General features: G+C 70.2%; 100 protein-coding genes and 1 pseudogene (2 of these 101 cut by a window edge). 46 read left to right on the forward strand and 55 right to left on the reverse strand.

Annotated features, from left to right (window positions below):
• Positions 1–529, reverse strand: the 5' portion of a protein-coding gene (locus LWF15_RS00235; RefSeq protein ID WP_232808247.1) for a hypothetical protein. The gene continues 311 nt to the left of window position 1, outside the view; the window shows 529 of its 840 coding nt (coding positions 1–529); the start codon lies at positions 527–529; its stop codon lies off the left edge, out of view.
• A gap of 139 nt (positions 530–668) precedes the next feature.
• Here LWF15_RS00235 and LWF15_RS00240 point away from each other — a divergent pair, with 139 nt between their 5' ends.
• On the forward strand, positions 669–1,211 hold the full coding sequence (locus LWF15_RS00240; RefSeq protein ID WP_232808248.1) for an SMI1/KNR4 family protein: 543 nt from the start codon (positions 669–671) through the stop codon (positions 1,209–1,211).
• Positions 1,212–1,254: 43 nt separating this feature from the next.
• On the opposite strand, the gene LWF15_RS00245 is transcribed toward LWF15_RS00240, so the two are convergent.
• Positions 1,255–2,700, reverse strand: coding sequence for a GuaB1 family IMP dehydrogenase-related protein (locus LWF15_RS00245; RefSeq protein WP_232808249.1), 1,446 nt, complete (start codon positions 2,698–2,700; stop codon positions 1,255–1,257).
• Positions 2,701–2,820: 120 nt separating this feature from the next.
• On the opposite strand from LWF15_RS00245, the gene LWF15_RS00250 reads away from it, so the two are divergent.
• Positions 2,821–3,804: a formylglycine-generating enzyme family protein gene (locus tag LWF15_RS00250; protein ID WP_232808250.1), complete on the forward strand. Its 984-nt coding sequence runs from the start codon at positions 2,821–2,823 to the stop codon at positions 3,802–3,804.
• Positions 3,805–3,949: 145 nt separating this feature from the next.
• A complete protein-coding gene (locus LWF15_RS00255; protein ID WP_232808251.1) occupies positions 3,950–5,188 on the forward strand; it encodes a glycoside hydrolase family 16 protein in 1,239 nt (412 codons plus the stop codon).
• 78 nt (positions 5,189–5,266) lie between these two features.
• Here the strand turns inward: LWF15_RS00255 and LWF15_RS00260 are convergent, their stop codons facing one another.
• The 3 genes from LWF15_RS00260 to LWF15_RS00270 form a co-directional block, all read right to left on the reverse strand.
• Positions 5,267–5,995: a coiled-coil domain-containing protein gene (locus tag LWF15_RS00260; RefSeq protein WP_232808252.1), complete on the reverse strand. Its 729-nt coding sequence runs from the start codon at positions 5,993–5,995 to the stop codon at positions 5,267–5,269.
• Between the two features lie 44 nt (positions 5,996–6,039).
• Positions 6,040–6,801, reverse strand: coding sequence for a S1C family serine protease (locus tag LWF15_RS00265; RefSeq protein ID WP_232808253.1), 762 nt, complete (start codon positions 6,799–6,801; stop codon positions 6,040–6,042).
• Positions 6,802–7,219: 418 nt separating this feature from the next.
• On the reverse strand, positions 7,220–8,506 hold the full coding sequence (locus LWF15_RS00270) for a glycosyl hydrolase family 18 protein (protein WP_269809396.1): 1,287 nt from the start codon (positions 8,504–8,506) through the stop codon (positions 7,220–7,222).
• Positions 8,507–8,867: 361 nt separating this feature from the next.
• Here LWF15_RS00270 and LWF15_RS00275 point away from each other — a divergent pair, with 361 nt between their 5' ends.
• Entirely contained in the window at positions 8,868–10,436 is a 1,569-nt protein-coding gene (locus tag LWF15_RS00275) for an ABC-F family ATP-binding cassette domain-containing protein (protein WP_232808254.1), read from the forward strand.
• Here the strand turns inward: LWF15_RS00275 and LWF15_RS00280 are convergent.
• The 3 genes from LWF15_RS00280 to LWF15_RS00290 all read right to left on the reverse strand — a co-directional run bounded on the left by LWF15_RS00280 (position 10,433) and on the right by LWF15_RS00290 (position 12,955).
• Positions 10,433–11,341, reverse strand: a complete 909-nt coding sequence (locus tag LWF15_RS00280) for a zinc-binding dehydrogenase (protein WP_232808255.1) — start codon at positions 11,339–11,341, stop codon at positions 10,433–10,435. The genes LWF15_RS00275 and LWF15_RS00280 overlap by 4 nt on opposite strands.
• A gap of 136 nt (positions 11,342–11,477) precedes the next feature.
• Complete coding sequence (locus LWF15_RS00285) at positions 11,478–12,221, reverse strand: SDR family oxidoreductase (RefSeq protein WP_232808256.1); 744 nt, start codon at positions 12,219–12,221, stop codon at positions 11,478–11,480.
• Complete coding sequence (locus tag LWF15_RS00290) at positions 12,218–12,955, reverse strand: SDR family oxidoreductase (protein ID WP_232808257.1); 738 nt, start codon at positions 12,953–12,955, stop codon at positions 12,218–12,220. The genes LWF15_RS00285 and LWF15_RS00290 overlap by 4 nt, the downstream gene beginning before the upstream one ends.
• Before the next feature lie 96 nt (positions 12,956–13,051).
• Here LWF15_RS00290 and LWF15_RS00295 point away from each other — a divergent pair, with 96 nt between their 5' ends.
• The 3 genes from LWF15_RS00295 to LWF15_RS00305 all read left to right on the forward strand — a co-directional run bounded on the left by LWF15_RS00295 (position 13,052) and on the right by LWF15_RS00305 (position 15,000).
• Positions 13,052–13,567 carry an RrF2 family transcriptional regulator gene (locus LWF15_RS00295; RefSeq protein WP_232808258.1) on the forward strand — a complete coding sequence of 172 codons (516 nt, stop codon included), beginning with the start codon at positions 13,052–13,054 and terminating at the stop codon, positions 13,565–13,567.
• A 43-nt stretch (positions 13,568–13,610) separates the two neighbouring features.
• A complete protein-coding gene (locus tag LWF15_RS00300; protein ID WP_232808259.1) occupies positions 13,611–14,207 on the forward strand; it encodes a calcium-binding protein in 597 nt (198 codons plus the stop codon).
• 184 nt (positions 14,208–14,391) lie between these two features.
• Complete coding sequence (locus LWF15_RS00305; protein WP_232808260.1) at positions 14,392–15,000, forward strand: calcium-binding protein; 609 nt, start codon at positions 14,392–14,394, stop codon at positions 14,998–15,000.
• A gap of 55 nt (positions 15,001–15,055) precedes the next feature.
• On the opposite strand, the gene gvpU is transcribed toward LWF15_RS00305, so the two are convergent.
• From gvpU to LWF15_RS00320, 3 genes are read right to left on the reverse strand one after another with little or no spacing between them, the layout of a single operon-like run.
• Entirely contained in the window at positions 15,056–15,520 is a 465-nt protein-coding gene (gvpU, locus tag LWF15_RS00310; protein ID WP_232808261.1) for a gas vesicle accessory protein GvpU, read from the reverse strand.
• 31 nt (positions 15,521–15,551) lie between these two features.
• On the reverse strand, positions 15,552–15,950 hold the full coding sequence (locus LWF15_RS00315) for a MerR family transcriptional regulator (protein ID WP_232808262.1): 399 nt from the start codon (positions 15,948–15,950) through the stop codon (positions 15,552–15,554).
• 40 nt (positions 15,951–15,990) lie between these two features.
• Positions 15,991–16,311 (reverse strand): DUF3817 domain-containing protein, encoded by a 321-nt coding sequence (locus LWF15_RS00320; protein WP_232808263.1) that lies wholly within the window; start codon positions 16,309–16,311, stop codon positions 15,991–15,993.
• A gap of 122 nt (positions 16,312–16,433) precedes the next feature.
• On the opposite strand from LWF15_RS00320, the gene LWF15_RS00325 reads away from it, so the two are divergent.
• A complete protein-coding gene (locus LWF15_RS00325) occupies positions 16,434–16,667 on the forward strand; it encodes a hypothetical protein (protein ID WP_232808264.1) in 234 nt (77 codons plus the stop codon).
• 63 nt (positions 16,668–16,730) lie between these two features.
• Here the strand turns inward: LWF15_RS00325 and LWF15_RS00330 are convergent, their stop codons facing one another.
• Positions 16,731–17,537, reverse strand: coding sequence for an ABC transporter permease (locus tag LWF15_RS00330; protein WP_408622462.1), 807 nt, complete (start codon positions 17,535–17,537; stop codon positions 16,731–16,733).
• A 35-nt stretch (positions 17,538–17,572) separates the two neighbouring features.
• The gene (locus LWF15_RS00335; RefSeq protein WP_232808266.1) at positions 17,573–18,535 is read right to left on the reverse strand and encodes an ATP-binding cassette domain-containing protein; all 963 of its coding nucleotides are present in this window, start codon (positions 18,533–18,535) and stop codon (positions 17,573–17,575) included.
• Positions 18,536–18,746: 211 nt separating this feature from the next.
• On the opposite strand from LWF15_RS00335, the gene LWF15_RS00340 reads away from it, so the two are divergent.
• Positions 18,747–18,908, forward strand: a complete 162-nt coding sequence (locus LWF15_RS00340) for a hypothetical protein (protein WP_232808267.1) — start codon at positions 18,747–18,749, stop codon at positions 18,906–18,908.
• On the opposite strand, the gene LWF15_RS00345 is transcribed toward LWF15_RS00340, so the two are convergent.
• Positions 18,895–19,425 carry a DnaJ family domain-containing protein gene (locus LWF15_RS00345; protein WP_232808268.1) on the reverse strand — a complete coding sequence of 177 codons (531 nt, stop codon included), beginning with the start codon at positions 19,423–19,425 and terminating at the stop codon, positions 18,895–18,897. The genes LWF15_RS00340 and LWF15_RS00345 overlap by 14 nt on opposite strands.
• Positions 19,426–19,541: 116 nt before the next feature.
• On the opposite strand from LWF15_RS00345, the gene recQ reads away from it, so the two are divergent.
• Both recQ and pta read left to right on the forward strand, forming a co-directional pair.
• A complete protein-coding gene (gene recQ / locus LWF15_RS00350) occupies positions 19,542–21,386 on the forward strand; it encodes a DNA helicase RecQ (protein WP_232808269.1) in 1,845 nt (614 codons plus the stop codon).
• 385 nt (positions 21,387–21,771) lie between these two features.
• On the forward strand, positions 21,772–23,853 hold the full coding sequence (pta, locus tag LWF15_RS00355; protein ID WP_232808270.1) for a phosphate acetyltransferase: 2,082 nt from the start codon (positions 21,772–21,774) through the stop codon (positions 23,851–23,853).
• A gap of 51 nt (positions 23,854–23,904) precedes the next feature.
• Here pta and LWF15_RS38035 read toward each other — a convergent pair.
• Positions 23,905–24,962 (reverse strand): annotated as a pseudogene (locus tag LWF15_RS38035) (NAD(P)-dependent alcohol dehydrogenase).
• Between the two features lie 322 nt (positions 24,963–25,284).
• Between LWF15_RS38035 and LWF15_RS00370 the strand changes: the two are divergent.
• The 10 genes from LWF15_RS00370 (at position 25,285) to LWF15_RS00415 (ending at position 35,890) form a co-directional block, all read left to right on the forward strand.
• On the forward strand, positions 25,285–26,040 hold the full coding sequence (locus LWF15_RS00370; protein WP_232808273.1) for a hypothetical protein: 756 nt from the start codon (positions 25,285–25,287) through the stop codon (positions 26,038–26,040).
• Positions 26,037–27,590 (forward strand): glycosyltransferase family 2 protein, encoded by a 1,554-nt coding sequence (locus tag LWF15_RS00375; protein WP_232808274.1) that lies wholly within the window; start codon positions 26,037–26,039, stop codon positions 27,588–27,590. Before LWF15_RS00370 ends, LWF15_RS00375 begins: the two co-directional genes overlap by 4 nt.
• A gap of 412 nt (positions 27,591–28,002) precedes the next feature.
• Positions 28,003–29,520 carry a sialidase family protein gene (locus LWF15_RS00380; RefSeq protein ID WP_232808275.1) on the forward strand — a complete coding sequence of 506 codons (1,518 nt, stop codon included), beginning with the start codon at positions 28,003–28,005 and terminating at the stop codon, positions 29,518–29,520.
• Positions 29,521–29,781: 261 nt separating this feature from the next.
• Entirely contained in the window at positions 29,782–30,804 is a 1,023-nt protein-coding gene (locus tag LWF15_RS00385; protein WP_232808276.1) for a CapA family protein, read from the forward strand.
• Between the two features lie 66 nt (positions 30,805–30,870).
• Entirely contained in the window at positions 30,871–32,001 is a 1,131-nt protein-coding gene (locus LWF15_RS00390) for an SLC13 family permease (protein WP_232808277.1), read from the forward strand.
• 53 nt (positions 32,002–32,054) lie between these two features.
• Entirely contained in the window at positions 32,055–32,603 is a 549-nt protein-coding gene (locus LWF15_RS00395; protein WP_232808278.1) for a GNAT family N-acetyltransferase, read from the forward strand.
• Positions 32,600–33,370 carry a putative protein N(5)-glutamine methyltransferase gene (locus LWF15_RS00400; RefSeq protein ID WP_232808279.1) on the forward strand — a complete coding sequence of 257 codons (771 nt, stop codon included), beginning with the start codon at positions 32,600–32,602 and terminating at the stop codon, positions 33,368–33,370. The genes LWF15_RS00395 and LWF15_RS00400 overlap by 4 nt, the downstream gene beginning before the upstream one ends.
• An 89-nt stretch (positions 33,371–33,459) precedes the next feature.
• Positions 33,460–35,166, forward strand: coding sequence for a sodium:solute symporter family protein (locus LWF15_RS00405; protein ID WP_352396431.1), 1,707 nt, complete (start codon positions 33,460–33,462; stop codon positions 35,164–35,166).
• A 14-nt stretch (positions 35,167–35,180) separates the two neighbouring features.
• Positions 35,181–35,435: a hypothetical protein gene (locus LWF15_RS00410; RefSeq protein ID WP_232808281.1), complete on the forward strand. Its 255-nt coding sequence runs from the start codon at positions 35,181–35,183 to the stop codon at positions 35,433–35,435.
• A 41-nt stretch (positions 35,436–35,476) separates the two neighbouring features.
• Positions 35,477–35,890, forward strand: coding sequence for a PPOX class F420-dependent oxidoreductase (locus LWF15_RS00415; RefSeq protein ID WP_232808282.1), 414 nt, complete (start codon positions 35,477–35,479; stop codon positions 35,888–35,890).
• A gap of 62 nt (positions 35,891–35,952) precedes the next feature.
• Here the strand turns inward: LWF15_RS00415 and LWF15_RS00420 are convergent, their stop codons facing one another.
• Together LWF15_RS00420 and LWF15_RS00425 are read right to left on the reverse strand one after the other, a co-directional pair.
• Positions 35,953–36,873, reverse strand: coding sequence for a glycoside hydrolase family 16 protein (locus LWF15_RS00420; protein WP_232808283.1), 921 nt, complete (start codon positions 36,871–36,873; stop codon positions 35,953–35,955).
• A gap of 223 nt (positions 36,874–37,096) precedes the next feature.
• A complete protein-coding gene (locus LWF15_RS00425) occupies positions 37,097–41,755 on the reverse strand; it encodes a hypothetical protein (protein ID WP_232808284.1) in 4,659 nt (1,552 codons plus the stop codon).
• Between the two features lie 258 nt (positions 41,756–42,013).
• Here LWF15_RS00425 and LWF15_RS00430 point away from each other — a divergent pair, with 258 nt between their 5' ends.
• Positions 42,014–42,667 (forward strand): FMN-dependent NADH-azoreductase, encoded by a 654-nt coding sequence (locus LWF15_RS00430; RefSeq protein ID WP_232808285.1) that lies wholly within the window; start codon positions 42,014–42,016, stop codon positions 42,665–42,667.
• A gap of 8 nt (positions 42,668–42,675) precedes the next feature.
• Here the strand turns inward: LWF15_RS00430 and LWF15_RS00435 are convergent, their stop codons facing one another.
• Together LWF15_RS00435 and LWF15_RS00440 are read right to left on the reverse strand one after the other, a co-directional pair.
• The gene (locus LWF15_RS00435; protein WP_232808286.1) at positions 42,676–43,932 is read right to left on the reverse strand and encodes a serine/threonine-protein kinase; all 1,257 of its coding nucleotides are present in this window, start codon (positions 43,930–43,932) and stop codon (positions 42,676–42,678) included.
• Positions 43,933–44,045: 113 nt separating this feature from the next.
• Positions 44,046–44,369, reverse strand: a complete 324-nt coding sequence (locus LWF15_RS00440) for a histone-like nucleoid-structuring protein Lsr2 (RefSeq protein WP_232808287.1) — start codon at positions 44,367–44,369, stop codon at positions 44,046–44,048.
• 473 nt (positions 44,370–44,842) lie between these two features.
• Here LWF15_RS00440 and LWF15_RS00445 point away from each other — a divergent pair, with 473 nt between their 5' ends.
• Both LWF15_RS00445 and LWF15_RS00450 read left to right on the forward strand, forming a co-directional pair.
• Positions 44,843–45,532, forward strand: coding sequence for a TetR/AcrR family transcriptional regulator (locus LWF15_RS00445; RefSeq protein WP_232808288.1), 690 nt, complete (start codon positions 44,843–44,845; stop codon positions 45,530–45,532).
• Between the two features lie 67 nt (positions 45,533–45,599).
• Complete coding sequence (locus LWF15_RS00450; protein WP_232808289.1) at positions 45,600–46,808, forward strand: MFS transporter; 1,209 nt, start codon at positions 45,600–45,602, stop codon at positions 46,806–46,808.
• Here the strand turns inward: LWF15_RS00450 and LWF15_RS00455 are convergent.
• Positions 46,771–48,150, reverse strand: a complete 1,380-nt coding sequence (locus LWF15_RS00455) for an MFS transporter (protein ID WP_232808290.1) — start codon at positions 48,148–48,150, stop codon at positions 46,771–46,773. The genes LWF15_RS00450 and LWF15_RS00455 overlap by 38 nt on opposite strands.
• Positions 48,151–48,305: 155 nt before the next feature.
• On the opposite strand from LWF15_RS00455, the gene LWF15_RS00460 reads away from it, so the two are divergent.
• Both LWF15_RS00460 and LWF15_RS00465 read left to right on the forward strand, forming a co-directional pair.
• Positions 48,306–48,989, forward strand: a complete 684-nt coding sequence (locus tag LWF15_RS00460) for a TetR/AcrR family transcriptional regulator (RefSeq protein ID WP_232808291.1) — start codon at positions 48,306–48,308, stop codon at positions 48,987–48,989.
• Between the two features lie 42 nt (positions 48,990–49,031).
• Complete coding sequence (locus LWF15_RS00465) at positions 49,032–50,735, forward strand: cation:proton antiporter (protein ID WP_232808292.1); 1,704 nt, start codon at positions 49,032–49,034, stop codon at positions 50,733–50,735.
• A 3-nt stretch (positions 50,736–50,738) separates the two neighbouring features.
• Here LWF15_RS00465 and LWF15_RS00470 read toward each other — a convergent pair whose 3' ends face one another.
• The 3 genes from LWF15_RS00470 to soxR form a co-directional block, all read right to left on the reverse strand.
• The gene (locus LWF15_RS00470; RefSeq protein ID WP_232808293.1) at positions 50,739–52,310 is read right to left on the reverse strand and encodes an ATP-binding protein; all 1,572 of its coding nucleotides are present in this window, start codon (positions 52,308–52,310) and stop codon (positions 50,739–50,741) included.
• A gap of 158 nt (positions 52,311–52,468) precedes the next feature.
• The gene (locus tag LWF15_RS00475; protein ID WP_232808294.1) at positions 52,469–53,590 is read right to left on the reverse strand and encodes an XdhC family protein; all 1,122 of its coding nucleotides are present in this window, start codon (positions 53,588–53,590) and stop codon (positions 52,469–52,471) included.
• 74 nt (positions 53,591–53,664) lie between these two features.
• Positions 53,665–54,144: a redox-sensitive transcriptional activator SoxR gene (gene soxR, locus LWF15_RS00480; RefSeq protein WP_232808295.1), complete on the reverse strand. Its 480-nt coding sequence runs from the start codon at positions 54,142–54,144 to the stop codon at positions 53,665–53,667.
• An 82-nt stretch (positions 54,145–54,226) separates the two neighbouring features.
• On the opposite strand from soxR, the gene LWF15_RS00485 reads away from it, so the two are divergent.
• From LWF15_RS00485 to LWF15_RS00515, 7 genes are all read left to right on the forward strand, one after another.
• Positions 54,227–54,919 carry an SDR family NAD(P)-dependent oxidoreductase gene (locus tag LWF15_RS00485; protein ID WP_232808296.1) on the forward strand — a complete coding sequence of 231 codons (693 nt, stop codon included), beginning with the start codon at positions 54,227–54,229 and terminating at the stop codon, positions 54,917–54,919.
• Positions 54,920–54,924: 5 nt separating this feature from the next.
• Positions 54,925–55,977, forward strand: coding sequence for an S-adenosylmethionine:tRNA ribosyltransferase-isomerase (locus LWF15_RS00490; protein WP_232808845.1), 1,053 nt, complete (start codon positions 54,925–54,927; stop codon positions 55,975–55,977).
• 117 nt (positions 55,978–56,094) lie between these two features.
• Positions 56,095–56,469: a response regulator transcription factor gene (locus LWF15_RS00495; RefSeq protein ID WP_232808297.1), complete on the forward strand. Its 375-nt coding sequence runs from the start codon at positions 56,095–56,097 to the stop codon at positions 56,467–56,469.
• Positions 56,466–57,563, forward strand: a complete 1,098-nt coding sequence (locus LWF15_RS00500; RefSeq protein ID WP_232808298.1) for a HEAT repeat domain-containing protein — start codon at positions 56,466–56,468, stop codon at positions 57,561–57,563. The genes LWF15_RS00495 and LWF15_RS00500 overlap by 4 nt, the downstream gene beginning before the upstream one ends.
• A 17-nt stretch (positions 57,564–57,580) precedes the next feature.
• Positions 57,581–59,017, forward strand: coding sequence for a glycosyltransferase family 2 protein (locus LWF15_RS00505; RefSeq protein WP_232808299.1), 1,437 nt, complete (start codon positions 57,581–57,583; stop codon positions 59,015–59,017).
• A gap of 228 nt (positions 59,018–59,245) precedes the next feature.
• Positions 59,246–59,590, forward strand: coding sequence for a PadR family transcriptional regulator (locus LWF15_RS00510; protein ID WP_232808300.1), 345 nt, complete (start codon positions 59,246–59,248; stop codon positions 59,588–59,590).
• Entirely contained in the window at positions 59,587–60,600 is a 1,014-nt protein-coding gene (locus LWF15_RS00515; RefSeq protein WP_232808301.1) for a hypothetical protein, read from the forward strand. The genes LWF15_RS00510 and LWF15_RS00515 overlap by 4 nt, the downstream gene beginning before the upstream one ends.
• Here LWF15_RS00515 and LWF15_RS00520 read toward each other — a convergent pair.
• The 3 genes from LWF15_RS00520 to LWF15_RS37195 all read right to left on the reverse strand — a co-directional run bounded on the left by LWF15_RS00520 (position 60,558) and on the right by LWF15_RS37195 (position 65,222).
• Entirely contained in the window at positions 60,558–62,054 is a 1,497-nt protein-coding gene (locus LWF15_RS00520) for an ATP-binding response regulator (RefSeq protein ID WP_232808302.1), read from the reverse strand. The genes LWF15_RS00515 and LWF15_RS00520 overlap by 43 nt on opposite strands.
• Entirely contained in the window at positions 62,023–62,511 is a 489-nt protein-coding gene (locus LWF15_RS00525; protein ID WP_232808303.1) for a response regulator, read from the reverse strand. The genes LWF15_RS00520 and LWF15_RS00525 overlap by 32 nt, the downstream gene beginning before the upstream one ends.
• Positions 62,512–62,633: 122 nt before the next feature.
• The gene (locus LWF15_RS37195; RefSeq protein ID WP_232808304.1) at positions 62,634–65,222 is read right to left on the reverse strand and encodes a LuxR C-terminal-related transcriptional regulator; all 2,589 of its coding nucleotides are present in this window, start codon (positions 65,220–65,222) and stop codon (positions 62,634–62,636) included.
• A gap of 126 nt (positions 65,223–65,348) precedes the next feature.
• Between LWF15_RS37195 and LWF15_RS00535 the strand changes: the two genes are divergently transcribed.
• Both LWF15_RS00535 and LWF15_RS00540 read left to right on the forward strand, forming a co-directional pair.
• Entirely contained in the window at positions 65,349–65,783 is a 435-nt protein-coding gene (locus LWF15_RS00535) for an organic hydroperoxide resistance protein (protein WP_232808305.1), read from the forward strand.
• Between the two features lie 15 nt (positions 65,784–65,798).
• Positions 65,799–66,260 (forward strand): NUDIX hydrolase, encoded by a 462-nt coding sequence (locus LWF15_RS00540; RefSeq protein ID WP_232808306.1) that lies wholly within the window; start codon positions 65,799–65,801, stop codon positions 66,258–66,260.
• On the opposite strand, the gene LWF15_RS00545 is transcribed toward LWF15_RS00540, so the two are convergent.
• The gene (locus LWF15_RS00545) at positions 66,246–68,291 is read right to left on the reverse strand and encodes a M3 family metallopeptidase (RefSeq protein WP_232808307.1); all 2,046 of its coding nucleotides are present in this window, start codon (positions 68,289–68,291) and stop codon (positions 66,246–66,248) included. The genes LWF15_RS00540 and LWF15_RS00545 overlap by 15 nt on opposite strands.
• An 89-nt stretch (positions 68,292–68,380) precedes the next feature.
• Between LWF15_RS00545 and LWF15_RS00550 the strand changes: the two genes are divergently transcribed.
• Entirely contained in the window at positions 68,381–69,283 is a 903-nt protein-coding gene (locus tag LWF15_RS00550) for an alpha/beta fold hydrolase (RefSeq protein ID WP_232808308.1), read from the forward strand.
• 74 nt (positions 69,284–69,357) lie between these two features.
• Here the strand turns inward: LWF15_RS00550 and LWF15_RS00555 are convergent, their stop codons facing one another.
• The 18 genes from LWF15_RS00555 to LWF15_RS00640 form a co-directional block, all read right to left on the reverse strand.
• Positions 69,358–70,299, reverse strand: a complete 942-nt coding sequence (locus LWF15_RS00555) for an exopolyphosphatase (RefSeq protein ID WP_232808309.1) — start codon at positions 70,297–70,299, stop codon at positions 69,358–69,360.
• Between the two features lie 103 nt (positions 70,300–70,402).
• Positions 70,403–71,752: a UDP-N-acetylmuramoyl-L-alanine--D-glutamate ligase gene (gene murD, locus LWF15_RS00560; RefSeq protein WP_232808310.1), complete on the reverse strand. Its 1,350-nt coding sequence runs from the start codon at positions 71,750–71,752 to the stop codon at positions 70,403–70,405.
• A complete protein-coding gene (locus tag LWF15_RS00565) occupies positions 71,749–73,137 on the reverse strand; it encodes a hypothetical protein (protein ID WP_232808311.1) in 1,389 nt (462 codons plus the stop codon). The genes murD and LWF15_RS00565 overlap by 4 nt, the downstream gene beginning before the upstream one ends.
• Entirely contained in the window at positions 73,134–73,955 is an 822-nt protein-coding gene (gene pgeF, locus LWF15_RS00570; protein WP_232808312.1) for a peptidoglycan editing factor PgeF, read from the reverse strand. Before pgeF ends, LWF15_RS00565 begins: the two co-directional genes overlap by 4 nt.
• 63 nt (positions 73,956–74,018) lie before the next feature.
• On the reverse strand, positions 74,019–75,020 hold the full coding sequence (locus LWF15_RS00575) for a Gfo/Idh/MocA family protein (protein WP_232808313.1): 1,002 nt from the start codon (positions 75,018–75,020) through the stop codon (positions 74,019–74,021).
• A gap of 52 nt (positions 75,021–75,072) precedes the next feature.
• Positions 75,073–76,197 (reverse strand): hypothetical protein, encoded by a 1,125-nt coding sequence (locus LWF15_RS00580; protein ID WP_232808314.1) that lies wholly within the window; start codon positions 76,195–76,197, stop codon positions 75,073–75,075.
• Positions 76,194–76,796: an RNA polymerase sigma factor gene (locus LWF15_RS00585; protein ID WP_232808315.1), complete on the reverse strand. Its 603-nt coding sequence runs from the start codon at positions 76,794–76,796 to the stop codon at positions 76,194–76,196. The genes LWF15_RS00580 and LWF15_RS00585 overlap by 4 nt, the downstream gene beginning before the upstream one ends.
• 61 nt (positions 76,797–76,857) lie before the next feature.
• Positions 76,858–77,916, reverse strand: coding sequence for a hypothetical protein (locus LWF15_RS00590; RefSeq protein WP_232808316.1), 1,059 nt, complete (start codon positions 77,914–77,916; stop codon positions 76,858–76,860).
• A complete protein-coding gene (locus LWF15_RS00595) occupies positions 77,913–78,488 on the reverse strand; it encodes an RNA polymerase sigma factor (RefSeq protein WP_232808317.1) in 576 nt (191 codons plus the stop codon). Before LWF15_RS00595 ends, LWF15_RS00590 begins: the two co-directional genes overlap by 4 nt.
• 61 nt (positions 78,489–78,549) lie before the next feature.
• Complete coding sequence (locus LWF15_RS00600) at positions 78,550–79,662, reverse strand: hypothetical protein (RefSeq protein ID WP_232808318.1); 1,113 nt, start codon at positions 79,660–79,662, stop codon at positions 78,550–78,552.
• A complete protein-coding gene (locus LWF15_RS00605; RefSeq protein WP_232808319.1) occupies positions 79,659–80,264 on the reverse strand; it encodes an RNA polymerase sigma factor in 606 nt (201 codons plus the stop codon). Before LWF15_RS00605 ends, LWF15_RS00600 begins: the two co-directional genes overlap by 4 nt.
• 302 nt (positions 80,265–80,566) lie before the next feature.
• Positions 80,567–81,697, reverse strand: coding sequence for an aldose epimerase family protein (locus tag LWF15_RS00610; protein ID WP_232808320.1), 1,131 nt, complete (start codon positions 81,695–81,697; stop codon positions 80,567–80,569).
• An 89-nt stretch (positions 81,698–81,786) separates the two neighbouring features.
• On the reverse strand, positions 81,787–83,673 hold the full coding sequence (locus tag LWF15_RS00615) for an ABC transporter ATP-binding protein (RefSeq protein WP_269809399.1): 1,887 nt from the start codon (positions 83,671–83,673) through the stop codon (positions 81,787–81,789).
• Positions 83,670–85,406: an ABC transporter ATP-binding protein gene (locus LWF15_RS00620; protein ID WP_408622288.1), complete on the reverse strand. Its 1,737-nt coding sequence runs from the start codon at positions 85,404–85,406 to the stop codon at positions 83,670–83,672. The genes LWF15_RS00615 and LWF15_RS00620 overlap by 4 nt, the downstream gene beginning before the upstream one ends.
• 193 nt (positions 85,407–85,599) lie before the next feature.
• Positions 85,600–86,817, reverse strand: a complete 1,218-nt coding sequence (locus tag LWF15_RS00625) for an acylneuraminate cytidylyltransferase (RefSeq protein ID WP_232808322.1) — start codon at positions 86,815–86,817, stop codon at positions 85,600–85,602.
• Between the two features lie 124 nt (positions 86,818–86,941).
• Entirely contained in the window at positions 86,942–87,952 is a 1,011-nt protein-coding gene (locus LWF15_RS00630; protein ID WP_232808323.1) for a hypothetical protein, read from the reverse strand.
• 8 nt (positions 87,953–87,960) lie between these two features.
• Entirely contained in the window at positions 87,961–88,857 is an 897-nt protein-coding gene (locus tag LWF15_RS00635) for an N-acetylneuraminate synthase family protein (protein WP_232808324.1), read from the reverse strand.
• 189 nt (positions 88,858–89,046) lie between these two features.
• Complete coding sequence (locus LWF15_RS00640) at positions 89,047–90,399, reverse strand: DUF6716 putative glycosyltransferase (RefSeq protein ID WP_232808325.1); 1,353 nt, start codon at positions 90,397–90,399, stop codon at positions 89,047–89,049.
• Positions 90,400–90,459: 60 nt separating this feature from the next.
• On the opposite strand from LWF15_RS00640, the gene LWF15_RS00645 reads away from it, so the two are divergent.
• From LWF15_RS00645 to LWF15_RS00675, 7 genes are all read left to right on the forward strand, one after another.
• Positions 90,460–91,296 (forward strand): class I SAM-dependent methyltransferase, encoded by an 837-nt coding sequence (locus tag LWF15_RS00645; RefSeq protein ID WP_232808326.1) that lies wholly within the window; start codon positions 90,460–90,462, stop codon positions 91,294–91,296.
• A 175-nt stretch (positions 91,297–91,471) separates the two neighbouring features.
• On the forward strand, positions 91,472–92,665 hold the full coding sequence (locus tag LWF15_RS37200) for a sensor histidine kinase (protein ID WP_232808327.1): 1,194 nt from the start codon (positions 91,472–91,474) through the stop codon (positions 92,663–92,665).
• Positions 92,662–93,483, forward strand: a complete 822-nt coding sequence (locus LWF15_RS00655) for a response regulator transcription factor (protein WP_232808328.1) — start codon at positions 92,662–92,664, stop codon at positions 93,481–93,483. Before LWF15_RS37200 ends, LWF15_RS00655 begins: the two co-directional genes overlap by 4 nt.
• A gap of 161 nt (positions 93,484–93,644) precedes the next feature.
• Positions 93,645–94,436 carry an ABC transporter ATP-binding protein gene (locus tag LWF15_RS00660; RefSeq protein ID WP_232808329.1) on the forward strand — a complete coding sequence of 264 codons (792 nt, stop codon included), beginning with the start codon at positions 93,645–93,647 and terminating at the stop codon, positions 94,434–94,436.
• A 3-nt stretch (positions 94,437–94,439) separates the two neighbouring features.
• Positions 94,440–96,980 carry an FtsX-like permease family protein gene (locus tag LWF15_RS00665; RefSeq protein ID WP_232808330.1) on the forward strand — a complete coding sequence of 847 codons (2,541 nt, stop codon included), beginning with the start codon at positions 94,440–94,442 and terminating at the stop codon, positions 96,978–96,980.
• Between the two features lie 121 nt (positions 96,981–97,101).
• A complete protein-coding gene (locus LWF15_RS00670; RefSeq protein WP_232808331.1) occupies positions 97,102–97,890 on the forward strand; it encodes an SDR family NAD(P)-dependent oxidoreductase in 789 nt (262 codons plus the stop codon).
• Positions 97,891–97,910: 20 nt separating this feature from the next.
• Positions 97,911–100,442: a DEAD/DEAH box helicase gene (locus LWF15_RS00675; protein ID WP_232808332.1), complete on the forward strand. Its 2,532-nt coding sequence runs from the start codon at positions 97,911–97,913 to the stop codon at positions 100,440–100,442.
• Between the two features lie 58 nt (positions 100,443–100,500).
• Here LWF15_RS00675 and LWF15_RS00680 read toward each other — a convergent pair whose 3' ends face one another.
• The 4 genes from LWF15_RS00680 to LWF15_RS00695 all read right to left on the reverse strand — a co-directional run bounded on the left by LWF15_RS00680 (position 100,501) and on the right by LWF15_RS00695 (position 104,403).
• Complete coding sequence (locus LWF15_RS00680; protein ID WP_232808333.1) at positions 100,501–100,986, reverse strand: hypothetical protein; 486 nt, start codon at positions 100,984–100,986, stop codon at positions 100,501–100,503.
• A 33-nt stretch (positions 100,987–101,019) separates the two neighbouring features.
• Entirely contained in the window at positions 101,020–102,372 is a 1,353-nt protein-coding gene (locus LWF15_RS00685; RefSeq protein WP_232808334.1) for a DUF6745 domain-containing protein, read from the reverse strand.
• An 89-nt stretch (positions 102,373–102,461) separates the two neighbouring features.
• Positions 102,462–103,442: an ADP-ribosylglycohydrolase family protein gene (locus LWF15_RS00690; RefSeq protein ID WP_332879868.1), complete on the reverse strand. Its 981-nt coding sequence runs from the start codon at positions 103,440–103,442 to the stop codon at positions 102,462–102,464.
• A 76-nt stretch (positions 103,443–103,518) separates the two neighbouring features.
• Complete coding sequence (locus LWF15_RS00695; RefSeq protein ID WP_232808336.1) at positions 103,519–104,403, reverse strand: sulfurtransferase; 885 nt, start codon at positions 104,401–104,403, stop codon at positions 103,519–103,521.
• Positions 104,404–104,610: 207 nt separating this feature from the next.
• Between LWF15_RS00695 and LWF15_RS00700 the strand changes: the two genes are divergently transcribed.
• On the forward strand, positions 104,611–105,711 hold the full coding sequence (locus tag LWF15_RS00700; RefSeq protein WP_232808337.1) for a hypothetical protein: 1,101 nt from the start codon (positions 104,611–104,613) through the stop codon (positions 105,709–105,711).
• Between the two features lie 38 nt (positions 105,712–105,749).
• Here LWF15_RS00700 and LWF15_RS00705 read toward each other — a convergent pair whose 3' ends face one another.
• The 5 genes from LWF15_RS00705 to LWF15_RS00725 are packed head-to-tail and all read right to left on the reverse strand — an operon-like array spanning position 105,750 to position 109,012.
• Entirely contained in the window at positions 105,750–105,959 is a 210-nt protein-coding gene (locus LWF15_RS00705) for a ferredoxin (protein WP_232808338.1), read from the reverse strand.
• Positions 105,956–107,173 (reverse strand): NADH-ubiquinone oxidoreductase-F iron-sulfur binding region domain-containing protein, encoded by a 1,218-nt coding sequence (locus LWF15_RS00710; protein WP_232808339.1) that lies wholly within the window; start codon positions 107,171–107,173, stop codon positions 105,956–105,958. Before LWF15_RS00710 ends, LWF15_RS00705 begins: the two co-directional genes overlap by 4 nt.
• On the reverse strand, positions 107,170–107,751 hold the full coding sequence (locus LWF15_RS00715; RefSeq protein ID WP_232808340.1) for a ferric reductase-like transmembrane domain-containing protein: 582 nt from the start codon (positions 107,749–107,751) through the stop codon (positions 107,170–107,172). Before LWF15_RS00715 ends, LWF15_RS00710 begins: the two co-directional genes overlap by 4 nt.
• Entirely contained in the window at positions 107,748–108,758 is a 1,011-nt protein-coding gene (locus LWF15_RS00720) for an FAD:protein FMN transferase (protein WP_232808341.1), read from the reverse strand. The genes LWF15_RS00715 and LWF15_RS00720 overlap by 4 nt, the downstream gene beginning before the upstream one ends.
• Positions 108,758–109,012: a hypothetical protein gene (locus LWF15_RS00725; RefSeq protein ID WP_232808342.1), complete on the reverse strand. Its 255-nt coding sequence runs from the start codon at positions 109,010–109,012 to the stop codon at positions 108,758–108,760. Before LWF15_RS00725 ends, LWF15_RS00720 begins: the two co-directional genes overlap by 1 nt.
• 146 nt (positions 109,013–109,158) lie before the next feature.
• Here LWF15_RS00725 and LWF15_RS37205 point away from each other — a divergent pair, with 146 nt between their 5' ends.
• Entirely contained in the window at positions 109,159–111,270 is a 2,112-nt protein-coding gene (locus LWF15_RS37205) for an acyltransferase family protein (RefSeq protein ID WP_232808343.1), read from the forward strand.
• A gap of 3 nt (positions 111,271–111,273) precedes the next feature.
• On the opposite strand, the gene LWF15_RS00735 is transcribed toward LWF15_RS37205, so the two are convergent.
• Positions 111,274–114,633, reverse strand: a complete 3,360-nt coding sequence (locus LWF15_RS00735; RefSeq protein ID WP_232808344.1) for a hypothetical protein — start codon at positions 114,631–114,633, stop codon at positions 111,274–111,276.
• A gap of 237 nt (positions 114,634–114,870) precedes the next feature.
• On the opposite strand from LWF15_RS00735, the gene LWF15_RS00740 reads away from it, so the two are divergent.
• A protein-coding gene (locus LWF15_RS00740) for an FAD-dependent oxidoreductase (RefSeq protein ID WP_232808345.1) crosses the window boundary here: on the forward strand, positions 114,871–115,343 show its 5' portion. Its footprint extends 1,186 nt past the window's final position; only the first 473 of its 1,659 coding nucleotides appear in the window; the start codon lies at positions 114,871–114,873; the stop codon falls past the right edge of the window.

Here is a 115,343-nt window from a genome sequence, read left to right on the forward strand (position 1 = left end):
CACGCTGGACGTAGCTCGGCGACAGCAACTGCGCCGCCCCCTTCGCCGTGCTCCCCTCGACCTGCCAGACCCCGACCGTGTTCTCCCGCCGCGGGGCCCAGACCACGTTGCCGTCGCGCACCCCGTCGAACCGGATGCTCACCGTGCCGGTGCTGCCGCCGGGCACCCGGACCTTGCGCACCGGGTTGAACGCCTCGTGGTCGCCCTTGGCGTCGGCCCAGAGGAACTGACCGGCCCGGAAGGCGAAGGTCTTGTGCGCCTTCACCTTCAGCACCAGCTTGGCCCGGCCGCCGGGGTGGGCCGCCGACTGGGCCTCGACCTCGGCCAGCACCTGACCCCCGCGGTACACCGTGACCACCTGGCCCCGCTGCACGTAGGCCAACTGCTCAGAAGTTTGAGGCAGACCCGCCGCCTCATAGGGCGCAGCAGCAGCCACTGCCGAAGCCCCCGGCGCCACCAGCACCGCCCCACCGGCCAGTGCCGCGCACATGGCCAGAGCCGACGCTCCCACCGTGGTGACCTTCTTCATCGGTTCATCTCCCCTCGACCCGACAGCGAATCCGCTGTCGCCCGAAAGAACACGCCCAAGGCCCCTCCCGGTTGAGGCGGAGGGCCAAAAACTTTCAAACCCTCGCCAACCGCCCATGACCGACGAGATCATGAATCCCATGCGTCTCAGCAGCACCGCCCAGTGGCACGAGTTCCTGAGCGGCTTCTGCTCCCGGACGCGCTACGCCCCCAGCCAGGCCAACGGCGACAGCCCACCTCTGCCCCTCGGCCAGGGCCCGGCCTGGCACGGCCGCCGGCCCGCCACCCCGGCCGAGGTCCAGGCCGCCGAGCACCGACTGGGCCACCCCCTGCCGCCCAGCCTCAGAAGCTTCCTGACCTGCAGCAACGGCTGGAGCAACGCAGACTCGCTGCAGGGACTGCTCTCCACCACGCAACTGCGCTGGGCCCGCTCGCCCGAGCACGACCTGGTCGACGCCTGGAGCAGCTTCGAGGAGATCATCGAGGTGATCGCCGACTGCCTGGTGGTGCTGGACGACGGCCGCGGGCAGTACGGCCTGATCGACGCGGCGCGGATCAGCCCCGACGGTGAGTGGAAGGCCTACGCCTGGGCGGCCGGCAGCGACGACCGCCCCCACCCGTTCCCCAGCTTCTCCGCCCTGGTCACGTCCCTGGCCGGCACCGAGGACCGGGCCACCGCCTGAAGGCGACCGGCCCGACCAAGGTGCCCAAGGACGTCCTCAAAACTCACCACCCGGCCGGCAGCGGACGGCCTTCCTCGTAACCGGCCGGCGACTGCATCCCGATCACGACCTTCTCGGCGAACTCCGGCACCGTGCGCGCCCCCACGTAGGTGAAGGCCGAACGCACGCCCGAGGTGATCTCGTCGAGCAGGTCCTCCACCCCGGGCCGGGCCGGGTCCAGATACATCCGCGAACTCGAGATGCCCTCTTCGAACAGCCCCTTACGGGCCCGCTGGAACGGTGAGTCGGCCTTGGTCCGGGCGGCCACCGCCCGCGCCGAGGCCATCCCGAAGCTCTCCTTGTACTGCTTGCCCGACGGATCGGTGACCAGGTCGCCCGGGCTCTCGTGGGTGCCCGCGAACCACGAGCCGACCATGACCTGGCTGGCCCCGGCGGCCAGGGCGAGGGCCACGTCGCGCGGGTGCCGCACTCCCCCGTCGGCCCACACGTGCCCACCCAGTTCCCGGGCGGCAGCGGAGCATTCGAGCACGGCGGAGAACTGGGGCCGGCCCACCCCCGTCATCATCCGGGTGGTGCACATCGCGCCCGGGCCCACGCCGACCTTCACGATGTTCGCGCCCGCAGCGATCAGGTCGCGCGTGCCCTCGGCGGTGACCACGTTGCCCGCCACCACCGGTACCTGCGGGTCGACCGAGCGCACCGCGGCCAGCGCCTCGAGCATCTTCTCCTGATGGCCGTGGGCGGTGTCCACCACGAGCGTGTCCACCCCCGCATCGAGCAGCGACTTCGTCACCGCGGCGACGTCCCCGTTGATCCCCACCGCAGCGGCCACCCGCAGACGCCCGGAGGCATCCAGCGCCGGGGTGTAGACGGTCGAGCGCAGCGCCCCGGTGCGGGTCAGCGCCCCGACCAGGACCGAGTCGCGCACCACCGGGACGAACCGACGCCGGGTCTCGTGCAGCACCCCGTAGGCGCCCTCGAGGTCGGCCTCGGCCTCGCCCGCCTCGACCGTGACCACCCCCGGTGTCATCACGGCGCCGACCTGGGTGAACCGGTCGACGCCGGCGCAGTCGGCGGCCGTGACCACACCGAGCACGTGGCGCTGCTCGTCGAGCACCACGGCCGCCCCGTGCGAGCGCTTGGGCAGCAGGTTCAGCACGTCGGCCACGGTGTCGTGGGCGTGCACCTCGACCGGTGTCTCGAAGATCGGGTGCCGCTGCTTGACCCACTCGACCACCTCGGCGACCACGTCGAGCGGCAGGTCCTGCGGCAGCACCGCCAGGCCCCCGCGCCGGGCCACCGTCTCGGCCATCCGCCGCCCGGAGATCGCCGTCATGTTGGCCACCACCACCGGGATCGTGGTGCCGGTGCCGTCGGTGCTGGCCAGGTCGACGTCGAAGCGCGAGGCCACCCCGGAGCGGCCGGGGGCGATGAAGACGTCGTTGTAGGTCAGGTCACGTTGCGGCAGGTGGCCGTCGAGAAAACGCACGGAGGGCTCCAAGTGTTCGGACAACAATTCACAGTAACGAACGAGCACCGCCAACTGATCCGCACGCGTCCGTATGCCCCGCTCCGAACCGCCCACCGAGCGTGAGTCATCATGGCGGTGATGCCCGAGAACCAGGAACCTTCCTGCTGCGCGCCCGCCCGCGAACCACTCGCGCCGACGCCGCGGCTCCTGATCCCGCAGGCCCCGGAGCGCACCGGCACCCACACGATCGAGCAGTGCCTGGTTCCCCGGCAGACCTTCGCCATGGGCGACGCCCTCGGCGACGGCCGGCGGGCCGACGGCGAGACCCCGGTCCACCCGGTCACCGTCTCGGCCTTCAGCATCGACGCGACCACCGTGACCAACGCCGACTGGGCGGTCTTCACCGAGACCACCGGCTACCGGACGGAGGCCGAGGTGTTCGGCTTCTCGGCCGTCTTCCATCTGGCCTTCGCCGGCGACGAGGCCGACATCGTCGGCCAGCCCCCGGCGACGCCCTGGTGGCTGGGGGTCAAGGGGGCCGACTGGCGCCACCCGCACGGCCGTCACTCCGGGATCGACGACCTGCCCGACCACCCGGTCACCCACATCAGCTGGAACGATGCGTCGGCCTACTGCACCTGGGCGGGGCGCCGTCTGCCCACCGAGGCCGAGTGGGAGTGCGCCTCCCGGGGCGGTACGACCGGCCTGCGCTACCCCTGGGGCGACGAGGAACTCGTCGACGGCCGCTGGGCCTGCAACGTCTGGCAGGGCACCTTCCCGGGCGAGAACACGCTTGAGGACGGGTGGCTCACCACTGCTCCGGTCCGCACCTACCAGCCCAACGCCTACGGTCTCTGGCAGACGGTGGGGAACGTGTGGGAGTGGTGCTCGGACTGGGCGCACCCGGCGTACTACGCCTTCTGTGTCACCGGGGGTACCGCGACCGACCCCGGGGGACCTGAGGGCGGCGGTCAGAAATCCATGCGCGGCGGTTCGTTCCTGTGCCATCCCTCGTACTGCAACCGCTACCGCAACGCCGCCCGCTCGGCCAACACCCCCGACTCCTCAATGGCCAACACCGGTTTCCGGACGGTCGCTCTGAGCCAGCACCCGAACACCTAAGTCAAGGTCGACATGGCTTTACCCGGTGCTTGACCTCTCATTGAGATCGGCCCGGCCAGGATTTCGGGGAAAGCAGTGGACCCCCTGCCGATGTCCTGACCTTCGGCAGGGAGTCCTCCGAACTCCTCGGAGGCCCTGAAACCCGATGAAGAAGTCCCTGACCCGTAAGTCGCTGAAGAACGCTCGTCGTCGCCGCGTGTATCTCGTCACCGCCTCGCTCACGGCTCTGGTCCTGGCCGCCGGGGGCACCGCCATGGCCGTACAGGGAGGCAGCCGCGGCGAAACCACCACTGCGGCAGCCACACAAGACGAGGTAAGCACCGTCGCCTACGGCAAGCGCAGCGCCTACCCGGCGTCGGACGGGCCCCGTAAGCACTGGAAGAAGAAGTACAAGAAGAAGCGGCCCACGGCGACCAGCACGCCCTCGGAGACGGCCACCACCGAACCGACCGCGCCGGAAACCACGCAGCCGAGCGACAACCCGACCACGGCGCCCTCTGCGACCACCTCGCCCTCGTCCACCAGCACCGCCCCCTCGGGCGCCACGCCGGTCTTCGCGGGCAAGAAGAACACCGAAGACTGGGCGAGCAACGTCTCCTCGCTCTACCAGAAGTACGCGCGGGGTGGCAGTTCGGTCACCGGCGGGGTCGGCGACACCGCGGCGAAAGACGGCAAGGCCCTCAACCTCACCATCCCGGCCGGCGCCGGCGCCTCCCCGGGCAACGCCGCCGAGGTGGCCTCCAAGGAGCAGTTCCTCTACGGCAGCTTCAGCAGCCGGGTGAAGACGGCCGACTGCTCGGCTCAGCCGAAGACCGGTGCGGTCACCGGCATCTTCACCTACGGCAACGACGGCACCGACCAGGACGGCGACGGTCTCACCGACAACAGCGAGATCGACGTCGAGGTGCTCTGCGCCCGGCCCGACGTGGTCAACCTGACCATCTACACCGACTACGAGGACAGCACCGCCAAGTCGCAGCGGGTCTCCCGGATCATCGACCTGGCCGCCGGCAAGGTCATCTCCACCTGCTACTACACCGACTTCTCGGGCAACTGCGTCGAGACGCTGAGCGGTGACGAGGCCAGCCCGGCCACCGTCCCGGCGATCAGAGGCTTCGACTCCTCGAAGAACTACTACGACTACAAGATCGACTGGACGAAGGACAACGTCCGGTTCACGATCACCGACGAGGCCGGCCAGGAGACCACGCTCTGGGACTACCAGGGCCCGGCCGAGCGCATCCCGAACCGGCCGGCCAGCTACCTGGTCAACTTCTGGCACACCAGCGACTGGGCCGCCCACGAGCGTCCCGGCACCACCCAGTCGCCGACCTCCCCGCTGACCGTGTCGGTCGACTCCAGCACGTCCACCGCGCTGAGCTGAACCGTCCGGCAACGTTCTGAGCAGAGCGCCGCGCAGGTCCCATCCACCCGCGCGGCGCTCTGCCGTTCTTGGGGTGGATCAGAACAGGGCGTAGGCGCGGTCGCACGACGCCTCGACGGCGTAAAGCTCATTCAGGGCGCTGTCGAAGGAGTCGTTCAGGAAGTAGCTGAACGCCGCCTGCACCCCGCCCAGGCACGACTTCAGGTCGTCGATCTGGTCGTTCTGCAGGTTGAGCCGGTCGTTGGCGTCTTCCAGACTGCCCTGCGTCTCATCGAGTTTCGCGGTCTCGTCGGCCAGGTCGCCCTTGGTACTGACCAGCTTGGCCTGGTTCGCGGCCAGGTCAGCCCGCACCCCGGTGAGCTGCTCCTGGGCCGAGGCCAGGGTGCGCTCGGTGCGGTGCAGATCGGCGCGGGTCTGCAGGTGCACGGTGACGGCCACACCGATCAGGACCACGGCGAGCAGGCCGCCCAGAGCCTTCAGCGCGGTGCCGGTGTCGGCCGAGAGGTGCGGCGCGTTCGGCAGTCGGTCGGCCAGACCGTCGCGTAGTCGTTCGAGCAGACCAGAGGACGTTTGTGGCGAGCGGGCGGGTGGCACCGGTTCGGCGCGCATCACCGGAAGATTTTGGACGACGGGCGCGGCCGTCTGCAGGGGGATCGGCGTCGTGAGCCGGTTGGGGCGGCTGACCCGGAAGTCGGTGCCGCAGCTCTCGCAGAACAGCCAGGTCGTGGCCACCGGTCCGGCGCAGGTGGGGCAGGACCAGACGGTGTGTCCGTCCGGGAGCGCTGCAGTCGGCTGGGTTTCGGGCATGAGGTATCGATCCTTGGTCGAGGCTCGTTCTGGGGAAGGCTGATTCAGCAGACGCTCAGCACGCTGCACAACGTGGCAGCGGGAATGGCGATGCCCAGCCCTTCTGCGCCGTCGGCCACGTACTTGGCCACGGAGACACCGATCACCTGACCGTTCAGGTTGATCACCGGGCCGCCGCTGTTCCCCGGGCTGATGGGCGCGGAGAACTGCATCTCCTTGGTGCCGTCGGCGGTGCGGAAGGCCGAGACGATGCCGGAGGTCACGGTGCCGCCCAGCCCCAGCGGGGAGCCGAGCACCAGCACCGGATCGCCCACGGCGGGCTTCTTCTCGGCGATCGGCAGGGCCGGCAGCTTCTCCCCGACCGAGAGCACGGCCAGGTCGGCCGCCTGCTCGACCTGTTCGATCGTGCCGGTGTACTCGGCGTCGTCGCGGATCATGGTGACCGTGCGCCCGCCGGCCCGCCAGGTCTCCTTGACCACGTGGTAGTTCGTGATCAGCTCGGACCCGGCCTCGTCCGAGGAGACCACCCAGGCCGAGCCGGTTCCGGTCGCGGTGTCCACGGTGAACACCGACGGCTGGGCCCCGGCGGCCACCTTGGCCGGGTCGGGCTGGCCGTCGACCTTGCTCTGCAGCGAGGCGATCTGGTTGGTCAGAGTGGCCGTGCTGCCGCTGAGCGAGTCCAGCTTGCGCTGCAGTTCGGCGTTCGAGGCGGCGCTGAGGCGAAGCGCCTCCTCGGTGCTGTTCTGGTCGCCCAGGTTCTTCACCCCGAGACCGACGCCGGTGGCGAGCAGTACGGCGGCAATCACGACCGCTGTGACGCGAAGTCCGCGGTGCCCCCGTCCATTGTTTTCGGCCACCACCACCGGAGCCGAAGCCCCGACCGCGACCGCGACCGGAGCAACTGGAACAGCCGGAGCCACTCGACCGCAGCCGTTACACACCGGGCCGCTACGCGGCTGCCCGCAGCCCGTACAGAACCCCGCCTGCTGGCGGGGAACGATGAGAGCGTCGGGCTGCATGTGTCGTCTCCAGAGGTCGGCGGCACACCCGGTAACTCTCCAGGCGCGACCGCCCCAGTCGGTCACCCCAACGTCGATATGGCTGCTGTAGCTGACCTTTCATCCCACCGAAGCAACGTACTTACTGTCAGTGTCGGCTTTCAGCCGAGCAAAACGACGAACGGGCCGGACGGGTGACCCCCGTCCGGCCCACGCGCTCACTGTTTCAGCAGGCGCCGTTGTCCACCCAGACGTTCTGGGCGTTCGCACCCGGCTTGTCGCCGTACGTCCACCACTTCGCCGTCCACGAACGCTGGTTGTAGGTAACCTTCGCGCCGCCGTTGTAGGCGGTCGTGGCGCTCCATGCTGCGACCCCGTTGCACCCCGTGGTGGGTGGGTTCGTAGTGGTCGGAGGCGTAGTCGGAGGAGTGGTGGTCGGCGGTGTAGTGGGCGGGTTGGTGCCGCCACCCGGCAGGCTGGGCAGGTGCCCGCCCACAGTGTTGGCCCAGTTGTAACCGTTCGACGCGTCCCAGTTGATCGACCACGTCATGGCACCCCGCAGCGTGGGGTAGGTCGAAGCCGGCTTGTAGGAGCCGCAGTTCGTGCCCCTGGTGAGACAGTCGAGGGCGTTGTTGACCACGCTCGGGTTGACGTAACCGCTGCCCGCCGCGCTGGTGGTGGCCGGCAGGCCCAGGCCCACCTGGTCGGCCCGCAGGTGACCGTCGAGCAGGATGTCGGCCAGGGCGGTCTGGAAGTCGACCGTGCCCGAGCTGTAGACCTTCCCGTCCCGGCCGATCATGCTGCCGGAGTTGTAGTACTGCGTGTTGACCACTGTGATCAGGTCTTTCACCTGGTCGATCAACTGCAGGTAGGAGCCGCCGGGCTGGACGTAGATGGTCTCCGGGGCCATGGTCAGCACGAAGCCCGAACCGGCCTTACCGGCCAGGGAGCGCAGCGCCGCCGTCATCTGGGTCAGGTTCGGCGCGTTCTCCAGGTCGATGTCGACGCCGTCGAAACCGTATTCCTGCATCAGGGCGTAGGTGGTGTCGGCGAAGGCGGTGGCCGCGGCCGCGTTCGGCAGCGAGATCGTGCCGTTCTGCCCACCGACCGAGATGATCACCTTCTGGCCGCGGCTTTTCAGGGTGGCCACGTCGGCCTTGAACTGCGCGTCGGTGTAACCACCGAGCGCCGAGGCCAGCCCGCTGTCGAGGGTGAAGTCGATCGCCCCGGCCCGGCTCGGCACCGCGTCGGCGAAGGACACCGCCACGATGCCGTAACTGCGCGGAACATCAGCCAGCTTGAGCGGTTTCGCCCCGTTGACGAAGTTCTGCCAGTAGCCGGTGAGGAGATGGGTGGGCAGGGTGGGCGCGGCGCTGGCCGGGCCCGATCCGAGCACCGTGGTCAGGGCGAGGGTCGCCACCGCCACCAGGAGGGAGAAGGTCCCGATCAGGCTTCGGGGCGAGAACCGCTCCGAGACAATGGATGCGCTGCGTGCTGAGAGATGTCGGCTCATCAGTTTGCTCCGGCTCGTTCAGGGGAGGTCCGGCTGCGTCAGGGACAGCCGGCATCAAGCCATAATTAGTAAGTTTCCCTCACTAATTAGTACCTCAAAGGTAGCAGCGGGCCGAATGTCGCGGAAGTGCTCCGAACGGCATTTACCTGCATTTAGGCGGGGCGAAAATCGCTTGGTCGCCGAACGGTCAGCGCCTACCCTGGCGGTATGTGTCCAGGCACCGTGCTCATGAGGTTGAGGTCCGCCGCCTGACGGCGGCCGGTCCTCAAGCCTCTCCACGGCTTCTCCCGCCGCCGTTCCGGTCATCCGCCGGGCGGCTACTCAGGCGCGCCCGGCTCCGAAACGAGCTGCGGAGAAATCTGTGCCCACCACTGCGCACCTGCGTGCCGAGAACCTCTTCCTGACCCTGGGCGGACGCCCGGTACTGAACGACGTGTCGGTCACCGTGTCGGCCGGTTCCCGTCTGGCCGTCGTCGGCGAGAACGGCCGCGGAAAGACCACGCTGCTGCACGTTCTGGCCGGCACCCTGGCCCCAGACTCCGGAACCGTTCGCCGCAACGGGTCTTTCGCCCTGCTGGAACAGGCCATGGCCGTACACGACGGTCAGACCGTCGGCACGCTGGTCGACCAGGCCCTGGCGGCCCCGCTGGCGGCACTGCACGCCTTCGAGGTCGCGACCGAAGAACTCGCGAACGGCACCGACGCGGCCGAGGACAGCTACGCGGCGGCGCTGGAGGCGGCCACCCGGCTGGACGCCTGGGACGCCCAACGTCGGGTGGACGTGGCGCTCGAGACGCTCGACGCATGCCGGGACCGAGACCGGGAGCTGGCCACGCTCTCCGTCGGCCAGCGGTACCGGGTGCGCCTGGCCTGCCTGCTGGGGGCCCCGGACGATCTGCTCCTGCTCGACGAGCCGACCAACCACCTGGACGCCGACGGGCTGGCCTTCCTCACCAGCCGGCTGAAGCAGCACCCAGGGGGTCTGGCCGTGGTCAGCCACGACCGCGCTCTGCTCCGCGACCTGGCCGCCGACGTCCTCAACCTCGATCCCAGCCGCGACGGACGTCCTCGCTCCTACACCGGTGGTTACCTCGGCTGGCAGGACGGCCGCCGGGCCGAACGCGCCGCCTGGACGGCCGATCACGCCGCCCAGGTGGCCGAACGGCAACGTCTGGAGCAGGCGGCGGCGCAGGCCCGCGACCGGCTGAGCACCGGCTGGCGTCCGGACAAGGGCACCGGCAAACACCAACGCCAGTCGCACGCGCCGGGCGTGGTGCAGGCCTTCAAACGCCAGCAGGAAGCGTTGGAGGCCCACCGGATCACCGTGCCCGAACCTCCGGCCGAACTGCACTGGCCCGAACTGAAGGTGCGCAAGGGCCTGCCCCTGCTCTCCGGTTCGGACATCACCGTGGTGGACCGGCTCCGGGCACCGGTCTCAGTGCAGCTCACCGGCGGCGACCGGCTGCTGGTGACCGGGCCCAACGGCGCCGGTAAGTCCACCCTTCTCGCCGTTCTCGCCGGCCGACTGGCTCCCTCCACCGGCCTGGTGAAGACGGCGAAGGGGGTCACGGTCGCGATCGTCGGCCAGGAGGTGCAGCCGTGGACCGGAGAGACCACGGCTCAGCAGGTCTACGACGCGGTGCCCGGTGACAAGCCCTCGCTCGGCTCGACCGGTCTGCTCGACGCCGAGGCCCGCCGGACCCCGGCCGGGCGCCTCTCGCAGGGCCAGCAGCGACGGCTGGACCTGGCCCTGCACCTGGCGCGCCGGCCGGACCTGATCGTCTTCGACGAGCCGACCAACCACCTGTCGGCGACGCTCGTGGACGAACTCACCGAGGCCCTGTCGCAGACGCCGGCCGCGGTGGTGGTGGCCACCCACGACCGGCAGCTGCTGGCCGACCTGGCCGACTGGCCCCGGCTCGTCCTCTAGGGCATGCGCACGACCACCTTGCCCTGCTCGGGGGTGGGGTTCAGGGCCCGGCGGAAGGCGGTCTCGATCTCGACGGCGTGCAGCACGTCGGTGACGTAACCGGTCTGCAGTTCCGGATGCTCGGCGAGGTAGGCGTCGGCCTCGGCGAGCATCCGGCGCCGCTGCAGCGTGATCCCGGTGCGCAGGGTCAGGTTCTTGCGTTGCGCCTGGCGCAGGTTCACCGTCTGGGCGGCCTCGTCGACGATGCCGAAGTAGTAGATCTGCCCAGCGGAGGCGGTCACCCGGATCGCGTCGTTCAGGGTTCCGGCCTGGTGCCCGATGCACTCGACGACCACCTGCGGCTGCAGCACCGCATCGCGCGCCCAGCGGTCGACCGACGACCAGACCACCTCGTCGGCCCCGAACCGCAGGCCCATCGCCGAACGGTTCACCCGGTCCACCCCGATGATCCGCCGGGCGCCGCGCGAACGCAGCACGTGGGTGAACAGCAGACCGATCGGGCCGAGGCCGAGCACGGCCACGTCCTGGCCGGACAGGTCGCCCAGGGTCCCGACCGCGTAGAGCACGCAGGCGAGAGGCTGGAGCAGGACGGCGGTCTCGGGGCTCAGCCCGCTGCGGTAGGCCGCCACCTCGTCGCCGTCGGTGGTGACGAACTCGGCCACCCCGTCGGCGCGGGCGGCCCAGCCCACCACCTGGTCGCCGACCGCGTGAGCAGGGTGCGCGGTGGCCACCACCTCACCGGTGACCTCGTGCAACGGGAAGCCGGGCTCCCCGAACATGCTCTCCTTCAGAGTGCCCTCGGGCGTGGTGGCGCCCAGGAAGAAGTCCAGGTCACTGCCGCAGATGCCGCCGGCGGTGACCCGCAGGACCACCTGCCCCCGGCTCGGTGCCGCCGGTTCGGGCACCGAGCACCGTTCGAACCGTCCCGGACCCGCCAGCCGATAAGCCCACATGCCGCTCACCCTCCGCCCGTCAACCACATCGTTGCCGAGTCAGGCTAAGCGCCGGGAACGATCCGGGGCAGTGCTGCGGGCCGGACATTTACCCCTGAGGCTGCTCGGCCAGCCACTGCGCGTAGGTCTGCCGGCCGTGAACGGCACCCGGCCCGGTGACCAGGGTGCCATTGCGCATGGCCTTCCCGGAGGCGCCGGGAACCGGCACCGGAAGCACGAAACCGGTTCTGCCGGTGTGCTTCAGATAGGCGCGGACCATGTCCACCATCTTCTCCTCCTGCGGGCCCCCGAGGTCGGGCACCCGCCCGGCTGCGGGCTTCAGCGCCAGGTCAAGCAGGTGCCCGGCCACCTCGCGGGCGGCGACCGGCTCGTTGCGCATCACCGGGATCAGGTGCAGCGGCCCCACCCCGATCACGCCCAGGATCTGGGTGGCGAACTCGTGGAACTGGGTGGCCCGCAGGATCGTCCAGGGCACCTCACCGGCCTGAACCAGTTTCTCCTGCAGCAGCTTCCCGGTGTAGTAGGCGCTGGGCGAGGTGTCGATGCCGACGATCGAGAGCACCAGGTGGTGCCGGACCCCGGCCACCTGCTCGGCGGCCAGCAGGTTGCGGGTGACCGCACCGAAGAAGGCCTGTGCCTCGGCCGCCTTCTGGGTCATCTTCGAGGTGACGTCGACGACCACGTCCACCCCGGTCAGGTCCAGCCCTTCGCCGCTGACCAGGTCGACCCCGGCCGAGCGGGTGAGCAGGACCAGCTCGTGCCCGCGCTCGGTGACGGCGTCGGCCACGTGCCGGCCCACCGTGCCGGTGCCCCCGGCGACCGCGATCCTCATCGCTGCGCCTCCTGCCAGGCCGCCAGGGTGACCTCGGACAGCACGGCCTCGCCGACCGGGACGAGCGTGGTCGGCTGCAGCTGCACACCGGCGTAACCGGCACTCTCGTCGGTCACCACCTCGATCTCCGGCACGGCCAGCCGGATGTACTCGTCCAGGCCGAATCGCTGCGGACCGGCGATGTCGACGTGCCCCTGCCGCGGCTGCCCGACCGCCACCTCGGCCACGATCCGGGCCACCTCGGAGGCGGCGATCGGCTGGATGTAGGCGGTGGACAGGTGGGCCTTGCCGTCCTCGCCGGTGGACATGCCGGCGATGCCCTGGGCGAACTCGAAGAACTGGGTGGCCCGGACGATCGTGTAGGGCACCGCCCCGGCCTCGATCAGCTGCTCCTGCGCCACCTTGGCCTGCAGGTAGCCGCTGTCGCTGTCCGGCACGGTGTCGACACCGACGATCGAGAGCGCCACCAGGTGTTTGACCCCGGCCGCCTCGGCGGCCTTGAGCAGGGTGACGGTCGAGGTGGTGAAGAACGCGCGGGCCTGGGAGAAGTCGGCCGTGTTGGTCACGTCGACGACCACCTCGGCGCCGGCCAGGGCCGCCTCGACCCCCTCGCCGGTCAGCGTGTTCACCCCGGTGGAGGGCGAGGCCGCGAGCACCTCGTGCCCCTGCCCACCGAGGATGCCGACCACCTGGGAACCGACCAGACCGCTACCGCCGAGCACGACGACCTTCATGACCCATCACCTTTCACCGGCTAACTCGGATCGTTTGTGTCCGAGTACCTCAACCTTACTCGGACACATTCGGTCCGAGTCAACTACGATGTGCGGATGAAGATGTCCGACGGCGTCGAGTGGGCGGTGCACTGCTGCGTGGTGCTCACCGCCGCCGAGCGTCCGGTGCCGGCCGCCCGGCTGGCCGAGTTCCACGACGTGTCCGGCAGTTACCTGGCCAAGCAGCTGCAGGCGCTGTCCCGGGCCACGATCATCAAGTCGGTGCAGGGCAAGGACGGCGGTTACGTGCTGGGCCGGCCCCCCGGCCAGATCACCGTGCTCGACATCGTCCGCGCCGTCGACGGCTCCCGGCCCGCCTTCGTCTGCACCGAGATCCGGCAACGGGGCCCGCTGGCCACCCCGCCCGAGCAGTGCCTGGAGCCGTGCGGCATCGCCCGCACGATGGCCGCGGCCGAGAAGGCCTGGCGCGAGTCACTGCGCGCCGTCACCGTGCTCGACCTGGCCGGCGAGGTGGCCGCCAAGTTCAGCCCCGCCCACGCCGGGCGCCTGACCGGCTGGCTCAGCGGGCGGCCGGGCGAGCAGGGCGGACCGGGCGTCGTTACCAATTCGTGAGCTAGCCTCGGCGGGTCAAGCGAACCGATCGAGGGAGATGCTCATGACCTTGGGTAAGCGAATCGCCGTGGCCACCGTGGCCGGTGCCTTCATCATCGGCCTCACCGCCCCGGCCGAGGCCGCCGTACCCAAGTGCCAGGGCAAGCGAGCCACCATGGTCGGCACCGACAGCGCCGACACCCTGATCGGCACCGAGGGGGTCGACGTCATCGTCGGCCGGGCCGGCAACGACTTCGTCGAGGGCCGGGGCGGCGACGACCTGATCTGCGCCGGCTCCGGCAACGACGTGGTCGCCGGCGGTACCGGTGACGACCGCGTCCAGGCGGAGAGCGGGGTCGACCTGGTCAGCGGCAACTCCGGCGACGACCGGCTGTGGGCCGGATCGGGCGTGGACACCGTGGTGGGCGGCGCCGGCAACGACCGGATCTACGGCAACTCCGGCTCCGACGACCTCTCCGGAGGCACCGGGAACGACACCATCTCGGGCGGCGACGGGGTGGACGACCTGCTCGGCAACGCCGGCAACGACACCCTCCAGGGTGGTCCGGGTGCGGACTACCTGGCCGGAGGCGCCGGCCGGGACAAGCTCGACGGCGGTGCCGGGGCGAACTCCGAGCACCAGGGTGACGGGCCGCGCTGACATCGTTGGCAAGGCGGTGCGGAAACTGTGGATCAGGTCACAGCGCATAACACCGCGGCTTTTGTGACCGATCAGTAGCGTCACACTGCCGTGGGTTCGGCCCACGGTGTGACAGCTGATCGACGTGACAGCTGCAGCCCGGGCCCGGAGCCGGACCCGGACGAATTCAGGGAGCAGCAGTTTGTTGAACGGGCGCAAGCGTTTCGCGGTCCTCGGCCTGTCCGCCACCGTTCTCGGCGGCCTGGTGCTGAGTGCTGCCGGCCCCGCGCAGGCGGCCACGCTGAAGTGCGGCGGCAAGACCGCGACAGTGATCGGCACCAACGGTGACGACTCGCTGGTCGGCACCGGCGGCGTCGACGTCTTCGTCGCCCGGGGCGGAGTGGACTACATCGAGGGCCGCGGCGGCAACGACATCATCTGCGCGGGCAACGGCGACGACCTGATCGCGGGCAACGCCGGTAACGACAAGATCTACGGCGAGGGCGGGGTCGACCAGATCCTGGCCGACTCGGGCAACGACTCGATCTGGGGCGGCAGCGGCGACGACGTCATCCTCGGCGGCAAGGGCAACGACAAGATCTACGGCGACGCCGGCCTGGACATCGTCACCGGTGACGCGGGCGTCGACACCATCCGCGGCGGCACGGGGAACGACATCCTCACCGGCGGTGCGGGCAACGACAAGATCTACGGCGACGCCGGCAGCGACGTGATCGGCGGCGAGGGCGGCAAGGACAAGCTCGTCGGCGGCAGCGGCCGCAACTACATCTACCAGGGCAACCTGCCCAACTGATCCACCCGCGACACGAAGGACGCCCGGCTGCCTGAGCAGCCGGGCGTTCCTGGTCTCAGGCCGTGGCGTGGGCCGAGACGGTTCCCCAGCTCCAGCCGGAGATGTGATCGATCCGGCCCCGCCAGAGCACCGGCTCGGTCGGCGGAGTCGGCACGAACGACTCCCCCATCACGTAGCGGGCGTTACGCAGGTGCAGGTACTCGTACTCCTCGGGCTGCGGGTCCTCGCGCAGCGGCTCGATCACCTCGGTGACCGCCTCGTGAAAACCCTTGTCCAGGTAGCGGCGCAGCGACGTCGCGATCGACTCACCGCCGTCCAGGGTCTGGCCCAGCAGCCGCAGCCACTCGTCCTGCCCCACCAGCACTCCGGTGACCAGGGCGCCGTCCACCGACACGGTGATCCCGAGGTCGAACGAGGCCTGCTCGGCGATGCTGGCGAACAGCCGCAGGATCGGGTCGCCCGAGACCGGCGGCGCCGCCTCCAGCATCATCGTCCCGATCGCCATCGTGTCGTCCGTCATACCGCAGTGTTCGGCAGCGAACCGCCGGACCTCAAGCCACAAGGGCCTTTTCCGCCGGGGCGGGGACGGTGGCGGAGGCGCAGGGCTGGCTGGGGTCGAGGGCCACGTCGACGATCTGGTCGAGTTTGGCCCGGACCGTGGCCAGATCGGCCATCTGCCGGTCGATCCGGTCCCGCTCGGCCAGCAGCAGGGCCCGGGTTCCGTCGGTGGCCACGCCGGTGACCGTGCAGGGCAGCAGTTCCTGGATGGTCCGGCTGGAGAGCCCGGCGGCGAACAGCAACTGGATCAGGTTCACCCGCTCGACCGCGGCCTCGGCGTAGTGCCGCTGCCCGCTCGGACTGCGCTCGGAATGCAGCAGGCCCTGCTCCTCGTAGTACCGCAGCGAACGCACACTGACCCCGGACCGGGCCGCCACTTCTCCGATACGCATACCCGAACCTAACATGGACGTCAGGTTCGGGGGGCCGAGGTCAGGCGGTGACGAGAGCCGGCTGCTCGAGCTTGCCGGTCTTCTTCGCCCAGAGCTCGAAGGCCACGGTGGCGAACGGCGGGATCGAGGCGGCCAGCGCGATCAGCGTGGTGAGCACCGACCAGCGCTGGATGCGTGAGACCACCAGGGTCAGCACGACGTAGACCATGAACACCCCGCCGTGGATCGGCCCGAAGATCTGCACCCCGGCCTCGGTCGTCTCGGGCACGTACTTGACGAACATGCCGATCAGCAGGCCGAGCCAGCTGACCGCCTCGGCGAAGGCGACGACGCGGAAGGCAGTGACCACGCGGGAACTCATGACCGGGAATTCTGGCAGACCGGGCGATGTGACCATGCTCGCGCCGCCCGCGGGGAACCCCCGGATGGGCCGTTCAGGTGTCGCCCGGAGCGTGTCACGGTGAGCGATACTACGATCACAGCATGTCAGTCACCGTGATTCTGGCCCGGCACAACGGCCACGGCCGCACCTCCAGCGCCGACTTCTACAACGACGCGCAGAACATCGAGATCACCGACGCCGGGGCCCTCACCGTCGGCTGCGGCTGGCACGAGAACCGGGTCGTGGTGGGCGTCTACCCGGCCGGTGGCTGGCTGACCGCCTACGTGGACGCCGACCGCGAGTGGCGTGACTCCGACCCGCCCCGGGCCGCCTGACTGACAGCGGGCAGCGCGAAGGCCCCTCATCCGCCGCGCGGATGAGGGGCCTCGTCCGCGTGGTCAGGACTTGCGGTTGTACATCCGCAGCGCGATCGGCGAGAAGATCGCGGTGACCACGACCGAGGCGCCGAGCACGAAGAGGATGTCGCCGGAGTCGGGGTTGTCGTTCATCAGGCCCCGGGCCGCCTCGACCAGCAGGGTGACCGGGTTGACGTCGACGAAGGCCTGCAGCCAGCCCGGCATCGTCTCCGGCGGGGCGAACACCGAACTGACGAAGGTGAGCGGGAACAGGACCATCATCGAGATGCCCATCACCGCGTTGGGGGTGCGCACCTTCAGCCCCAGGATCAGCCAGATCCAGCTGAGCGAGAAGCAGAACACCAGCAGCAGCCCCACCGCCCCGACCAGGCCGAAAAGGCCGCCCGGGGGCCGGTAACCGATCAGCACCCCCACCAGCAGCACGATGGTGGAGGCCATCAGGTAGCGCAGGGTGTCGCCGAGCAGGGCCCCGACCAGCAGGGACGGACGCCAGACGGGCAGCGAGCGGATCCGGTCGAAGACGCCCTTCTCGATGTCCTGGTTGATCGTCATCGCCGTGTAGATGGTGATGAAGATGATGCTCTGGACCAGGATGCCGGGCAGCGCGTACTGCAGGTACTCCTTCGGCGAGCCGGAGACCGCGCCGCCGAACACGTAGGTGAACATCAGCGTGAACATGATCGGGAACATGGTCACGTCGAAGAGCTGCTCGGGCACGTGCTTGATCTTCAGCAGGGCCCGCCAGCCGAAGGTCAGCGAGGAGCTGACCGCCCCGGCCCGGGGCGGTCGCTCGGACGAGCCCAGCGCGGCCACGATTTTCGCGTCCATCGTGGTGGGGACGGGCCGGACTGCCTCACCGGTGCTCATACCGGCACCTCCTGCGTCTCTTCGGCCGGCTTGCCGGTCAGGGCCAGGAACACCTCGTCGAGACTGGGCTGGCCGAGCGAGTACTCACTGATCACCAGGCCGTGGTCGCCGACCCGCTGCAGGGCCCCGGCCACCGCGGTGGGGTCGGAGACGCGCAGCGAGATCGAGGCCGGGTCGGACTCCAGCACCGGCTCGGCGCCGAGCGACTCCCCCAGCAGCCGGGCCACCGCGTCGCGGTCGGCCGGATCGGCCACCCGGACCCGGACCGCCCCGGACCCGACCGAGGCCTTGAGCTGACCGCTCGTGCCCTCGGCGATCACCCGGCCGTGGTCGATCACCGCGATCCGGTCGGCCAGCTGGTCGGCCTCCTCCAGGTACTGGGTGGTGAGCAGGATCGTGGTGCCCGCCCCGACCAGGGCCCGGACGATCTCCCAGACCTGGTTGCGGCTGCGCGGGTCGAGACCCGTGGTCGGCTCGTCGAGGAACATCAGGTCGGGCCGCACGACGATGCTGCCGGCGATGTCGATGCGCCGGCGCATACCTCCGGAGTAGGCCTTGACCTGTTTGCTGGCCGCGTCGCTGAGGTCGAACGCGGCCAGTAGCTCGCTCGCCCGGGCCCTCGCCGCCGAGCGCCCGTAGCCGTACAGCCGGCTCAGCAGAATCAGGTTCTCCAGGCCGGTCAGGTCCTCGTCGAGCGAGGCGAACTGACCGGTCATGGCCACCCGGGCGCGGACCTCGGCGGCCTCGCGCACCACGTCGTGGCCGAGCACGGTGGCGGTGCCGCCGTCCGGGTTCAGCAGTGTGGCCAGCATCCGGATGGTGGTGGTCTTGCCGGCCCCGTTGGGACCGAGCACCCCGTACACACCTCCGGTGGGGATCTGCAGATCCACCCCGTCGACGGCCCGCATGTCTCCGAAAACCTTTACCAGACCGGCTGTTTCGATAGCCAGGTCGGTCATCGCACCCCTCCCGAATCGATCGGCACCAACGCGGCACCCACGCGGGTGCGTCAGTAAGGACCGGCCTCGCAGCCGTTTCTCATCGGTGTCCAGCCTGATTCCTGAACCCGTCTCGAGGTCAAGGGGCAGAGTAGACCGGACGGGTGTCCCGGCGCCTGCGAATTCTCCACCAGGCGTAGCGTGAACTCACCGCCAGTAAGGGAGGACGATGATGTCGCTAGGCCCGCCCGACCATCTGAACTGGGACGAAATCGGCCCGGACGACGCCGCGATGCCGACCCGCCCGAGCGAACGGGGCGCGTGGCGCAGCCACGAGCACGACACCTCCGACGACGAGGTGGACGCCGGCGTCACCCGGCTCAATCTGTCCTGAACGGATCCGCCCCGGGCGCGCGCCCTCTCCGATTCAGGACGAGGGTGCGCACCCGGGCGAACAGGCCCGGTCGCGCGGTCGGCGGCGTCGGTTCAGGAACCGGTTCCGGTTCGGGGCGGGCCTGCTGCCAGAGCGCCACCGTCTCGTCCGCGTCGAGCACGCCGACCGCGATCAACGGCCCGTCCATCGGGCGTCGGTACTGATCGAGCAGCCGTGCGTTGAAGTCGGCGACCGTCTCGCGCAGCACCTGCTCCGAGCCGATGGTGGGCAGGGCCTGCAGCAACGCCGCCCGCTCTTTGCGCAGGATCAGCAGGGGCGGCAGCAGAGCCTGCAGGTCACCGCCGGAACGCTCGACCCAGTCGCGGGCCCACTGCTCGGCCGAGAACGGGCGGTCCAGACTGCGCAGCGGCTTGCCGTGGCCGTCGAGGTTGTCGAAGGCGCCGCGCTCGCGGGCCTCGCGCAACTGACGCTCGACCCAGTCCTCGTGCCGCATGTGGGCGGGCTTCTTCTCGGTCATGAGGCTCCCCTCGGCATCCCTGAGGTTCAACGCTGTCCGCCCCGGCGTGTTCCCGGCCCGGACGGCTTTTCCACAGCCCGCCCGGGCCCGGCGGCACCACAACTACAATCGCCCGGGTGACTGCTACCGAGGCGACGACAGACCCGGCTCTCGAGGTGCTGCACCGGGTGTTCGGTTACGACTCGTTCCGCGGCAGCCAGCGCGAGATCGTCGACCAGGTGGTCGGCGGCGGCGATGCACTGGTGCTGATGCCCACCGGCGGCGGCAAGTCACTGTGCTACCAGATCCCCGCCCTGGTGCGGCCCGGCGTCGGCGTCGTCATCTCACCGCTGATCGCCCTCATGCAGGACCAGGTCGACGCCCTGCAGGCGCTCGGGGTGCGAGCCGGCTTCCTCAACTCCAGCCAGGACTACGAGACCCGGCGCGAGGTCGAGAAGGCTTTCCTGGCCGACGAACTCGACCTGCTCTACCTGGCTCCCGAGGCGCTCGGCGGCGGCACCTCGGCCACCTGGCGGCTGCTCGAGCGGGGCAACATCGCCCTGTTCGCGATCGACGAGGCGCACTGCGTGGCCCAGTGGGGGCACGACTTCCGGCCCGACTACCTGGCCCTGTCGATGCTGCACGAGCGCTGGCCCGACGTGCCCCGGATCGCGCTCACCGCCACCGCCACCTCACGCACCCACGACGAGATCGCCCAACGGCTGAACCTGCGCCAGGCCCGGCATTTCGTGGCCAGCTTCGACCGGCCCAACATCCAGTACCGGATCGTGCCGAAGAACTCCCCCACCAAGCAACTGCTCGATCTGCTGCGCACCGAGCACAACGGCGACGCGGGCATCGTCTACTGCCTGTCCCGGGCCTCGGTGGAGAAGACGGCCGAGACGCTGAGTGCGGCCGGCATCCCCGCCCTGCCCTACCACGCCGGCCTCGACCAGCGGGTGCGGGCCACCAACCAGTCGCGGTTCCTGCGCGAGGACGGCCTGGTGATGGTGGCCACGATCGCCTTCGGCATGGGGATCGACAAGCCCGACGTGCGGTTCGTGGCCCACCTCGACCTGCCCAAGTCGATCGAGGGCTACTACCAGGAGACCGGCCGGGCCGGACGCGACGGTCTGCCCTCCACCGCGTGGATGGCCTACGGCATGAACGACGTGGTGCAGCAGCGCCGCATGATCGACGGATCGGAGGGCGACCTGGCCCACCGCCGCATGCTGTCCACCCATCTCGACGCGATGCTGGCGCTGTGCGAGACGGTCGACTGCCGGCGCACCCGGTTGCTCAACTACTTCGGCGAGCAGGCCGAACCGTGCGGCAACTGCGACACCTGCCTGAACCCGCCGCAGACCTGGGACGGCACCGTGCCGGCGCAGAAGCTGCTGTCCACGGTGTACCGGCTGCAGAGCGAGCGGAACCAGAAGTTCGGCGCCGGGCAGTCGATCGACATCCTGCTGGGCAGGAAGACCGAGAAGGTGGCCAAGTTCCGGCACGACCAGCTCAGCGTGTTCGGCATCGGCACCGAGCTGAGCGAGTCGCAGTGGCGCGGGGTGGTGCGGCAGTTGCTGGCCAACAACCTGCTCGCGGTCGAGGGTGAGTACAGCACTCTCACGCTCACCGAGGGCAGCGCCGGGGTGCTGCGCCGCGAGCGCGAGGTGATGATGCGCCGCGAGCCGGAGAAGGCGGCCCGTTCGTCCGGTGGCTCGTCCGGGGGCTCGTCGAAGAAGCCCGTGGTGGAACTGCCGCCCGAGGCCGCGCCGGTGTTCGAGCGGCTGCGGGCCTGGCGCGCGGGGGTGGCCAAGGAGCAGGGGCTGCCCGCCTACGTGATCTTCCACGACAAGACGTTGCGGCAGATCGCCACCCAGCGCCCCGCCACCCTGAGCGCGCTGGGCACGGTCGACGGGGTGGGCCAGGCCAAACTGGAACGCTACGGGGAGCAGGTGCTGGAGGCGCTGGCTTCGGAGTAGAGCGTAAACAACAGACGCCGGTGGCCACCGGCCGCAGTCGGGTCGCGGCCCGAGGTGGCGGGCGATTGCGGACGGGGGTGGCCGGCGATGGGCGGTCGGGTCGCCGGAACAGGGTGGCCGGTCAATTAACGGACGTCGGTGGCCGGGGACCACGGTCGGGGTTCGCCGGGGCCGGTTGGGCGGGTGGGCGGGAGTAGTGAACGCCACGCTGGTGCCGATGATCACGGAACTCGGGCCCGGGACAGGGGGCCCGGGTGTCCCAGGACCTCCGGCCCCTCGATAACGTCCTGTCCAGACATCTGCTCGCCAGGCCGGAGGGCGAGGGGGCCATCCACACGGCAGGCTGAACCGCGAGCAGTGCGCCGCCCGTAATTTGGAGTGCTCGATGACCCGCACCCTGTTGATGGTCCCCACCGGACACGGCTCCGGACTCACCACCACGTGTCTCGGCGTGGTCGCGGCGTTGCAGCAGCGCGGGGTGGACGTCGGCTTCTACAAGCCGCTGGCCCAGTTCCGCGAGCGCGGCGACGTGGCCGACACCTCGACCGCGCTGATCCGGCTGATCTCCACCCTGGAACCGCCGGAGCCGATCCCGGCCAAGCAGGCCGAGCAGCTGCTCAGCGAGAACAGCCTCGACGTGCTGATGCAGCAGGCGGTCGAGGCGGCCGAGCCGCTCCTGGCCGAGCACGACGTGGTGGTCGTGGAGGGCCTGGCCAGCGGCGCCGGCGGGGTCTACTCCGGCCGGGTGAACCTGGCCCTGGCCAAGGCCTTCGACGCGGACGTGGTGCTGGTCAGCGGGGCCGACGTGGACGGTGACGTGTCCCGGACGGCCGGTTCGATGTCGATCACCGCGCAGACCTACCGCGGGGGTGAGCACGACCGGGTGATCGGCGCGATCGTCAACCGGGTCACCGGTTCCACGCCGCAGCAGAAGGCCGAACTGCACCACGCGCTGGCCGACGTGGGGCTGCGGCTGGCCGGGGCGGTGCCGGCCAAGGAGGAGCTGACCTGGCCGCGCACCAGCGACCTGGTCTCCGGGCTGAACGTGAAGGTGCTCAGCCCGGGCGAGTCCGGGCGCCGGGTGAAGGACATCATCATCGCCGCGCAGTCGGTGCCGGGCATGCTGCCGCTGCTGCGCGAGGGCCGCCTGGTGGTGGTCCCGGGTGACCGGCACGACGTGATCCTGGCGGTCTGCCTGGCCGCGATGAACGGGGTGCGGCTGGCCGGCCTGCTGCTGACCGTGGGCATCGAGCCGGACCCGCGGGTGTGGGAGCTGTGCAAGCCCGCCGCCGCGACCGGTCTGCCGATCCTGGTGACCGACGGCTACAGCTACGAGACCGCGCTCACGCTGAACTCTTTCGACCCGGAGATCCCCTCCGACGACCGCGAGCGGGCCCGGATGGCGGCCGCCACGGTGGCCGCGTCGCTCGACCCGGGCTGGATGGCCGACCTGCCGCAGGCCACCCACCTGACCCGGGTCAGCCCGCCTGCGTTCCGGCACCGGCTGACCATGCGGGCGCGGGCGGTGAAGAAGCGGATCGTCCTGCCCGAGGGCAGCGAACCGCGCACGTTGCGCGCGGCCGTGATGTGCCAGCAGCGCGGTATCGCCCAGTGCGTCCTGCTGGCTCCCGAGGAGGAGGTGCGCAAGCAGGCCGAGGGCCTTGGGCTGAAACTGCCCGATGGGCTGGAGATCATCGACCCGACGCACGTGGACCAGCGGTACGTGGACAAGATGGTCGAGGCCCGCAAGCACAAGGGGATGACCCCGGAGCGGGCCCAGGACGAGCTGACCGACCCGATCACGCTCGGCACCATGATGCTGCGGCTGGACGAGGTGGACGGTCTGGTGGCCGGCGCCGTGCACACCACCGCCGCCACCGTGCGCCCGGCCCTGCAACTGCTGGGCACCGCCCCGGGGGCCGAACTGGTCTCGTCGGTGTTCTTCATGTGCCTGCCCGACGAGGTGGTCATCTACGGCGACTGCGCCGTCAACCCCAACCCCACACCGTCGCAGCTGGCCGACATCGCGATCCAGAGTGCGCGCTCGGCCGAGGCTTTCGGGATCGAGCCGCGGGTGGCGATGATCAGCTTCAGCACCGGCAGCTCGGGCTCGGGCACCGACGTGGCGGCCGTCACCGAGGCCACCCGGATCGTGCACGAGCGCGCCCCGGAACTGCTGGCCGACGGCCCACTGCAGTACGACGCGGCCGCCATCTCCTCGGTCGCCCGCAGCAAGGCCCCGGACAGCCCGGTGGCCGGCCGGGCCACGGTCTTCGTGTTCCCCGACCTGAACACCGGGAACACCACCTACAAGGCGGTTCAGCGCAGCGCCGACGTGATCAGCATCGGCCCGATGCTGCAGGGGCTGGCCAAGCCGGTGAACGACCTGTCCCGGGGCGCCCTGGTCGACGACATCGTGTACACGATCGCCCTCACCGCGATCCAGGCCGCCCAGCGCGACTCCTGAGGCCGAGGCCGACCGGAAGGTCGCTGGGGCAGCGACCTTCCGGAACCCGGTCTAGAGCGAGGGCACGCCCACGGCCCGGCCGACGATCTGGCCCTCGTGCAGCAGCCGGTAGGCCTCGGGCACCTGGTCCAGGCTGAAAGTACGCGTCTGGATGTGGATCTGGCCGCGCTGGGCCATGGTCACGAGCTGCCCCAGCTCGGCCCGGCCACCCCAGAGCGAGGTGGAGACGGTGGTGTTGTACGGCACCGACAGGAAGCCGATCTTCACCCCGCCACCTCCGGCGCCGACGATCACCACGTGCGACTCGACGCCGGCGCAGGCCACGGCCAGTTCACTGGTCTTGTCGAGGCCGACGAAGTCGAACACCACATGGGCACCCCGGCCGCCGGTCAGCTTCTTGACCGCCTCGGCCGCCTCCGGCCCGGACGGCAGAACCTCGTGCGCGCCGCACTCCTTGGCCAGGTCGAGCTTCTCCTGGGTCACGTCCATCGCGATGATCCGGGTGCCGGTGAGCTCGCGCAGCAGCTGGACCGCCACGTGCCCGAGCCCGCCCACGCCGATCACCACCGTGGTGCTGCCGCCCCTGAGCTTGGGCAGCACCGAGAGGATGGCCTGGTACGGGGTCAGGGCGGCATCGGTGAGCGAGGCGGCCCGCACCGGGTCGAGGTCACCGATCGGCACCAGACGGCGCGGGGTGTCCACGATCATGTACTCGGCCATCGCACCGTCGGAGCCCAGGCCCGGTGAGTGGGGGCACCTCCCGGCCCTTCAGGGCTGGGGGACATGCCCCGCAGGCAGAGCATTTCCTTTCCGGCAGCGCACATCTCGCACACTCCGCAGCCCCAGCACCCGTGCACGATCACCGGGGCACCGACCTCGATGCCGGTGGCCCCCTCGCCGAGTTCCTCGACGATGCCGGCCGGCTCGTGCCCCAGCGTCATGGGCAGTTCGTAACCCAGGGCGTTCGGCGCGGACATGACGACCTCGTCGGAGTGACAGAGGCCGGCCGCCGTGACCTTCAGCAGGACCTGACCGGGACCGGGCTGCGGTTTGGGAACCTCGACGACCTCGGGGCCCTGGCCGATCTTCCGGTACTGGACGGCTTTCATTGGTTTACCTCTTCCCATGACATCGACAGCGACGCGCTGTCCAGCACGCCAGTCCTTAAACGACAACTGTCGGATCGGGCAGAGGGCCCATAAGCGGCGAACCGCAGCCGTCAGTGCTGTGAGATGCGCCCGCCCTCGACGCAGCGTGAGCAAGATGCTCGATCAGTGACAGTCGGTGAGCCAAACGCAGGGAAGGATCGCGATTACCTTCCGTAACACCCGCGGTCTGTGGCGAACTTGGTGTCACACAGAGCGACCGAAACGGCCTCCTCGACGACGAGAAGCCGCTCGGCCGACACCCATCGTCACGCAATGGGGTTCCATGTCCAGACCGCGCACCATCCTGTCCCATGGCCGGCGTCCGTCCCAGACGCCTCGCCGTAACGGCTCCTCCGAAGGCAACCGCCGTGTCCCCGGCCTCGCCCCGAAGCGCCGCCTGAAGCACACCGCCCTGGTGGCCTCGGCCCTGTCCCTCCCGCTGCTCCTGAGCGGCTGCTCGATGGAGTGGGCCTCGATGAGCCCGTCCGTCTCGATGGCGAAGACCGACGTCAAGAGCGTCGCCTCGGTGACGAAGCCGTCGCCCACGGCCACCCCGAGCGCCTCGAGCACTCCGGCGGCCACCGCGAGCACCGACCCCTTCGCCGACGGCGAACTGGCCGAGGGCTCGCTGAAGCACAGCAAGCCGGTCGGTGACCACGCCCTGGTCATCATCTACTGGACCGACGGGACCAGCACGGATGTGTACCTGTCGGCCGAACTGGAAGGCGCCGACCGCGAGCACGCGGTCAAGGTGACCCGCTTCGCCGCCACCCTGAGCAGTGACGGAACCGAGACGCCGCTCGCCGACGACCAGGGCGAGTTCGTGCTCACCCCGCCGTTCTCCTACACCTCCGCGCTGGCCCTGCCCGCGGGCACCGCGGAGACCGGCACCACCCTCGACATCCGCTTCGACCTCCTGGTCGAGACCGCGCCCGGCTCGGGCGCCTTCTACCGTCAGACCGTGCTCGACACCGTCGCGCTGAACGCCGGTTCCACCCGTTCAAGCAGCGAGGTCGTCAGTGAAGGAGCAGCCCAGTGAGCAGCAACGAGATCCTCATCGCCCGTGAGCCCGGCGAGGTCCACGTGGTCACCGACGTGCCCGCCGGCCGCACCCCGCAGGCCGTCGACCACCGGCCCTTCCACCAGCGGATGATCGACGCCGGTCAGCAGGCCGCCGCCCGCGCCCTGAACCTGCCGGCCCAGCCCGGGCCGGTCACCGGCGGGCGGGTCGGCGACCTCGAGGTGATCCGGCACGCCCGGATCGCCTGCGTGATCCCGGCCTACAACGAGCAGGACAGCATCGCCGACGTGCTGGAGTCGCTGCTGGCCCAGACCCGGCTGCCGGACGTGATCCACGTGGTGGTGAACAACACCGACGACGACACCGTGGAGATCGCCACCCGCTACGTGGGCAAGCACCGCCGCACGGTCAAGGGCACCACCTACGAGACCAGCATCCACGTGCACGACATGGGCGTGAACCCGGACAAGAAGGTCGGCGCGCTGAACTTCGGCTTCCGTCTGGCCCGCGGCTACGACTACCTGCTGGGCGTCGACGGCGACACCACGGCCGACCGTCGCGCGGTGGAGTGGCTGGAGAAGGAGATCGTCGACGACCCGCGGATCGGCGGCATCTCGGCCATCTACTCGATCGACAAGGCCAAGATCGAGGGCGGCATGGCCAAGTTCCTGGTGGCCGGCCAGCGCGCCCAGTTCGCCGGCTTCAACATGGACAACCTGCTGCGCGGCCGGAACATGGCGGTGCTCGGCGGCCAGTTCAGCATCTTCTCGATGCACGCCCTGCAGACCGTGATGATCCGCGACCACCAGCACACCCCCTGGGTGCGCGACTCCGAGGTCGAGGACTCCAAGCTCAGCCTGCAGATCCGCGACGCCGGCTTCAGCACCAAGATCAGCGCCCGGGCCCGGGCCTACGTCGGCGCGATGACCGACCTGCGGGCGCTGCACGGCCAGCAGGTGAAGTGGAACTACGGCGCCATCGACCTGATGTGGCCGGGCCAGCGCGGTGACACCAAGGGCCAGCCGCTGCACCCGAACCTGCGGCTGCGCTGGTTCGAGAACGTCTCGATGCTCTCGAACATCTTCAGCCGGATGAGCTTCCTGCTGCTGCTGGCCGCGGCGCTGTCGATCGACGCCTTCGTGTTCAACCCGGTCTGGCTGATCCCGCCGGTGATCGCCCTGGTGCTGAACCTGCGCCTGGCCCTGGCCATGCACGACAAGTCGGCCTCGGACATCGCCTACGCGTTCCTGCTGCCGTCGGAGATCTACATGTGGATCCGGATCGGCCACTTCCTCTCGGCCTGGACCCAGTTCTTCGCCCGGGTGGAGAAGGACAACTGGGCGGCCCAGGCGGCGGCCGAGAAGGGTCGCGGCGCGGCCTACATCTTCCCGCTGGTGGTCTTCGCGGCGGTGTTCGGCCTGCTGATCCTGGCCTGGAGCCAGCAGTCGATCGGGGTGCAGGCGGCGATCCTGTCGCTGGGCTGGCCGGTGCTCTACATCTTCACCGTGGTGCAGACGCTGTTCATGGCCCGCAAGGTGTTCCGCCGGCAGCGGGGTTTCACGGTCTGAGCCCCCGGCCGAGCGGACCCCGGTCCTGACCACCCACGGGTGGGACGGGACATCCCGCCCGCGCAGGTTGCAGGACCGGGCAGTCGGCGGCGGCCGGTGCCGGAGACGTCAGGGGGCGTGACCCTGCCGTCTCGGCACCGGCCGCCGCTGCCGTTTGCCAAGGCCCGGGTCCGGCAACCGCGGTGCCCCCGGGTACCTGGAGCAGGCCTCGGTGCACCCGAAAGACATCTGCAGTCAATATTTCTCACTTACCCCTGAAACCATGATCATCATATCCTCAGGTCCGACCGTTTTCCGGATCCTCGGGGGATTCATGGAATCGAGTGAGTCGCTTCACCCAGCCGTACCCTCAAGACCTACCGAGCAGTGTCGATCGGGTTCGTGTGGCCCTCGACGTGATGAACACCGCCGAATGACCCGTCCGAGCTTCCGCCGGTTCGCCGGCGGCCTGATCGCCTGCTGCACCGCCGTGTCCGGGCTCGCCCTCGGCACCGCCGTCTCCGCCTCCGCCGGAGCTTCGTCCGCGCACGCTCCGCAGGTCACCGGCGTCCAGAAGGCCACCCGCTGCGTGAGCACCCCGTTCCGCAGCCAGCCGGCCAAGACCCTCTGGTACCGCATCCCCTCGGTGGTGCGCACCAACGCGGGCACGCTGCTGGCCTTCGCCGAGGCCCGGGACAACAGCGACGCCAGCGACATGGGCGACTACGACATCGCCCTGGCCCGCTCCACCGACGGTGGCTGCTCCTGGAGCGAGCCCCGGGTGATCGCCAGCGACGCCGCCAACCGGGTGGCCAGCCCCTCGGCCATGGTCGACCGGGAGACCGGCAAGATCCTGCTGTTCTCCAACATCACCGAGCGCCCGAACTCCGGCGGCCGGGGCAAGGGCCTGTACCTGCAGACCAGCACCGACGACGGCAAGTCGTTCTCCCCGCTGCTGGCCAACCAGATCCGGCCGAACGACGACATCCGGGGCGGCATGCCCGGCCCGGGTCACGGCATCCAGCTGACCCGCACCAACAAGGGCCGCCTGGTCGTCCCGGTGGTCTACCGCACCAAGGAGGGCGTCTACGGCGCCTACGGCATCTACAGCGACGACCACGGCAAGTCCTGGCAGGTCGGCTACCACCAGCTGGACCACAGCCGTAAGCAGAACTGGATCGAGGGCACGGTCGCCGAGACGGACAACGGCGACGTGTTCATCAGCTACCGGGCCGGCCGCCACGGCACTCCGGCCGGGCAGGCCCGGGTCTGGGGGATCTCCAAGGACGGTGGCCGGTCGCTGGCCGGCAAGGGGCTGACCCGGTCCAAGCTGCCGGTGGTCTCGGTGCAGGGCAGCGCGCTGGTCCCCACCGGACGCTACGACGACGTTCTGCTCTACTCCTCCCCGGCCGAGCGGGACCGCAACCTCCGGCGGGACATGTCGATCTTCGTGAGCGACACCGGTGGCCGCACCTGGGACAGCCGCTACCAGATGAAGCTGCACAGCACCCCGGCCGCGTACTCGGACCTGGTGCAGCTCGGCAGCAACCTCGGCATCCTCTACGAGACCGGGGTGGTGGGCTGGAAGGAAGAGATCGTCTTCGAGACCGTCCCGATCTCCCAGGTGCTCAACCCCACCAAGGTCGGCTCGCGGATGAGCTTCTACCGCAACCCCCGGCCGGTGCCCGCCTCGCAGAACGCCAAGGCCCAGGTACGGATCAAGGTTCCGGGCACGGCTCGGCCCCAGGGCCGGGTGACCCTGACCGCGACCGCCGACAACGGCCGTAAGAGCAGCGCTTCGGTCGACCTGACCTACTCCAACCGGGGATCGCGCTGGGTGGTGCTGCCCAAGCTGGACACTGGCACCTACCGGCTCACGCTCACCTACTCGGGCACCGTGCGGATCAAGGGCACCACGGTCTCGGCCGGCACCCTCCGAGTGACCCGGTGAGTTCAACGACAAATCCGGTGAACCGGCGGCAACCGCCATACTCGGTGCGTGCTGCACACCGGTAACCGGCCGAACGGCCGCAGAGCCCGGCTCCTGCCCATGATGGCAGCCGGGCTCTGCGCTGTATTGGCGTCCTGTTCGTCCGGAACCACAACACCAGTGGACGATGTGAGCGAGACAGGCGCACCGGCGTCCTCAAGCAGTTCAGAGGCAACCACCCCGGCAGCCGCACCCACCCCCGCGACCGAGCGTTTCAGTCTGGTGGCGACCGGGGACGTCCTGTTGCACGAATCGCTGTGGGATCAGGCGACGAAGGACGCCCGGCGCACCGGGTCGGGGTCGATGGACTTCGGTCCGATGCTGGCTGGGGTGAAACCGTACGTCGACGCGGCCGATGTCGCGCTGTGCCATCTGGAGACCCCGCTGGCCCCCGAGGGCGGCCCGTACTCGGCCTACCCGATGTTCTCCGGACCGCCCGAGATCGCCGACGGCCTGGCCGCCACCGGATACGACGTGTGCAGCACGGCCAGCAACCACACGTTCGACAAGGGCGCCGACGGGGTGGACCGCACGCTCGACGGCCTCGACGAGGCGGGGATCGAGCACGCCGGTTCGGCCCGCACCGAGAAGGAGTCGCGGCGGATCACCCGGCTCGACGTGAACGGGGTCAGCGTCGCCTTCCTCTCGTACACCTACGGTTTCAACGGCATGGACTGGCCCGACGGGCAGACCTGGCGGTCCAACCTGATCTCGCCGGAGCGGATCCTGCGCGATGCCACCCGGGCCCGCAAACAGGGGGCCGACGTGGTGGTGGCGGCGATGCACTGGGGCACGGAATACGATCAGTCGCCCTCCTCGCAGCAGACTTCACTGGCTCCCGAACTGGCCCGCTCGGGCAAGCTCGACCTGATCATCAGCCACCACGCGCACGTGGTCGAGCCGGTGACCCGGATCGGCAAGACCTGGGTGGTCTACGGCCTGGGCAACCTGATCGCCGACCACTCCACCCCCGGCGACCCCAACGCCGAAGGGCTGCTCACCCGCTTCACCTTCGAACGCCCGGCCGGTGCCCGCCGGTTCACCGTGCAGCAGGCCGAGTACGTGCCGTTGCTGATGACCAAGCAGCCGCCCTATCGGGTGCTCGACGTGCGTAAGGCGCTGCGCACGAAGAAGTACGGCTCGACCGACCGCGCCCGGCTGCTCGAGGCGCTGCGCCGCACCACCTCGGTCGTGGAAAGCCTGAAGGGGGCGAAGAAGGGGCTCACCCCGGCCGCGATCCCCTAGGGCCTGTCCTGCGCCTCGATCAGGTCCGAAGTGCGGGATTCGGCCCGGCCCGGTTGACTTCCCCCCATGTGGCTGGTGCTCGCTCTGGGCGGTGCGGTCGTCGTCCTCACCGGCTGGCTACCGGCCGACACGGCCTACGACGTGGCAGTGGAACGTGCCGTACCGGTCATGGTCTTCCTGGTCGCGATCACGGTGCTGGCCGACCTGGCCGAGAAGGCCGGGGTCTTCGACGCGGCCGCGCGGGTCTGTGCCCGGCTGGCCCGCGGCTCCACCGTGCGGCTGTTCCTGCTCGTGGCCGGGCTCGGCACCCTGACCACGATCGGGATGAGCCTGGACACCACGGCCGTGCTGCTCACCCCGGTGGTCCTGACCATCACCGACAAGCTGGGCCTGCGGCCGCTGCCGTTCGCCCTGCTCGTGGTCTGGCTGGCCAACACTTCCAGCCTGCTGCTGCCGGTCTCGAACCTGACCAACCTCCTGGCCGTGGACCGGCTCGGCGTGCACCCGGGCGAGTTCCTGGCCCGGATGGCCCTGCCGGAACTGGCCTGTGTCCTGGTCACCGTGCTCTACCTGGGGCTGATCCACCACCGTGACCTGCGGGGTGGTTTCGACCCGCCCGAGACCGTGCCCCCGCCGGACATCTGGACCTTCCGGATCTGCGCCGCGGCCTGCCTGGCCCTGGCCCCGGGCGTGATCATCGGCATCGAACCGTGGATCGTGGCCGTGCCCTGTGCCGCCGCTGCGGTGGCGGTGTTCGCCGTCCGTTCGCCGCACAGCCTGGGTCTGGACCTGCTCCCCTGGCGGATCGTGCTGCTCACCGAGGGCTTGTTCCTGGTGGTCACCGCGGTGACGGTGCACGGCGGCCGGGAGCTGATCGAGAACCTGGCCGGTGACTCCACCCTGGCCACGGTGTTCACCGCCGGGGCGGCGGCCAACTTGGTCAACAACCTGCCTGCCTACCTGGCCGTGGAGTCCGCGGTGCCGCAGGGCGCGACCACGCAACTGTTGGCCGCTCTGATCGGCACGAACGCCGGTCCGCTGATCCTGGTCTGGGGCTCACTCGCCACCCTGTTGTGGAGGGAACGCTGCCGGGCTCGCGGGGTGCAGATCAGTGCCCTGCGGTTCGCCCTGGTCGGACTGGGCGGGGTGCCTCTGGTGCTGCTCGCCGGCTGGGCGGCCCTGCTCGTCACCGCCTGAGCGCGCTGGAATTCGGGTGACCGGGTCCGCGCCGGAGGACTAATCTCCGCTGCGTGCGGATCAGACGCGAGACCGAGGCCGACCGGGCCGCCGCCGACGAGGTGAACGTACGGGCGTTCAGCTCGGAGGGCCCCACCATCGGCCGACTGCTGAGCGCGCTGAGGGCCATGCCGCCCTCGGAGTGCGACCTGGCGCTGGTGGCGGAGGAGGACGGCGTGATCGTCGGCTCCACCCTGTGCACCCGCAGCCTGCTCGACGCCCCGCGCCGCCTGGTCGACGTGGCGGTGCTGAGCCCGCTGGCGGTCGCGCCGGAGCACCACGGTCAGGGCATCGGCTCGGCCCTCGTGCGGGCCGCGATCGAGGAGCTCTCCCGGACCTCGGTGCCCCTGCTCTTCCTCGAGGGCGATCCGGCCTTCTACTCCCGGCTGGGCTTCGTCGCCGGTGGCCCGCTCGGTTTCCGTAAGCCTTCGCTGCGCACTCCCGACGAGGCGTTCCAGGTGGTGAAGCTGCCGGCCTACGCGGACTGGATGACCGGAACCCTGGTCTACGCCCGCGAGTTCTGGGACAACGACTGCGTCGGTCTGCGCGATCCGCAGGCATGACCCGGTACGAGGTGCTCGACCGGCTGCGGCGGGCCGGTTGCGTCTGGCCCGAGGACGAGGCCGACCTGCTCATCGAAAGCGCTTCCGACGAGCAGGATCTGACGCTCAAGACCGAGCGGCGGGCCGAGGGTGAACCGCTCGAGCTCGTCGTCGGCTGGGCCCGGTTCCGCGGCCTGCGGATCCGCGTCCGGGAAGGCGTCTTCGTTCCTCGCCACCGCACCGAGTTCCTGGCCCAGCAGGCCATTTCGGCCCAGCCCGACACAGTGGTCGAGCTGTGCTGCGGCGCCGGGGCGATCAGCGCCTCGATCCTGAACGAGGTGCCCGGGCCGGTCGAGCTACATGCGGCCGACATCGACCCGGCGGCAGTCGATCTGGCCCGGTCGAACCTTCCTGCTGATGCGAACGTGCATCTCTACACCGGCGACCTCTTCTCCCCCCTGCCCGGCCGACTACGTCGAACTGTGGACGTCGTTGTCGCCAATGTTCCCTACGTTCCCACCGAGGAGCTCGCCTTCCTCCCTTCAGAGTCCCGCCGCCACGAACCGGAAACGGCGGTGAACGGCGGGCCCGACGGCCTGACCGTGTTCACCCGACTGGTCGCCGGGGCCCGGGAATGGCTGGCGCCCGGCGGTCGGGTGATGGCCGAGGTGAGCCGGCGCCAGGTGCCGTTCGCCGAATCGCTGATGGCCCGTCATGGGCTGAGACCAGAAACACACATCGACGAAAACCTCGACGCCACAGTAGTGTCGGGCGTCACTACCCCCTGATCCGGGGTGCCGCCAATCGGGGCGTCCACAAATTGCGTCAGGCAACGACCAGGTTTATACCTGAGGTTGCCCGAACCGGATTCCAACCCATGGAAGCCAGGGCCAGCACAAGGGGGTTCCTGGTGGACTCGGACGTCCTCCGCCTCGATGCGTCAGCCATCGACTACGTCATCCTGGCGTCCTACTTCGCCGTCGTCCTGGGCATCGGCGTCCTCGCCCGACGCCAGGTGTCGAGCAGCATCGACTTCTTCCTGTCCGGCCGCTCGCTGCCGGCCTGGGTGACCGGTCTGGCGTTCGTCTCCGCGAACCTGGGCGCGATCGAGATCATGGGCATGTCGGCCAACGGCGCCCAGTACGGCATGCCGACCATGCACTACTTCTGGATCGGCGCCGTCCCCGCGATGCTGTTCCTGGCCGTCGTGATGATGCCGTTCTACTACGGCTCGAAAGTCCGTTCGGTGCCGGAGTTCATGCTCCGCCGGTTCGGCCCCGCGGCCCACCTGGTCAACGCCGTGAGCTTCGCCCTGGCCCAGGTCCTGATCGCCGGCGTGAACCTGTACCTGCTCGGCACGATCGTGAATGTGCTTCTGGGCTGGCCGTTGTGGGTCTCGCTGATCGTCGCCGCGGCGATCGTGCTGGTCTACACCACCCTCGGCGGGCTCTCCGCGGCGATCTACAACGAGGTGCTGCAGTTCTTCGTGATCGTCGCCGCCCTGCTCCCGCTCACCCTGGCCGGCCTGCACAAGGTCGGCGGCTGGGAGGGCCTGAAGGAGAAGGTGGCCGCCAGTCCCGGTGGCGCCGAGCAGCTCTCGGCCTGGCCCGGCAACGAACTGTCCGGTTTCTCCAACAACTTCCTGTCGGTCGTCGGCATCATCTTCGGCCTCGGCTTCGTGCTCTCCTTCGGTTACTGGACCACGAACTTCGTCGAGGTCCAGCGGGCGATGGCCTCCAAGAGCATGTCCGCCGCCCGCCGCACCCCGGTGATCGGCGCCTTCCCCAAGCTGTTCATCCCGTTCATCGTGGTGATCCCCGGCATGATCGCCGCGGTCTCGGTGCAGGAGATGATCCAGTACAAGGGCGACGGCAGCGGCGACGTCACCTACAACGACGCCCTGCTGCTGCTGATGCGCGACCTGCTGCCGAACGGTCTCCTGGGCCTGGCGATCACCGGTCTGCTGGCCGCCTTCATGGCCGGTATGGCCGCCAACATCAGCGCTTTCAACACGGTCTTCAGCTACGACATCTGGCAGACCTACGTGGTGAAGGACCGCCCCGACGGCTACTACCTGCGGGTCGGCCGCTGGGTCACGGTGGCCGCGACGGTGGCCGCGATCTTCACCGCGCTGATCGCCTCGGGCTACTCGAACCTGATGGACTACCTGCAGCAGCTGTTCTCGTTCTTCAACGCCCCGCTGTTCGCCACCTTCATCCTCGGGATGTTCTGGAAGCGGATGACCCCCACCGCCGGCTGGGTCGGCCTGGTGGTCGGAACCAGTTCCGCCGTCTTCGTCTTCATCCTGTCGGAGACCGAGGTGATCAGCCTGCAGGGCCAGGGCGCGAGCTTCCTGGCGGCCGGCGTCGCCTTCGTCGCCGACATCGTGGTGAGTGTGCTGGTGACCATGGTGACCGCACCGAAACCCGAGTCGGAGCTACGGGGTCTGGTCTACTCGCTGACCCCGAAGGCCGACCTGAGCGAGAACCGCTCCGGTGACGAGGCCGTCTGGTACCGCTCCACCCCGATGCTCGTCGGCGTGGCCGCCGCGATCACCGTGGCCCTGAACATCATCTTCTTCTGAGAGGGGTTGCCACGATGGCTGAAGCAACGAAGACCACCACGGCGGGTGCTTTCGACATCCGCAACATCATCGGCGGCCTGATCGGGTTCTACGGAGTGATCCTGCTGGTGATGGGGCTGTGGTTCACCGACGACGCCGACATCGCGCGCACCGACGGGGCGAACTGGAACCTGCGGGTCGGGATCGGCCTGCTGGTCTTCGCCGTGATCATGCTGGCCTGGGTGTTCCTGCGCCCGCTGCGGGTCCCGGTGGACGACGACCAGCAGTAACGTGACTCCGTTCATCCCGCAACGACCGCTGGAGTAGAGCAATGGCCACGCGCGCCCTTCCGGAAAGCCACCAGGACCTGCTCGAACGCGCCAACTTCGCCCATCTGGCCACGATCCGCCCGGACGGGTCGCCGCAGAGCAGCGTGATGTGGTTCGCCTGGGACGGTGAGACGCTGAAGCTCACGCACACCAAGAACCGGCAGAAGTTCGCCAACCTCCAGCACGAGCCGCGGGTGTCGTTCTCGGTGCTCGACCCGGAGAACCCGTACCGGTTCCTGGAGGTGCGGGCCCGGCTGGAGTCGGTCGAGGACGACGACGCGGAAGCCTCGTTCTACCGGTCGCTGCAGGTGCGCTACGGCAGCGTCTACCCGATCCCGGACGCGGACGTGCGGGTGATTCTCACCTTCCGGCCCGAGCAGTACATCGCCGTGGTCGGCGGCCAGGTCGTCAACTGACCTCTCGGGCAACGGAAAAGACCGGCGACCTTCGGGTCGCCGGTCTTTTCCGTTGCGGGGGTCTACTGCGGCAGGAAGGTGCTGTCGATCAGGGCGGTGTTGGCCACCGTCGGGCGGGTCGGCTTGGCAGTGGAGCCGAACGGCGCCCAGTTCGCGCTGTGCCAGACGTTCTGCATGAACAGCGAGGGGCTCTGCGGGATGCGGTCGGACGGGCCGCGGTAGTCCCAGAGCACGACCTTCCGGTTCTGGTTGTCGAAGGTGTAGAAGACGACCCGGTCGGCGCTCCAGTCGAACTTGTAGGTGCGGAACTGTTTCGAGGCGTCGAACCCGGGGATCGGGGTGGTGCGGGCCGGCAGGTTCTCACCGGGCAGCGGCTTCTCGCAGCCCTTGCCGTAGGCGGTGATGTAGCAGTTGTAGAGCACCTCGCCGGTGCGCACGTTCACCACCCGGGAGATCGAGCGCAGGTTGTTCGAGGTCTCGCTGTAGTCGGTCCAGATCGTCATCCAGACCACGTCCGGCTGCGAGCAGAGGATCTCGAAGTCGATCTCGTTGTTGTCGGTCACGCCGTTGCCGTTGGTGTCGGCGTGGTCGCGGGAGTAGGTGAAGGCCGCGGTGATCACGCCGGGCGCGTTCTTCTGGCCGGTGCAGTCGGCGGTCTTCATCCGGCTGCCGAAGGTGCCGTACTTGTAGGCCTTGGTGGTCTCGAAGCCCACCCCGCCCATCGGGCCGGCCTCGGGATCGGCCGGGAGGGTCAGCCTGAGCGCCTTGCCGTCGACGGTGCCGGGCACCCGGGTGGCGGTCTGCAGGGTGGTGTAGTCGGTGTTCGGGCGGATCAGGCTGGGCGCGGTGTTGTTCCAGGCCATGGTGCGGGTGACGCTCGTGGCGGCCATGGCCGGCTGGGAGACGAGCACCGACACCAGTGCGGTGGAGACCAGGGCGAGAGCCGCCCCACCGATCCTACGAACGCGTCCGGCGCCGAACACTTGCCCTCCTGGCTGTCTATGTGGACTGTGCAGTAGACCCAGGTACACAGTTCGTCAGCAGGAGTAGACATCCAAGTAGATGGTCGCCCGCCCGGCGTAGATGACGCCCGCGGTGCACTCGAACAGGCGATCGAGGCCGCCCCGGGCTTCAGACCACGCTCGGACAGCTCAGAGGCCGGGCTGAGAACAGCACGGATCTTGAACTTCGCCGGGGCGGGGCGGGCTACTGGTAGAAGCGGCGCTCCGAGCGGCGCCACTCGGCCGGGAAGCCCTCACCCGGCACCTCGGTGGCCTGTTCCTCGGGCAGGGTGGTGACGACGCCGGTGAGCCGGTCCACCCGCAGAGGCACCCCGGGCAGCGGCGGCGCCAGCTTGATCGCGTGACGGATCGCGTCGAGCAGCTCCATCGGCATGTTCGCCACCGCCCGCTGGAAGGCCGCCTCCAGGTCGGGCCGGTCCTCGTCGTCAGCGATCATCGCCCAGTTGGCCAGCGCCCGGGTGAATCCGGGAACGCCGGACAGCAGGTCGCGGGCGGCCCGGTCGGGGGTGACGGCGTAGACGTTGTCGATGCGGCTCGTCCGTGAAGCCCGCGAGGACGTGGCGATCACCCCGGGCACCGGGGCCGGCGCCGACGGGAAGGCCCGGGCGTTGAGGTCGCGCATGAGCACCAGCCCGTCGAGGAACTCGGCCACCGCCCCGCCCGACCCTCGCAGTGCGGTCACCTGGAGCAACGTGCGCGACTCGGTATGGGCAGCGCCGTCCCCGACCAGGGACTCCAGCAGCAGCTGACGTGCGCCCTCGTCCTCGGGGGAGGCGGCCAGGTCGAGCGCTGCCTGGCAGACGGCCTCGTCGGCCAGCCGGGTCTCCAGGTCGAGGTGCGGCAGTTCGTTGCGGTAGGTGTAGGTGCTCAGTTGGTGTGGCTGCGCACGGCGGGGCGGGGACTTGCGCGCGGTCAGCTCCGGCAGGTCTGGCGCCCCGCTCAGCAGCACCCGCTCACGCTGACCGGGGATCGACCGCGGCGTGATCGGCGCCTCGGGCCTCGGCGCGGTCTTGGCGGCCTCTTCTGCACGGCCGTCCCCGCTCTCAGCCTCGCCTTCCGCCCTGCCTGCTCGGTCGCCGTCTGTCCCTGCGTCTGCCCCGGTGCCCTTGGGCTGCCGGTCCTTGGGCGGTGGGTTCCCGGCCTGCGCACTGCCAACCTGCCAGCTGCCAGCCTTCGGACCCTCGGCCTGCGGGCTCTCGGTCTGCGGACTCTCGGTCTGCGGACTCGGGGCCTGCGAGCCCTCGACCTGCCGACTCGGGGCCTGCGGGCGATCGACCTGCGACGCTCCCGGCCTCAGGGTTCCGGCCTGCTCGTCCTGAGCCTGCTCGTTCTGAGTCTGGTGGTTCCGGGCCGGTTCGGCCCCGGTCTGCAGGCTGTTCGCCGGCGCCCTCTGGGAGGGACCTTCTTCTGCCAGCACGTTCTCGGCCCGCGGGTCCTCGGCCTGAGGTTCCTGCGCCCGCTGGTGCTGAACCAGGGTCTCTTCGGACTGCGGTTCCCGGCTCCGAGCATCCTCGGCCCGCAGATCCTCGGTCCATGTTTCCTTTGCCAGTGCGTCCTCGGCCCGTGTGTCCTTGGCCCGCACGCCCTCGACCCGCACGCCCTCAGCCCGCACGCCCTCGACCCGCACGCCCTCAGCCCGCACGCCCTCGGCCCGCACGTCCTCAGCCCGCGTGCCCGTGACGTGCGAGTCCCTGGCCTGCGAGTCCCTGGCCTGCGAGTCCTTGGGCAAGGGATGCGAACCCGTGGACTGGCCGGCCGCCGACTCGGCCATGTCCGCTGCAGCTGCAATCTCGGCCGCCGTCTCGGTGGATTCGTCCGGCCCCTCCTGCTGCTCCCCCACCGGCGAGGCCGCCCGACCCTCGTCGGTCTCTACGGACGGCTGAACCACTGCGCCCTCGTCGTCCGGGCCGACTTCGTCGTGAAGGCCGAAGAAGGTGAACGGCTTCTCGCCCCACCCGGACCCGCCCTGTGCAGGAGCGGCGGGGGGAGGTTCAACCGTCGTCTGTTCTGTCGCAGCCTTGTCTGCCGCACTGTCCGGGGTGCCCCACTCCGGCGCCCGCCCACGGGCCTTGTCCGTGACCACCGGTTGCTCGCCGGTAAGCCCTCGCTGCCAGCGTGCCTGCGGCTCGGGCGGAGGTTCCGGCTGCGCCTTGTGCTGCGACGCCACCCCGGCCTGCGAAGCCGACTCCAGTCTGGCGGATCCCGTCCCCTCGGCCTCAGGCTGCTGTGCGTCCGTCCCCGCCGCATCTGCTGCTTCGGGTTTCACCGCAGCCGGTGTTTCCGGAGCGGCCGCTACCGGCTTCGGCTCCTCGGGCTCTTCGTTCGCCGAGGCCTCCGAGGCCCGGTCGTGCGAGCGGGTCAGCATCACCTCGCGCAGGCTCGGACGCCGCTCGCGTACCGCGCGAGCGTCCTCCGCCGCCGTGCGCGGCTTCGCCTCGTCCGGCTCCTCGTCTCGAGAGCTGGCCGCTGACCCCGCCACTGCCCCCGCGGCGAGACCAGCCGCAGCCGCCCCGAGCACTGTGGCGCCGGTGTGGCCGCGTTCGGTGTCTGGCTCATCCGCGGGCTCCGGGCTCACGGACGCCGCCGGACCCGCCTCATCCACCCTGGATTCCGTTTCGGCGTCGGCCTTTTCCGACCTGACCTGCTCTTCACCGCTGTCACCGCCAGGCAGGAAACGCCCCACCTTGCGCGCGCGATCCTTCACCCGGCGCCGAGACTGCGACAGGAGCTGCGAAAGCCGAGGAACCGGAAGGTCGTTCGATGCCTCTTCAGCGCCGTCCTGGTACGGATTCTTCGACGGGTCGTAGGGCTCCTGCGGCCGGCGCGGCGCGGAATCGCCCGACCTACGACGCAGAGCACTGACGGGGGCCGGGGCCGGGCCAGGGTGAGAACCACCGGACTTCTCGGCGGCCCGCTCATCTTCCCGGTCCAGTTCGTCGTCTGCGCTCGTGTCCCCTGCGGTGGCGGGAGAAACCGGAACAACAGAGGACGCCGTGGGGGCAGCATGCTTGGGGCGCGCGGGGGTGGGGAGCATGGAGGGGTCGACATCAGAAGCGGCAGGACGCACCTGGCTGCTTTCTGAGGCAGTACCGCCGCCGGCATCTACCAACGAACCCTGCTCGCGGGCCGCCGCGCTCGATGCCTCCGAGGGCGGGGCAGCCGAACTTGGCGGTGCCACCGGGCCGTCCAGGCGCGACGCACCAGTTGAGTGCGGCGTACTCCCGGCCGGGCTCGGCGAGGCACTCAGCCGGGACGAACCGGCTTGACCCGACTGCTCGACCGGACCAGATGAGCTCGCCGAACCAGATGGGCTCCCAGGTCCAGGCGCGTCGTCGGGGCGTGATGAAGCGTCAGCTCCGGCGAGGCGGGATGCACCAGTTGAACCGGGCAGGCCAACCGGACGGGAGGAGTCGGCCGGAACGGACGAGTCCGCCGCACCAGACGAGCCCACCGCACTGGACGAGTTGGCCGCACCAGACGAGCCCGCCGGACCGGATGAGCCCGCCGCACCGGACGAGCCAACGGCACCGGACGAGTCCACGGCATCAGACGAGCCCGCCGGTCCAGCAAGGCGGAACGCACCTGTAGAACCGCGCGTGCCGTCTGAGCTGGACGCATCATCCGCCCGGGAGACACCGGCCGGACTGGCCGCCCCCGCCGCGCTGGCTGCACCGACTGCACCGGCCGTACCGAGCGGACTACCTGATTCAGAGGGGCCAGAAGAACGGGTCGGGCTGACCTCGCGGTCTGCTCCGGTCGCGTCGGCACCACCCGAGCCCGCCCCCGGCTCCTCGGCCTTCGGCTTGCCGGAACGCCCCAGCAGTCGCGAGGCCCGACTACGCAACGGCTCGGAAGCCTGGGCCGCACCGGACTCCCCGGCACGACGCCGAGGCAGAGGACGCTCGTCCTGCTCATCGGACGCCGGGCCACGTTTGTCAGTAGTAGCGGCGCCTTCACGGGATACCACGGAGGCACCCGACGCCAGGGCCGGGCCCGCCTCCGGAGAACCCTGCTCTTCCGAAGGACCGCTCGGCCTGAGTGGGCTGGAGCCGGTGCGTCGAGACCGGGCGTCGGCCGGAGGGCCAGTCAGCGCCGAGGCGCCGGACTCCCGAACTGCCACTTCACCGGAACCGGAACCGCCGGAACCGTCGGACTCGCCGGCCTCAGGCTTCGCCTTCTCGATCTGCGGGCGCTGTTCGACCTCATCCTCAGCAGAGCGCCGGGGCCAGAGCTTGGCCCCCAGGGCAGCTGCGCCAGCAGCCCATCCCGCGCGCGTTCCGCCAGGCACCTCGGTCTCGTGGTGAGAGTTCGGCTGCGGCACCCGCGAGGCCCCGGTGGACTCGCGGGCCACGATCTCGCCGGGCACCACGTCGACCGGTCGTTCTGCGTCGGTGTCCCCGGCCGGGACAGGCCGGGCCGGAGCCCAGTCGCCCTTGTGCCGCCAGGAATTGCCCGGGCCCCGGCGCAGACGCGGCGTGGCTTCTTTCTCGGCCTCCTCGGCCTCGCCCGCCTCCGGCTGCAGCGTGACCCGCACCGGCAGCAGACCGGACAGCGAGCCCTCGTCGGCGCGGCGCACGAGCTTCTCGTCGCGGCCGAAGGCCACCCGCGAGGCCGGGCTGGTGCGCAGGCCCCGCATGCTGCCCCGGAAGAAGGGGAGCATCCAGCGCCAGATCAGCAGCACCGTGAGGATGACGAAGAACGTGAGGCCGACCTGCACGACCAGGAGCAGCGCCTGGCCGATCGCGCCGAACAGCCCACCCAGCGCGTCACTCAGCGCCTGAATGGCCTGGATCACGAGCGCGACCACGATCAGCAGGCCCACCGCGTAGCCGACCAGGTTCATCGGGCCCTCCCGGCCTGCTCGACAGAGCGCACCAAGCTCACATGGATGACTGGGGCCCCATCTTCACATGCACCATTGGAAATGTCGCTAGCCTAGCGTAACGGGCCGGTTCCACCACGAACCAGGCGATCTCGCCCGCGCGTCCTCCAGAAGCCGCAGCTCAACCGGCGGGCGCCGGTGGTCCGCGGGTCGTCGGCAGGTCTGTCCCGCGCGTGGCAGAGTCAGCGGCAGTCCCCCCGACCGACAGTAAGGACCCCCGTGCCGACCCTGCTGCATCTCGACTCCTCCGCCGACCTGCGCAATTCCGTCAGCCGCGCTCTCACCGCCCGGTTCGCCACCACCTGGACCGAGATCAGCACCGACCACCTGGTGGTGCAGCGCGACCTGCACCTCGACCCGCTGCCGCACCTGCCCACCAGCGCGCTGCACTGGGCGCCGCGGCTGCGCACCAGCGAGGAGGTCGTGCCGCCGGGGGCCGAGCGGCTGCAGAAGGTCCTGATCGACGAGCTGCTGAACGCCGACGTCGTCCTGCTCGGCGCCCCGATGTACAACTGGGCCATGCCCTCCACGCTCAAGGCGTGGCTGGACTACGTCCACGTCGGAGGGCTGACCTCCACCGTCGACGACCAGCCGAGCCAGCCGCTGGCGGGCAAGCCGGTGGTCGTGGTGTCCAGCCGGGGAGCCTCCTACGGCCCGGGCACCCCCGGCGAGCACGCCGACCACGAGGTGCCCGGCATCGTGCAGTGTCTGGGCACCTCAATGGGCATGGACGTCACCGTGGTCACGGCCGAGCTCACCCTGGCCACCCGGCTGCCCGCGCTGAACCAGTTCGCCGGCCAGGCCGCCGACGAACTGGAGAAGGCCGCGAAGGCGATGGTCGACCTGGCCCACACGCTGGGCAAGCACAAGTAGCAGGAGCGCTACAGCAGCATCGCGACCAGCAGCGTCGAGGCGAGCACGGCGACCGTGAGCACGGTCAGGCCGAGCATCGCCCGGCGCGGCCGGCGGCGGCGTTCCCGAAGCTCCCGCCGATGCGGCAGCTCCCCGGAGCCGTTGCCGATCGCCCGCCGGGGCAGGCCGTTGGGGTCGGTCCGCGGGATGGTGCGCGAACGGCGGTTTGAAGACGCATGTCGCCCCACCGGGGAATGCGCCGGTTCCGAGGGGGACGGCTGGAGGAGGGTGGACACCCCGAAGTCGGCTGCCAGCGCCTCCAGCTCCGGACTGGCCTGGGCAGGACTGCCCCCGCGGGACCGGCGCGGCTGCGCGGGCACCCCCACGTCCGGCGACTCCGGCCCGGACAACAGCGGCGCGGGCAGGTTGACCACCTCGGTGACGTTGGCCGCCGTTCCCTGCCCCTCCAGTTCGTGGAAGGTGCGCAGGTGGTCCGCGACCTCACCGGCCTCCGGGCGCTGCTGCGGGTCGCTGTCCGTCATCGCGGTGAGCAGCCCGGCCAGACCGGCCGGGATGTCCACGTCGATCCGGGGCGGGTTGAGCAGCCGGGCCACCGCGACCGCACCCGGCTCGCCCTGGAACGCGGGCTTGCCGCTGAGCGCCTCGATCAGCACCAGGCCGAGCGAGTAGATGTCGCTGGACTCCCGGATCTCCTCGCCGCGTACCTGCTCCGGAGAGAGGTAGCCGGCCGTGCCCATGGTCAGGCCGGTCCCGGTCAGGCGCTCGGCGCTGTCCAGGGCCCGGGCCACACCGAAGTCGCCGAGCTTGATCGTGCCGTCCTCGGCCATGAGCACGTTGCTGGGCTTGACGTCGCGGTGGATGATCCGCTGGGAGTGCACGTAGTCCAGGGTCTCGCCGAGCCGGGCCCCGACCCGGCTGACCTCGTGCGGTGACAACGGCTCCGGACGGCAGCGCCGGCTCAGCGTCTCGCCCCGCACCAGCTCCATGGCTATATAGGGCGAGTCACCGTCGGTCGCGGCGTCGTAAAGAGCGATCAGGCCAGGATGGTCCAGCCCGGCGAGCGTGTCCGCCTCGGAGGCGAACCTCGCCCGGTTGACCTCGTCCTCCAGGGCCACCTGATGCAGCACCTTCACCGCCACGTCGCGTTGAAGCACCGAGTCCCAGGCCTGGTACACCAGGCCCATCCCACCTTTGCCGATCACGTCCCCCAACGCGTACCGGTTGGCGAGCAAGTGGGGACCCGGGTTGTGGGTCTCGTCCCGCACGCTGCCTCCTCTGCGTGTCCGTCCGCGCTCGTCACTCTGCCCGTGATCACCGGGAGTGGCACTTCGGGACTGCACCTGTCGGTCTCCAGGAGCGTGCGAGAGGTGGTGGCCGGTCAGTTGCCGGCGGCCTGGTACTGCTCGATCACGTGGGCCGGGATCCGGCCGCGCTCGGACAGCTCGATCCCGTTGCTCGCGGCCCAGGCCCGGACCGCCCGATTGTCGACACCTGTCGAAACTCGCTTCGGCGCGTTCTGCTTACGCCCGCCGACCCGGCGCGCGACTTCCTGGTAGGGCGCCAGGGCCTTTCGCAGCGCGGCGGCATTCTTCTTGGTCACGTCGATCTCGTACTCGACACCGTCGAGACCGAAAGTCACCGTTTCGTCGGCCGGCTGTCCGGTCAGGTCGTCGAGCAGTTCGGTCACTGTTCTGGTTGCCATGGCAGTATGTTTTCGTTTCCTGACTGCCCCGTCAAAGCGCGGCGGGCCATTTCCGCCGGCCGGACGGGACATGATGAATTGTTCCGCAGATAACCTGCCCGGCCGCCAATTCGACCTCGTGCCGGTAGGTTTGACCACTCCCCGAGCAGTGCCCGGTCAGTACCCGGCCACTGTCCGGCCGCTGTTCGACCGATCGGCGAGGTGCGCCGAAATCCGAATACCCGAGAAGGTACGCACCGAGGCTCCCACAGCCGGGGCCGGCAGTGTTCCGTTTTTGCCGCACCAGAATTTCCGGGCGCGAGAAATCCTTCGTTTCGGCAACGGATTCACGGAGTCAATCCGAACTCCACCTCGGCCGGCCCTTCACCCGTCCAGCCCTCTTCGCTCACTTTCGGCGACTCCGGTGTCACACCGCTGCGGAACTGGCACACCAGTCATTGACTTGGACCGATGTTCAAGTCTTGACTGGCGGCATGCGGGCATATCGACCGATCGCCGACCGGCGTCGGCAACTCATCGACGCCGGAATTGCCATCGGCGAACGTGAAGGTGTGGCGGCGGTGACCGCCCGCCGGGTCGCGTCCGAGGCCGGGGTCTCCCTCGGGCTGGTGTCGTACTGCTTCGCCACCAAGGACGACCTGACGGTCGCGATGGCCGCCCGTATCGCCGAGGACACGGCCGAGGCCGCCGAGGCGCCGGCCGATCTGCGCCCGCCCCCGATACCCACCCTCGTCCCCGCCGGAGCCACGCCCGAGCGCGCCGGCTCAGCCCGAGCTACCGCCCTCCGGGGCCCCGCGGAACGGTCCGCCGAACTGGAGGTGGCCCTGCGGGCCGCCCTGGAACGGCTGTGGGCGGTGCACGAGGCCAGCCCCGGGCGCCAGCTGCTGACCTACGAGATCACCACGCGCGCGTTGCGCGAGCCCCGCCTGAACGATGTGGCCCAGCAGCAGTACGACACCACCGTGCGCTCCTGCGCAGAAGTGCTGCAGCACGTGGCCGCCCAGGTGGGGGCCACCTGGGAGCGGGAGATCGACGACGTGGCCTCGCTGGTGGTGATGGCGATCGACGGAGCCACCCTGCGCTGGCTGGTGGACAAGGACTCCGCCGCGGCGCTGCGCCGGCTGAACGACGTTGCCCGGATGCTCGTCACGATGGCCCGCTGAGCCGATGCCGGCGCCGGGGGCAGGTCCGGAGTCAGGATCAGCACCGGGGGCCGTGCTGGAGCGCTCGATGGTGCACGCGCGTCTGGCCACCTCGGCCGCGTTCGTGGCGCAGGGGCTGCTGTTCACCGTTCTGCTGACCCACCTGCCCCAGTTCAAGGACCGGTTCGCGCTCGCCGACGGCACGGTCACCCTGATCGTCGTCATGGTCACGCTGATCGCCGGGGTCGGCAGCCTGGCCAGCGAGGCGCTGGCGGCGCGCACCTCCAGCCGGCTGGCTCTGCGACTGGCCCTGCTGCTGGCGGCCGTCACCGCCACGGTGATCGGTACGGCCGGCGAACTGTGGCTCTTCATCGCCGCTTTCGCGATGTACGGCATAGCCCTGGGCGGGATCGACGCGGCCTCCAACATGCAGGGCGTGGCGGTGCAGCACGGCTACGGGCGCAGCGTGCTCAACTCCTTCCACGCGGCCTGGAGCGCCGCTGCGATCGCCGGGGCGCTGTACGTGGCGGCCGGCGAGGAGGCCGGGCTGGATCTCGGGCTCTCGGTCGCCCTGGCCGCCGGCGTGGTGCTGATCATCGCCGCCGGGCCGGGGGCCTGGTTGCTCGAACCCCGATTGAAGACGTCCGGGGGCCTGGATGCGCGGTCGGCACCGGATGCGGTGGCACCGGTCGGTGAACTCCCGGGCTTCCTCAGCCGGGGGCCGCTGCTCATGCTCGGGCTGGCCCTGGCCGCCTACTGGGCCGTGGACTCGGGAGCCTCCAGCTGGGGCGCCATCTATCTCACCGACGTCCTCGATTCCTCGGACAGCGTGGCCCCTCTGGCCTACGGCGCCTACCAGGCCCTGGCTCTGGTTTCGCGGCTCTTCGGCGACCGGGCCGTGCAACGGGCCGGGGCGGTGACCACGGTGCGCGTGGGCGCGTTGATCGGCATCACCGGCACGCTCCTGCTCGTCCTGGCGCCGGCGCCCGCAGTGGCCGTGACCGGCTTCGCCCTCGCCGGCCTCGGCCTGGCCGTGGTGCCCCCGCTCTGCTTCGCCGCAGCCGGCGCCCGGGCCCGCGACCAACTGCAGGCCGACCAGCTGGTGGCCCGGCTGAACGTGTTCAACTACCTCGGCGCCCTGCTCGGAGCAGCGTTGATCGGGGCGGTGGGCAGCGGCCTGGGCCTGCGCGGCGGGTTCTTCCTGGCCGTCCTGCTGGCCGGATCACTCCTGCTCCTGGCCCAGGCCTTCCGTCCGACACTCACCGACCCGGCAGGAGCCGGATCAGCACCCCGGTGAACACCAGCACGCCGGCGACCGCGCCCAGGCTGACCGCCATCGCCTCGGGCACCGGCTGCGACTGCACCTGCGCCAGGTAGAGCGTGGTCACCCCCGCGACCCCGACCGCCCCGGCCAACTGCTGCACCGCCGTCATCACCCCGGAAGCCCCGCCCGCCTCCGCCTCCGGCACGTCGGCGATCACCAGGTCGAAGAGCGACCCCATCCCGGTGCCCATCCCCAGCCCGATCACCAGCATCGGCCCGACCAGCCAGAGCAGCTCCAGATCGGCACCCTGCCAACGGATCACCAGAGCAAGAGCCACCACGCCGAGCACGTTCACGGCGGTGCCCACGGCCAGCAGCAGCCGCGGCCGGGTGGCGACCAGGCCGGACACCAGCCCTGCGGCGAGCGCCATGCCCAGGGCCATCGGGGCCATGGTCAGGCCGGACCGGAAGGCGGAGTAGCCCAGGAAGCTCTGGGTGAACAGGGACAAGGTGAGCATCAGTCCGGCCATCCCCGCGAACACCCCCAACAGCACCAGCAGCCCGTTACGGAAACCGCTCAGGCGCAGCAGTTCCGGGGCGATCAGGGGATTGCGGCTGCGTCGTTCCCAGAGCGCGAACAGCCCGGCGAACAGCGCCCCGGCGCCCAGGCTCAGCCAGGTCCAGGCCGGCCAGTCCCGTTCCGGCCCCTGGATCAACGGGTAGATCACCAGCAGCAGGGCAGCGCCGAGCAGGGCGGCCGAGACCAGGTCGATCACCGCCCCCGGGCGCGGCCGGTCGCGCGGCATCCAGCGCAGGGCCCCGGCCAGGGCGGCCAGCCCCAGCGGCAGGTTGATCAGGAAGATCATGCGCCAGTGGGTGCCCCACAGGTCGAGCTCGATCAGGCTCCCGGCCAGGATCGGCCCACCCACCGCGGAGAGCCCGATCACCGGCCCGAACAGCCCGAACGCCTTGCCGGTCTCGGAGGGAGGGAAGACCGTCTTCACGATGCCCATCCCCTGCGGCAGCAGCAGCGCCCCGAAGGCGGCCTCGAGCACCCGGAAGGTGATCAACTGGCCGGGCGAGGTGGCCAGGGCACAGGCCAGCGAGAACACGGTGAACCCGCTGACCCCGATCAGGAAGAGACGGCGCCGGCCGAACCGGTCGCCCAGCCGGCCGCCGACCACCAGCAGCACCCCGAACGTGAGCGTGTAGCCCGCGGTCAGCCACTGCATGGTCGAGGGCGCGCCGCCCAGATCGGCCCGGATCGACGGGGCGGCGATCGTGACCACCGTGGCGTCGAGAAGATCGAGGATCTCGGCCACCAGAACGACAGCGAGGATCCGCCAGCGCCAGGGGTGGCCGGTTCCCTGACCCACCCAACCAGGCTCACGGACGTCTTCAATTGAGGCTCTGACCTGCTCCGACATACCAACCCCGCTCCGACCGGCAACCAGACGAACAGCGTTCGTTACGAACACCGTACGCCGCGAACGCCGTTCGTTCAATCGGGTTCGGCCCTATGCTGGGCCCGATGTCCGAGAAGGGGCCGGTCAGCCGGCGTGAGCGCCCGTCCAAACCCGCCCTGAGCCTGGAGACGATCCTGGACACGGCGATCGCCTTGCTCGACGCGGACGGCCTGGACGGGGTCACCATGCGCCGGGTCGCCCAGCAGCTCGACACCGGCGCGGCCTCGCTCTACGTCTACGTGCGCAACCGCGAGGACCTGCTGACCCTGGTCTGGGACCGGATCGCCGGGGAGATCGAGGTGCCCGGGCCGGAGTCCGGCGACTGGCGCGCGCGGCTGGTCCAGCTCGTGCTCAACTCGATCGAGAACCTCGGCCGGCACCGCGACCTGGCCATGCTCGGCCTGGCGGTGGTGCCGCTGGGCCCGAACTCGCTGCAGGTCAGCGAGGCCATGGTCGGGATCCTGGCCGAGTCGGGGCTCGGCCGGCGGGCCCAGGTGTGGGCGGTCGACCTGCTCGCGCTGTACATCGTGGCCACTGCCGCCGAGAACGCGGCCCGGCAGCGCGAGGGCTCGCACGAGGTGGCAGAGTCGCAGACGATCCTGGCCGGTGTGGCTCCGCAGACGTTTCCGCACCTCCATGAGCTGCGCACCGAGTTCGCAGCCCTGGGCCCGGAGACCGGGGCCCGTCAGCGCTGGATGGTCGAGGCCCTGGTGAACGGCATCCTGGCCACCCCCACCAGCGAGAACTGACCTCGGGCTTCACCCGGGACCAGATCTGCCCGAAAGGACGAGATGAACGGCGTTCAGCTGCTGCTGGTGGTGATCGCGGCGATCGCGGTGACCGGTCTGGCCCACCGCAAGGGCCTCCAGGCCCCGCTGGTGGTGCTGGTGATGGGGCTGGCCGCCTCGTTCATCCCGGGCATGCCGCGGCTGGAGCTCGAGCCGCACATCATCCTCAGCATCGTCCTGCCCCCGCTGCTGTACTCCACGGCCCTCGACTTCTCGGTGCCCAGCTTCATCCAGAACATCCAGCCGATCCTGCGCCTGGGCGTGGTCCTGGTGCTGATCACCGCCTTCGCGGTGGGCGGGGTCGCCTTCTGGTCGGTGCCGGAGCTGACCTTCGGCGCCGCGCTGGTGCTGGGCGCCGCGGTCGGCCCGCCGGACGCGGTCACCGCCGTGGCCATCGGCCGGACCCTGGGGGTGCCGAACCGGGTGATGACCATCCTGACCGGCGAGAGCCTGATCAACGACGCCGCCGCCCTGACCCTGTTCAGCGTGGGCGTCGCGGCGGTCACCGGCAGCCACACCGTGGTCGACAACCCGGTGCTGTTCTTCGTCTACACCTCGGTGGTCGGTGTCCTGGTCGGCCTGGCCCTGGCCGTGGTGGTGCTGTGGGTGCGCCGGCGGCTGCACGAGCCCGGCCTGGAGACGGTGCTGGGACTGGTCGTGCCGTTCTCCGCCTACCTGCTGGCCGAGGAGTTCCACGGCTCCGGCGTGCTGGCGGTGGTGATGGCCGGCTTCTGGATCGGCCACAACCAGGCCACCTCGGGCTTCGCCACCCGGCTGCAGGAACGCCAGCTCTGGCGCAGCATCGACATCCTGCTCGAGGCCTTCGTGTTCGCCTACATGGGCCTGCAGATGCGCTTCGTGATCGACGACGTGTTCAACGTCCACCACGAGCCCGTCGACCTGATGATCATGTCGTCGCTGCTGGTGCTGCTCACCGTGCTGGTGATCCGGCCGCTGTGGGTGTTCGGCTTCGCCGGTGGCCGGCAGTTGGTACGCAAGGGCCTGGCCTCCACCCCGCCGGTGGAGAACCCGAAGGTGCCGTTCCTGGCCCACAGCATGGACAAGGCCCGCGACCGCACCGCCCGCGGCGCGAACTGGCAGACCAACGCGCTGATCTCGTGGACCGGTATGCGCGGGGTGATCACCCTGGCGGCGGCCTCCGGGGTGCCGTTCTACACCGAGAGCGGCGAGCCCTTCCCAGGCCGCTCGGCCATCCAGTTCATCGCCTTCGTGGTCGCCGTGGGCACCCTGCTGCTGCAGGGCCTGACCCTGCCCTACCTGGTCAAGCGGCTGGACATCTCCGGCGAGATCGAGCACCAGAAGGAGATGCAGCAGCGCCGGTTCGCCCGTGAGGTGGCCCGGAAGGCGTCGAAGAAGGCCGTCAAGCAGACCCTGGCCGATCCTCCCGACGGCTGTGACCCGACACTGCTGGAGGGCATCGCCGAACGTTTCCGGCACGCCCAGGAGACCCGCGAGGACCTCCTGCCGGACGACGAGGACGACCCGGCCCTGCGCGAGCTCGCCCGCAAGGACCTGACCCGCGCGGTACGGCTGCTGCGCGAGCGCATGCTCACCGCCCAGCGGCAGGCGCTGATCGCCGAGCGCGACGCCGGCAACCTCGACGACGAGGTGCTCCGCGACCTGCTGGAGCACCTGGACTACGAAGAGGCCGCCACCGCCACCGGTTCGGCCGCCCGTCTGCACTGAGCCTCAGCGCTGGCCGGGCAGCTCCACGGTCATCGTGGTGCCCCGGCCGGGGGCGGAGTCGACGCGGATCGTGCCACGGTGCGCGTCGACCACGCCCTTGACCACGGCCAGGCCGAGCCCGGTGCCCGGGATGCCCCGCTCGATCACCGAGTTCGACCGGAAGAACCGGGTGAACAGGCGGGCCTGCTCGCCCTGCGGGATGCCGATGCCCCGGTCCCGCACCTCCAGCCGTACTCCGCCGGGCCCGGCCGACACCTCCAGATCGATGACGTCGGCCCGGCCCCCCAGCGGACGGTTGCCGGTGGGTGGGGGCGAGAACTTCACGGCGTTGCTGAGCAGGTTCACCAGCACCCGCTCCAGCTGCGACGCATCACCGAGGACGACCGGGAGCCGTTCGGCGATCTTCACTTTCAGGGTCATCCCGGCCTGCCGGGCGGCCGGTTCCACGGTGGCCACCGAGGCCTCGACCAGGTCGGGGAACGAGACGGCGCGGAACTGACCGGATCCGGCGTGCCCGGACTCCATCTTGGACAGCACCTGCAGGTCCTCGACCAGGCTGAGGACGTTCGCACTGTTGCGGTCGATGATGTCCAGGAACTTCTGGTTCAGCTCCGGATCGAGGTCACGGTCGCGCAGCATCTCCACGTAACCGCGGACCGAGGTCAGCGGGTTGCGCAGCTCGTGGCTGACGGCGGCGACGAAATCGGTCTTCATCCGGTCGATCTCGCGCAGCTGGTTGTTGCCGGCAGCGAGCTTCTCGGCCCGCGACATGATGTCGGCCCGGGCCGCCCGCAGGTCCGACTCGACCCGCTTCTGCCGGGTGATCTCGGTGTAGATCGCGCCGATGCCGAAGATCTCGCCGTTCTCGTCGCTGATCGGGTAGCGCACGCACAGCAGATTGCGGGAACCGTCGCTGCCGGGGAACTCCTCCTCCCGCTCCACCACGATCGAGGTGTGCAGGCAGCGGGCGTCGAGTTCGGTCATCTCCCGGGCCTTCTCGGCCGGGAAGATCTCCGCGTCGATCTTGCCGGCCAGGGTGTCCGGGGCCAGCCCGCACAGCCGCTCGAACTGCCGGTTGGCCAGCAGGTAGCGGCCGTCCACGGCCTTCACGCTGATCGCGGCCGGGGAGTGGTCCACCAGCCCGGCCAGGATGGCCGCGGTCTCCCGCTCACGCCGCTCGGCCTCCCGCTTCTCGGCGGTGAGCCGGCGGGTGGCCAGGGCGTGGTCGACGGCCGGGCCGAGCCGGGCCAGCCGGTCCTTCAGCAGGTAGTCGACCGCGCCCAGGCGCAGCGACTTGACGCAGGTCTCCTCGTCCATCTGGCCGCTGACCACGATCACCGGCACCTCGAGGTGCATCTCGTGCAGCCGGGCCAGTACGGTCGGCGCGTCCAGACCGGGCAGCGAGTAGTCGCACAGGATCACCCCGGGCGGCGGGTCCAGGGCGGCCAGCATCGCGTCCAGGGTGTCCACCCGGGTCCAGTCCGGGCCGAAGCCGCTGCGGACCAGTTCGGCCACCATGAGCTCCGCGTCGGCCGGCTGGTCCTCGATGATGAGCAGCCGGAAGCTCCTACTCACGAAACCTTTTCCCCCATGCAGTTCGGCCGCGACGGTACCGGCGCTGCTGGCCGAGCGGGCACCGATGCGGGAGCCAGTTAACACCCGGCGGTCCCGTCGGCCCGGGAGAATCGCCGGGAGAAGGCGAGCCCGCCCCCCAAAGACGCCCCGATCGTCCGTTATTCGCCGATCGCCCGAGCCAGGCCCCACTGATGGTGGATCGGCCCCTGAGTGCGCCCCAGCGGCTGCACCAGTCCCACGCCGGAGCGCTCGGCGATGATCTCCGCGCAGATCGACACCGCCGTCTCCTCCGGGGTGCGGGCGCCGAGGTCGAGCCCGATCGGTGAGTGCAGCCGGGCCAGGTCGGCCTCGACGGCACCGGCGGCGCGCAGGCGGCTCAGCCGGTCTTCGTGGGTGCGGCGGCTGCCCATCGCACCGAGGTAGCCCACTTCGGTGCGCAACGCGGCCAGAACGGCGGGCACATCGAACTTCGCCTCGTGGGTGAGCACGCAGATCGCGTCGCGCCGGGTCAGGGTGGGCCCGATCCGGCCGAGCAGACGGTGCGGCCAGTCCACCACCACCTCGTCGGCGTGCGGGAAGCGGGCGCGGGTGGCGAACATTTCCCGCGCGTCGCACAGGGTGACCCGGAAGCCGAGCACCGAGGCCACCTGGCTGAGCGCCGCGGCGAAGTCGACCGCCCCGAAGATGATCATGCGAGCCGGGGGCAGGAACGACTGCACGAAGACACTCACGTCGCTGCGCCGGGCCTCGCCCCGGGGGCCGTAGCGACGCACCCGGGAGCTGCCCACGCCGAGCTCCCCCTCGGCATCCCGGGCCACCACCCGGTCGAGTTCGGCGTTGCCCAGAGAGCCCAGCAGAGGACGTCCGGGGCACAGCACGGCGGTCGCGCCCGACTGGTCGAGCGTGGTGAGCAGCGCCACCGGCTCGCCCGCCCGCACCGCCTCGGCCAGCCGGTCGTACCCGGACAGCCGGCCGGCCGGCTGGATCAGCAGGTGGATCGTGCCTCCGCAGGTCAGGCCGACGGCCAGGGCGTCGTCGTCGGAGTAGCCGAAACTGACCAGCTCACACTCGTCGCGCTCGATCAGCTCCAGCGCGGCCGCCACCACGGCCCCCTCGACGCAGCCGCCGGAGACCGAGCCCAGCACCTCGCCGTCCTGGTTCACCGCCATCGCGGCCCCGGGCTCACGAGGACCGGAACCGTCGACGTCGACCACCCGGGCCAGGGCCCAGCGCCGGCCCTGGGCGCGCCAGCGGTCCAGGCCGGTCAGCAGCTCACGCATCAGCCCTCCCCATCTGGGACGGAAGCCTACGGTGCGGGTGGGGCGCTGTCCCGGGTCGATCGACGTACGGGCGCTCAGGGCGCGGGGCGGCGCAGGGCCTGGGGCAGGAACGCGGCGCCGGGACCCCACTGGGCCGCCTGGTCCTCCAGGTTGGAGATGCGGCAGCGGGCCAGCGACAGGCAGCCGCAGCCGATGCACGAGTCGAGCTTGTCGCGCAGCGCCACCAGCGCCTCGATCTGCTCGTCGAGCCGCTGCGACCACGACTTCGAGATCGCCGTCCAGTCGGCCTTGGTCGGGGTGCGGGAGGCGGGCAGCCGGTCCATCGCCTCGCGCACCTCCTCGAGCGAGAGGCCGACACTGCGGGCTGCGCGGATGAAGGCCAGCCGGCGCAGCACCGCCCGCTCGTACCGGCGCTGACCGCCCGCCGTGCGCGTGGCCGAGATCAGGCCCTCGCGCTCGTAGAACCGCAGCGCGGAGGCGGCCAGGCCGCTGCGCCGGGTGAGCTCGCCGATGGTGAGCAGCTGATCGGCCCGGGGCTTCGGGTCGGAAGTCATGCCGCCAGGATACTAGACCTAAAGCTGAATTCAACTAACAAGATGGGACCGGGACGAGAACCCCTCAAGCTCAGGAGAAGACATGCCCACTGCACTGATCACGGGCGCCTCCAGCGGCCTCGGCCGGGCCCTGGCCACCGACCTGGCGCAGGACGGCTGGGACCTGGTGGTAGATGCCCGCGACGCCGACCGCCTGCACGCCGCCCTGGCCGGCCTGGGCCCGAAGGTGCACGCCGTTCCCGGCGACATCACCGATCCGAGTCACCGTCAGGCCCTGGCCGAGCACGCCGCCGAGCTGGATCTGCTGGTCAACAACGCCGGTGGCCTGGGCCCCAGCCCACTCCCCCCGCTGTGCGAATTCCCGCTCGCAGCACTGGAAGACCTCTACCGCGTCAATGTCGTCGCCCCACTGGGCCTGATCCAGCTCACCCTGCCGGCCCTCAGCGCCCGCAACGGCACGATCGTCAACATCACGTCGGACGCGGCCAGCGCCGTCTACCCCGGCTGGGGTGGCTACGGCTCCTCGAAGGCCGCCTTGGAACAGATCGGCGCCGTACTGGGAGCCGAGAGCACAGGGGGCCTGCGGGTGTACTCGTTCGATCCTGGTGATCTTCGAACTCCCATGCACCAGGCAGCTTTTCTCGGCGAGGACATCTCCGACCGCCCGCTGCCCGAGACCGTCGTACCGGCCTTCCGCCGGCTGATCGAGCGCCGCCCACCCAACGGCCGTTACACCGCGGCCGAACTGAAGAACCGCGAAGGAGCGCCCGCGTGAGCACAATGATCCAGCCGTCGACCAGTTTCGAGCTTCCCGAGGGGTCCGAGGCCACCGAACCACCCGAGGCCCGCGGCCTGGCCCGGGACGGCGTCCGACTGCTGGTGGCCGGGCGGGACGAACTGCACGACACCCGTTTCCACCGGATCGGCGAACACCTCGACCCTGGCGACCTGCTGGTGGTGAACACCTCGGCAACCCGGGCCGCCGCGATCCCCGGTGAGCACACCCGGCTCGGCCGGGTGATCGTCCATTTCTCTCTCGAACTGCCCGACGGCTCCTGGGTGGTCGAAGTACGCACGTCGCCACATGCGTCCAAAAGCATTCGTACCTGCGTGCCCCGCGACGAGATCCAGCTCGACGCCGGCCCGCTGCTGCACCTGTCCACCCCGCACGGGCGATCCGGCCACCGCAGCGGCACCCGGCTCTGGCGCACCCGCCCGATCGACGCCCAGGCGCTGCAGAACGCTCCGGCTCAGCCCATCCGCTACGGCTACCTCGAGCGGCCCTGGCCCCTGGAGACCTACCAGACGGTCTTCGCCGACCCCCGGGACGTCGGGGCCAGTGCCGAGATGCCCAGCGCCGGGCGTCCGTTCAGTACCGATCTGGTGACCCGCCTGGTCTCCCAGGGCGTCCGCCTGGCCCCGATCACCCTGCACGCCGGGGTCTCCTCGCTGGAGACCGGCGAGGCTCCGCCCGCCGAACCGTACCGGGTGCCGGAGTCGACCGCGGCCCTGGTGAACTGGACCCGCCGGACGGGTGGCCGGGTGATTGCAGTGGGTACCACCGTCACCCGGGCCCTGGAGTCGGCGGTCGGGCCCGACGGACGAGTACGGCCCGCCCGCGGCTGGACCGACCTGGTGATCTCCCGCGAGCACCCGGTGCGGGTGGTCGACGGTCTGGTCACCGGCTGGCACGACCCGCAGGCCACGCACCTGCTCATGCTCGAGGCGGTGGCCGGGGCCGACCTGGTCCGGCGGGCCTACCAGCAGGCGGTGAGCAGCGGCTACCGGTGGCACGAGTTCGGCGACTCGTGCCTGTTCCTCCCCCAGGGGTGAGAGGGCGGCCGTAGGCAATTCACCCTGTAGGCCATTCGGGTCCACGTCGATGCGGTGGGGAGTCGGGAAGCAGACCGCTTCCCCGGCGGAAACCGTCGTACGACCGAGGAGCCCACCATGAGCAGCATCGTCGTTGTGGACGACGACTCCGACATCCGGGGTCTGCTGGAATTCAAGCTGTCCGCGGCTGGTCACACGGTGACCGCCGAGGCCGACGGCGAGGCCGGACTGGCCGCCATCATGGACGTCCGCCCGGACGTCGTGGTGCTGGACTGGATGATGCCGCGGATGAGCGGCATCGAGGTCTGCCTGGAACTGCGCAAGGACCCGTCGATGGCCGACATCCCGGTGCTGTTCCTGACCGCCAAGGCCCAGGAGTCGGACGTCCAGCGCGGCTTCGCGGCCGGCGGCAACGACTACGTGATCAAACCTTTCAGCCCGCGCGAGCTTTCCAGCCGGATCGACGCGCTGTTGGCTCGGACACCACGATGAGCACCGAGGCGATCCTCCTCGTCGCCGCCACCCTGAACCTGGCCCTGATCATCGGGCTGTCGGTCAGCACCGCCCTGCTGAAGGCCCGGCGCGAGCGCCGGGCCCGTCGGCACGAGGAGGAACTCGCCCTGCTGCGACCGGTGATGATGCGCTACCTGGCCACCTGGGAGGACGGGGACGCGCACGACCTGGCCGACATGCTGATCGGCTACCGCGGCGTGACCACCTCGTTCGAGGAACTGGTGGCCGGGCTGCTGCCCAAGCTGAGGGGGGCCGACCGCAGCATGCTGGTCGACATCCTGCGTCGGCGGGGCACCATCGAGGAGGCCCGCCAGGGCACGTTCTCCCGCCTGCCGGTGCACCGCTACCGCGCGGTGGAACTGCTGGGCGCGGCCGGGGTGAGCGAGGGGATCCCGGAGGCCGGACGGCTGCTGGGCGACCGCAACACCGACGTCCGGCTCGCCGCGGTGCGCGCCCTGGGCCGGATCGGCACCGGGGAAGCGGCCACGGCGCTGCTGGAACACCTGGACTCGGAAGCAGTGCAGAAGTACCCGATCCCGCCGCACCCGGTCACCATGGCCCTGCTGCGGATCGGTACCGACGCGACCGAGCCGCTGACCCGGGCCCTGGAGGCCGACTCGGTGGAGGTCCGGACCATCTCGGCCGAGGTGCTCGGCGTGCTCGGCGTGTACCCCGCGGTCTCCGGACTGCAGGTGCGGATGCGGGTCGACCCGAGCGTCTCGGTCCGCCTGGGCGCCGCCCACGCCCTGGGCCGGCTGAGCATGCCCGGCTCGGTCGACGACCTGACCGCGATGCTGCGCACCGAGGAGGACGTCGAGGTCCTCGCGGCCGCCTGCACCGCCCTGGGCCGGATCGCCGATCCGGCCTCGATCCCCGACCTGGAGCAGGCCGTCGCCCACCCGCACCCCACCGTCCGGGTGGCCGCCGCGATGGCGCTGGCGGCCTTCGGGGACACCGGCCTGGACCGGCTGCGCCAGATCGCCCAGCAGGACGCCGAGGGCGGTGACGCGGCGAGGGAGGTCCTTGCCCGGAACTCGATCGCGACGGACACCACGCCGTTGATCTCCTACTGAGGGGGACTGGCCGAACCATGAGAGATTTCCTCGAATCCGCGGTGATCGGATTCAACTCGTTCGTGATCATCTACTTCCTGGCCCTGAACTCGCTGTACCTGGTGATCGTCCTGATCGCCGCGAGGGCCCAGCGGCGGGCCCAGCGGATGTCGTCGGAGACGGCGCTGGAGGACCTGTTCGCCAACCCCCTGACCCCCGGCGTCTCGGTCCTCGTCCCCGCGTACAACGAGGAACCGAGCATCGTCTCGAGCGTGCACTCGATCCTGGACCTGCGTTACCCGCAGCTGGAGGTGGTGATCGTCGACGACGGTTCCACCGACGGCACGTTCGACGTGCTGCAGCAGGAGTTCGAGCTGCAGCCGAGCACCCGCGTGGCGGCCGGCGTGGTGGAGACGGTGGGCACGGTGAACTCCGTGCACATCTCCCGCGACGGTCAGATCGTGGTGATCCGCAAGGAGAACGCCCGGCGCCGCGGCGACGCCCTGAACGTGGCCCTGGAGTACTCCCGCTATCCGCTGGTCTGCATGATCGACGCGGACTCGGTGCTGGAGAAGGACGCCCTGATGCACGTGGTGCGGCCGTTCGTCGACGACCCGGAGCGGGTCGCCGCCTCGGGCGGGGCGATCCGGCCGATCAACGGCTGCCCGACCGAGCGCGGGATGATCCTGGAGAAGCGCCTGCCCAAGGCCTGGGCGCCGCGGATCCAGGTGGTGGAGTACCTGCGCTCGTTCCTGCTCGGCCGGGTCGGCTGGTCGGCGTTCAACGGCCTGATGATCATCTCCGGCGCGTTCGGCCTGTTCCGCCGGGACCTGGTGCAGCAGATCGGCGGCCTGACCGCGGACTCGCTGGCCGAGGACGCGGACCTGGTCAACAGCCTGCACCACCGGCTGCGCAAGGAGAAGCAGGACTACCGCATCGTCTTCGTGCCGCACCCGGTGTGCTGGACCGAGGTGCCGGAGAACCTGAAGATCCTGAGCCGGCAGCGCCGTCGCTGGTCGCACGGGCTGATGGAGGTGCTGTGGCGCTTCCGGGCGATGATCGCCAACCCGCGCTACGGCCGGATGGGCATGCTGGTACTGCCCTACTACGTGGTCTTCGAGCTGCTCACCCCGATCGTCGAGATCATGGGCCTGATCTGCCTGCCCCTGGGGCTGGCCTTCGGCATCCTGAACTGGCAGGCGGCGGTGCTCTACGCCCTGGTGGCGATCGGCTACGGGATCCTGTTGTCGGTGGTCGCGATCGCGGTGGACGACGTGTCGTACAAGACCTACCGGCGCTGGAAGGACCTGGGCATCCTGCTGGTGGCCGCGTTCCTGGAGAACTTCGGTTTCCGCCAGCTGCACGCCTTCTGGCGGCTGCGGGGTCTGTGGTCGGGCCTGCGCGGTTCTAACGCGGCCTGGGGAGAGATGCCCCGGGTCGGCTTCAAGGACACCTCCGGGGCCGCTGCGGGCTGATCGCGACAGGGCTTTCGGTTGACGCGGCTGACAGTTCAAGGGGCCTCCAGCCAACGGGGCTTCGAACAGAGGACGTCGGTGAGCACCTCAGGTGCCCACCGACGTCTTTCGTTGTGGGTGGGGTTGGGCCAGGCGCGCCGGCGCCCACCCACGTCACTAGTTTTATTCTCGACTAGTCGTGTACTGTGACTAATCAAGGAACGGGTTAGAGCACAGGGAGTGCGTTCGATGGGGCGGGAACCGGGTGCGACATGGCGGAAAGCCGCCCTGGAACTGGCGATCCTGGCGGTTCTGACCCAGGGCGAGGGGCACGGTTACGCCCTGGCCCAGCGGCTGAGTGAGCTCGGCCTGGGGCAGATCAAGGGCGGCGCCCTCTACCCGGTGCTGAACCGGCTCGAGAGCGAGGGGTACGTCGAGGCGAGCTGGCAGGCCGGTGAGGGCGGTCCCGGCCGCAAGGTCTACGCGCTCACTGCCGACGGCCGCCGGAAGCTGACCGAGGAAAGGCAGCAGTGGCGCGACTTCTCGACCGCGCTGGACACGATGCTGAGCGATCTCGCCCAGGAGGGGCTGTGACGAGTTTCCGGAAATGGCAGAGCGAGGCCAGGTCGGCACTCCTGAACCGAGGGGTCGACGGGGACACCGTGCAGCACCTGCTGGACGAGGCCCGGGAGCACCATCGCACCAGCGGGACAGACCCGGCCGAGGCCTTGGGCACTCCGGCCGAGTTCGCTGCGTCGGTGGCCGCCGAGCAGGACGACTCACAGGTCGGACGGGTCGACACCCAGGGCCTGACCGTGGCCGAGTACCTCTGCGGCAGCGGGCTTCTCCTGGTGGTGGTGACGTTCGTGATCGCGGCGGTGCGAACCGTTCTGGGCCCGACGCCGCAGTTCCGGGTGTCCATTGCCGGTCTGGCGGGAACGGCTTCGTTCGTCCTGGCGTGGCTCGCCATCACCATCGGGGCCGACGCGCTCCGGGCTGCCGGACGTCCTCGGCTGGCCCCCTGGAGTTTCGTTGCGGCGGTGGCCCTGGTTCCGGTGACGGTTCTCGCGGCAACAGCACTTCCGCAGGACGAATGGTTCACGCTGTCGGCGCCGGTCATCCTGGTGGGGCTGTTCCTGATGGCCGCGGCCATGACCATCCCGCTGGGGCGAAACCTGCGCTCCGGAAGGGCAGATCCGGATCCGGCCGAGCCCGAGGCCTGGTTCTCTCGGCTGGAGGGGCTGCTGGTGGGCCGCCACGACCTGCCCAAGGCCCGAGCGGCGGAACTGGTGGCCGAGGCCCGCAACCACGCCGCCAGCAGCGATGCCGATCCCCGCTCCGAGTTCGGCGCACTGAACGCGTATGCGCAGCGTCTGGCCGAGAGTCTTCCCGACCGGCGACTGCCCTGGTGGCGGCGGCCGGAGCCGAGAGTCTGGTACTACCTCGTGCTCACGCTCATCTTCGTGGCCATCTCCGCGAACGCCTGGGTGCACTCGGAGGGCTGGAACACTGTCTGGCCCGTCCTGCTCGCGGTCGGCAACGCCGTCGCTGCCCTGAGAACCTACCGGCGCACGGGCAGACGCACCGTGACCGTGCTGCCCTGACCCAGCACCGAGTCCATCGTGACGCTGCCGCCGTGGTTCTCGACGATCTCGCGGACCACGGCCAGCCCCAGTCCGGTGCCCGGGATCTTGTGCGCGGCATCGCTGGCCGAGCGGAAGAAACGGTTGAACAGCTTGGGCAGTTCCTCTGCGGAAACGCCCAGGCCGCTGTCGATCACCCGGATCACCACCTGCTGGTCGGACGCCTCACCCTCCACCGTGCCCCGCACGATCACCCTGCCACCCTCGTTCGAGAACTTGACGGCGTTGCTCAGCAGGTTCAGCAGCACTCGTTCCAGCTGGCCCCGGTCACCCAGAACCGGTAGTTCACCGTCCATCTCGAGCTTCAGGCTGACATTGGCCGTCTCGGCGCTGGGTTTCAGCACCAGCAGCGCCCCCTCGGACAGGTCGGCCAGGTCGACCTCCACGGCCTCGTGGGTCAGCGTGCGTGAGTCGATCTTCGACAGCAGCAGCAGGTCCTCGACCAGGTTCAGCAGCCGGCGGGCGTTGCGGTCGATGATGTCGAGCATCTTGGTGGTCTGGCTGTCGGCCCCCTCGGCCTCGTCCAGCAGCAGCTCGGCGTAGCCGCGGATGCTGGTCAGCGGGGTGCGCAGCTCGTGGCTGACCGACGCGACGAACTCGGTCTTCAGCCGGTCCACCTCGCGCAGCTCGGCGTTGGCCACGTCGAGTTCCTGGTTCCGGGCCTCCAGTTCGGTGCGGGCCCGGCGCAGGTCGGCCTCGACGCGTTTCTGCTCGGTGATGTCGACCAGGATCGACCCGACCGCGAACACCGTGTCGGTGCCGTCGCGCACCGGGTAGCGCACGGCGTGGAACGTGCGCTGCTCACCGTCGATCGCGAACAGTTCCTGGCGCTGCACCACCTCGGCCCCCGCGGTGCGGATCGGCGCGGCGCTGGCCAGGGGCGGGTGGTCGGTGGAGAGCTGGTTGTACAGGTCGTTGCTGACCATCGTGCGGCCGCTCAGGTTCTGCACGCTGATCGCCGCGACCGAGTGCTCCACCAGGCCGAGCAGGATGTTCATGGTCTCGTCGCGGCGCTGCTCGGCCAGCCGGGCCACCCGGTCCAGTTCCCGCCGGGCCAGGGCGTGGTCGATCGCCGGGCCCAGCCGCGACAGCCGGTCCTTCAGCAGGTAGTCGGCCGCCCCCAGGCGCAGCGAGTTCACGCAGGTCGCCTCGTCCATCGTGCCGGAGACCACGATCAGCGGCAGGTCCGGCTGCTTGGCCTGCAGAATCGCCAGCGCGTCGGGCGCGGTCATCGTGGGCAGCGTGTAGTCGCAGATCACGACCTCGGGCTCGTCGTCGAGCGCGCGCAGGAACTTGCCCGCCGTGTCCACGATCGTCGCCACCGGTTCGTACCCGGCCCGCCGCACCTCGGTCAGGATCAGCTCGGCGTCCGGCGGGAAGTCCTCAGCGACCAGCAGGCGCAGTGGTGTTGGCACGTGGGTACTCCGTGGGGGTTCGGTTCAGGGCGACCCAGTAGCGTCCGACGTCCGCGATCGACCGGAAGTACTCGTCCATGTCGACGGGCTTGACGACATAGCTGTTGGCGCCGAGGGCGTAGCAGGACGCGATGTCCCGTTCCTCCGCCGAGGAGGTCAGCATCACCACCGGGACCACCACCAGGTTCGGCGTGGAGCGCAGTTCCCGCAGCGTCTCGATCCCGGTCATCCGGGGCATCTTCACGTCCAGGAAGACCGCCCGGGGCAGGTCGGCCGGGTCAGCGTCGGCCCAGCGGCCCCGGCAGGTCAGCCGGTCCATCGCCTCCAGGCCGTCCCGGGCCTCCTCGATCCGCCCCCGGAACTTGTTGCGCCGCAGCGTGTGCTGCAGCAGCTCGCGGTCCTCCGCGGAATCGTCGACCAGCAGGATCCAGTCCTGCTGGCTCGCCACCTCGTTCATCGTGCTGCCCCCCGCTCGAACCCGAGTCGTCCCTCACAGCACGAGCCGGACCGGCCGTCCCCGCCGGCCTGGTTCGGGCAGCGCCCTCTGCTGGGCCGCCCGGCGAGAATGCTCCCAGATGATCACAGTTCGGCGACGTCGACCACGTCGTGCGTCCGGGTGATATTGACGTCCACCACCACGTGCTCCCGGGGTGAGCTGTTCAGCCAGCCGCGCACCCGGGCGATCCGTACCGCCTCTTCCCGGCTGTGCACCCCGAGCTTGCGATAGAGGTTGCGGCAGTGCGACTTGAGGGTGTTCTCGGAGACGAACAGCTCGGCGGCGATCTGGGCGTGGGTCAGTTCGCCGGTGAGCTTCTCGAGCACCACCAGTTCCCGTCGGGTAACCCCCACCCCGTCGTCCGGCTGGGCCCCCGCCTGGTCCAGCCGGGCGATCAGGGCCCGGCGCCAGGGCGAGGCCTCCGGGGATCGGCGCAGCATGGTTGAGGCGAGCACCCGCAGCGGCGCGGGCCCGTCGAGGAAAACCCGTATTTGACCGTCGGGTTCGGCAGTCACCAGGGCCTCGTTGAGAATTTCGGACGCTTGTGCGCGCCGGCCGGCAGCGAGCGCCGCGGCGGCTTCGCCGAGGATCCGGCGCAACCTGTCCTCCAGACCGGTTCCGTGAGGCCAGTTCTCGAGGACCTCGGAGACCTGGTTCCCGTCCTGGCGCTGGAGAGCGAGCCCCAGGCGTACGGCGGCCGTGGCGGGCACTGTCGGGGCAGCATCCAGGCAGGCTTGCGCCGCAGCGTGGTCCCCGTCCAGTTCGGCCAGGCGGGCGCGAGCCAGGGCCAGGCGCACCCGCAGGGCGGCGGGCAGGTAGTCGTCACCGTCGGCCCGTAGACGTTCCAGCTCGGCGCGGGCCTGGGGCAGATCACCGAGATCGAGCAGGAGTCGCGAACGCAGCACCCGATGGGCCTGGGCCAGAACCGCTCCCCCGTCCTGGTTCACCACGAACTGCGCTGGACCGTCGGACGATTGGGCCAGGCACCGCAGCCCCTGCTCCGGTTCCCCACGAGCCCGGAGCACCTCGGCCCGGGCCAGGTCCACCAGATTCGCCAAGGCAGAATCCGTCAGGCCGGCCTGAGCAGCCAGCCGGGTGGCGCGCTCGGCCAGGCGCTGGGCGGCGGACAGTTCCCCAGCCCAGGCCGCGGCCAGGGCCTCCACCCCGAGCCCGATCAGGAGCACATAGGACGGAAGGCGATCGGCGCCCATTTTCCACGCGGCGGAGAGGTGACGGGTAACGGCGAGCTGGTCCCCCTCGAACAGCGCCGCCCGAGCAGAGAGCACATTCAGCACCGCAGAGACGGATTCGTGATCACGCATGCCGAAGAAGGCCGGCAGCGCATCCGCCGAGGCCGGCAGAGGGCCGATACGTCCGGCGAAAGATCTGATCACGACGACCGCAGTGGCCCACCAGGACGCCGGCCGGTCCCCACCGAGAACCTGGGCCGCGAGCAGATGGTCTCCACAGCCGGCAGCGGCCAGGGCGACCAGAGCCCGATGTGAATCGTCGGGCTCCCACGAGCCTGCTGGCAGGGCCGACAGGACGGTATGCAGTTGCGCTGCCTTCCAGTCCCGAAAGCCATGAGGTGCAGCCCGTTCCAGCTCGGTCAGCACCTGGGGCCAGGCTCGGGCGGCCAGGAAGCAGTCCACCGCCAACCGCCCCTGCCCCGCCCCCGAGGCCGCTTCTCCGGCCCGGCGGAACGCGTCTGAAGGTCGATCCCCCTGCAGCACTGCGACCTGGCGGGCGGCGGCCAGAACAAACGGATGATAGTCGTTACGCGGCAACGCTTCCTGCGAACGACCAGGCCAGTGCTCGTTGGTCAGCCCCCAGCGACGGGCCTCTTCCAGCAGAAGGGCCGGGTTCCCGCCGGGCACGAGCGCCTCGCACAGGCCAAGGTCCTGCGTGATGCCGGGAACGACGCTGGTCCGGAGCACGAAGTCGCGCAGATCCGACGGCAGCTCATCGAGCACGAGATCAGCCGCCAAACGGGCCAGTTCGTCATCGACGGCCAGTTCGGCAGTTGGGTCGTCGGGGCTGACCCGGGGCAGGGGCACACCCCTGCTGCGGCCGAGCGCCAGCACCCCGGCCGGCCAACCCCCACTGTGCCGATGGATTCTCTCCACCCGGGCAGCATCTACGCGTATTCCACTCAGCGCCGCCAACTGGGACTGCACCACGTCGACCGGCCACCACAGGTCGTCCCCGCGGACCTCGGCCAGCTGCCCGGCCAGCCGCACCGCCAGGGCAGCCGGCAGCACCTCTCCGCGACCGACGAGAACCAATTGTGGACGTCTCTCAGCTGCCAGTACGAGGTCCACGACCCGCTCCAGCCCGGCCGGGCCCAGCGACTCAGCGCCGTCGAGCACCACGAGACCGGCCAGATCCTGAGCCGCATGACCACGAACGGCGGGCTCGACGACGTCTTCAAGCAGACGCTCTTCGGCCGCCCCCCGCAGCGACACCCAGGTCCACGCGACCCTGGGCTGCCGGGACAGCCAGCTACGCACCAGACGGGCCCGGCCCGAGCCCGGAGGGGCGGCGACCACAATCACCCGGAGTCCGGGACGCGCCTGGGGCAGGCGCAGCACCGACTCCCGGAACCACCAGCCCTCGGCCTCGTCCGATCCGGGCGGGGCTGAGCTCCGGTCATGGCGCCACACTCTCGACACCTGACAAAACGTAGCAGGCTATTGACAATGCGTGACGACGCGCCACGACGTGCCGCCGCCCGCCCGGTCCGAAATGATGTCCGGGACAGTGATGACGACACCGGCTCGAAGGACAAGGAAACACTGATGCCCGAAGCTCTTTACAGTGCGACGTCGACGGCCTGGGGCGGGCGTGAGGGCCGGGCCGCGTCGTCCGACGGCCGGATCGACGTGTCCCTGTCGATGCCGGCCGGTCTGGGCGGCGACGACGGGCCGGGCACCAACCCCGAGCAGCTGTTCGCCACCGGCTACGCGGCCTGCTTCCACAGTGCGCTGAAGGGCGCCGCCCGCAGCCAGCAGGTCGACCTGAGCGACTCGGCGGTGTCGGTGACGATCAGTCTGCTCGGTTCCTCCGAGACCGGGCTGGACCTGGCCGCGCGGATCGAGGCCCAGGTCGGCGGGGTGGATGCGGCGACGGCCGGGCGTCTGCTGGAACTGGCCCACCAGATGTGCCCCTACAGCCGGGCCACCCGGGGCAACATCAGCCAGGAGGTCGTGCTGATCGGCCCCGATCCCGAATAGACCCCGAACAGAGTTATGGACGTCATCCGGCGGGAGGGTGCCCGGGTCATCCTGCTCGACGCGCTCGGGCGGGTGCTGCTGATCCAGGGCGGCGATCCGGCCGCACCGGAAGTGGGCCTGTGGTGGTTCACTCCGGGCGGCGGGGTGGACGAGGGTGAGAGCCAGCAGGCGGCGGCGGTCCGGGAGCTGCGCGAGGAGACCGGCTTCGTGGTCACCGGCGAGCTGGGGCCGGTGGTGCACGAACGCACCGCCGGTTTCACCTTTCAGGGCCGGCCGCACCTACAGCACGAGGTGTTCTTCCGGGCCGTGCTCGGCGAGAACGTGCAGGGCGGTGACCTCGACCGTTCCGGCTGGACCGAGCTCGAGCGCGACTCGCTGACCGACGTCCGCTGGTGGTCCGCCGAAGAACTACGCACCACCAGCGAGACGGTCTATCCCGAGTACCTCGTCGAACTGCTCGACCTACTCGACGGGTAGGAGCCCCCGACGTTCCAGCAACGGCTCCAGACGCGGCGGGCGTCCGAGCACCTTCTCCACCGCGGCCATCGGATCCACTCCCCCACCGCGGGAGAGCAGCTCGTCGCGGAACTTCTGGCCGGAGCGGCGGTTCAGCCCGCCCTGCCGCAGGAACCACTCCTCGGTGTCCGCGTCGAGCACCTCGCTCCACAGGTAGGAGTAGTAGCCGGCGCTGTAGCCGCCGCCGAAGATGTGCTCGAAATACGTGCTGCCGTACCGCGGAGCCACCGCGGGCAGGTCCAGGCCGTGCCGGGCCAGCACCTGCCACTCGAACTCCTCCACCTGCTCGGGAGTGATCGGCGGCTGATCGGCCCGGAGCTGGTGCCAGGCCTGGTCGAGCAGGCAGGCGCCGAGCATCTCGACGGTGGCGAAACCCTGCCCGTACGACTGCGCCGAGATCACCGAGTCCAGGGCCGACTCCGGCAGCGGCTTGCCGGTCTCGTGGTGCACCGCGTAACGACGCAGGAGTTCCGGCTGCCAGGCCCACATCTCGTTGACCTGGGAGGGGAACTCGACGCAGTCGCGCGGCACCTCGGTGCCGGAAAGAGCCGGATAGCGGACGTCCGACAGCAGACCGTGCAGCACGTGACCGAACTCGTGGAACGCGGTGCGCACCTCGTCGAGGGTGAGCAGCGTGGGGGCGCCGGTGGGTGGGTGGCTGAGGTTCAGATTGATGACGATCACGGGCGCCTGTCCCAGCAGGCGGGACTGGTCGGCGAAGGAGCTCATCCAGGCTCCGCCACGCTTGGCGTCCCGGGTGTACCAGTCGGTCAGCACCAGGCCGAGCCCGGCGCCGGAGTCGCTGAACACCTCGTAGACGTCCACCTCCTCCTCGTAGCCGGCCAGGTCGTCACGCCGCACGAAGTGCAGCCCGTAGAGCCCCTCGGCGGCGGCGAAGATGCCGTTGCGCAGCACCGAGTCGAGCTCGAAGTACGGCCGCAGCCAGGCCGAGTCGCGGGCGAAGCGCTCCTGCGCGACCTGCTCGGCGTAGTAGGCCCAGTCCCAGGGCTGCAGCTCGCCCTCGAACCCGTCGGCGTGCAGTCGTGCGGTCAGCTCGGCCTGGTCGCGGCGGGTGTTCTCGACCGCGGGCCCGACCAGCCCGGTGAGCAGCTGCATCACCGAGTCGACCTGCTTGGCGGTCTGGTCGGCCACGGCGTAGTCGGCGTGCGAGTCGAAGCCGAGCAGCCGGGCCCGCTCGGCGCGCAGGGCGGCCTGGCGGGTCAGCGTGGGCCGGGTGTCGTAGACATTGCCGCGCCGGCCGCGGGTGACCGAGGCCAGGTACAGCCCCCGCCGCACCTGCCGGTCCTTGAGCGCGGTGAGCGCCGGCTGCACGGTGGGCAGGCGCAGGGTGAGCAGGTAGCCGCGCACGCCCCGGCTCTGGGCGGCGGCCTTGGCAGCAGCGATCTCGTCGTTCGGCAGGCCCTCCAGCCGGGCCCCGTCCTCCACGTGCACGGCCAGGTCGTTGGCGTCGGCCCGCAGGTTCTCCCGGAAGGTGGCGGCGAGCTGGGCCAGCTCGGCGTTGATCTCCCGCAGCCGGGCCTGGTCGGCCGCCGGGAGGGCCGCTCCCGACCGGACCATCTCGTCGTGGTGACGCTCCAGCAGCCGCCGGGTCTCCTCGTCCTCGATCGCGTCACGGTCCGCGTACAGCGCGCTGATCTTGGCGAACAGCCCGGCGTCCATCGTGATCGCGTCCCGGTGCGCGGTCAGCAACGGATTCACCTCGTCCTCGATCTGCCGCAACCCCTCGGTCATCGAGGCGGCCGACAGGTTGAAGAAGACTCGGGAAACCCTGCCCAGCAAGGCTCCCGAGGACTCGAGCGGGTCGAGCACCGTTGCAGGCGACACCGCGCGCTGATCGGCCACCACGGCAGCCACCTCGGCGGCCTGGGCGGCCATGCCGGCCCGGAAGGCGGGCAGGAAGTGCTCCTCACGAATGCGGGTGAACGGTGGCAGACCGTAAGGAAGATCACTCTTTCGGGCGAAAGGATTCACCGGATCCAGGGAACTCTGCGGTGTCACGAGCGTTGCCTCCAGGAGAACGAATCCTTGCTTACAGGTGGCCCCGGAGGTACAAACAACAGATGACCCAGACCTCCGTGCGCCTTGGAACCCGGAACGCCGGGGAGTCGAAATGGGTCGATCTCGCCGACGGGCCGGTGCACTACGTCGATCATGGCGGACCGGCGGGAGCACCGCTGGCCGTGCTGGTGCACGGCCTCGGGGGCTCGCACGCCAACTGGGCCGCGATGGCCCCGCTGCTCACCCACCGCCTGCGGGTGGTCGCGGTCGACCTGGCCGGGTTCGGGCTCACCACCGCCGGGGTACGGCCCTCCAGTGTCAGCGGCAACGCCGATCTGCTGCACCGGTTCGTCACCGCGTTGTCCGACCAGCCGGTGATCCTGGTGGGCAACTCCATGGGCGGGATGATCAGCTCGATGGTCACCGCCGCCCACCCCGAGGCGGTCCGCGACCTGGTGCTGGTCGATCCGGTGCTCCCGCTCACCGCCGCCCTGCCGGACGGCAAGGTCACCGCCAACATCCTGCAGGGGGCGCTGCCGCTGCGGGCCCGGATGGCGCTGGCCCGCCGGCGCGGGATCATCCCCAAAGACAAGCAGGCCATGCAGCTGGTGACGTTGTGCTGCGACGACCCGGACAAGGTCACCGCCGACGTGATCGACGTGCACCTGGCGCTGGCCGAGCGGCGTGGCTACGTGGACGAGACGGCGCGCGACTTCGCGATGGCAGGGCGCTCGATGGTGTTCACGGTGATCAGGTGGCGGGAGTACGCCCGGCTGCTGTCCTCGATCCAGGTGCCGGTCCTGCTGATCCACGGCACCCGTGACCGGCTGGTGCCGTTCCGGGTGGCCCGGGTGGCCGCCGCGGCGTACCCGCACTGGGCCTTCGCCCCCGCCACCGGAGTCGGCCACGTGCCGATGCTGGAAGCCCCGCAGTGGTCGGCCGACCGCCTGCTGGAGCGGCTCTAGAACCCGATTGAGGACGGAGGTGAGCCACCCACGTGGGTGGCTCACCTCCGTCCTCACTTTCGTTCTGGCTCTTTCTAGACCCGGGCCGGTTCGTTGACCGCGGCCGCGATCTCGCTCAACACCCGGTCGGTCTCGTCGTGCGGTACCTGGCAGGTGCCGGCCGCGTGGTGCCCGCCCCCGCCGTACTTGAGCATCAGCTGCCCGACGTCGACCGGTGAGGTGCGGTCGAGGATCGACTTGCCCACCGCCAGCACGGTGTTCTGCTTCTGCTTGCCCCAGATCACGTGGGCCGAGACCCGGCACTGCGGGAACAGCGCGTAGACCATGAACCGGTTGCCGGCGTGAATGATCTCCTCGTCCCGCAGGTCCACCACCACCAGGTCACCGCGCACCGTGCAGACCCGCTGCAGCTGGGCCACGAACAGCTCGGACTGCTCCTCGAACAGCCGCACCCGCTCGGCCACGTCCGGCTCGGCCAGGATGTCCTGCACCGTGGCCTCGTTCAGCACGCTGTCGATCAGCTGCATCATCAGCTGGTAGTTGGAGATCCGGAAGTCCCGGAAGCGGCCCAGGCCGGTGCGGCTGTCCATCAGGAAGTTCAGCAGCGTCCAGCCCTCGGGCCGCAGGATGTCCTCGAGGTCGTAGTCGGCCGAGTCGGCCTGGTCGACCGCCCGCATCAGCTCCTCGGAGATCATCGGGAAGGCCGCGGACCCGCCGTAGTGGTCGAACACCACCCGGGCGGCCGAGGGCGCGTCCTCGACGATCACGTGGTTGGCCGGAGTACCGCCGACCCGCAGGGTCTCGCTGTGGTGGTGGTCGAAGACCAGGTAGGCCTCCGGGGCGTAGGGCAGGTTGGTCAGGATGTCGTTCTCGGAGACCTCGATCAGGCCGTCCTGCACGTCCTTGGGGTGCACGAAGGTGATCTCGTCGATCAGGTCGAGCGCCCGCAGCAGCACGGCGCACACCAGACCGTCGAAGTCGCTTCGCGTGACGAGGCGGTACTTGCCTGCCGACATCTGCTGTCCTCCCGGGTTCGAGCGAGGACCGGATCAGCCCACCAGTTCCCCTCGACCCGCGCGGGCGCCCGGCCAACCGCCTGAACGGGTGAGCCGGGCGGGCTCAGAGCGCCTGGGGCCCGCGGCGGGAGATCCGGTTCATCGCCTCGACGAAGGCCTCGCCACGGTGCCGGTAGTCCCGGAACCGGCCGAAACTGGGCGCCGCCGGCGAAAGCAGGACCACGCCGTTGGGCCGGGCCCAGGCGTACCCCTCCTCCACCGCGTCGTCCAGCCCGGGCGTCTCCTTCACCGTGACCTGGGGTCCGCAGCCGGCCCGGTTCAGCTCGGCGGCGATCCGCGGGCCGTTGTCCGGGACGGTCAGCACCAGCACCTCGGTGTCGTGCCCGCGCAGACCCTCGGCGAGCGGCGCGTAGTCGATGCCGCGGTCCTGCCCACCGACGATCAGCGCCACCCGACGGCCCTCGAACGCCGCCACCGCGGCGAGCGTGGGCAGCACGTTGGTGGACAGGCCGTCGTCGACGAAGCTGACCTGGTCGATCATCCCGACCTGCTGCAGCCGGCTCTCCAGCCCGGCGAAACCGGCCGCCGCCCGGGTCAGCGCCTCGTCGTCGGCCGGCACGCCGAGCTTGCGCAGGAGCACCCGGGCGATCGCCGCGTTGCGCCGGTTGTGCACGCCCAGCAGCCCCAGCTCGTCGATCCAGGCCTGCCCGGCGTCGGCCTCGGTGACCCACTCGATCTGCGGCCCGAGAAGCCCGGCCCGCTCGCGGATCTCGGCACTGTCGCCGTTGGCCACGGTCCAGCGCGCGCCCGGCCGGCCGGCCACGCTCAGCTTGTCGCGGTAGTACGTCTCCAGGTCGCCCCCGTGCCAGGGCAGGTGGTCGGGGTTGAGCGAGGTCACGCCGACCACGTGCGGCGCGGTGAGGATGTCGGTGGCCTGGTAGCTGGACACCTCGATCACCCAGAAGTCCTGGTCCGGGCCGCCGACCGCCGGGTCCAGCGCCGGGTCGAAGGGCGGCACGCCGATGTTGCCGCCGACCAGCGTGCGGTGGCCCAGGCCCTTGAGCAGGTGCCCGGTGATCGCCGCGGTGGTGCTCTTGCCCTTGGTGCCGGTGATCAGCACGACCTTGTCCGGGTCGGCGCCCTGCACCCACAGCCCGAGCCCGCCGACCACGGCCACGCCCTGGTCGGCCAGGTCGGTGACGAGGTCCGAGTACCGGCTGATCCCGGGCGACTTGATGACGATCTCGCAGACGGCCAGCGCCTCGGCGCCGCCCTCGGCGGTGGCCAGGACCTTACGGCCCTCCACCTCGCCGGACGGCGGGTTGTCGTCGACCAGCAGCGGCTCGATGCCCCGGGCCTGGCAGGCCCGCAGCGAGGCCTCGCCCTCCCGGCCGAGGCCGTAGATGCCGATCCGGTGACCGTCCAGGTCGTCCCAGGAAAGCGGTTCGCTCACGGCTGTTCCCGCAGGATCTGGGGCCGGTAACGCTCGGGCACGAAGTGCCGGCTCATCGGCTTCTGGAGCTCCTCGGGCGACGGGTCGCGGTAGCCCGCGGCCGCCCGCACCAGCGTCTGCAGGATCTCGTCACCGGCCCGGTCGGGACGGGCCGCGGCCAGCCGGGCGGCCACCCGGCTCTCGCTCACGTCACCCACGCACTCCCAGGGCTTGGCGTCGGCCACGAACCCGAGCAGGCGCCGGAAGGTGTCGAGCAGCTCCGGGTTCTGCAGCGGCTCCTTGCCCGACTTGGCGAAGATCCGCTCCAGGTCGGCCTTGTCGACGAACGGGGCCAGCACCAGGTCGATGAAGGCGCACTTGTCGCACACCCCGCACCAGTGGTCGTAGCGCTTGGTCACGTCGATCAGGAAAGCCTTGTTGCAGCTGCGGAAGTGGTCGAAGTACTGCGGCTGCTCGGCGAAGCGGGCCGCGATCCAGACCTCGCTGAGCGCGCGCAGCAGGGAGAAGTACTGCAGGCCCTCGCCGAGCGCCTCGGCCAGCACGTCCCGGAAGCCGGCCTCGAAGGCCTCGCTCTTGGAGTACTGGTGGTTCACCGGGCGGCCGTTGTCGTAGAGCGTGGCGCTCGAGGCGGACCACTCGTTCGACAGCACCACCGCGTCCCGGCCCTCGAGCACCGCGGCCAGCACGGTGATCGCCGAGATGATGCCGGTGACCGGCACGTGCCCGTTCAGGAAGCCGAGCTCGCGCGAGCGCAGGATGGTCGGGTCGATCGAGCGCTCGGCCCGGACCACCGGCCAGCCGACCACGGCGGCCGGCTCCTCGATCGCGTCGAAACGGTCGCCCGGGCGGGTGACCACGAACAGCGCGGCGTCTGCGCCGTCCTGGAGGAGGGGACGGATCTGCTCGACGCTGACGATCGAGTCGACGCCACCACCGAAGGGCACCAGGGGGCTGTTCTGCCGGGGTGTGTACCCGGCGGTGCCGTTGCGCTCCAGCGGTTTGCTGACGAATTCCAGGCCTTGAAGGTCGATGCCGTTGCGGTAGGCGAACTCCCCCAGACCACCGAGGTAGAACTCCTTCAGGAAGGCCAGTTCGGTCTCGGTGAGCGCGGTTTCGCCGAGGTCGACGACCGGCGGGGCGCCCGCCTTGTAGTAGGAGACGCCGGTGAGCAGGAACAGGATGCGCGCCGCCTCCCGCACCGCGGGCGTGCTCCAGTCACCGCCGCCGGGGAAGCCCACGACCTCGCTGAACTCCAGCTCGTCGAGCCGGTAGCGGCAGACCACGCGGTTCGCCTCGGGCTCGAGGTCGAAGCCCAGATAGGTGAATCGCTCGGCGCGCTGCGGTTCCTTGCGCTCGTCGGCGCTCGCGGCGGGGGTTGCGGTCATCGGGAGTCCTCTTCGGGCTGGTTCGGGGTGGTGTTCGGGTGAGTCAGCTGGACCAGGACGGCGAACCGGCCGGTCGGCCCCTCGGAACGATGGCTGAAGAACGGGGTGCCCGGGCCGGTGTCCAGCCCGGCGAGCTCGATCGCCTCGGGACGCACACCGGCCTCGGTGAGCTGGATGGTGTTGGCCCGCCAGAGGTCGAACAGCCAGCGGCCGGTGCCGTCGGGGCGGACCACCTCGTCGGCGCGGGCGCCGAAGGCCTGCCGGGCCTGCTGCTCCACGTCGGCGCCGACCTGGTAGCGGTCGGGGGAGATCGAGGGGCCGATGCCGACCAGCAGGTCGGCCGGGTCGGAACCGCCTTCGGCCAGTCTGCGGACGGTCTCGCGGGTCACGCCGGCGACGGTGCCGGGCCAGCCCGCGTGCACCGCGGCGGCCACCCGGCGCACCGGGTCGAACAGCACCAGGGGAACGCAGTCGGCGACCATGATCACCAGGACCGGGCCGGGTTCGGTGGTGATCATCGCGTCGGCCTCGATGCCGGGACCGGCCGCGGTCAGCGCGGTCACCGTGGCGACGCCGCGACCGTGCACCTGCTTGGCGAAGACCAGCTGCTGCGGGCGCACCCCGAAAGCAGCCGCCGTCCGCTCGCGGTTGGTCTGCACCGCCTGCGGATCGTCCTGGACGTGCATACCCAGGTTGAGCGAGGCGTAACGCCCGGAACTCACGCCGCCCTCACGCGTGGTCACCGCCGCCCGCACACCGTGGCCAGCAAAGATCGACCACGTGAGCAGGGGGACGTCCGTCGTGGGTGCGGCAATCATGATGCCGCCACTCTACTGATGTCGCTGCCCGGCCCTTGGCCGGTGCGGCCTCCCGGGGACCGATCAGGCCTCGGGGTACTCCAGGCCGATCTGGTCGCGCACCTCGTCCAGGATGCCCATGATCGCGATCGTCTCGTCCAGCGGCATCACGCTGCTCTCCCGCTCACCGGCCCGGATCCGCTGCACCGCCTCGGCCACCTGGAACTTCATCCCCTTGGCCTTGCCCTCGACCAGGCCGGGCACCGGCGCGAAGGTCTCGGTGCGGCCGTCGGCCCGGGTCAGGGTGAGCGTGCTGGTCGAGGTGTACCACTGCCGGGACAGCTCGATCCGGCCCTCGGTGCCCGCCAGCCACGCCCCCATCGGGGTCGCCACCAGCGCGCTGCAGGTGATCAGCGCATGCGCGCCGTCCCCGTAGGTGAGAACGGCCGAGGTGGTGCCGTCGACCCCGGTGAAGGCCGGGGTGGCCGAGGCCCGCACCGTCTCGGGCTGGCCGAGCACCATCGAGGCGAACGAGAAGGGGTAGATGCCGAGGTCGAGCAGCGCCCCGCCGCCGAGCCCGAACGAGAACAGCCGGTGCTCGGAGTCCTGCTTGAAGCGCATGCCCTGGTCCACGCCCATCGCCAGGACCTGACCGATCGCCTCCTCGGCGAGCAGCTCACGCAGGCGCACCATGTGCGGCAGGAAGCGCGTCCACATCGCCTCCATGCAGAACACCCCGGCCTTGCGGGCGGCCTCGACCACCGTGCGGGCCTCGACCGCGTTCATCGTGAAGGGCTTCTCCACCAGCACGTGCTTGCCCGCGGCGATCGCCAGCAGGGCGTGCTCGGCGTGGAAGGGGTGCGGGCTGGCCACGTAGACCGCCTGCACCGCCGGGTCCTCGACCAGGGCCTGGTAGCTGCCGTGGTGGGCGGGCACCCCGTTGGCAGCGGCGAAGTCGGCGGCCTTCTCGGCCGTGCGCGACCCGACCGCGACCACCTCGGTACCTTCCAGCAGCGCGGTGTCCGCCGCGAAACGGGCGGCGATCCCCCCGGTACCGATGATCCCCCAGCGCAGCACTTCGGTCATGGACGAACACCATAGGGGTTGCACGGGGGGATGTCGGCCCGGGGCACACGGCTCAGTCGTGACAGCCGAGCCCCTGGGCGGCACCGGTGATGGGCTGCCGGTCGGCGACGGCCGCGGCATAGGAAAGAATCGCCTCGTCCCACCCGTCCTCCGGGTCCATCGACTTGAGGAAGCGCCAGTCGGTGGCGCTGCCCAACGCCTGGTCGACCTGCTTCATGGTGGCCTCGTCGCCCTTCTCCCGGGCGGCGGAGTACTGGTCCAGCCAGGCGCAGGTCACCTTGCCGGTCACCCGTGCGCCGAACACGTCGTACGAGGCGGTGAGGTTGCTGGTCAGCGTCGAACGGTCGAACCCGGCCGGCACCGGGACGTCCTGCAGAACCCGCTCGGCCGCCGCCTTGCTGCGGTAGGGCACGACCACCGACTCCGGTTGCGCGGCGTACCACTCGCCCGGCTCGACCTGCTCGAGGCCGCCGAGCCACTTCTGGAAGACAGCGGGATCGGCCGAGCCGGAACCCCGGATCTTGAGGTACGTGCGCCCGAGCCGGGCCAGCACCTCGTACTCCTTCTGTCCGGTCCGGAACAGCTCGGCCTCGCTCCCGAGCAGGGTGGCGACCTGAGGCTGACCGTATTCCTCGATGCGCTTCTGCCTGTCGTTCTGGTACTCGTCGTCCGAGGACCAGAAGAGCTGTATCTCGGCCTTGCCCTTCAGGTATTCCAGTTCACCGTAAACTCCTTCCCCCCAGTCCTCTTCACTGATGTGGTCGATCTCCCACCCCGGGGCGTCGACCACGATCCACGGGTTGGTCGTCCGCTTCAAGAACGAAGGATCCACGGTGGGCGTGGGCACCGGCGCTTCGGAGGCCGCCGGGGTGGTCACCACCGGTTCCTCTTGATCGCGTTCGAAAGCCATTGCCGGAATGACGATCGCGGCCACCACGGCAGCCGCCGCAGCCACCCCTACGAGCGGGCGACTTACGGCAGCTCTCCACCGCCGAGCCTGCGAACGCTCGGGCAGCGGAACGGGCCGGACCGGCTGGTCGTCAAAGCTGTTCCGAGGTAACTCGTTCATGATTTCCTCCAGGAGCTCCTGCCCGGCCCCACGGAGTCGGTCTTCCAGCCTCGGACCCCCGTCGAACTCGATCTGCCCGAGCAGCCGGTCGATCTCGTGGTCGTTCATACTGTCCCCTCCTTAGGCACGGGCACTGCGCGGACACCTGGTTCATGTCGCCCGCCCCCAGGATCGTGACCCGGATACCTGCTCTCACTCAGCCGGACCCGCATCCGCGAGCGGGCACGAGTCAGCCGGGCCCGCACCACGTCCGACGAGACCCCCAGCGCCACGGCGATCTCACGGGGTGCCAACTGTTCCCACACCGTCAGCTCCAGCACCTCGCGGTCGCGGGCATCCAGCCCGGCCAGTACCGCGCGCACGGCCCCCTCGTCGACCAGGTCCGAGGTCGGGTCGTAGTGGGTCAGGTGCTCGCGCAGCTCCACCCGCAACCGCTCGCCTAATTGCGCCCGGCGCTGCTGACCCCGGCCGTGGTTGGCCAGCACGTTCCGCGCCACCCCGTACAGCCACAGCCGCGCCTCCACGCCCGGGGGCAGCTCGTCGTAGCGGCGCCAGGCGACCAGGAAGATGTCGGCCACGAGATCGGCCGCGTCGTCCGGATCCCGCACCCGGCGCAGCGCGTACCTCAGGATCGCCCCGAAGTTGTCCGAGTAGAGGCGTCGGAAAGCCTCGCCGGCGCCGGTCCCGCCGGCAGTCGTGTTCCCCACGTCTGGTTCGTTTCCGGCCACCGCCCCATCGTGACGGTGGCCGGAGAGGAATTTCCTGAAGTCAGTAGTCGCAGCCGATTCCTGCCCGGTAGTCGCCGACGGCCTCGCGCTTCGACATCTTCTGCAGGTAGGGCTCGGCCCCGATCAGCTCGGCCGAACCCATCTGGTGGGTCGCCGGCCAGGCCGCAGACCCGGCCAGCGCATCCTCGGCCTCGGCCATACCGGCTTCGTCCTTCTCGGCCCGGGCCTGCGCGTAGCTGCCGATCCAGGCGCAGGTCACCTGCCGGACGACCTGGAACTCGACGTGGTACCTGGTGTTGCTCCGGTCGGAGACGAAGATCGACGGGTCGAAGCCGGCCGGGAGCGGAACCCCGTCCAGCAGTTGCGCCGAGACGGCCGCACTCTCGTCCGGGGTGACGACGGAGTCCGGCATCGCTGCGAACCACTCCTGAGCTGGCGCCTGCCGCAGGTGACCGATCAGCTTGTCGAAAGCCTGACGCTCGCCGGTCCGGCTGCGCACGCTCAGGAAGAGGTCACCGCGCTCGGCCCGGATCTCGAACTCCCCTCGGCCCAGACCCGAGAGCAGCGCCTTCTGGCCGAGGAAGGTGACCTGCTCGGGCTCGGGGTCGTCCGGGTCACCCTCGTACCAGCTCTCGTCGGCCTCGACGGGCATCCAGACGACTTCCAGCAGCTTGCCGGTCGTCGACTGCCGGAAGATCATCTCCCCCTCCTCCTCGGTACTTTCAGTGACCCGGTCGACAACCCACCCTTGGGCATCGAGCAGGAGGAACGGATTACTGGTCGACGCCGGTTCGGGCGCGGCGGACACCGGTGGCGCAGCGGGAGTCACGCTCTCCCCCTCGCGGAACACCACCGTGGGCACCGCCACGGCCGCAACAACGGCTGCGGCAACACCCAACGTGGCCAGGCCACGACGCCCCTTCGTCCTCTGACGTCGCGGGTGAGGAAGCAGGACCACGTCGTTGTCCTTGCGATCGACCTGCGGATCCACGGACACGATCTCCTCCAGAAGTTCCTGCCCGGCCTCGGAGAGAGCACCGCGAGGAACATCGGTGGGCTGAGCCAGCCCGATCAGACGGTCCATCTCGGAGTCGTTCACGCCTTCCCCTCCTTCGGCGCGGGAATGATGCGGACGAGGTGCCCATGTCCGCCCCCTCCAGGATCGTTACCGTTCTGCCCAAGCTGTTTTCGCATCCGGGCCCGCGCCCGGCTGAGCCGGGTACGCACCACCTCGGGCGCAAGCCCCAGTGCCACTGCGATTTCCGCCGGCGTCAGCTGTTCCCACACAGTCATTTCCAGCACCTCGCGGTCGTTGGGCGACAGGCCGGTCATCGCCTCTCGCACCGCCCGTACGCCCAGGACCTCGTCGCTCGGGTCGGCCTCGATCGAAAAAGCGCGGTGCTCCCGGCGCAGCCTCTCCCCCAGGCGCAACCGGCGCCGCTCGCCCCGCCCGTGGTTGGACAGCACCAACCGGGCCACGCCGTACAGCCACAGACGCGCGTCGTCGCCCGGCGGCATCTCGCTGCGGCGGCGCCAGGCGACCAGGAAGGTCTCCGCCACCACGTCCGACGCGTCGTCGGGTCGTTGGACCCGACGACGCGCGTAGTTCAGGATCGCGGTGAAGTTGTCGGCGTAGAGACGGCGGAAGTCGTCTTCAGAGGGGTTCCCCACGCCCGCTCCCTGTCCGGCCACCGCCTCAGCGTGACAGGGGCCGGACAGGAAATCCTCAGGATCAGTCGCAGGCGAATTCGCTGATGAAGGCGTCGAGGCCGCCGTCCTGGGCGGACCTCTCCTCGAGAGCTTCCAGATGGCCGGTCATGTTCTCCTCGCCGAGCGTCTCCGGGTCGTCCTTCTCCATCTGGCGCATCTTGCGCATCACCGGCCAGGTGTCGCCATCGGCGATCGCCTCGGTGACCTGGTGCTCCCGCTGCTCGTCACCGGCGCTGCGCGCGTCCCGGAGCTCCAGGGCCCAGCCGCAGTACACGGCCGCGGTCACTTCCGAGGCGAATGGGAAGTATCCACGGGCGTAGGGGACGGAGAAGTCACCAGGCTCGACCCCGGGCGGGGTGTCCACCTGGGTCAGCATCTTCGTGGCGACCTCGGTCGCAGTGCCAGGCCGGACTGTGTCTTCCGGCAACGCCTGCGTCCATTCGTCCTCGCCGGCCGGACGCAGCCGGGTGAGCGCGTCCTCGAAGTCCTGGCGGCTCACCCCGGAGGCATAGAACTGCAGGTAGACCTTCGATCCCTCGGGCAACAGCATGGCCACGAAGTTGCCGTCCTCACGGCGGAACACCGTGGCCTCTCCGCCCAGCAACTGCAGGGCGCTGAGCTCCGACTCGTGGTCGTAGCTCTCTCGCTGGGCCTCGAACAGGTCGCCGTAGCCGTCTGCGGCCCCCCAATGCACAGTCAGCCAGCCTTTCTCCGAGTTGGAGAAGTCCTGGAAACCCTCCAGCTCGCTCTGCCCCAGAGACTGCGGCTGCCACTTCGGGTCATCCATGACCAGGAACGGATTCCCCGCTGCGTTCACCGAGGCGGCAGCCGGCACCACCACGCCCTCTCCGGCCTGACGGTCGAACACGGTCATCGGCAGGGCAACCGCGAGCACGACTGCCGCCGCAGCCGTCGCCGCCAGCCACCACCGGGTCGGGCTCCGGCGCCGTGTGTTCAGCGGCACCACCTCGACGGCTTCGATCTCAGTTTCTGGACAGACTTTTTCGGTTTCGGACACGATCCCCTCCAGGAGGTCTCGCCCGGCCTCACGAAGCATGGGGGCCACGTCCGGCACCTTGGCCGCCGACGCCGGCTGCGCCTGGCGCAGCAACTGGTCGAGTTCGTGGTCGTTCATGCCTTCCCCTCCTTCGGCTCGAGCATCGTCGGGACACCTCTCACATGTCCGGACCGTGCCATTCTGTGATCCGAAAAAGCCTGCCCAGAAGTATTTTCCAGAAGCAGGCGCATCCGGTTGCGGGCCCGCGACAGGCGCGCCCGCACCACCTGGGACGAAAGCCCAAGGGCCACGGCGATCTCCCGCGGCGCCAGCTGCTCCCACACCGCCAGCTCCAGCACCTCGCGGTCGGCCGGTTCCAGCTGGGCCATCACCTCACGCACCGCCCGCACCTCCACCAGATCACCGGTGGGATCGTGGGTGATCAGGTGCTCGCGCAGTTCCAGGCGCAGCCGCTCACTCAGCTGATGCCGGCGCTGCTCTCCGCGGCTGTGATTGGCCAGGGTCAGCCGGGCCACTCCGAAGAGCCAGAGCCGGGCCTCGTCTCCCGGTGGCATCTCGGCCCGGCGCCGCCAGGCGACCAGGAAGATGTCGGCCACCAGGTCCGCCGCGTCGTCCAGACCGCTGACCCGGCGTAGGGCGTACGAGAGCATCGCCGGGAAGTTGTCGGCGTACAGGCGACGGAAGCTGTCGTCGGCAGAGGTCCCCACAAAACCGTTCATGTCCGGCCGCCGTCGTTCTGTGACAGCGACCGGACATGCGATTCACAGGTCGAACGGCAACCAGTCAGGTGGCTGGGTGGGTCGGATCCGGGGCCAGTGTCGGGGCACCCTGATGATGGTTTGGCCAAGTCGTACGATCCGTAACGCCGGATACTTGAGTTCTTACGGATCGTCCGACCCTGAACAAAGTGCATCAGTCCTTCCGGGGCAGCGGCCGTCTGCTGTCCCGTGGATCTGGCTGGGCGACGACGGTGACGACGGCCGCGACGCAGACCACCCAGCCAGCCAGCTGGAGATCTTCGTCAGGCCGAGAACTTCCAGTCCGTGACGGTCAGGTAGCGCTCACCGGGCCGCAGCACGATCGAGGGGAACTCCTCGTGGTTCGGCGCGTCGGGGAAGTTCTGGGTCTCGATGCACAGCCCCGCTCCCGGCCCGTAGACCACGCCGCCCTTGCCCACGTCGGAGCGGTCGAGCTGGCTGCCGGTGTAGATCTGCACGGCCGGCTCGCTGGTGGTCACGGTGAGGGTGCGGCCGCTGGCCGTGTGCTTCAGCTCGGCGCAGAAGTGCTGGGCGGGCAGGCCGTCCTCGGCCGAGCCGACGGTGTGGCCGTGACCGTGGCCGTGTCCCGCCTCGGCCTCGGCCTCGGCCGGCTCCTCCTCGTCGAGGACCAGGTTGTGGTCGAGGTTGAGGAAGTCCAGTTCCTGAGCCGTGCGCAGGTCCATCGGGGTGCCGACCACGTGGGCGATCTCGCCGGAGGGCAGCAGTTCCTGGTTGACCGGGGTGTAGTGGCCGGAGGCCACCCGCAGGGTGTGGCCGTCGGTCGAGCCGGTGCCCGCGCCGGCCAGGTTGAAGTAGGCGTGCTGGGTCAGGTTGACCACGGTCGGCGCGCTGGTGGTGGCGTCGTAGCGGATCCGGAACGTGCCCCCGGGCAGCAGCAGGTAGTCGACCACCACGGTCAGCTCGCCGGGGTAGCCCTGGTCACCGTCCGGGCTGGTCAGGCTCAGGCGCAGGCCGCCCGGGATCTGCTCGGCGGCCCAGATCCGCTTGTTGAAGCCCTCCACCCCGCCGTGCAGCGAGTTGGCCCCCTCGTTGGCGCTGACCTGGTACTCGGTGCCGTCGAGGGTGAACTTCGAGCCGGTGAGGCGGTTGGCCACCCGGCCGATCAGGGCGCTGATGAACGCCTTGGTGTTCTCGTAACCGGCCACCTCGTCGAACCCGAGGACCACGTCCACCCGGCCCTCGCCCGAACCCGCAGGCACCTCCAGCGCCTGGATGTTGCCGCCGAGCGTCAGCACGCTCACCCGCAGCGTCCCGTCGTCCAGGATCCACCGCTCCACCGGCTCGCCGGTGGAGGTGACCCCGAACGGGCTGCGTTCGTAAACGATGCCGCCGGAGGCGTCGGACTGGTCTGCGGAGATGTCTGTTGAGGTCACGGCGCCAACTCTAGATCCAACCCGACTGGGGACGCTGGTGAGCCCGGATTGCGCGCAAAGAGGCCCACCAGCGTCCCAAGTTCGGTTTTCTAGTCGACCGCGTCCACCGGCTGGGCGAACTGGGCCGCGTACAGCCGCGCATAGGCGCCCTGCTGTTCGATCAGCTCCTTGTGCGAGCCCTGCTCGACGATCCGGCCCGACTCCATCACCAGGATCACGTCCGCGTCGCGGATGGTGGAGAGCCGGTGCGCGATCACGAAGCTGGTGCGGCCCTTGCGCAGCGAGCCCATCGCCTGCTGGATCAGCACCTCGGTGCGGGTGTCGACCGAGCTGGTGGCCTCGTCGAGGATCAGGATCTGCGGCCGCGCCAGGAACGCCCGGGCAATGGTGATCAGCTGCCGCTCGCCTGCGCTGACGTCGCTGCCCTCGTCGTCCAGCACCGTGTCGTAGCCGTTCGGCAGGGTGCGCACGAACGTGTCCACGTGGGTGGCCCGGGCGGCCGCCACGATGTCCTCGCGCGAGGCCGCGTCGGCCCCGTAGGCGATGTTGTCCGCGATCGTGCCGCCGAACAGCCAGGCGTCCTGCAGCACCATCCCGAACTGCTCACGCAGCTCGTCGCGGGTCATCCCGGCGGTGTCCGCGCCGTCCAGCCGGATCTGCCCGCTGTTCAGCTCGTAGAACCGCATCAGCAGGTTGACCAGGGTGGTCTTGCCCGCGCCGGTGGGCCCGACGATGGCCACCGTCTGGCCCGGCTCGACCCGCAGCGAGAGGTTGTCGATCAGCGGCCGGTCCTCGGTGTAGCGGAAGCTGACGTCGTCGAACTCGACCAGCCCGCTGACCTTCTCGGGGTGCACCGGGGTGACCGGGTCGGGCTCCTGCTCCCGGGCGTCGAGCAGGGCGAAGATCCGCTCGGCCGAGGCGATCGCCGACTGCAGCAGGTTGGCCATGCTGGCCACCTGGGCCAGCGGCTGGCCGAACTGGCGGCTGTAGGTGATGAACGCGGTGACCTCACCGACGCTCAGGTGCCCGTTCGCCACCCGGATCCCGCCGACCACGGCCACCAGCACGTAGTTCAGGTTGCCGATGAACATCATCGAGGGCTGGATCAGGCCGGAGATGAACTGGGCCCGGAAGCCGGCCTCGGCCAGTTCGTCGTTGTGCTGGTCGAAGGTGCGCCGGGCCTCTTCCTGCCGGCCGAACACGGTGACCAGCTGGTGCCCGGTGTACATCTCCTCGATGTGCCCGTTGAGCCGGCCGGTGCTGCCCCACTGCTTCACGAACTGCGGTTGCGCCCGCTTGCCGATCAGCCCGGTGACGGCGATCGACAACGGCACCGTGACCAGCGCGATCAGGGCCAGCAGGGGCGAGATCCAGAACATCATGGCGAGCACGCCGACGATGGTCAGCAGCGAGGTGACCAGCTGGCTGAAGGTCTGCTGCATCGACTGCTGCAGGTTGTCCACGTCGTTGGTGACCCGGCTGAGCACCTCGCCGCGCGGCTGGCGGTCGAAGTAGCTCAGCGGCAGCCGGGCCAGCTTGGCCTGGGTCTGCTCCCGCAGCCCGAAGACCGCGCGCTGCACCAGCGCGGCCACCAGCCGGCCCTGCACCAGGGCCAGCCCGAACGCCGCCAGGTAGACGGCCAGCACCTGGTAGAGCAGGTTGCGGACGCGGTCGAAGTCGATGCCGGCCGCCGGGTCGATCACCCCGTCGAAGATCACGTCGGTGGCGTCGCCGAGCAGCTTGGGGCCGATCACGCTGCAGACCACCGAGCCCAGGCCGAGCAGCATCGCCCCGATCAGCAGATTGCGCTGCGGGCGCAGCATGCCGAACAGGCGCTTGGCCGAACCGGTGAAGTTGAGCGCCTTCTCGGTGGGTGGGCCGGCCATGTGCGCACCCGGGCCACCGCCGGGCCGGGGCCCGACCGGGCCCGGGCCGCGGGCCGGAACCTTTTCTTCCGAGCCGGTTTCCGTGGTCATGCCACCGCCTCCTGCTCGGTCAGCTGGGAAAGGACGATCTCGCGGTAGGTCTCGTTGCCGGCCATCAGCTCGCGGTGCCGGCCGGTGCCGACCACCCGCCCGGCGTCGAGCACGATGATCTGGTCGGCGTTGCGGATCGTGCTGACCCGCTGGGCCACGATCACCACGGTGGCGTCGCGGGTCTCGGCCGTCAGAGCGGCCCGCAGCGCAGCGTCGGTGGCGTAGTCGAGGGCCGAGAACGAGTCGTCGAACAGGTAGATCTCGGGTCGCCGGACCAGGGCCCGGGCGATCGACAGACGCTGGCGCTGGCCCCCGGAGACGTTCGTACCCCCTTGGGCGATCGGGGTTTCCAGGCCCTCGGGCATGGCCCGCACGAACTCGGCGGCCTGGGCGATCTCCAGGGCGTGCCAGAGTTCCTCGTCGGTGGCCTCGGGCCGGCCGTAGCGCAGGTTGCTGGCCACCGTGCCGGTGAACAGGTAGGGCTTCTGCGGCACCAGGGCCACCGCCTCGGCCAGGCGGGCCGGGGCGAGCTCACGCACACTCACCCCGTCGACCAGCACTTCGCCCTCGGTCGCGTCGAACAGGCGAGGTACCAGGTTGAGCAGCGTGGTCTTGCCGCTGCCGGTACTGCCGATGATCGCGGTGGTCTGTCCCGGCAGGGCGCTCAGGTCGAGGTTCTCCACCACCGGACGCTCGGCGCCGGGATAGCGGAAACTCACGTCGCGCAGCTCCAGACGCCCGTGCAGGGCGCCGGTCTCGCGCGGCTGCACCGGCGGGACCACGCTGGTGTCGGTACCCAGCACCTCCTCGATCCGCTCGGCCGAGACCTCGGCGCGCGGCACCATCATGAACATGAAGGTCGCCATCATCACCGCCACCAGGATCTGCATCAGGTAGCTGAGGAACGCGGTGAGCTCACCGACCTCGAGCTGACCGTCGGCGATCCGGTGCCCGCCCCACCAGAGCACAGCCACGCTGGAGAGGTTCAGCACCAGCATCACGGTGGGGAACATCAGGGCGAGCAGGCGCCCGATCGCCAGCGAGACGTCGAACAGGTCGGTGTTGGCCCGTTCGAAGCGCTGCCGCTCGCGCTCGTCGCGGACGAAGGCGCGGATCACCCGGATCCCGGCGATCTGCTCGCGCAGCACCTGGTTGATCCGGTCCAGCCGCTCCTGGGTGAGCCGGAACAGCGGGCGCATCCGGACGATGATCAGGGTGACCGCCACGCCGAGGGCGGGCACCGCGACGGCCACGGTGCCGGACAGCGGCACGTCCAGGCGCAGCGCCAGGATGATGCCGCCGATGCACATGATCGGCGCCGAGACCATGAAGGTCAGCGTCATCAGGACCAGCATCTGGACCTGCTGCACGTCGTTCGTGGTGCGGGTGATCAGCGACGGGGTGCCGAACTGGCCGACCTCACGGGCGGAGAACGACTGCACCCGGCCGAACAGCGCGGCCCGGACGTCGCGACCCAGGCCGGCCGCGGTACGGGCGCCGAAGTACACGGCCGCGGCCAGGGCGGCGATCTGGACCAGGCTGATGCCGAGCATGGCCAGGCCGATCCGGAGGATGTAGCCGGTGTCGCCGCTGACCACGCCGCGGTCGATGATGTCGGCGTTCAGCGTGGGCAGGTAGAGGGTGGCCACGGTCTGGACGAGCTGGAAGAGCACGACCCAGCCGATGGCTGCGGAATATGGGCGCAGACGTGCGCGAAGCAATTGGACGAGCACGCGGACACAGTACTCCGCCAAAAGCATTCCAGCGCATGAATTAAATTGTCAAGAGCCACGGGCAGATACCGGCCCGCAACCGCGCCCGGCGTCGGTAAAATAGAAGGGGAACGAACGACCCGCGGCGCTTTCTGCGGGCATGAAGAAGGGGCGTGCGCGGGCACGCCCCTTCTTCGTGGTTCGGTGACCTGGCTCAGGCCCGGCCGGCCTCGCGTTCGTTGATCGCCGAGATGACCAGCTCGCACACCTCGCGCACGGCGCCGTAGCCACCGGACTTGGTCAGCGTGAGCCGGGCCAGGGCCATCACGTCGGAGTGGGCGTTGGCCACCGCGATCGGCCAGCCGACCATGCGCAGGCAGCCCAGGTCGTTCACGTCGTTGCCGACGTAGGCCACCCGCTCCGGGTCGAGCCCCTCGGCGGCCAGCCACTCCTTCAGTGCCTGGGCCTTGTCGGACTGCCCGTGGATGACCGGGATCTGCAGCTTGCGGCCGCGGGCGGCGACCACCGGGTTGACCTCGGTGGACAGGATCAGCATCTTCAGGCCGGCCTGACGGGCCAGCTTGATGCCCATCCCGTCCTCCCGGCTGACCCGCACGCTCTCGGTGCCGTCCTGCAGGACGATCGAGGAGTCGTCGGTGTGCACGCCGTCGAAGTCCATCACCAGGGCGTCGACGTCGATCACCGGCAGGCCGTCGATGCGCTCCTGCTCCTCCAGCACGGCCGCGCGCAGCCGGGCGATGTGCAGGTCGTCCGGGGTGTCGATCTCCATCGCGTGGTCGTCGTTCACCCGCTGGGCCACCAGCGTGCCGAAGAACCGCCGGCCGTGACGCCGCAGGCCGTCGGTGCGCATCGCGTAAAACGCACCGGTCTCACGGAATTCGGTGTCACGGTCCTGCCTGCGGGGCCGGAAGCTGGCGTCGTGGTTGATCCCGATCAGGCCGTCCGGGCCGTACTTCCAGAGGAAGGCGTGGCTCTCGACCGCGGAGAAGGCGCAGTCGGCCTCCCCGGCCAGCACCCGCCCGACCGCGGCGTCCAGGTCGGCCGGGTTCATGAACGGGCTGGTGCACTGCACCAGGACGGTGACCTCGGGGGCCGGGCCGTCGCCCTGGATCTCGTTGATCGCGTGCAGCACAGCCGATTCCGAGGAGGCGGTGTTGCCGGAGATGGCGGCCGGGCGGACCACCACGTGGGCCCCGGCGCGGCGGGCCTCCTCCTGGATACCGGCATGGTCGGTGCTGACGTAGACCTCGTCGATCAGCTGCGACTGACGGCAGGCGGTGACCGCCCGCATCAGCAGGCTGCGGCCACCGACCGGCTCGAGGTTCTTGAGGGGGACGCCCTGCGACCCGCCACGGGCGGGGATGACGGCGACGACTCGGGGGCGGGTCTGGGCAGGTGGTGCGTCACTCACGAGGGTCCTCGGGACTAGCTCGAAACAGGGGCCAGCAGCTTGACCAGGAACATCAGGCACCATGGCCGGGCCCCGGCAGGGCCTACCCAGCAGAATACCGTCCGGGCGGAGTGCTCAGGACTGCTCAGCTCGATGAATGTTGCGCGATCTCAAGGAAATCCGCGTCGCCGTCGGGCACCAGGACCTGGCGGGCGGCGTCCGGCACGTCGGGCATCCACCACTCCTGCGGCACCGCGAACTCGCGGATGTCGGCCTGCGGGGCGATCAGCCGCAGGGTGGAGACGGCCGTGCTGGGAAGTGACACGACGCGGTGGCGTTCGCCCATCCCGCGCAGGCTGACCTCGACCGGGACGTGGCCCCGGACCACGTCGATCCCGGGATAGTTGGTCAGCGGGCTCAGCGTGGAGGCGTTCTCCCGGCGGTGCGCCCGGTAGACCACCGGGCCCTTGTCGGCCAGGCCGCGGATCCAGGCCAGGTAGGGCTGGGCCTTGATCAGCCGGTTGGCCACCATCGAGGTGCCCAGCACCACGGTGCGGTCGGGGTCGGTGCGGTCCTGCTCCGTCTCGGGCAGGGAGCGCAGCCAGGTGAAGTCGTTGCGCTCGACCGGCAGGCCCACCTGGGCGGCGGCCCGCAGCACGTCGGCGGGCAGTTCGAGGGCGGTGATCACGCGCAGCCGCTGCTGGCCGATCATCCGGCGCAGCCGCATCTTGGCCATCCGGGCCAGGACGGTGCGGTGGGCGGTCTGCTTCACGTGCGGGCGGACCAGCGGGACCTCGTCCTTCAGCAGGGCGTTCATCACCCGCCGGGTGGCCCGGCCGTCGTCCAGCAGCACCAGGTTGCGGGGTGGGGCCTGCACCAGCAGACGGTGCACGGCCCCGGAGAATGCGTCGCCGACGGCGAGGTCCTCGCCGCCGCGACGCGGCGCCCCGGAGGGAAGTTTGATGGTCACACCGTCCGGCAGTCCCAGACGGGTGACCTCGGCGACCGCCGTCACCAGAGGCTCGACGCCCTTCCGCGGAAGGACGACGAGCCGGCCACCGAGCCGGCCCGAGGCGTGCGCCTCCAGAGCTCCCAGGAGCTGGAAGGGCGACTCAACCCAGGCCTGCACGGTGGTTGATCCGGCGACGTCGGTCACGGGGATGACTAGCCGACGCGGCGCAGACGCGCCTTGGGCTTGAGCTCACCCTCGAAGACGCGCTTGACGCCGTCGCCCAGGGCCTCCTCGATGATCCGGATGTCGCGGACCAGGTGACGCAGGCCTTCGGGCTCCAGCGAGGCGGAGTGGTCCGAGCCCCACATGGTGCGGTCGAGGGTGATGTGCCGCTCGACGGTGACCGCGCCCAGGGCCACGGCCGCCAGGCTGATCTGCAGGCCGCGCTCGTGGCCGGAGTAGCCGACCGGCACGCCGTAACGCTCGCGCAGCGTGTTGATCGTGCGCAGGTTGGCCTCGTGCGCCGGCATCGGGTAGGTGCTCGTCGCGTGCATCATCACGAGCTTCTCGGTGCCCAGGGTCTCGACCGCCTTGTCGATCTCCTCCAGCGTCGACATGCCGGTGGAGAGGATGACCGGCTTGCCGGTGTTCTTCATCGCGGTGAGCAGCTCGATGTCGGTGACCGACGCCGAGGCGACCTTGAACGTGACCACGTCGAACTTGGCGGCCAGGAACTCCACCGAGGGCACGTCCCACGGCGAGGCGAACCAGTGCATGCCCAGCTTGGAGCAGTAGTTGTCGATCTCCGTGTACTGCTCCTCCTCGAACTCCACGCGGTAGCGGTAGTCGAGGTAGCTCATCGTGCCCCAGGGGGTCTCCCGCTGGACGTCACGCATGTCCTTCGGGGTGGAGATCTCGGGGGTGCGCTTCTGGAACTTCACAGCGTCGCATCCGGCCTCGTGGGCGATGTCGATCAGCTGCTTGGCGATCGCCACGTCACCGTTGTGGTTGAGACCGATCTCGGCGATGACGTACACCGGCTGGTCGGGTCCGACCAGCTTGCCGCCGATCTCGACCGGCGCGATCGTCTTGGTGGGTCCAGCAGTCATTGTTGCTCCTTCAAGCCTGAGGGCCCTCTAGTCTCCGGGCCGGAATTAGCCCCGGAGTGATCCCAAGTGTGTGGGACACCGGCAGGATTCGGGCAGCCCCTCGTCGGCCACGATCCCGGAGAGCGAGAGTTTAGGTTACGGATGCCGTCAAGGGCCCGTGTGAACAACCGGCATCCAGATGTCGACACTTCAGGAACTTCGTGCCGATGTACTTGCCAGCGACTGTGAGGACTGCTTCACCCTCTGTCGCATTCTGACCCGGGCGCGCACGATCGCGCTGCCCGCCGGGGTCAGCCGTAGGCGGTCAAGCCGACGGCGCTTCGCCGACCGGCCCTTGTTCAGGCCGGAGGCGATGGTGGGCAGACGGCCCTCACGGGCCTGCGCCACCAGCTCGTCGAGCATACCGATCCAGTCGTTGTCGCTGCGCGGGTGGAAGTAATTGTCGGCCAGCCACCAGGTTTCGGGATGACGGAAGTCACCCTGCTCGAGCTGGTCCAGTCCACCCATCACGCCACTACCGACGAACACCTGGTTGATCAGGTTCTCGGAGACGCCGAACTCGTCGATCAGAAGCACCGGAATGTCCAACGCCATCGCTTCGAGTACGGCCGTGGAACTCACCGTGACCAGGGCCACCGCGTCGGCCAGCTGCTCGGCCATCGACCCGGCCGCGAAGGTGAGGGCCTCGGGCGAGTGCACCTCGCCGGACGCCACCAGCTCCTCCCAGAGGGCCTGGTAGTGGTGCGGCTCGTGGTGCGTGTGGAACTCGCCGATCCCGCCGCGGGTCTTGACCACGACCTCCAGGTCGGGCCGGTTGGCGGCCAGACGGGCCAGGCTCTGCAGGATCAGGATCCGGTCCTTCTTGACCCGCGGCACCTTCCCCTGAGTGGCGAAGAGCACACGATTGCGGTGCGGCTTGGCCACCGAGTTCAGCGGCTCGACGCTGGTGTCGCCCTCCAGCGCCTCGGCCGGGGTGTGCTCGAAAGCCTGCTGCTGCCCGGCGTTCTGCCCACCGGTCAGCTCCTGGGCGGGCAGGATGTCGGCCGGGCGGGCCAGGAACGGGATGGTGGCCAGGCCGAGCCGGCCCTTCATGTCCATCTGCCGGCGGACCTGGTCGTACTCCTCCGCCTCGCGGTGGCTGTGCACGATCCACAGGTCGACGGCACCGCGGTAGCCCCAGGCCCGCCGCCGGGCCGGGATGGCGATGCCGGGGATGCCGGTGATCAGCACCGGCCGGTGGCTGGCCCGGCTCAGCGCCTCGGAGTAGGCGTGCACGCTCGGGCCGGTCAGGGCCAGCAGCACAGCGTCCGGCCGGTCGCGCTCGACCCGCTTGAGCAGCTGACCGGGCGAGAGCACCTCAGGGTCATGACCCGCGTACGCAGTGCCACTGAGCGCTGCAATGCGTTGCGAGGCCGACGGTCTGGCCGGGGAGCAGGCGACGACGACCTCGGTCTTCGTCCCGGCCGGCAGTTGCCCGAAGAGACTGACGGCCCACTTCAGGAAGGAGTCAGATTCCGCGACAGCGATCACATGATGGGGCACCAGCGGAGTGTAAGGTTTTTGGCCGTCCCCTTGTGCACGCACGAGAGGATGCACAGGGGAATGCAAAGTTCCCCGGACCCGACCGAGCGGAGGCTTCACGTGGTGACCGAGCAGTTGCGCCGGCTGGGTAGACGCCGAGGTCAAGTGCAGGAACAGCCCCCTGCGGAGATCCCCCCCGCCGACGCCAAGCTGCTCGAGCAGGCCAAGTCCCGTCAGCGCCTGGAGCAGAACTTCGAGGCGTTCCCGCCCCGGACCGAGCGCATCGGCCAGCACATCAAGACCATGCTGGGTAAATCCGGGGTGAAGGGTGGGCGAATTCTCGAGATCGGTGGGCGCGCCAACCCCTACAAGGACTGGTTCCCCGGTTTCGAGTACAACGCCCTCGACCTGGAGATCTCCGAGCCCGGGGTGATCCAGGGCGACATCACCAACTGCCCCGAGATCGAGTCCGAGAGCTTCGACGCGATCATCAGCGTCGACGTCTTCGAGCACATCCGGGAGCCGTGGCTGGCCGGGCCGGAGATCACCCGGCTGCTGAAGCCGGGCGGCTTCACCTACCACTCCACCCTGTTCAGCTGGCGCTACCACCCCTGCCCGGTCGACTACTGGCGCTACACCCCCGAGGCGCTGTCGTTCATCTTCCAGGACCTGCGGGTGATGCAGGCCCAGTTCGACACCGTGGAGCGGCGGCGCAACCTGGTCGGCAAGGGCAAGCACAAGCTCGAGCCGGACGCGTTCGGCGGCTGGCGGGAGAACTGGCGGGTCTTCTACGCCGGGGTCAAGAACGACCCGAACGCCCCCAAGGGCGTCGGCGCGCTGACCGCGCAGCAGCAGGCCGAGGCCGACCAGAAGGCGCTGCGCGACAACCCGTACGGCAAGCCCACCGAAGAGCAGTAGAAGCAGAGCACCAGCAGAGCCCGGGCCCGGCGGCCCGGGCTCTGTCATGCCCGGGCTCTGTCATGCCGGGACTCTGTCGTGTCACGTCTGCTCCTACCCGGGTCTGACGCCGAATGGGGAGCAGATCAGCCGCGGGTCTGACGTGCGGCCGGGCCGCCGAACGTACGGTGGCCGGGTGAGTCAGGCGAGCGAGGACATCCCCCGGGTGGAGGCCACCTACCAGTGGCTGCGCCTGCACCCCTTCGAGGTGGACAGTGCCGCCGCAGCCCTGGCCGCGCTGGCGATGCTGTTCATCGCCCTCGTGGGCGGGCCGGTCACGATCTCCTGGCTGCCCACCATCGTGATGGTCGGCGCCCTGGCCTGGCGCCGCCGACGTCCGCTGCGCTCGGCGCTGGCCGTGGCGGCGGCCGGGTTCGTCGTGATGCTCAGTGCCGAGTCCATGTACCTGCTGGTCGCCACGCTCGCGGTGTTCTGCTCGCTGTACGCGGTGACCGCCTACGGCCCCCGCTGGGCCGGCTGGACCGGCGCCGTGATCGCCTGGCTGGCCGGCGGCGTGACGATGAGCTTCCAGGGCATCATCTCCGGCGGCGCCGACACCCCGTTCGCGCTCACCTTCACCGCCACCGTGCTGTTCGGGATCTGGGCGCTGGGCCGGATGCGCCGGCTGCGGCTGCGGGACGAGGCCCGGCTGGAGGAACGGGCCCGGCTGCTGGAGTCCGAGGCCGAGCAGCAGGCCCAGCTGGCCGCTACGGCCGAGCGGGCCCGGATCGCCCGGGAGATGCACGACGTCGTAGCGCACTCACTGTCGGTGACGATTTCGCAGGCCGACGGTGGCCGATATGCCGCACAGCACAACCCCGAGGCGGCTATCACCGCACTTGAGACCATTTCCGCCACCGGCCGGCAGGCTCTGGCCGACATGCGGGCCCTGCTCGGAGTGCTGCGCGACGACAGTACCCAGCAGCTCACCCCGCAACCGGACACCGAGGCGATCAAGGATCTGGTCGACCAGGTCCGTGGCAGCGGGCTGACCGTGACCCTGGAGGTGCTCGGCGAGCCGGTGGTGCTCCCGGCCGGGCCCGGGCTGGCCGCCTACCGCATCGTTCAGGAGTCGCTGACCAACGTGCTCAAGCACGCCGGGCCTAGCGCCGAGGCCCGGGTCCGCCTGATGTGGCTCAGCGAGGCGCTGGAGATCCGGGTCGAGGACGACGGCCGGGGCGCGGCCGCCACCCCGGCCACCCCTGGCAGTCAGGGGCTGATCGGGATGCGCGAAAGGGCGACGTTGTACGGCGGGCAGCTGGAGGCCGGGCCTCGGCAGGGCGGTGGGTTCGGAGTCCGGGCGTATCTGCCCTACCGTCAGAACCCGTGAGCGAACCCACAGACAACCCGGCCACCCCGATCCGGGTCGCGCTGGTGGACGACCAGCAACTGGTCCGGGCCGGCTTCCGGATGGTGATCGACTCCCAGCCGGACCTGTCCGTGCTGGTCGAGGCGGCCAACGGGGAAGAGGCGGTGACCCGGCTGAGCGGCACCGCGGTGGACGTGGTGCTGATGGACGTCCGGATGCCGAAGATGGACGGGATCGAGGCCACCCGCCGGATCGTCGCACTGCCGCAGGCTCCCAAGGTGGTCGTGCTGACCACGTTCGACCTGGACGAGTACGTGATGTCGGCGATCGGCGCCGGGGCCAGCGGCTTCCTGCTCAAGGACGCCCCGCCCGAGGAGATGCTGGCCGCGGTGCGCACGGTGTTCGCCGGCGACGCGGTGATCGGCGCCAGTTCCACCCGCCGGCTGCTGCACCACATCGGCCCGATGCTGGCCAACGGCACCGCCGAGTCGGTGCTGGGCGCCCCGGTGCTGGACCCGGGCACCCCGCCGCCCGCAAACGTCCCCAAGGGCTTCTCGGTCGCCTCGGGTGTGCCGAACCCGGCCGAGGCCCTGGCCCAGGCGCCCTCCCCCGGCCCGGACAACCCGATGCCCCGGGTGCTGGCCGACCTCACCCCGCGCGAGTACGAGGTGTTCGTGCTGATGGCCAACGGCCTGAGCAACGCCGAGATTGCCTCGCACTTCGTGGTTTCCGAGGCCACGGTGAAGACCCACGTGGGCCGGGTGCTGACCAAGACGGCGGCCCGCGACCGGGTGCAGATCGTGGTGCTCGCCTACCAGCTGGGCATCGTGCGGCCCTAGGCGGTGCGTAATCCCCCGGGACTACGGCCGCGACCGGGGTCATCCCACGGGCTGACGCCCGGCGGCCGACCCGGATCATCCCGCGGCGCGATGTGCCCGGGACCCCCTGGTCAATAGCTTCTTCCTCAGAGACGAATGTCCTTTCCTGAGGAGGAGAACCGATGTCCTGGACCTCGGCCCAGCAGACCCAGCCGGGTCACGCCGGTGAGTACGGCCGGCCCCAGACCCGCGAGACCGCCGTCCGGGCGCTCGGTGTGCAGAAGGTCTACGGCCGCGGCGAGAACCAGGTCGCGGCCCTGCGCGGGGTGGACGTGAGCTTCGAGAAGGGCGCGTTCACGGCGATCATGGGCCCCTCCGGCTCCGGCAAGTCGACCCTGATGCACGTCCTGGCCGGCCTGGACACCGTCTCGGCCGGGAAGGTCTTCCTCGGCGACACAGAACTCACCAGCCTGAACGACGCCAAGCTGACCCGGCTGCGGCGCGACCGGATCGGCTTCGTGTTCCAGGCCTTCAACCTGATCCCGGCGCTGAACGCCAAGGCCAACATCGAACTGCCGCTCACGCTGGCCCGGCGCTCGCCCGACCAGCAGTGGTACGACGACATCGTCCAGCGCCTGGGGCTCACCCAGCGGCTCACCCACCGCCCCAGCGAACTGTCCGGCGGCCAGCAGCAGCGGGTGGCCATCGCCCGGGCCCTGCTCCCCCGCCCCGACGTGGTTTTCGCCGACGAGCCCACCGGCAACCTCGACTCCACGGCCGGTGCCGAGGTGCTGAGCATGCTGCGGGCCAGTGTGCGCGAGACCGGGCAGACCGTGGTGATGGTGACCCACGACCCGGTCGCCGCCTCCTACGCCGACCGCGTGGTGCTGCTGGCCGACGGCGCGATCGCCGGCGAGCTGTTCTCCCCGACCACCGACAGCGTGCTCGACGCGCTGCGTCACCTGGGAGGCTGACCGATGCTCGCGCTCAGCCTGGCGCAGCTGCGCACCCAGGCCCACCGCCTGATCGCGACCGCTCTGGCGATCATCATCGCGGTCGGTTTCGTGGTGGCCACCCTGGTGCTCAACTCCACCTTCCGCAACACCGTCTTCGGCGCCCTCACCAGCCAGTACCGGACCACCGACGGGGTGGTCGCGTTCGACTGGAACACCGGCGGCGAGCTGCCCACCGAACAGCAGTGGACGAAGTTCGGCGAGCAGATCTCGCAGCTGCCCGAGGTGGCCGCCGTGGCCGTCGACCACACCGCCTACGTGAACACCCGTGAGGTGGGCGCCGACGGCTACCGCTACGCCCAGGTGCAGTCCCTGGCCGAGGGCGAACTGCGCTGGCAGAAGCTGGAGTCCGGCACCTGGCCGCAGGGGCCGGGCCAGGTCGTCGCCGCCCCCAGCGGCGATCTGGAGGTCGGCACCCGGATCGAGATGCAGATCCAGGCCGCCTTCGACAACGAGGGCAACGAGACCGCCCCGGCCCGTTCCGTCGAGGCCACCGTGGTCGGCCTGACCGACCGCGCCTCCGGTATCAGCGCCATGGGCGGCGGGCAGTTCTGGACCACTCCGGAGCAGGCCGCCGACTGGAACGCCACCGAGGTCGACGCGATCCGGGTGGCCGCGGCCTCCGGGGTCGACCCGGCCGACCTGGTCGAGAAGGTCCGTACCGAGCTGGACGGCTCCAAGGCCGGTCAGACGCTGACCGTGCGCACCGGCGACGAGGAGTCCGAGGAGGCGGCCAACAACCTGGCCAGCGGAAGCACCGAACTGACCGCCGTGCTGCTGGTTTTCGGCGCCATCGCGGTGTTCGTCTGTGCCCTGGTGATCGCCAACACCTTCGCCGTGCTGCTGGCCCAGCGGGTGCGTGAACTGGCCCTGCTGCGGGCGATCGGCGCGGCCGGCAAGCAGTTGCGCCGGGGTGTGCTGGTGGAGTCGTTCGTGATCGGTGTGGCCGCCTCGGCGCTCGGCGTGGCCGTGGGCATCGGCCTGGCCGCCGCAGTCTCGGCGATCGCCGCCGGCTACGACCTGACGATCCCGCTGAGCGGGGTCTCGATCGGGGTGACGCCGATCCTGATCGGCATGGCGATCGGCACGGTGGTGACCATGCTGGCCGCCTTCAACCCGGCCCGCAAAGCCACCCGGGTGGCGCCCCTGGCCGCGATGCGCCCGATGGACGAGGAACCGATCACCACCCGGGCCGGCCTGTTCCGCCGGATCGCCGGGCTGATCCTGGCCGTGCCCGGGGTGGGCATCGCCTACTACGGCGGCAAGGAGAACGACATCCTGATCGCCGCGGGCGGCGGGATGGTCACCTTCCTGGCCGTCCTCCTGCTGGCCCGCTGGCTGGTCCCGATCGCCGTCGCGGCGGTGGGCCGGGTGGTCGGCCCGGCCGGCCAGGTGCCCGGAAAGCTGGCTGCGCTCAACGCCACCCGTAACCCGCAGCGCACCGCGGCCACCGCCACCGCGCTGATCATCGGGGTCACCCTGACCACCATGATGGTGGTCGGCGCGGCCACCACCCGGGCCTCGGCCTCGGCCGCGATCGACGACAGCTTCCCCACCGACGTGGTGGTCTACGTCGGCTCCAGCGAGAACGCCCCGACCACGCTGGCCGGCACCATCGCCGGGGTCGAGAACGTGGCCGCCGCGATGCCGGTCGAGGGCGCCTCGCTGCAGATCGGCACCATGAAGGAGAGCTGGGCCCAGGTCGTCGACCCGGCCAAGGCCGCCACCGTGGTGCGCTCCGACGACCAGGGCCTGGTGCCCCAGGCCGGCACGATCGTGCTGCCGGAGTACTACGAGAGCGAGGCCGGGGCCGCCGACGGCAAGCCGCTGGTCCTCAAGGCCAAGGGCAAGAGCATCGAGCTCACCGCCCACGTGGTGCCCGACACCGAGATCAACAGCCCGCGGGTGGCCTCTGCCGACATCGCCCGGCTGGGCGTGAGCACGCAGCTCAGCGAGGTCTGGGCGAAGCTGGCCGACGACCTGGACAACGACGAGCGCAACGACACCCTCGACGCGGTGGCCAGCGCCGCGGCCGACGTGGACCCGGACAGCGGCCTGAGCGGCTCGGCCAACGAGCGGGCGGCGTTCGACCAGCTGCTGGACATCCTGCTGCTGATCGTCCTGGGCCTGCTGGCGGTGGCCGTGGTGATCGCGATCATCGGGGTGGGCAACACGATGGCCCTGTCGGTGCTGGAGCGCCGTAAGGAGTCCGGGGTGCTGCGGGCCCTGGGCCTGACCCGCGGGCAGCTGCGCTGGATGCTGCTGTGGGAGGCGATGCTGATCGCCGGTGTGGCCGCCGCCATCGGCATCGTGATCGGCTCGACCTACGGCGTGCTGGCGGTGAAGGCGGTGCTGGGCAGCCAGGGCACGGTCCACATCGACATCCCGGTGCTGCAGGTGCTGGCCATCCTGGTGGCCGCGACCGTGGCCGGGGCGGTGGCCTCGGTCCTGCCCTCGCGGCGGGCGGCGAAGATCTCGCCGGTGGCCGCGATCGCCTCGGCCTGACCCCAGGGCAACCACACGAACAGGGGACGTCGGTGCGCAAGGAGCGCACCGACGTCCCCTGTTCGTGTGGTCGGCGGTTCTCGACAGGTTGGCCCGCGCAATCGGACTTACCGTCACCGGCATGGATCTCGAACTCACCGGCCGGACCGCTCTGATCACGGGCGCCGACTCCGGCATCGGCCTGGCCACCGCCCGTCAGCTGATCGCCGAGGGGGTGCGGGTGGCGATCACCGACCAGGACCCGGAGCGGCTCGGCGCCGCGGCGGCCGAGCTGGGCGACGTGGTCGCGGTGGCCGCCGACCTGACCGTTGCGGCCGAGGTCGCCCACCTGCACAGCCAGGTGACGGCCGACCTGGGGTCCCCCGACATCCTGGTGCACGCGGCCGGGATCACCGGCGCCCAGGGGCTTTTCCACGAGATCGACGAGGACGGCTGGCAGAAGACCTTCGACACCGACTTCTTCAGTGCCGTGCGGGTGGTGCGGGCGTTCGTCGGGCCGATGCGCGAGCGCGGCTGGGGCCGGATCGTGCTGCTGGCCTCCGAGGACGCGGTGCAGCCCTACGTGGAGGAACTGCCCTACTGCGCGGCCAAGGCCGCGGTGGTGACCCTGGCCAAGGGCCTGTCGAAGACCTACGGCCCGGACGGGGTGCTGGTCAACACCGTGTCCCCGGCCTTCATCGCCACCCCGATGACCGACGCGATGATGAAGCAGCGCGCGCAGGAGAACGGCACCAGCTTCGACGAGGCGGTCAGCAGCTTCCTGGACGAGGAGCGGCCCGGGATGGCCCTGAAGCGACGGGGCGAGGCCGGCGAGGTGGCCTCGGTGATCACCTTCCTGTGCTCCGAGCGGGCGAGCTTCGTCAACGGCAGCAACTACCGCGTGGACTCCGGATCGGTGCTCACCGTCTGAGATGAGAGCATGGGCAGATCATGAGCCTGCTGGACCGTTTGCCCAAGAGCCCTGGCCCCGACGCCGACCCGGACGAGATCTTCGAGGCGTTCACCGAGTGGACCGCCGAGAAGGGGCTGGAGCTGTACCCGGCCCAGCAGGACGCGCTGATCGAGATCGTCTCCGGCTCGAACGTCATCCTGGCCACCCCGACCGGCTCGGGCAAGAGCATGGTGGCGGCCGGGGCGCACTTCTACGCCCTGTCGCGGGGTGAGCGCAGCTACTACACCGCGCCGATCAAGGCCCTGGTGTCGGAGAAGTTCTTCGCCCTGATCGACATGTTCGGGGCGGCCAACGTCGGCATGATGACCGGCGACGCGGCGGTGAACGCCGACGCGCCGATCATCTGCTGCACCGCCGAGGTGCTGGCCAACCTGGCCCTGCGGCAGGGCGCCGACGCGGCGATCCACCAGGTGGTGATGGACGAGTTCCACTTCTACGCCGACCCGGACCGCGGCTGGGCCTGGCAGGTGCCGCTGCTGGAGCTGCCGAAGGCGCAGTTCCTGCTGATGTCGGCCACCCTGGGCGACGTCACCCGGTTCGAGAAGGCGCTCACCGAGCGCACCGGCCGGCCCTCCACCACGGTCAGCTCCGAGCAGCGCCCGGTGCCGCTGTTCTTCTCCTACGCCACCACCCCGCTGCACGAGACCCTCACCGAACTGCTCGACACCAAGCAGTCGCCGATCTACGTCGTGCACTTCACCCAGGCCGCGGCCATGGAGCGGGCCCAGGCGCTGATGAGCGTCAACATGTGCAGCAAGGCCGAGAAGGAGCGGATCGCCGAGGCGATCGGCGACTTCCGGTTCAACGCGGGCTTCGGCAAGACGCTGTCCCGGCTGGTCCGGCACGGCGTCGGGGTGCACCACGCGGGCATGCTGCCGCGCTACCGCCGGCTGGTCGAGCAGCTCACCCAGGCCGGGCTGCTGAAGGTGGTCTGCGGCACCGACACCCTGGGCGTGGGCATCAACGTGCCGATCCGCACGGTGGTGTTCACCGGCCTGTCCAAGTACGACGGGGTCCGCCAGCGGCACCTGAAGGTGCGCGAGTTCCTGCAGATCGCCGGCCGGGCCGGGCGGGCCGGGTTCGACACCGCGGGCACCGTGATCATCCAGGCGCCCGACCACGAGGTGGAGAACGAGCGGCTGCTGGCCCGGGCCGGCGACGACGAGAAGAAGAAGAAACGGATCGTCCGCAAGAAGCCGCCGGAGGGCTCGGTCTCCTGGAGCAGGTCCACCTTCGAGCGGCTCAGCACCTCCCCGCCCGAACCGCTGACCTCGAGCTTCGCCGTCACCCACTCGATGGTGCTGAACGTGCTGGCCCGCCCGGCCGACGCCTACGCGGCGATGCAGAAGCTGCTGGAGGGCAACGACGAGGAGGGCGGCGCCCGGCAGCGGCACCTCGACCAGGCCGAGGCGATCTGGGACGCGCTGCTCACCTCCGGCGTGGTGGAGAAGCTGGACACCCCGGACGAGTTCGGCCGCACGGTGCGGCTGACCGTCGACGTACCGGCCAACTTCGCCCTGAACCAGCCGCTGTCGCCGTTCGCGCTGGCCGCCTTCGAGGTGCTGGACAAGACCTCCGAGACCTATGCGCTCGACGTGCTCTCGATCATCGAGGCCACCGTCGACGACCCGCGCCAGGTGCTCTCGGCCCAGCAGTTCAAGGCCCGCGGCGAGGCCGTGGCCGAGATGAAGGCCGAGGGCATCGAGTACGAGGAGCGGATGGAGCTGCTCGAGGAGGTGACCTGGCCCAAGCCCCTGGAGGAGCTGCTCGAGGCCACCTTCGAGGTGTACCGGGCCGGCCACCCCTGGGTCGCCGACCACGAGCTGTCGCCGAAGTCGGTGGTGCGCGACATGTTCGAGCGGGCCATGACGTTCGGCGAGTACATCAACTTCTACCAGCTCGCCCGCAGCGAGGGCACGCTGCTGCGCTACCTGTCCGACGTGTTCAAGGCGCTGCGCCAGACCGTGCCGGACGCGGTGCGCACCGAGGAGATCACCGACCTCACCGAGTGGCTGGGTGAGCTGGTGCGCCAGACCGACTCCAGCCTGCTCGACGAGTGGGAGTCGCTGCGCAACCCCACCGAGGAGGAGCAGGCCGCCGGCAAGCCGGCCGGCCCGACCGGTCCTCCGCCGGTCACCGCGAACAAGCGGGCCTTCACCGTGCTGGTGCGCAACGCGATGTTCCGGCGGGTCGAGCTGTTCGCCAAGCGGGCGTGGACACCGCTGGGCGAACTGGAGGCCGAGACCGACGGCTACACCGCCGACGAGTGGCAAGAGGCGATCGAGGAGTACTTCGAGGAGTACGACTCGGTCGGCACCGGCCCGGACGCCCGCGGCCCGAAGATGCTCCAGATCAAGGAGTTCGCGGGTAAGTGGGAGGTGCGCCAGATCCTCGACGACCCGGCCGGCGACCGGGACTGGGCGATCACCGCCGACGTCGACCTGGCCGCCAGCAACGAGGCCGGCGCGGCCGTGCTGACCGTCGCCGACGTGGGCCCGCTGAGCGACTGAGCCCGACCACACCCGTCCTTGAATCGGATTGAGGACGGGTGTGGTCGCGTCGGGTGCCTCAGTCCCAGACCAGATCCCACGCGTTCGCGTCGGGGCGCCGGGTGAAGCCACGCATCAGGGGCTTGGTGGCGAGTTCCGGCTCGGGGCGTACGTATTCGCGCTTACGGCGAATGGCGTAGGTGCCCGTACCGATGCCGTTGGCCCCGTGCTCGTCGGTGTGCACCAAGAGGGCCGACTGCCCCTCGGGCACCTCGACGTAACCCACCACCAGCGGGTCTTCGCTGCCGGCGCGGGCCCAGCGCACCGCCGGAGAATCGAAACCCCGGTGCAGCCAGTGGGTGTTACCGGTGGCCTCGCCGTGCACCACCTGCTCGCCCGCGTCCGGCACGACGGCCCAGGACGGTTTCTCCGGCGGGACCACGGGAACGATCAACAGGTCACCCTGGGCCTGCGGGGCGGTGAGCACCGGCACTCCGGCCTCGGACTCGAGGTGGTCGGGGACGGTGACGCCGATCAGAGCCAGCGCCGAGCCGTAGGTATGCATTTTGCGCTCCTTATCTCGACTTCCCGGGATGCGTCAGGTCCGGCGGGCCAGTTCGCGGTACACCTCGGCGGGCACCCCGTACTGCCAGGCCGCCGCCTCGATCGGATCGTCCAGCTCGCCCGGCACGAGCTCGGCGTAGTGCCGCAGCGCACCGCTGCGGTCGGGACTGCCGTTGGTCATCAGCAGCAGCCGCTCGGAGTCGAACACCCGGGCCGGGGTGCGGTAGAGCCGCAGTTCGCGGCCGGGGTTGCCCGGATCGGCCGACCTGGCCACCAGGCGCAGCCCGGCCCGGTCGACGTAGTGGGCCCAGCCCTCGCGCTCGATCAGCACCCGCCGGACCTCGGAGTTGCGCTCGGCGTGCAGCTCGCGCACGGTGGGCTCGCGGCCCGCCAGCTCGGCCGGGATCCGCACCCCGTGCAGGTAGAACTCGACCTGGCCGTCGGCCCAGACCACCGCCGGGCCGTCTTCACGATGCAGCCGCACCTCGTCGCCGGCCCGTTCGGTGTGCAGCTGCACGGGCGGCTCGAGCACCACCGTCAGCCAGGCGTAGGGCACCCAGACCAGCGCCCGGCGCACCGCCACCAGCCCGGACAGCACCGCCTGGTCGCCCGGGTCCAGCACGGACAGGCCCGCCTCGCGGTACGCCGCCTGGTGAGCGGCCCCCACCGCCCGGCGGTCGTGCAGCACGCCGTCGCGGTGGAACCCCCGCACCTTGGTGCCCTCGGTCCACGCGCCCTCGAGCAGCCGCTCGGACCAGAGCCCGCCGACTGCACGTCGCACCGGTTCACCCACTTCGACCGGGCCCGGCCGCCCTCGGGAAAGGAGTGGGCGCAGCCGGTGGCCGAGGTCCTCGCCGATCGGGGCGAACACCGAGCGGGCCGAGTTGACCGCGGCGCGGGTGAGTACGGCGGCCGCGGCCAGACCGGTGACGATGGTGACCAGGATGACCACGGCCAGCAGGCCCCCGCCGCCGAGCTGCTGCCCGGCGACCCGGCTGGCCAGCGAGCCGGCGTAGAAGGAGGGCAGGAACGCCACCATGGCGGCGATGAACGCGTAGCCGGTGACCATGGTGCCCTGGGTGAACGCCTTGCCCAGCCGCAGGGCGCGGGCGGGCAGGCGGGATCGGCCGTCGGCCGCCAGGTAGGGACCCCGCATCAGCGCCGGGGCGCCGGCCAGGGCGCGGGTGAACTCCTGCGGGGAGCGCACCCACACCACGTTGCCGTGCCAGCGAAGCCCCACCCCCGTGTGCACGGCGGCCAGACCGTGTTCCACCTCGCTGCGGTCGGCCTCGGTCAGCGGGGTGATGTCGAGGCTGCCGGCAATCCAGCGGGAGACGAACGCGGGCCCGAAGGTCGCGTCGTTCCGCACGGGCGCCTCGTCCGGCATCCGTCCCCCTCCCGTTAGGGCGAGCCTGGCGTCGCTATCGAGTATTGCCCCCGATGTCCACGCTGGGTACCCCTAAGGAGACTTTGCGTTCAGGTTGCCGACCGGTAGTGGGCAGCAAACGTGCTGGCTGCGGCCCGGAACTCGGCATCGAACTGCAGGCGCTCGGTCCAGCTCCCGGGCCACGCCGACAACCCGTCCCGGGCCCCCAGCAGACCACCGGCGATCGCCCCGTTGGTGTCGGTGTCACCGCCGAGGCGGGTGACGTCGACCAGCGACTCCACCGCCGGGCGGGGATCCACCAGGGCGGCCACCGCAAGGCTGAGCGAGTCGAGCACGTAGCCGGTGCCGCCGTGCGCCAGCCCGGCGTCGCCCTTCACCACCGCCCTGGTCAGGTCGATCTGCAGGCCCTGCCCGATCGCCAACTCGACCGCGGCCGCGCCGTCGGCCGGACGGGCCTTCTGCATCGCCAGGACCCCGGCCCCGGCCGCCTCCTGGGCGCTCTCCCCGGCCAGCAGCGCCACCACGATCTCGGTGTAGGCGACACAGGCCTGCACGCAGCGCGCGTCGTCGTGGGTGATCGAGGAGATGGCCGCCGCCTCGCGGGCCCGCTGGGCCGGTTCGACGTCGGCCCGGGCCAGGGCGGTGGGGATGCAGCGCATCAGCGAGCCGTTGCCCGCGCTGCCCGCGCCGGCTCCGGCCCGGCGCCAGTCGCGGGAACTGCGGAATCGGGTGAGCCCGGTGGCGGTGGCCCCACCCACGTCGACCGGACGGCTGCCCGGGGTGCGGCCCGGCCAGTTGCCGTCGAACCAGTGGAGCATGTGCTGGCCGGCGGTGGCGACCAGGTCGGCCCCCGGCTCGAGGTAGGCCAGCAGCACCGCCCGGGTCAGGTCGGTGTCGTCGGTGGCGTGCCCGGCCGGCCAGTCGAACGGCCCGCCGCCGACGATCTCGCGCAGGCCGTCGGGATAGGCCTCCCGGACCTGGCCGAAGGACATGAACTCCAGGCTGGCACCCAGGGAGTCACCTGCGTGCACGCCGAGAAGCGCACCGGCGATGAGGGATTCGGTGGTGATGACCGCTCCAGAGGCTCGGGGATCGAAAGGTGGGCGCGCGCACCCGCGCGCCCACCGACGTCTTCAGTTACGAACTTCAGCCCCGCTCGGAGCCCCGGACCACGGGCACCCGCACCGAGTTGCCCCACTCGGTCCACGACCCGTCGTAGTTGCGCACCTGCTCGAACCCGAGCAGGTGGGTGAGCACGAACCAGGTGTGGCTGGAGCGCTCGCCGATCCGGCAGTAGGCGATCACGTCGTCGGAGGCCGAAAGCCCCTGCTCCTGCTCGTAGATCGCGGCGAGCTCGGCGCGGCTGCGGAACCGGCCGTCGTCGGCCGCTGCCCGCGCCCAGGGCACGCTGGCCGCCCCCGGGATGTGCCCGCCGCGCAGCACGCCCTCCTGCGGGTAGTCGGGCATGTGCGTGACCTCGCCGGAGTACTCCCCGGGCGAGCGCACGTCGACCAGAGGCCGGCCCAGGTGCGCCAGGACGTCTTCCTTGAAGGCCCGGACCTTCGTGTCGTCGCGCTCCACCACCGGGTACTCGGTGGCCGTCACGGCGGGCTTCTCGTCGGTCATGTCGCGGCCCTCGGCGATCCAGGCGGCGCGGCCGCCGTCGAGCAGACGCACGTCCTCGTGACCGAAGAGGGTGAAGACCCAGAGGGCGTAGGCGGCCCACCAGTTGTTGCGGTCGCCGTAGATGACGACCGTGCTGTCGCGGCCGACGCCCTTCTCCGACATCAGTTCGGCGAACCGGGCGCCGTCCACGTAGTCGCGGGTGACCTGGTCGTTCAGCTCGGTGTGCCAGTCGACCTTGACCGCCCCGGGAATGTGGCCGGTCTCGTACAGCAGCACGTCCTCGTCGCTCTCGAGAACCACCAGCCCCGGTTCACCGAGGTGCTCGGCCAGCCACGCGGTGGTGACCAGCCGCTCCGGGTGGGCGTACTCGGCCAGCTTCGGGTCGGTGTCGTGAGACAACGTCATCTTGTGCTCCGTCCAGGCGGGTTCCGGCTCGGCGAGCCTATCCTCGCCGCTGTCACCAGCAATTCTGCGGGCGGCAGAGATCATTCCCGCTGGGGCCGGTGGGAACTGGGAGACCGGCGTGGCGCGTGATCCAAACCCGAAGCGTCACCCCTAGGGTTCGTGGTGGCCGGATGGGGGTCCGGCCGAGCAATCACTCACGGGGGAATCATGAACAAACAGGCTCTGCTCCGGCGCGCCGCCGTCAGCATCTCCGCCACCGGCCTCTTCCTGGCCGGGCTGGCGACCGCGCAGTCCGCCCAGGCGGCGGACAAGTACCAGGGCACGCTCACCAGCGGTAAGGCGGTCACCGCGGCCGTCACCGTGGCGAACGACACCGTCTCGTACACCTTCGGGGTGGAGAACGGCGACCACGTCTCGATCGCCACCAGCGCCTCCGCCTGGTCGGCCGGCGGCAGCGCGGTGATGCGGCTGTACGTGCCGAACGCCACCGGCTCGTCCTGGATCTTCTACAAGCAGTGGGCCGTGAACAACGGCCAGACCCCGTTCTTCGACGCCACCGCCGAGGCCAACGGCCTGTGGAAGGTGGAGGTGGACCCGACCGGCAACACCACCGGCACCACCACCTTCACCTACGCCGCCGACGCCTCCCCGACCGACCCGGCCGACACCACCACGCCGCCGAAGCCCAAGCCGATCATGGAGGTGGGCGGCAAGTACAAGCTCGCCACCACGGTCGCCGGGCAGAACGCCGGCGGTTACTTCCACGCCGAGCAGGGCGCGCACATCGCGCTCGAGGCCACCGCGACCTCGTGGCCCGCCAACAGCGCCGCCTACGGCTACGTGTACAACCCGTCCGGCCACCTGTACAAGGTGCTGAACCTGGCCTCCCCGACGTTCTACGAGCTGGACGTGGACGCCACCGGCTACTGGCGTTTCGTGGTCGACCCGCAGGGCGCGGCCACCGGCAACCTCACCCTGGCGCTGGCCGCCGACCTCTGGAAGGGCCAGCTGGACACCAACGTCCCGGTGACGGTCAAGCTCGGGGTCAAGGGCCAGGACGCCTGGTTCGGCGCCTACGGCGTGGCCAACGACGACCTGCCGATCAAGGTGACCGGCAACAACTGGGGCACCGGCACGGCCAAGCTGTGGCTGTACGCACCGGGCGCGAGCACCGCGACCTTCGGGTGCGACCTGACCGGCGCCACCAAGACCTGCACCTTCATGCCGAACGTGACCGGCCAGTGGCGGGTGCACGTGGATCCGCAGGGTGGTTCGACCGGTGAGACCACGGTGACCCGGCTGACGTAAGAGCTTGAGTTCTGAGGGGGCGCGGATTCCGTGCCCCCTCAGTCGTTTTGCAGCCGTAGGGCCAGGCGGGGGCAGAGATGCACGGCCTTGCGCGCGGCCTTCTCCAGCTCGTCGGGGATCGAGAAGTCGTGACCGGAGCGGCTTTGCGGGTATCCCCATTTGTCCTGGGTAAGCACCTCGGGCAGCAGGTCGGCGCACAGGCCGCGGCCTTCGCAGGCGGTCCAGTCGATGATCAGAGGACGGGTCACCGGGCCCCTCCGTAGGGTTCGGAGATCCGCGCCAGGCAACGGCCGTGCTGGTGCAGCCGGACGTCGTCGGCGAAGACCCTGAGAGCGCTGCGGACCATCCGGGTGGTGCCGTCGGGATGCTTACAGGCTCCCCTGCCCTCGACCAGGCCGGCGGCCTGGTGGACGGCGTCGCGGCCGACCTTGCCCTGGGTCAGCGCGGTCAGGTGCTGGGCCAGCTCGGGAAGGCCGAACTGGCACGGGCCGCACTGTTTCGCGGACTGGTTGGCCAGGTAGGTGGCAATCTTCGCGGTCATTTCGAGGCCGCAGGCGGTGGCGGGCAGGGGAATCAGCACGCCTGCGCCCAGACCGGCTCCGTAGGGTTCGAGGCCCGCCCTGGAGAGCGGAGCGTCCAGGGCGGTGGGGAGGGGCACCCAGGTGCCGTGATAGCCGCCGACCAGTACGGCCTGCAGTTCTTCGACCGGACGGTCGGCGGCCGGGGCGAGCAGGTGCCGAAGAGGTAGGCCGTGGTTGACTTCCCACACCGTCTCGCCCACCGTGGCAAGGAAAGTGCCCGTGGAGTCGTCAGTTCCGGCGGTGGTGAACCACCGGCCGCCGTAGCGGGCGATCAGCGCCAGGTGGGCCAGCGTCTCCACGTTCTGCACCAGCGTGGCCCGTCCACCCACGCCGCGCTGGAAGATCCGGTGCCGGCTGAAGCGGGGCAGGGCTGGGCCTGAGTTCAGCCGGCTGACCACGGCGGTCTCCTGCCCGCTGACGAAGCCGTCGGCGGCCGCCACGATGGTGATGTTCAGAGCGCTGCGGCGCTCGGCCAGGGCCCGCTGCACGCCCGGCACGGCCTCCGGCCGCAGATACGCGAACGCCTCCTGCGCGCCGGTGATCCGGGCCGCAACTTCGATGCCGTCCAGCACCAGATGCGGTGCGCGGCGCAACAGTTCGACGTCCTTGCGGCTGGCAGGCTCACCCTCCGCACCGTTGGCCACGACCACCGCCCGGCCGGTGACCGCCTCGAGCTTGTTCACGGTGGGGAAGCCGGCCCCACCCCGCCCGGTCAGGCCGGAGATGCGGACCTGCTCGAGCAACTGCGCGGGCGTCACCTCCGGAACGGTGCCGTAGGTGGCCAGGTGGACGGTCAGCTCCGGACCGGGCGCGGCGAAGAGCCGGGGCCCGTCGGGCGGCATGCGCAGCCCCTGCGTCGGGTCGACGGCGGTCATGGTCATCGCTGCTCCCTTCGGGAAGTCACGAGTTCGGGTGCCTTGGCCCGGGCCCCCGCGGGGTTGAGGACGGGGTGGGTACCGGCCGCCACGGCCAGCACGACCACCACGCAGAACACGTCGATCACGAGCATCCAGGCGGTGCCGCGGTCGCTGCCGGAGAAGATGCCGTGCAGCAGGGCCACCGGCCACATGGCGTAGGCCAGCCAGTGCACGGCCCGCCAGGCGCGGTGCCCGATCCGTTCCCGCAGCAGGCTGGTGATCGCCACGGCCAGGGCCAGGTCGAGGGCCAGGGTGCCGAGGCCGACCCAGAACGGCCGGTAGCCGGAGCCGAACGGCAGCACCAGGTCGATCAGGTCGAGCTGGGCGTAGGGGTCGAAGACCAGCGCGACCACGTGGACCACCAGGAAGACCAGGGCCAGCAGGGCCGCGCTGCGGTGCACCGAGGCCACCGCCAGCCGGTTCATCCCGGCGAAGGGCCGGCCGGAGCGGTTGGCGATGCCCAGGGCGACCACGACCGTGAACAGCAGCAGGCTGACCACGCCACTGCCCCGGGCCAGGTACCAGAGGGCATCGCTGGTCATGCCGCGCGCCCGGGCACGGCCGGCAGTCTGATCTCGTGGGTCGGCTCGGCGTCGACGGCGAGGATCTCCTCGCGCGGCCAGCCGTTGAGCGTGACCACGGTGCCGTCGGCCGCCACCAGCCGGGCCGGGTGGCCGAGTTCGCGCAGCCACTGCGGGGCGTCCTCACCCCGAACGATCGCCGCGGTGGAGTAGATGTTCGCGTCCAGGCAGGAGCCCGCCGCCACCGAGACCGTGCGCCAGACCGGCTCGGCGGGCAGGCCGCTGGCCGGGTTCAGGATGTGGTGCACCGCCCGGGTGCCGTTACGCCAGGTGCGGCTGACCGTGCTGGAGGTGGCCAGGCCGGCGGTCGGCTCGTCCAGGCCCACCTGCGCGGCCGGCTCGTCACTGCCGTCCTTCACCAGGACCTGCCAGCCCTCGGCGGGAGCGGGGCCTGCGGTGGCGATGTCGCCGCCTAGCGAGACCAGCACGCCTACGCCGAAGCGGGCGGCGATGGTGCGGGCGGCCCGGTCGGCGGCCCAGGCCTTGGCCGTGGCCCCCAGGTCGAGGCGCATGCCCTCGGGCATCCGCAGCTCCCGCCCGGTCAGCGAGACGTCGCGCCAACTGGGCCGCCGGCGCCGGCTCAGGGTGATCGGCACGATGACGTCACCCGCCCGGGCCTGGATCACCGAGTAGTCCTCGGTGTAGCCCAGGGCGGCCAGGTCGTCGGCCAGGGTGGGGTCCACGTCGCCGTCGGTCTTCTCGGCGGCCTCCAGGGCGGCGCCGAGCAGCACCGCCAGCAGCGCCGAGACGGTGACCCCCTGCGAGGTCCGGGCCCGCTGCACCTGGGCCAGCTCGCTGTCGTCGCGGAACCGGCTGCACGCCTGGTCGACCTCGGCGAGCTGCTCGGCCACCAGCGCGGCGGCCCGGTCGGCGAACTCGGGGTCGGTCACCACGATGCGGACGGTGGTGCTCCAGACCGGCCACTGGCGAACGGTGGGCAGGACGGGAAGAGTCTCCAGCAGGGGCATCACGAACCTCCGGAAGTGGCGTCGGCGGAACCGTTGCCGGGGCTCATGCCCGAGCTGCCGGAGCTGCCGGAATTGGACTGGTCTGACTGCGTTGCCGAGGAGGAGGTGTCCGGATCGGCCACGGTGCCGGTGCTGTCGGCGTTCTCGGAACGGGCCGCCACCAGCCCCACCGTCACCGTGGTGGCCACTGCGGCGACCGCAAGGCCGGAGGTCACGGCCACCGTGGTGCGGTGGGCCTGGCTGCGAGCGTTCATCCGTCGGTCTCTCCTCCGCTGTCGTGGGCACCACTGTGGGCGGCCTGCCTGGGAGGGTCCGGCGCGCTGTCTGAGGATCCGCTGTACGACCCTGTGGGCCGAAAGGGGGAGGTCAGCGCCGGGGCCGGAATGCCGATGCCCTCACCGTGAGCGATGTCGAGATCAGACCGGTCCCGGCACAGGAGGCGCAGTCAGCTCCCCGAACGGGTTTTCGCCCGGACATCGAGGGCCTGCGCGCCCTGGCCGTGCTGCTGGTGGTGCTCTACCACTGCGGCGTAGGCGTTTTCAGCGGCGGCTACGTCGGTGTGGACGTCTTCTTCGTGATCTCCGGCTTCCTGATCACCTCACACCTGGCCCGCGAGGCCACCGCCACCGGGCGTCTGCGGATCGGCCGGTTCTACGCCCGCCGCGCTCTGAGGCTTCTTCCCGCCGCCACTCTCGTCCTGGTTTCCACCCTGATTGCAGCCTGGGTCTGGCTGCCTCCGCTGCGTCTGCGCGCCATTGCGTACGATGCCGCCACCGCCGCCGGATATGTGATCAATATTCGACTGATCCAGTCCGGCAACGACTACCGCGCCGCCGGCGATTCCCCATCCCCCCTGCAGCACTTCTGGTCACTTGCCGTGGAGGAACAGTTCTATCTGTTCATCCCACTGTTGGTGTTGATCGGACTGGTGCTGCTGCGCCGGCGCGCGGTGTTCATCGCCTTGCTGGCCGCTCTGGTGGCAGCCTCTTTCGTCGAGTCGGTCACCGGCAGCCAGACCTCCTCGATCGCAGCTTATTTCGGCGCGCCGAGCCGGGCCTGGGAGCTGGGTGCGGGTTCCCTGCTCGCGGTGGCGATGCTGTGGGGCAAAGAGCACCAACTATGGACGTCCCTACCGCTCGTTCAGCGGCTCGCTCCAGTTCTGGGCTGGCTGGGTCTGGTTGCGGTTGTCTACGCCGCAGTCGCTTTCGATGCCAGCACCCCGTTCCCGAGCTGGTACGCGGCCGTTCCCGTGCTGGGCACAACGGCCGTGATCGCAGCGGGCCTGCGGCCCGGAAGTGCTTGCGGGCGAATGCTGGGACTGCGCCTGCCGCAGTTCATCGGTGCCCGTTCGTACTCGTGGTACCTGTGGCACTGGCCCGCCCTGATACTGGCACCACACATCCTCGGCCGTGAGATTGCAAACTACGAAAAGCTTCTGACTACACTGGTCGCCCTGGGTCTGGCCTGCATCAGTTACAGCCTGGTCGAGCAGCCGCTGCGCCACCATCAGCATCTGCGCTCGCACCTCGGAGCGGCCGGAGCCTTGGCGGTCGGGCTCACCGCGGTGACCGTGACCGTAGCACTGCTGATCCCGACCCTGCCCGACCGCCGCCCCCAAGGCGAAACGCTCGCCACCAGCCTGACGCTGGAAGGCCCACCTTCACAGCGGTTTCAAGCCTTGAGCCGGCGGCTGCAGGCAGCCACACAGGCCTTGGCGCTCCCCCGGAACCTGGTACCCCCGCTCACCGAGGCAGCCACCGACGAGCCCTCGATCAGCAGCAACGGCTGCTTCGTAGCCGTGGCCGAGGACCACACCCCGGAACACTGCCTGAGCCTTGGTCGGACCAAGGGACGAACCACGGTGGTGCTGTTCGGCGATTCGCATGCAGCGCAATGGTTCCCGGCAATGGAAGCAATGGCCCGCAAGCACCACTGGCGGCTCGCTGTTTTCACCAAGGTGATGTGCACCCCGGCCGAGGTGAGCCTCTACGCCGAGGCTTTCCGAGGCGGTTACCGCACCTGCGACGACTGGCGGCAGAACTCGATCGCGCGGATCAACGCCCTACGCCCCGACCTGGTGGTGATGACGTCGATCGCCGACCACATGGACCTGACCGAGGGCAACGACGACGTGGACGGCACCTGGGCCCGAGGCTGGGCTTCGACTGCCGGGCGACTGCGGGCCAAGAAGACCGACCTGGTGTTCCTGGCCGACACTCCGGCCGCGAAGACTAATGTGCCGGAATGCCTTTCTCTGAACCCGCGCGACGTCCAGAACTGCGCCCAGAGCGCAGACCGGGCCACGGAGTCACCCCAGCGCACCCGCATCGCGCAGGAGGTGCAGGCGGCCGGAGCCCGCGTCGTCGACCCGATGCCGTGGTTCTGCAGCGACTCCAGCTGCCCGGTGGTGGTGGGCAACACCCTGATCTACCGCGACGACAACCACATCACCGGCAAGTACGCCCGGCTGCTGGCCCCGCTGCTGGCCGAGGAACTGATGCCGAAGCCGTAACTGTCAGTTGGGCAGGAGCTTGTGCTGCTTGACCCACTTGGCCAGCTCGGCCGGTGAGTGGCCCTTCCACTGCAGCTGCACGGCATAGTTCGGCGCCGAGTCGTACGTGGTCCAGCGCCAGGCCCCGCCCATCCGCCGGCCGCTCAGCTGCCGACCGGTGAGCTCGGCCTTCTCCTTGCGCTCGATCGTCCAAAGGCCGCTCTTGACGCCCTTGGTCGCGGCCAGGTCGTCGTGGCGGCGGTCGGTGGTCTCCGGCGTGTCGTAGTGGAACAGGGTCACCTTGAGCCCGTCCGGGTAGTTGCAGACGATGCGCCCGTCCGACCCGTTCAGCTTGTTCGCCTTGGGCACGCAGACCTGGCCGGACTCGCCGGGGCGGTTGGGCTTCTGCGGCACGACCGCGGTCCACTCGCTGGCGATGTGCTGCACCTTCTTGTAGGGAGCCAGCGCCTTGGCCTTCACCTCGGGGCCGGGCACCCCCTCGTTCTCCTGCTCGTCCAGGGCCACCACCGCGTAGGTGTGGGTGATGCCGTCGCCCGGCCGGTCGGTCAGCTTGGTCGTGACTGCGGTGCGGACCTTCTCGTCGGGCGTACCCGGATCGCGATAGACCGCGTACCGGTCCGCGCCCTCGACCTCTTCCCAGGTCAGCGCGACGGCGATACCGACCTTGCGGGCCTTGAGCCCCTTTACGGCGGGCAGGGCCACCACCTCGGGGGTCGGCGAGAACGTGGGACTCGGCGAGGGGGCGGTACTGGCCGCGCTGAGGTCCGAGCCCGCGGAGACCGGGCTGGCCGATGCGGTGTTGTCCGGCTCGTCGTTGCGCACCAGGCCGACCACGATCAGCGAGGCGGCGACCATGACGGTCACCCCGCCGAGCACCGGAACCACCAATTTACGACGTTTGCGAGCCTGCGGCTGGGTGCCGGTGAGGCGGTTCTCGTCGAAGCCGTCGTCCTCGTCGCGCAGCAGGCGCAGCGATCCGGTGTCGGTGAGGGCCGGCGGACCGAAGTCGCTGAGCTTGTCCGCCGGGGAAGCCGAGGAGCCTGAGGAGGTCGAGTCGGTGCTGGTAGAGGCCACGACGTGGGTGCCGTTGAGGGTGGGCCGCGCCGTGCCGTTCTTCACCGAGGCGCCGTTGAGCGAGGCCGAGGTCCCGTTGGGCGAGGCTCCGTTGCGGGACGATCCGTTGACGGAGGTCCCGTTGACGGAGGTCCCGTTGACGGAGGTCCCGTTGGTCAGCGTCCCGTTGGGCAGCGTTCCGTCGGCCGGAGCCCCGTTACTCCGGGTCCCGTTCACGGTCGTCCCGTGGGCCGTCGTCCCGTTGACGGGCGTTCCGTAGGTCGAAGTTTCGTTGGCGAGCCCTCCGCTGGCCGCGGTCCCGTTGCTCGGGGTGCCGTTGGCCCGCGTCCCGTTGGTCGAAGTCCCGTTGCTCCGGGCTCCGCCCACGGTCGTCCCATAGGCCGTCGTCCCGTTGTCGGGCGTGCCATTGGTCGAGGTTTCGTCAGCCGTCGCGCCGCCGGTCGAGGTTCTGCTGCTCGGGGTCCCGTCCTGCCAGGTCCCGTTCGCCGTCGTCCCGGTGGCCGTCCCATTGACGGGCGTTCCGCTGGACGAGGTTTCGTGGGCCGAGGTCCCGGTGGCCGCTGCCCCACTGACAGACGTCCCATCGGCCAAGGTTTCTTGGGCCGATATTCCGCTGGCCGAGCTTCCGTTAGCCGTCGTCCCGTTGCTCGAGGTCCCGCTACTCGGGGCCCCGATACCCGGGGTCCCGACACTCCGTGCCTCGTTCACCGACGTCCCGGTGGCCGTCGTTGCGTTGACGGACGTCCCATCGATCGAGGTTTCGTCGGCCGGCGTCCCGCTGCTCGAGGTTCTGCTACTCGGGGTCCTGTCACTCCAGGTCCCGTTCACCGTCGTCCCGGTGGCCGCCGACCCGTTGACAGACGTCCCATCGGCCAAGGTTGCGTCGGCCGAGGTTCCGCTGGCCGAGGTTCCGTTGGCCGAGGTTCCGTTGGCTGTCGTCCCGCTAGGCGACGTTCCGCTGGGCGACGTCCTGCCACTCGGGGTCCCATTCCTCCAGGCCCCGGTCACCGACGTCCCATTGGCCGCCGACCCGTTGACGGACATTCCGTCGATCATGGTCTTGTCGGCAGGGGGCCCGCTGGTCGAGGTCCCGTTGCTCCGGATCCCGTTGCTCGAGGCCCCATTGACGGAGGTCTCACCGGCCGACGTCCCGTTGGCCACGGCCTCGTTGACCACGACCCCGCTGACCACAGTTCCGTTGACGAGCGGACCGTCTACGTACGTCCCGTTGTCCGTGGCCCCAGCGACCGGCGTCCCCTTGGCCGCCGTGGCCTCCCTGGTGCCCCAGGCGTCCTCCCCGAAGCCAACCGCCTCCGCAACCGGCGGCTGAGAGATTGAGGCGAGATCCCCGTCCTTTGTTGGAAGCTCTTGCCCCTCGGGGGCCGAGGCCTCGGCGGTTCCCGGACGGTAGAGCTCGGCGTCGTCCGGATCCACGCTCGGCCGGGACACCGGTGCGGGCTCGGGCTTCGCTGTGGTCCGGCCCGGCACCACCATCCGCTTGCCGTTGCTCTTCGGCCGGGGCGGCGTGGGGCGCAGGCTCAGCCCCTGTGGCGGGGAGGCCGGGCGGGCCGGCTCCGGGGCCGACACCCGTCGCATGCCGTGGGGGGTGACCGGCTCGGAGAAACCCGAGACGCTCCGGGTGTCGGCTCCGACCCGGTTGTGGCCCACCGTCGGGCTGACCCCGAGCACGTCGTAGACCGAGCGCACGATCAGCGGCATCTGGCCGTCGCCGAGCAGGTAGATGCCGTCGAGCAGGGAGGGGCGGCGGCCCGACTCCTCGATCGTGGCGCCGAACTCGCGGGCCATCTGCAGCACGTGCGGGCGCAGTGCGTTGTCCAGCTCGATCCGGTCCAGCCGGAGCGGGCCGTCCGGGCTGATCCCGGGGATCTCGTCCACCTCGACCGTGGCGCTGTGCCAGGCGGTGAGCTCCTCGCGGGCCCGGCGCACCTGGTCGATCAGGTGCTTGCGCAGCCGCGACCACGGTTCCCCGGCCGGCTCCCGCAGCCGGTCGGTGAGCGATTCGTCGGCCCCGGGGATCTCGGCCAGACGCCCGAGGGCCCGCTCCAGCAGCAGCCGGTCGAACAGTTCGCTACCGACCCCCGGCAGCCGGCGCTCGGCCAGCACCACCGGCCGGGCGGCCACCGCCGCGTCCTCCAGCCGTTCGGACTCCAGCACCCAGATGCGGGTCTGGGAGTGACCGACGGCGAGAACACCGACCACGGCACCCCCTGGGAACCGGTTCTCCGTTCGCAGCACAGCCGCTACCGCGGAGGGGTCCCAGTCGGTCACGTGCATGCTCCCTAGCTTTCCGACTCGGGCGATCTACCCGTTCGAGGGTAGTGGAGCCCGGCAAGGGCATCGAGACGAAAGCGGGGCAGATCACGTAACGGTTCACCACCCGAACACGGCTCGTGACCACGTCGTTCCGAGGGGTGTCAGGCTGTCTGCGCCACAGGCGTAATTGCTGGTGCCCGCACCGGGCCCCGAACTACGCTCGGATCCCCCCAGCCTGAGGAGCTTCAGCCGGTGAGCAAGCCGATCCTTCTCACGGTCGACGACGACCCGTCCGTTTCCCGGGCCGTCGCTCGTGACCTGCGTCGTCGCTACGCCGAGGAATACCGTGTGGTCCGCGCCGACTCCGGCGCCGAGGCCCTGGAGTCGTTGCAGGAGATCCGCCTGCGCGGCGACCGGGTGGCGGTGCTGCTGGCCGACTACCGGATGCCGGGGATGAACGGCATCGAGTTCCTCGAGCGCGCGATGGACCTGTTCCCGCGCGCCCGCCGGGCCCTGCTGACCGCCTACGCCGACACCGACGCGGCGATCGAGGCGATCAACGTCGTCGACGTCGACTACTACCTGCTCAAGCCGTGGGAACCGCCGGAGGAGAAGCTCTACCCGGTGGTCGACCAGATGCTCGAGACCTGGGCGGCGGCGGGCGACCCGGAGGTCGAGTCCACCCGGATCATCGGCCACCGCTGGTCGGCCCGCTCGCACGAGGT

The sequence above is a fragment of the Kineosporia rhizophila genome, assembly GCF_021277265.1.
GTDB classification, from domain to species: Bacteria; Actinomycetota; Actinomycetes; order Actinomycetales; family Kineosporiaceae; genus Kineosporia; species Kineosporia rhizophila.

Excerpts from the sequence above, each read along its gene's own strand:
- LWF15_RS00335 (WP_232808266.1), bottom strand. The coding sequence starts at position 18,535 with ATGACCGACCTGGCTATCGAAACAGCCGGTCTGGTAAAGGTTTTCGGA.
- LWF15_RS00715 (WP_232808340.1), bottom strand. The coding sequence starts at position 107,751 with ATGACCAGCGATGCCCTCTGGTACCTGGCCCGGGGCAGTGGCGTGGTC.
- LWF15_RS00510 (WP_232808300.1), top strand. The coding sequence starts at position 59,246 with ATGGGGCGGGAACCGGGTGCGACATGGCGGAAAGCCGCCCTGGAACTG.
- LWF15_RS00680 (WP_232808333.1), bottom strand. The coding sequence starts at position 100,986 with ATGCATACCTACGGCTCGGCGCTGGCTCTGATCGGCGTCACCGTCCCC.
- LWF15_RS00635 (WP_232808324.1), bottom strand. The coding sequence starts at position 88,857 with ATGACTGCTGGACCCACCAAGACGATCGCGCCGGTCGAGATCGGCGGC.
- LWF15_RS00250 (WP_232808250.1), top strand. The coding sequence starts at position 2,821 with ATGCCCGAGAACCAGGAACCTTCCTGCTGCGCGCCCGCCCGCGAACCA.
- LWF15_RS00450 (WP_232808289.1), top strand. The coding sequence starts at position 45,600 with ATGGTGCACGCGCGTCTGGCCACCTCGGCCGCGTTCGTGGCGCAGGGG.
- LWF15_RS00390 (WP_232808277.1), top strand. The coding sequence starts at position 30,871 with ATGTGGCTGGTGCTCGCTCTGGGCGGTGCGGTCGTCGTCCTCACCGGC.
- LWF15_RS00380 (WP_232808275.1), top strand. The coding sequence starts at position 28,003 with ATGACCCGTCCGAGCTTCCGCCGGTTCGCCGGCGGCCTGATCGCCTGC.
- gvpU (WP_232808261.1), bottom strand. The coding sequence starts at position 15,520 with ATGACGGACGACACGATGGCGATCGGGACGATGATGCTGGAGGCGGCG.
- LWF15_RS00550 (WP_232808308.1), top strand. The coding sequence starts at position 68,381 with ATGACCCAGACCTCCGTGCGCCTTGGAACCCGGAACGCCGGGGAGTCG.
- LWF15_RS00460 (WP_232808291.1), top strand. The coding sequence starts at position 48,306 with ATGTCCGAGAAGGGGCCGGTCAGCCGGCGTGAGCGCCCGTCCAAACCC.
- LWF15_RS00285 (WP_232808256.1), bottom strand. The coding sequence starts at position 12,221 with ATGAGGATCGCGGTCGCCGGGGGCACCGGCACGGTGGGCCGGCACGTG.
- pta (WP_232808270.1), top strand. The coding sequence starts at position 21,772 with ATGACCCGCACCCTGTTGATGGTCCCCACCGGACACGGCTCCGGACTC.
- LWF15_RS00370 (WP_232808273.1), top strand. The coding sequence starts at position 25,285 with ATGTCCAGACCGCGCACCATCCTGTCCCATGGCCGGCGTCCGTCCCAG.
- LWF15_RS00405 (WP_352396431.1), top strand. The coding sequence starts at position 33,460 with ATGGAAGCCAGGGCCAGCACAAGGGGGTTCCTGGTGGACTCGGACGTC.
- LWF15_RS00535 (WP_232808305.1), top strand. The coding sequence starts at position 65,349 with ATGCCCGAAGCTCTTTACAGTGCGACGTCGACGGCCTGGGGCGGGCGT.
- LWF15_RS00525 (WP_232808303.1), bottom strand. The coding sequence starts at position 62,511 with ATGAACGAGGTGGCGAGCCAGCAGGACTGGATCCTGCTGGTCGACGAT.
- soxR (WP_232808295.1), bottom strand. The coding sequence starts at position 54,144 with ATGACTTCCGACCCGAAGCCCCGGGCCGATCAGCTGCTCACCATCGGC.
- LWF15_RS00720 (WP_232808341.1), bottom strand. The coding sequence starts at position 108,758 with ATGCCCCTGCTGGAGACTCTTCCCGTCCTGCCCACCGTTCGCCAGTGG.
- LWF15_RS00665 (WP_232808330.1), top strand. The coding sequence starts at position 94,440 with ATGCTCGCGCTCAGCCTGGCGCAGCTGCGCACCCAGGCCCACCGCCTG.
- LWF15_RS00255 (WP_232808251.1), top strand. The coding sequence starts at position 3,950 with ATGAAGAAGTCCCTGACCCGTAAGTCGCTGAAGAACGCTCGTCGTCGC.
- LWF15_RS00645 (WP_232808326.1), top strand. The coding sequence starts at position 90,460 with ATGCAAAGTTCCCCGGACCCGACCGAGCGGAGGCTTCACGTGGTGACC.
- LWF15_RS00320 (WP_232808263.1), bottom strand. The coding sequence starts at position 16,311 with ATGAGTTCCCGCGTGGTCACTGCCTTCCGCGTCGTCGCCTTCGCCGAG.
- LWF15_RS00300 (WP_232808259.1), top strand. The coding sequence starts at position 13,611 with ATGACCTTGGGTAAGCGAATCGCCGTGGCCACCGTGGCCGGTGCCTTC.
- pgeF (WP_232808312.1), bottom strand. The coding sequence starts at position 73,955 with ATGATTGCCGCACCCACGACGGACGTCCCCCTGCTCACGTGGTCGATC.
- LWF15_RS00600 (WP_232808318.1), bottom strand. The coding sequence starts at position 79,662 with ATGAACGACCACGAACTCGACCAGTTGCTGCGCCAGGCGCAGCCGGCG.
- LWF15_RS00580 (WP_232808314.1), bottom strand. The coding sequence starts at position 76,197 with ATGAACGACCACGAGATCGACCGGCTGCTCGGGCAGATCGAGTTCGAC.
- LWF15_RS00260 (WP_232808252.1), bottom strand. The coding sequence starts at position 5,995 with ATGCCCGAAACCCAGCCGACTGCAGCGCTCCCGGACGGACACACCGTC.
- LWF15_RS00495 (WP_232808297.1), top strand. The coding sequence starts at position 56,095 with ATGAGCAGCATCGTCGTTGTGGACGACGACTCCGACATCCGGGGTCTG.
- LWF15_RS00465 (WP_232808292.1), top strand. The coding sequence starts at position 49,032 with ATGAACGGCGTTCAGCTGCTGCTGGTGGTGATCGCGGCGATCGCGGTG.
- LWF15_RS00485 (WP_232808296.1), top strand. The coding sequence starts at position 54,227 with ATGCCCACTGCACTGATCACGGGCGCCTCCAGCGGCCTCGGCCGGGCC.
- LWF15_RS00565 (WP_232808311.1), bottom strand. The coding sequence starts at position 73,137 with ATGACCGCAACCCCCGCCGCGAGCGCCGACGAGCGCAAGGAACCGCAG.
- LWF15_RS00675 (WP_232808332.1), top strand. The coding sequence starts at position 97,911 with ATGAGCCTGCTGGACCGTTTGCCCAAGAGCCCTGGCCCCGACGCCGAC.
- LWF15_RS00270 (WP_269809396.1), bottom strand. The coding sequence starts at position 8,506 with ATGAGCCGACATCTCTCAGCACGCAGCGCATCCATTGTCTCGGAGCGG.
- LWF15_RS00555 (WP_232808309.1), bottom strand. The coding sequence starts at position 70,299 with ATGTCGGCAGGCAAGTACCGCCTCGTCACGCGAAGCGACTTCGACGGT.
- LWF15_RS00500 (WP_232808298.1), top strand. The coding sequence starts at position 56,466 with ATGAGCACCGAGGCGATCCTCCTCGTCGCCGCCACCCTGAACCTGGCC.
- LWF15_RS00315 (WP_232808262.1), bottom strand. The coding sequence starts at position 15,950 with ATGCGTATCGGAGAAGTGGCGGCCCGGTCCGGGGTCAGTGTGCGTTCG.
- LWF15_RS00325 (WP_232808264.1), top strand. The coding sequence starts at position 16,434 with ATGTCAGTCACCGTGATTCTGGCCCGGCACAACGGCCACGGCCGCACC.
- LWF15_RS00505 (WP_232808299.1), top strand. The coding sequence starts at position 57,581 with ATGAGAGATTTCCTCGAATCCGCGGTGATCGGATTCAACTCGTTCGTG.
- LWF15_RS00615 (WP_269809399.1), bottom strand. The coding sequence starts at position 83,673 with ATGACCACGGAAACCGGCTCGGAAGAAAAGGTTCCGGCCCGCGGCCCG.
- LWF15_RS00670 (WP_232808331.1), top strand. The coding sequence starts at position 97,102 with ATGGATCTCGAACTCACCGGCCGGACCGCTCTGATCACGGGCGCCGAC.
- LWF15_RS00330 (WP_408622462.1), bottom strand. The coding sequence starts at position 17,537 with ATGGACGCGAAAATCGTGGCCGCGCTGGGCTCGTCCGAGCGACCGCCC.
- LWF15_RS00345 (WP_232808268.1), bottom strand. The coding sequence starts at position 19,425 with ATGACCGAGAAGAAGCCCGCCCACATGCGGCACGAGGACTGGGTCGAG.
- LWF15_RS00440 (WP_232808287.1), bottom strand. The coding sequence starts at position 44,369 with ATGGCAACCAGAACAGTGACCGAACTGCTCGACGACCTGACCGGACAG.
- LWF15_RS00410 (WP_232808281.1), top strand. The coding sequence starts at position 35,181 with ATGGCTGAAGCAACGAAGACCACCACGGCGGGTGCTTTCGACATCCGC.
- LWF15_RS00425 (WP_232808284.1), bottom strand. The coding sequence starts at position 41,755 with ATGAACCTGGTCGGCTACGCGGTGGGCCTGCTGATCGTGGTCGCGCTC.
- LWF15_RS00660 (WP_232808329.1), top strand. The coding sequence starts at position 93,645 with ATGTCCTGGACCTCGGCCCAGCAGACCCAGCCGGGTCACGCCGGTGAG.
- LWF15_RS00710 (WP_232808339.1), bottom strand. The coding sequence starts at position 107,173 with ATGACCATGACCGCCGTCGACCCGACGCAGGGGCTGCGCATGCCGCCC.
- LWF15_RS00340 (WP_232808267.1), top strand. The coding sequence starts at position 18,747 with ATGTCGCTAGGCCCGCCCGACCATCTGAACTGGGACGAAATCGGCCCG.
- LWF15_RS00605 (WP_232808319.1), bottom strand. The coding sequence starts at position 80,264 with ATGAACGGTTTTGTGGGGACCTCTGCCGACGACAGCTTCCGTCGCCTG.
- LWF15_RS00685 (WP_232808334.1), bottom strand. The coding sequence starts at position 102,372 with ATGCCGGACGAGGCGCCCGTGCGGAACGACGCGACCTTCGGGCCCGCG.
- LWF15_RS00415 (WP_232808282.1), top strand. The coding sequence starts at position 35,477 with ATGGCCACGCGCGCCCTTCCGGAAAGCCACCAGGACCTGCTCGAACGC.
- LWF15_RS00540 (WP_232808306.1), top strand. The coding sequence starts at position 65,799 with ATGGACGTCATCCGGCGGGAGGGTGCCCGGGTCATCCTGCTCGACGCG.
- LWF15_RS00240 (WP_232808248.1), top strand. The coding sequence starts at position 669 with ATGCGTCTCAGCAGCACCGCCCAGTGGCACGAGTTCCTGAGCGGCTTC.
- LWF15_RS00725 (WP_232808342.1), bottom strand. The coding sequence starts at position 109,012 with ATGAACGCTCGCAGCCAGGCCCACCGCACCACGGTGGCCGTGACCTCC.
- LWF15_RS00575 (WP_232808313.1), bottom strand. The coding sequence starts at position 75,020 with ATGACCGAAGTGCTGCGCTGGGGGATCATCGGTACCGGGGGGATCGCC.
- LWF15_RS00295 (WP_232808258.1), top strand. The coding sequence starts at position 13,052 with ATGAAGATGTCCGACGGCGTCGAGTGGGCGGTGCACTGCTGCGTGGTG.
- LWF15_RS00445 (WP_232808288.1), top strand. The coding sequence starts at position 44,843 with ATGCGGGCATATCGACCGATCGCCGACCGGCGTCGGCAACTCATCGAC.
- LWF15_RS00290 (WP_232808257.1), bottom strand. The coding sequence starts at position 12,955 with ATGAAGGTCGTCGTGCTCGGCGGTAGCGGTCTGGTCGGTTCCCAGGTG.
- LWF15_RS00695 (WP_232808336.1), bottom strand. The coding sequence starts at position 104,403 with ATGACGTTGTCTCACGACACCGACCCGAAGCTGGCCGAGTACGCCCAC.
- LWF15_RS00700 (WP_232808337.1), top strand. The coding sequence starts at position 104,611 with ATGAACAAACAGGCTCTGCTCCGGCGCGCCGCCGTCAGCATCTCCGCC.
- LWF15_RS00490 (WP_232808845.1), top strand. The coding sequence starts at position 54,925 with ATGATCCAGCCGTCGACCAGTTTCGAGCTTCCCGAGGGGTCCGAGGCC.
- LWF15_RS00475 (WP_232808294.1), bottom strand. The coding sequence starts at position 53,590 with ATGCGTGAGCTGCTGACCGGCCTGGACCGCTGGCGCGCCCAGGGCCGG.
- LWF15_RS00400 (WP_232808279.1), top strand. The coding sequence starts at position 32,600 with ATGACCCGGTACGAGGTGCTCGACCGGCTGCGGCGGGCCGGTTGCGTC.